The organism is Devosia sp. ZB163, from assembly GCF_028613635.1.
Lineage (GTDB): Bacteria > Pseudomonadota > Alphaproteobacteria > Rhizobiales > Devosiaceae > Devosia_A.
Window position 1 is genome coordinate 722,223 of the sequence record NZ_JAQRMY010000001.1, and the last position, 108,811, is coordinate 831,033.

121 protein-coding genes, 2 tRNA genes and 2 pseudogenes (2 of these 125 only partly in view) are annotated in these 108,811 nt (G+C 66.5%); 63 read left to right on the forward strand and 62 right to left on the reverse strand.

Translation table 11 applies throughout. The features are described from left to right. Window positions 1-586 carry the 3' portion of a hypothetical protein gene (locus PRN20_RS03710; RefSeq protein WP_273955708.1) on the forward strand. It extends 335 nt beyond the left edge of the window, so 586 of the gene's 921 nt are visible here — the last part of the coding sequence; its start codon lies beyond the left edge, outside the window; its stop codon occupies window positions 584-586. Window positions 587-613: 27 nt separating this feature from the next. Here PRN20_RS03710 and PRN20_RS03715 read toward each other — a convergent pair whose 3' ends face one another. The 3 genes from PRN20_RS03715 to trhO all read right to left on the reverse strand — a co-directional run bounded on the left by PRN20_RS03715 (window position 614) and on the right by trhO (window position 4,003). Further along, window positions 614-1,927 (reverse strand): hypothetical protein, encoded by a 1,314-nt coding sequence (locus PRN20_RS03715; RefSeq protein ID WP_273955709.1) that lies wholly within the window; start codon window positions 1,925-1,927, stop codon window positions 614-616. Window positions 1,928-1,939: 12 nt separating this feature from the next. Then, a complete protein-coding gene (locus PRN20_RS03720) occupies window positions 1,940-2,872 on the reverse strand; it encodes a LysR family transcriptional regulator (RefSeq protein WP_273955710.1) in 933 nt (310 codons plus the stop codon). Window positions 2,873-3,016: 144 nt separating this feature from the next. Beyond that, a complete protein-coding gene (gene trhO / locus PRN20_RS03725; protein ID WP_273956771.1) occupies window positions 3,017-4,003 on the reverse strand; it encodes an oxygen-dependent tRNA uridine(34) hydroxylase TrhO in 987 nt (328 codons plus the stop codon). Between the two features lie 79 nt (window positions 4,004-4,082). On the opposite strand from trhO, the gene PRN20_RS03730 reads away from it, so the two are divergent. Then, window positions 4,083-5,108: an aldo/keto reductase gene (locus PRN20_RS03730; protein WP_273955711.1), complete on the forward strand. Its 1,026-nt coding sequence runs from the start codon at window positions 4,083-4,085 to the stop codon at window positions 5,106-5,108. A gap of 105 nt (window positions 5,109-5,213) precedes the next feature. On the opposite strand, the gene PRN20_RS03735 is transcribed toward PRN20_RS03730, so the two are convergent. From PRN20_RS03735 to PRN20_RS03780, 10 genes are all read right to left on the reverse strand, one after another. After that, the gene (locus PRN20_RS03735; protein ID WP_273955712.1) at window positions 5,214-6,626 is read right to left on the reverse strand and encodes an O-antigen ligase family protein; all 1,413 of its coding nucleotides are present in this window, start codon (window positions 6,624-6,626) and stop codon (window positions 5,214-5,216) included. An 8-nt stretch (window positions 6,627-6,634) separates the two neighbouring features. Continuing rightward, window positions 6,635-9,043, reverse strand: a complete 2,409-nt coding sequence (gene pheT, locus PRN20_RS03740; protein WP_273955713.1) for a phenylalanine--tRNA ligase subunit beta — start codon at window positions 9,041-9,043, stop codon at window positions 6,635-6,637. Next, window positions 9,040-9,693 (reverse strand): 3'-5' exoribonuclease domain-containing protein, encoded by a 654-nt coding sequence (locus tag PRN20_RS03745; RefSeq protein ID WP_273955714.1) that lies wholly within the window; start codon window positions 9,691-9,693, stop codon window positions 9,040-9,042. The genes pheT and PRN20_RS03745 overlap by 4 nt, the downstream gene beginning before the upstream one ends. Further along, window positions 9,690-10,094 carry an ASCH domain-containing protein gene (locus PRN20_RS03750; protein WP_273955715.1) on the reverse strand — a complete coding sequence of 135 codons (405 nt, stop codon included), beginning with the start codon at window positions 10,092-10,094 and terminating at the stop codon, window positions 9,690-9,692. The genes PRN20_RS03745 and PRN20_RS03750 overlap by 4 nt, the downstream gene beginning before the upstream one ends. Further along, window positions 10,094-11,224 carry a phenylalanine--tRNA ligase subunit alpha gene (pheS, locus tag PRN20_RS03755; RefSeq protein ID WP_273955716.1) on the reverse strand — a complete coding sequence of 377 codons (1,131 nt, stop codon included), beginning with the start codon at window positions 11,222-11,224 and terminating at the stop codon, window positions 10,094-10,096. The genes PRN20_RS03750 and pheS overlap by 1 nt, the downstream gene beginning before the upstream one ends. Before the next feature lie 109 nt (window positions 11,225-11,333). Then, window positions 11,334-11,735: a 50S ribosomal protein L20 gene (gene rplT, locus PRN20_RS03760; RefSeq protein ID WP_273955717.1), complete on the reverse strand. Its 402-nt coding sequence runs from the start codon at window positions 11,733-11,735 to the stop codon at window positions 11,334-11,336. A gap of 13 nt (window positions 11,736-11,748) precedes the next feature. Continuing rightward, entirely contained in the window at window positions 11,749-11,949 is a 201-nt protein-coding gene (gene rpmI, locus PRN20_RS03765; protein WP_273955718.1) for a 50S ribosomal protein L35, read from the reverse strand. 141 nt (window positions 11,950-12,090) lie between these two features. Continuing rightward, window positions 12,091-12,513 carry a MarR family winged helix-turn-helix transcriptional regulator gene (locus PRN20_RS03770; RefSeq protein ID WP_273955719.1) on the reverse strand — a complete coding sequence of 141 codons (423 nt, stop codon included), beginning with the start codon at window positions 12,511-12,513 and terminating at the stop codon, window positions 12,091-12,093. 61 nt (window positions 12,514-12,574) lie between these two features. Further along, on the reverse strand, window positions 12,575-13,357 hold the full coding sequence (locus PRN20_RS03775) for a hypothetical protein (RefSeq protein WP_273955720.1): 783 nt from the start codon (window positions 13,355-13,357) through the stop codon (window positions 12,575-12,577). A 91-nt stretch (window positions 13,358-13,448) separates the two neighbouring features. Next, on the reverse strand, window positions 13,449-14,336 hold the full coding sequence (locus tag PRN20_RS03780) for a LysR family transcriptional regulator (protein WP_273955721.1): 888 nt from the start codon (window positions 14,334-14,336) through the stop codon (window positions 13,449-13,451). A gap of 88 nt (window positions 14,337-14,424) precedes the next feature. Between PRN20_RS03780 and PRN20_RS03785 the strand changes: the two genes are divergently transcribed. Beyond that, window positions 14,425-15,063 carry an NADPH-dependent F420 reductase gene (locus PRN20_RS03785; RefSeq protein WP_337956232.1) on the forward strand — a complete coding sequence of 213 codons (639 nt, stop codon included), beginning with the start codon at window positions 14,425-14,427 and terminating at the stop codon, window positions 15,061-15,063. Window positions 15,064-15,339: 276 nt separating this feature from the next. Here the strand turns inward: PRN20_RS03785 and PRN20_RS03790 are convergent, their stop codons facing one another. Beyond that, window positions 15,340-16,686, reverse strand: coding sequence for an MFS transporter (locus PRN20_RS03790; RefSeq protein WP_443112524.1), 1,347 nt, complete (start codon window positions 16,684-16,686; stop codon window positions 15,340-15,342). Window positions 16,687-16,895: 209 nt separating this feature from the next. Here PRN20_RS03790 and PRN20_RS03795 point away from each other — a divergent pair, with 209 nt between their 5' ends. After that, window positions 16,896-17,258: a DUF423 domain-containing protein gene (locus PRN20_RS03795; protein ID WP_273955725.1), complete on the forward strand. Its 363-nt coding sequence runs from the start codon at window positions 16,896-16,898 to the stop codon at window positions 17,256-17,258. 247 nt (window positions 17,259-17,505) lie between these two features. Here the strand turns inward: PRN20_RS03795 and infC are convergent, their stop codons facing one another. Beyond that, window positions 17,506-18,042 carry a translation initiation factor IF-3 gene (gene infC, locus PRN20_RS03800; RefSeq protein ID WP_273956772.1) on the reverse strand — a complete coding sequence of 179 codons (537 nt, stop codon included), beginning with the start codon at window positions 18,040-18,042 and terminating at the stop codon, window positions 17,506-17,508. A gap of 186 nt (window positions 18,043-18,228) precedes the next feature. Between infC and PRN20_RS03805 the strand changes: the two genes are divergently transcribed. Continuing rightward, entirely contained in the window at window positions 18,229-19,029 is an 801-nt protein-coding gene (locus tag PRN20_RS03805) for an alpha/beta hydrolase (protein ID WP_273955726.1), read from the forward strand. Window positions 19,030-19,050: 21 nt separating this feature from the next. After that, a complete protein-coding gene (locus tag PRN20_RS03810) occupies window positions 19,051-19,494 on the forward strand; it encodes a hypothetical protein (RefSeq protein WP_273955727.1) in 444 nt (147 codons plus the stop codon). Between the two features lie 127 nt (window positions 19,495-19,621). Here PRN20_RS03810 and PRN20_RS03815 read toward each other — a convergent pair whose 3' ends face one another. The 5 genes from PRN20_RS03815 to PRN20_RS03835 all read right to left on the reverse strand — a co-directional run bounded on the left by PRN20_RS03815 (window position 19,622) and on the right by PRN20_RS03835 (window position 24,218). Beyond that, a complete protein-coding gene (locus PRN20_RS03815) occupies window positions 19,622-20,263 on the reverse strand; it encodes a GNAT family N-acetyltransferase (RefSeq protein WP_273955728.1) in 642 nt (213 codons plus the stop codon). After that, the gene (locus tag PRN20_RS03820) at window positions 20,260-21,132 is read right to left on the reverse strand and encodes an SDR family oxidoreductase (protein WP_273955729.1); all 873 of its coding nucleotides are present in this window, start codon (window positions 21,130-21,132) and stop codon (window positions 20,260-20,262) included. Before PRN20_RS03820 ends, PRN20_RS03815 begins: the two co-directional genes overlap by 4 nt. Before the next feature lie 12 nt (window positions 21,133-21,144). Beyond that, the gene (gene queG, locus PRN20_RS03825; protein ID WP_273955730.1) at window positions 21,145-22,290 is read right to left on the reverse strand and encodes a tRNA epoxyqueuosine(34) reductase QueG; all 1,146 of its coding nucleotides are present in this window, start codon (window positions 22,288-22,290) and stop codon (window positions 21,145-21,147) included. Continuing rightward, window positions 22,274-23,428, reverse strand: a complete 1,155-nt coding sequence (locus PRN20_RS03830; protein WP_273955731.1) for a Fic family protein — start codon at window positions 23,426-23,428, stop codon at window positions 22,274-22,276. Before PRN20_RS03830 ends, queG begins: the two co-directional genes overlap by 17 nt. Window positions 23,429-23,540: 112 nt before the next feature. Further along, entirely contained in the window at window positions 23,541-24,218 is a 678-nt protein-coding gene (locus tag PRN20_RS03835) for a glutathione S-transferase family protein (RefSeq protein ID WP_273955732.1), read from the reverse strand. An 86-nt stretch (window positions 24,219-24,304) separates the two neighbouring features. Between PRN20_RS03835 and PRN20_RS03840 the strand changes: the two genes are divergently transcribed. The 5 genes from PRN20_RS03840 (at window position 24,305) to PRN20_RS03860 (ending at window position 28,040) form a co-directional block, all read left to right on the forward strand. Beyond that, the gene (locus PRN20_RS03840) at window positions 24,305-25,117 is read left to right on the forward strand and encodes an undecaprenyl-diphosphate phosphatase (RefSeq protein WP_273955733.1); all 813 of its coding nucleotides are present in this window, start codon (window positions 24,305-24,307) and stop codon (window positions 25,115-25,117) included. A gap of 76 nt (window positions 25,118-25,193) precedes the next feature. Next, complete coding sequence (locus PRN20_RS03845; protein WP_273955734.1) at window positions 25,194-26,033, forward strand: arylamine N-acetyltransferase family protein; 840 nt, start codon at window positions 25,194-25,196, stop codon at window positions 26,031-26,033. Continuing rightward, window positions 26,033-26,632 carry a YdeI/OmpD-associated family protein gene (locus PRN20_RS03850; protein WP_273955735.1) on the forward strand — a complete coding sequence of 200 codons (600 nt, stop codon included), beginning with the start codon at window positions 26,033-26,035 and terminating at the stop codon, window positions 26,630-26,632. Before PRN20_RS03845 ends, PRN20_RS03850 begins: the two co-directional genes overlap by 1 nt. Next, window positions 26,629-27,147 carry a DUF1697 domain-containing protein gene (locus PRN20_RS03855; RefSeq protein ID WP_273955736.1) on the forward strand — a complete coding sequence of 173 codons (519 nt, stop codon included), beginning with the start codon at window positions 26,629-26,631 and terminating at the stop codon, window positions 27,145-27,147. The genes PRN20_RS03850 and PRN20_RS03855 overlap by 4 nt, the downstream gene beginning before the upstream one ends. Then, the gene (locus PRN20_RS03860) at window positions 27,144-28,040 is read left to right on the forward strand and encodes a ribokinase (protein ID WP_273955737.1); all 897 of its coding nucleotides are present in this window, start codon (window positions 27,144-27,146) and stop codon (window positions 28,038-28,040) included. Before PRN20_RS03855 ends, PRN20_RS03860 begins: the two co-directional genes overlap by 4 nt. A 117-nt stretch (window positions 28,041-28,157) precedes the next feature. On the opposite strand, the gene lptB is transcribed toward PRN20_RS03860, so the two are convergent. From lptB to PRN20_RS03880, 4 genes are read right to left on the reverse strand one after another with little or no spacing between them, the layout of a single operon-like run. Then, window positions 28,158-28,928: an LPS export ABC transporter ATP-binding protein gene (lptB, locus tag PRN20_RS03865; RefSeq protein WP_443112525.1), complete on the reverse strand. Its 771-nt coding sequence runs from the start codon at window positions 28,926-28,928 to the stop codon at window positions 28,158-28,160. Next, complete coding sequence (lptA, locus tag PRN20_RS03870) at window positions 28,925-29,374, reverse strand: lipopolysaccharide transport periplasmic protein LptA (RefSeq protein ID WP_273955738.1); 450 nt, start codon at window positions 29,372-29,374, stop codon at window positions 28,925-28,927. Before lptA ends, lptB begins: the two co-directional genes overlap by 4 nt. Beyond that, window positions 29,371-30,009: a hypothetical protein gene (locus PRN20_RS03875; RefSeq protein WP_273955739.1), complete on the reverse strand. Its 639-nt coding sequence runs from the start codon at window positions 30,007-30,009 to the stop codon at window positions 29,371-29,373. The genes lptA and PRN20_RS03875 overlap by 4 nt, the downstream gene beginning before the upstream one ends. Further along, a complete protein-coding gene (locus tag PRN20_RS03880) occupies window positions 30,009-30,623 on the reverse strand; it encodes a ribonuclease D (protein WP_273955740.1) in 615 nt (204 codons plus the stop codon). Before PRN20_RS03880 ends, PRN20_RS03875 begins: the two co-directional genes overlap by 1 nt. A gap of 124 nt (window positions 30,624-30,747) precedes the next feature. Here PRN20_RS03880 and PRN20_RS03885 point away from each other — a divergent pair, with 124 nt between their 5' ends. Then, window positions 30,748-32,631 (forward strand): polysaccharide biosynthesis protein, encoded by a 1,884-nt coding sequence (locus tag PRN20_RS03885; protein WP_337956216.1) that lies wholly within the window; start codon window positions 30,748-30,750, stop codon window positions 32,629-32,631. Here the strand turns inward: PRN20_RS03885 and PRN20_RS03890 are convergent. From PRN20_RS03890 to PRN20_RS03900, 3 genes are all read right to left on the reverse strand, one after another. Beyond that, window positions 32,612-33,736 (reverse strand): DUF937 domain-containing protein, encoded by a 1,125-nt coding sequence (locus PRN20_RS03890; RefSeq protein WP_273955742.1) that lies wholly within the window; start codon window positions 33,734-33,736, stop codon window positions 32,612-32,614. The genes PRN20_RS03885 and PRN20_RS03890 overlap by 20 nt on opposite strands. 127 nt (window positions 33,737-33,863) lie before the next feature. Then, window positions 33,864-34,331: a group III truncated hemoglobin gene (locus PRN20_RS03895; protein ID WP_273955744.1), complete on the reverse strand. Its 468-nt coding sequence runs from the start codon at window positions 34,329-34,331 to the stop codon at window positions 33,864-33,866. Next, window positions 34,331-34,771: a universal stress protein gene (locus PRN20_RS03900; protein WP_273955745.1), complete on the reverse strand. Its 441-nt coding sequence runs from the start codon at window positions 34,769-34,771 to the stop codon at window positions 34,331-34,333. Before PRN20_RS03900 ends, PRN20_RS03895 begins: the two co-directional genes overlap by 1 nt. 311 nt (window positions 34,772-35,082) lie before the next feature. Between PRN20_RS03900 and PRN20_RS03905 the strand changes: the two genes are divergently transcribed. Genes PRN20_RS03905 through PRN20_RS03970 form a run of 14 tightly spaced genes read left to right on the forward strand, consistent with a single transcriptional unit; the run spans window position 35,083 to window position 46,177 of the window. Then, window positions 35,083-35,385 (forward strand): urease subunit gamma, encoded by a 303-nt coding sequence (locus tag PRN20_RS03905; RefSeq protein WP_273955746.1) that lies wholly within the window; start codon window positions 35,083-35,085, stop codon window positions 35,383-35,385. A 37-nt stretch (window positions 35,386-35,422) separates the two neighbouring features. Further along, complete coding sequence (locus PRN20_RS03910; RefSeq protein WP_273955747.1) at window positions 35,423-35,893, forward strand: urease subunit beta; 471 nt, start codon at window positions 35,423-35,425, stop codon at window positions 35,891-35,893. Between the two features lie 44 nt (window positions 35,894-35,937). Next, window positions 35,938-37,659, forward strand: a complete 1,722-nt coding sequence (locus PRN20_RS03915) for an urease subunit alpha (RefSeq protein ID WP_273955748.1) — start codon at window positions 35,938-35,940, stop codon at window positions 37,657-37,659. Window positions 37,660-37,693: 34 nt separating this feature from the next. After that, window positions 37,694-38,305, forward strand: a complete 612-nt coding sequence (gene ureE, locus PRN20_RS03920) for an urease accessory protein UreE (RefSeq protein WP_273955749.1) — start codon at window positions 37,694-37,696, stop codon at window positions 38,303-38,305. Continuing rightward, window positions 38,277-39,008: an urease accessory protein UreF gene (locus PRN20_RS03925; protein ID WP_443112541.1), complete on the forward strand. Its 732-nt coding sequence runs from the start codon at window positions 38,277-38,279 to the stop codon at window positions 39,006-39,008. The genes ureE and PRN20_RS03925 overlap by 29 nt, the downstream gene beginning before the upstream one ends. Window positions 39,009-39,019: 11 nt before the next feature. After that, a complete protein-coding gene (gene ureG / locus PRN20_RS03930; protein WP_273955750.1) occupies window positions 39,020-39,658 on the forward strand; it encodes an urease accessory protein UreG in 639 nt (212 codons plus the stop codon). After that, window positions 39,658-40,566, forward strand: coding sequence for an urease accessory protein UreD (locus PRN20_RS03935; protein WP_273955751.1), 909 nt, complete (start codon window positions 39,658-39,660; stop codon window positions 40,564-40,566). Before ureG ends, PRN20_RS03935 begins: the two co-directional genes overlap by 1 nt. Window positions 40,567-40,582: 16 nt before the next feature. After that, entirely contained in the window at window positions 40,583-41,623 is a 1,041-nt protein-coding gene (yut, locus tag PRN20_RS03940; RefSeq protein WP_273955752.1) for an urea transporter, read from the forward strand. 2 nt (window positions 41,624-41,625) lie between these two features. Next, the gene (locus tag PRN20_RS03945; RefSeq protein ID WP_273955753.1) at window positions 41,626-42,705 is read left to right on the forward strand and encodes a hypothetical protein; all 1,080 of its coding nucleotides are present in this window, start codon (window positions 41,626-41,628) and stop codon (window positions 42,703-42,705) included. A gap of 12 nt (window positions 42,706-42,717) precedes the next feature. After that, window positions 42,718-43,482, forward strand: coding sequence for a DUF4198 domain-containing protein (locus PRN20_RS03950; RefSeq protein WP_273955754.1), 765 nt, complete (start codon window positions 42,718-42,720; stop codon window positions 43,480-43,482). Window positions 43,483-43,492: 10 nt separating this feature from the next. Further along, window positions 43,493-44,107 carry a cobalt transporter CbiM gene (gene cbiM / locus PRN20_RS03955; RefSeq protein ID WP_273955755.1) on the forward strand — a complete coding sequence of 205 codons (615 nt, stop codon included), beginning with the start codon at window positions 43,493-43,495 and terminating at the stop codon, window positions 44,105-44,107. Beyond that, complete coding sequence (locus tag PRN20_RS03960) at window positions 44,104-44,748, forward strand: cobalamin biosynthesis protein CbiM (RefSeq protein WP_273955756.1); 645 nt, start codon at window positions 44,104-44,106, stop codon at window positions 44,746-44,748. The genes cbiM and PRN20_RS03960 overlap by 4 nt, the downstream gene beginning before the upstream one ends. Continuing rightward, the gene (cbiQ, locus tag PRN20_RS03965) at window positions 44,745-45,479 is read left to right on the forward strand and encodes a cobalt ECF transporter T component CbiQ (protein WP_337956233.1); all 735 of its coding nucleotides are present in this window, start codon (window positions 44,745-44,747) and stop codon (window positions 45,477-45,479) included. Before PRN20_RS03960 ends, cbiQ begins: the two co-directional genes overlap by 4 nt. After that, window positions 45,476-46,177: an energy-coupling factor ABC transporter ATP-binding protein gene (locus PRN20_RS03970; protein WP_273955758.1), complete on the forward strand. Its 702-nt coding sequence runs from the start codon at window positions 45,476-45,478 to the stop codon at window positions 46,175-46,177. Before cbiQ ends, PRN20_RS03970 begins: the two co-directional genes overlap by 4 nt. A 23-nt stretch (window positions 46,178-46,200) precedes the next feature. Here the strand turns inward: PRN20_RS03970 and PRN20_RS03975 are convergent. The 5 genes and pseudogenes from PRN20_RS03975 to PRN20_RS03995 all read right to left on the reverse strand — a co-directional run. Further along, window positions 46,201-46,566: pseudogene (locus PRN20_RS03975) on the reverse strand (CrcB family protein); the annotation flags it as partial. An 11-nt stretch (window positions 46,567-46,577) separates the two neighbouring features. Beyond that, on the reverse strand, window positions 46,578-46,964 hold the full coding sequence (locus PRN20_RS03980; RefSeq protein ID WP_273955759.1) for a fluoride efflux transporter FluC: 387 nt from the start codon (window positions 46,962-46,964) through the stop codon (window positions 46,578-46,580). Window positions 46,965-46,977: 13 nt separating this feature from the next. Beyond that, on the reverse strand, window positions 46,978-48,063 hold the full coding sequence (locus PRN20_RS03985) for an FUSC family protein (protein WP_273955760.1): 1,086 nt from the start codon (window positions 48,061-48,063) through the stop codon (window positions 46,978-46,980). 382 nt (window positions 48,064-48,445) lie between these two features. Then, window positions 48,446-48,530: transfer RNA gene (locus PRN20_RS03990), tRNA-Leu, on the reverse strand. An 85-nt stretch (window positions 48,531-48,615) separates the two neighbouring features. Next, window positions 48,616-48,978: a GFA family protein gene (locus PRN20_RS03995; RefSeq protein ID WP_273955761.1), complete on the reverse strand. Its 363-nt coding sequence runs from the start codon at window positions 48,976-48,978 to the stop codon at window positions 48,616-48,618. Between the two features lie 159 nt (window positions 48,979-49,137). On the opposite strand from PRN20_RS03995, the gene PRN20_RS04000 reads away from it, so the two are divergent. Next, window positions 49,138-50,100, forward strand: a complete 963-nt coding sequence (locus tag PRN20_RS04000; RefSeq protein WP_273955762.1) for a complex I NDUFA9 subunit family protein — start codon at window positions 49,138-49,140, stop codon at window positions 50,098-50,100. Between the two features lie 4 nt (window positions 50,101-50,104). Here PRN20_RS04000 and PRN20_RS04005 read toward each other — a convergent pair whose 3' ends face one another. Then, window positions 50,105-50,359, reverse strand: coding sequence for a hypothetical protein (locus PRN20_RS04005; RefSeq protein ID WP_273955763.1), 255 nt, complete (start codon window positions 50,357-50,359; stop codon window positions 50,105-50,107). An 88-nt stretch (window positions 50,360-50,447) separates the two neighbouring features. Here PRN20_RS04005 and PRN20_RS04010 point away from each other — a divergent pair, with 88 nt between their 5' ends. The 8 genes from PRN20_RS04010 (at window position 50,448) to PRN20_RS04045 (ending at window position 56,308) form a co-directional block, all read left to right on the forward strand. Next, on the forward strand, window positions 50,448-51,425 hold the full coding sequence (locus PRN20_RS04010; RefSeq protein ID WP_273955764.1) for a helix-turn-helix transcriptional regulator: 978 nt from the start codon (window positions 50,448-50,450) through the stop codon (window positions 51,423-51,425). A gap of 99 nt (window positions 51,426-51,524) precedes the next feature. After that, a complete protein-coding gene (locus PRN20_RS04015; protein WP_273955765.1) occupies window positions 51,525-51,887 on the forward strand; it encodes an ArsR/SmtB family transcription factor in 363 nt (120 codons plus the stop codon). Beyond that, on the forward strand, window positions 51,868-52,365 hold the full coding sequence (locus PRN20_RS04020; RefSeq protein ID WP_273955766.1) for an SRPBCC family protein: 498 nt from the start codon (window positions 51,868-51,870) through the stop codon (window positions 52,363-52,365). Before PRN20_RS04015 ends, PRN20_RS04020 begins: the two co-directional genes overlap by 20 nt. Window positions 52,366-52,428: 63 nt before the next feature. After that, on the forward strand, window positions 52,429-52,995 hold the full coding sequence (locus tag PRN20_RS04025) for a TetR/AcrR family transcriptional regulator (RefSeq protein WP_273955767.1): 567 nt from the start codon (window positions 52,429-52,431) through the stop codon (window positions 52,993-52,995). 99 nt (window positions 52,996-53,094) lie between these two features. Further along, on the forward strand, window positions 53,095-54,132 hold the full coding sequence (rlmN, locus tag PRN20_RS04030; protein ID WP_273955768.1) for a 23S rRNA (adenine(2503)-C(2))-methyltransferase RlmN: 1,038 nt from the start codon (window positions 53,095-53,097) through the stop codon (window positions 54,130-54,132). Window positions 54,133-54,233: 101 nt separating this feature from the next. Beyond that, window positions 54,234-55,646, forward strand: a complete 1,413-nt coding sequence (gene uxaC, locus PRN20_RS04035) for a glucuronate isomerase (RefSeq protein ID WP_273955769.1) — start codon at window positions 54,234-54,236, stop codon at window positions 55,644-55,646. Then, window positions 55,643-55,975: a cupin domain-containing protein gene (locus PRN20_RS04040; protein ID WP_273955770.1), complete on the forward strand. Its 333-nt coding sequence runs from the start codon at window positions 55,643-55,645 to the stop codon at window positions 55,973-55,975. The genes uxaC and PRN20_RS04040 overlap by 4 nt, the downstream gene beginning before the upstream one ends. A gap of 138 nt (window positions 55,976-56,113) precedes the next feature. After that, window positions 56,114-56,308, forward strand: a complete 195-nt coding sequence (locus PRN20_RS04045; RefSeq protein WP_273955771.1) for a hypothetical protein — start codon at window positions 56,114-56,116, stop codon at window positions 56,306-56,308. Window positions 56,309-56,311: 3 nt separating this feature from the next. Here PRN20_RS04045 and PRN20_RS04050 read toward each other — a convergent pair whose 3' ends face one another. Beyond that, entirely contained in the window at window positions 56,312-57,571 is a 1,260-nt protein-coding gene (locus PRN20_RS04050; RefSeq protein ID WP_273955772.1) for an Hsp70 family protein, read from the reverse strand. Between the two features lie 205 nt (window positions 57,572-57,776). Here PRN20_RS04050 and PRN20_RS04055 point away from each other — a divergent pair, with 205 nt between their 5' ends. After that, entirely contained in the window at window positions 57,777-58,517 is a 741-nt protein-coding gene (locus PRN20_RS04055; RefSeq protein ID WP_273955773.1) for a hypothetical protein, read from the forward strand. 89 nt (window positions 58,518-58,606) lie between these two features. Here the strand turns inward: PRN20_RS04055 and PRN20_RS04060 are convergent. After that, window positions 58,607-58,682, reverse strand: a tRNA-Ala gene (locus tag PRN20_RS04060). Between the two features lie 151 nt (window positions 58,683-58,833). Continuing rightward, window positions 58,834-59,241, reverse strand: coding sequence for a TIGR02300 family protein (locus PRN20_RS04065; protein ID WP_273955774.1), 408 nt, complete (start codon window positions 59,239-59,241; stop codon window positions 58,834-58,836). 181 nt (window positions 59,242-59,422) lie between these two features. Between PRN20_RS04065 and PRN20_RS04070 the strand changes: the two genes are divergently transcribed. From PRN20_RS04070 to PRN20_RS04140, 15 genes are all read left to right on the forward strand, one after another. Then, window positions 59,423-60,061: a (d)CMP kinase gene (locus PRN20_RS04070; protein ID WP_273955775.1), complete on the forward strand. Its 639-nt coding sequence runs from the start codon at window positions 59,423-59,425 to the stop codon at window positions 60,059-60,061. Between the two features lie 172 nt (window positions 60,062-60,233). Then, complete coding sequence (rpsA, locus tag PRN20_RS04075; RefSeq protein WP_273955776.1) at window positions 60,234-61,931, forward strand: 30S ribosomal protein S1; 1,698 nt, start codon at window positions 60,234-60,236, stop codon at window positions 61,929-61,931. An 86-nt stretch (window positions 61,932-62,017) separates the two neighbouring features. Further along, window positions 62,018-62,521, forward strand: a complete 504-nt coding sequence (locus tag PRN20_RS04080) for a GNAT family N-acetyltransferase (protein WP_273955777.1) — start codon at window positions 62,018-62,020, stop codon at window positions 62,519-62,521. Window positions 62,522-62,584: 63 nt separating this feature from the next. Then, the gene (locus PRN20_RS04085) at window positions 62,585-62,818 is read left to right on the forward strand and encodes a DUF6894 family protein (protein WP_273955778.1); all 234 of its coding nucleotides are present in this window, start codon (window positions 62,585-62,587) and stop codon (window positions 62,816-62,818) included. 7 nt (window positions 62,819-62,825) lie between these two features. Then, the gene (locus PRN20_RS04090; RefSeq protein WP_273955779.1) at window positions 62,826-63,566 is read left to right on the forward strand and encodes a Crp/Fnr family transcriptional regulator; all 741 of its coding nucleotides are present in this window, start codon (window positions 62,826-62,828) and stop codon (window positions 63,564-63,566) included. Between the two features lie 61 nt (window positions 63,567-63,627). Beyond that, window positions 63,628-64,575 (forward strand): signal peptide peptidase SppA, encoded by a 948-nt coding sequence (gene sppA / locus PRN20_RS04095; protein WP_273955780.1) that lies wholly within the window; start codon window positions 63,628-63,630, stop codon window positions 64,573-64,575. Window positions 64,576-64,610: 35 nt separating this feature from the next. Further along, window positions 64,611-64,895, forward strand: coding sequence for an integration host factor subunit beta (locus PRN20_RS04100; protein WP_273955781.1), 285 nt, complete (start codon window positions 64,611-64,613; stop codon window positions 64,893-64,895). Between the two features lie 15 nt (window positions 64,896-64,910). Further along, a complete protein-coding gene (locus PRN20_RS04105; protein ID WP_273955782.1) occupies window positions 64,911-65,264 on the forward strand; it encodes a lipopolysaccharide assembly protein LapA domain-containing protein in 354 nt (117 codons plus the stop codon). 12 nt (window positions 65,265-65,276) lie between these two features. Further along, entirely contained in the window at window positions 65,277-65,927 is a 651-nt protein-coding gene (locus PRN20_RS04110) for a phosphoribosylanthranilate isomerase (protein WP_273955783.1), read from the forward strand. Window positions 65,928-65,939: 12 nt separating this feature from the next. Further along, window positions 65,940-67,160: a tryptophan synthase subunit beta gene (trpB, locus tag PRN20_RS04115; protein WP_273955784.1), complete on the forward strand. Its 1,221-nt coding sequence runs from the start codon at window positions 65,940-65,942 to the stop codon at window positions 67,158-67,160. Continuing rightward, window positions 67,160-67,990 carry a tryptophan synthase subunit alpha gene (gene trpA, locus PRN20_RS04120; RefSeq protein ID WP_273955785.1) on the forward strand — a complete coding sequence of 277 codons (831 nt, stop codon included), beginning with the start codon at window positions 67,160-67,162 and terminating at the stop codon, window positions 67,988-67,990. Before trpB ends, trpA begins: the two co-directional genes overlap by 1 nt. 2 nt (window positions 67,991-67,992) lie before the next feature. After that, window positions 67,993-68,202: a type II toxin-antitoxin system HicA family toxin gene (locus PRN20_RS04125; RefSeq protein WP_273955786.1), complete on the forward strand. Its 210-nt coding sequence runs from the start codon at window positions 67,993-67,995 to the stop codon at window positions 68,200-68,202. 28 nt (window positions 68,203-68,230) lie between these two features. Beyond that, a complete protein-coding gene (locus tag PRN20_RS04130) occupies window positions 68,231-68,452 on the forward strand; it encodes a type II toxin-antitoxin system HicB family antitoxin (protein ID WP_273955787.1) in 222 nt (73 codons plus the stop codon). Window positions 68,453-68,597: 145 nt separating this feature from the next. After that, window positions 68,598-69,557, forward strand: coding sequence for an acetyl-CoA carboxylase, carboxyltransferase subunit beta (gene accD / locus PRN20_RS04135; protein ID WP_273955788.1), 960 nt, complete (start codon window positions 68,598-68,600; stop codon window positions 69,555-69,557). 57 nt (window positions 69,558-69,614) lie between these two features. Continuing rightward, window positions 69,615-70,937 (forward strand): bifunctional folylpolyglutamate synthase/dihydrofolate synthase, encoded by a 1,323-nt coding sequence (locus tag PRN20_RS04140; protein WP_273955789.1) that lies wholly within the window; start codon window positions 69,615-69,617, stop codon window positions 70,935-70,937. On the opposite strand, the gene PRN20_RS04145 is transcribed toward PRN20_RS04140, so the two are convergent. The 9 genes from PRN20_RS04145 to PRN20_RS04185 form a co-directional block, all read right to left on the reverse strand. Further along, window positions 70,938-71,312 (reverse strand): YciI family protein, encoded by a 375-nt coding sequence (locus PRN20_RS04145; protein WP_273955790.1) that lies wholly within the window; start codon window positions 71,310-71,312, stop codon window positions 70,938-70,940. Window positions 71,313-71,371: 59 nt separating this feature from the next. Beyond that, window positions 71,372-73,024: a glycoside hydrolase family 3 protein gene (locus PRN20_RS04150; protein WP_273955791.1), complete on the reverse strand. Its 1,653-nt coding sequence runs from the start codon at window positions 73,022-73,024 to the stop codon at window positions 71,372-71,374. Window positions 73,025-73,091: 67 nt separating this feature from the next. Next, window positions 73,092-73,415: a thioredoxin gene (trxA, locus tag PRN20_RS04155; RefSeq protein ID WP_273955792.1), complete on the reverse strand. Its 324-nt coding sequence runs from the start codon at window positions 73,413-73,415 to the stop codon at window positions 73,092-73,094. 365 nt (window positions 73,416-73,780) lie between these two features. After that, on the reverse strand, window positions 73,781-74,104 hold the full coding sequence (trxA, locus tag PRN20_RS04160; RefSeq protein WP_273955793.1) for a thioredoxin: 324 nt from the start codon (window positions 74,102-74,104) through the stop codon (window positions 73,781-73,783). 79 nt (window positions 74,105-74,183) lie between these two features. Next, complete coding sequence (gene addA / locus PRN20_RS04165; RefSeq protein ID WP_273955794.1) at window positions 74,184-77,606, reverse strand: double-strand break repair helicase AddA; 3,423 nt, start codon at window positions 77,604-77,606, stop codon at window positions 74,184-74,186. Further along, complete coding sequence (gene addB, locus PRN20_RS04170) at window positions 77,603-80,557, reverse strand: double-strand break repair protein AddB (RefSeq protein ID WP_273955795.1); 2,955 nt, start codon at window positions 80,555-80,557, stop codon at window positions 77,603-77,605. Before addB ends, addA begins: the two co-directional genes overlap by 4 nt. Window positions 80,558-80,599: 42 nt before the next feature. Further along, complete coding sequence (tsaE, locus tag PRN20_RS04175) at window positions 80,600-81,040, reverse strand: tRNA (adenosine(37)-N6)-threonylcarbamoyltransferase complex ATPase subunit type 1 TsaE (protein WP_273955796.1); 441 nt, start codon at window positions 81,038-81,040, stop codon at window positions 80,600-80,602. Window positions 81,041-81,078: 38 nt separating this feature from the next. Then, the gene (locus PRN20_RS04180) at window positions 81,079-83,481 is read right to left on the reverse strand and encodes a sensor histidine kinase (protein ID WP_273955797.1); all 2,403 of its coding nucleotides are present in this window, start codon (window positions 83,479-83,481) and stop codon (window positions 81,079-81,081) included. Window positions 83,482-83,885: 404 nt separating this feature from the next. Next, window positions 83,886-84,644 carry a DeoR/GlpR family DNA-binding transcription regulator gene (locus PRN20_RS04185; protein ID WP_273955798.1) on the reverse strand — a complete coding sequence of 253 codons (759 nt, stop codon included), beginning with the start codon at window positions 84,642-84,644 and terminating at the stop codon, window positions 83,886-83,888. Window positions 84,645-84,774: 130 nt separating this feature from the next. On the opposite strand from PRN20_RS04185, the gene PRN20_RS04190 reads away from it, so the two are divergent. Beyond that, the gene (locus PRN20_RS04190; protein WP_273955799.1) at window positions 84,775-85,941 is read left to right on the forward strand and encodes an MFS transporter; all 1,167 of its coding nucleotides are present in this window, start codon (window positions 84,775-84,777) and stop codon (window positions 85,939-85,941) included. A 153-nt stretch (window positions 85,942-86,094) separates the two neighbouring features. On the opposite strand, the gene ahcY is transcribed toward PRN20_RS04190, so the two are convergent. From ahcY to PRN20_RS04225, 7 genes are all read right to left on the reverse strand, one after another. Then, window positions 86,095-87,495, reverse strand: coding sequence for an adenosylhomocysteinase (ahcY, locus tag PRN20_RS04195; protein WP_273955800.1), 1,401 nt, complete (start codon window positions 87,493-87,495; stop codon window positions 86,095-86,097). Between the two features lie 88 nt (window positions 87,496-87,583). Next, window positions 87,584-88,093 carry a DUF2937 family protein gene (locus tag PRN20_RS04200; protein WP_273955801.1) on the reverse strand — a complete coding sequence of 170 codons (510 nt, stop codon included), beginning with the start codon at window positions 88,091-88,093 and terminating at the stop codon, window positions 87,584-87,586. 85 nt (window positions 88,094-88,178) lie between these two features. Further along, window positions 88,179-88,490, reverse strand: coding sequence for an HPr family phosphocarrier protein (locus tag PRN20_RS04205; RefSeq protein ID WP_273955802.1), 312 nt, complete (start codon window positions 88,488-88,490; stop codon window positions 88,179-88,181). Between the two features lie 99 nt (window positions 88,491-88,589). Continuing rightward, complete coding sequence (locus tag PRN20_RS04210) at window positions 88,590-88,988, reverse strand: PTS sugar transporter subunit IIA (RefSeq protein WP_273955803.1); 399 nt, start codon at window positions 88,986-88,988, stop codon at window positions 88,590-88,592. Between the two features lie 80 nt (window positions 88,989-89,068). Then, window positions 89,069-89,554: an HPr kinase/phosphorylase gene (locus PRN20_RS04215; RefSeq protein ID WP_273955804.1), complete on the reverse strand. Its 486-nt coding sequence runs from the start codon at window positions 89,552-89,554 to the stop codon at window positions 89,069-89,071. Continuing rightward, window positions 89,551-91,284, reverse strand: coding sequence for a sensor histidine kinase (locus tag PRN20_RS04220; protein WP_273956774.1), 1,734 nt, complete (start codon window positions 91,282-91,284; stop codon window positions 89,551-89,553). The genes PRN20_RS04215 and PRN20_RS04220 overlap by 4 nt, the downstream gene beginning before the upstream one ends. A 67-nt stretch (window positions 91,285-91,351) precedes the next feature. Beyond that, entirely contained in the window at window positions 91,352-92,071 is a 720-nt protein-coding gene (locus PRN20_RS04225; RefSeq protein WP_273955805.1) for a response regulator transcription factor, read from the reverse strand. Between the two features lie 229 nt (window positions 92,072-92,300). On the opposite strand from PRN20_RS04225, the gene pckA reads away from it, so the two are divergent. Beyond that, window positions 92,301-93,854 (forward strand): phosphoenolpyruvate carboxykinase (ATP), encoded by a 1,554-nt coding sequence (gene pckA, locus PRN20_RS04230; RefSeq protein ID WP_273955806.1) that lies wholly within the window; start codon window positions 92,301-92,303, stop codon window positions 93,852-93,854. A gap of 566 nt (window positions 93,855-94,420) precedes the next feature. Here pckA and PRN20_RS04235 read toward each other — a convergent pair. Together PRN20_RS04235 and PRN20_RS04240 are read right to left on the reverse strand one after the other, a co-directional pair. Next, entirely contained in the window at window positions 94,421-95,251 is an 831-nt protein-coding gene (locus PRN20_RS04235) for a cell wall hydrolase (protein WP_273955807.1), read from the reverse strand. 350 nt (window positions 95,252-95,601) lie between these two features. Continuing rightward, complete coding sequence (locus PRN20_RS04240; RefSeq protein ID WP_273955808.1) at window positions 95,602-96,279, reverse strand: HAD family hydrolase; 678 nt, start codon at window positions 96,277-96,279, stop codon at window positions 95,602-95,604. An 80-nt stretch (window positions 96,280-96,359) separates the two neighbouring features. Here PRN20_RS04240 and PRN20_RS04245 point away from each other — a divergent pair, with 80 nt between their 5' ends. Next, complete coding sequence (locus tag PRN20_RS04245; protein WP_273955809.1) at window positions 96,360-96,968, forward strand: DnaJ domain-containing protein; 609 nt, start codon at window positions 96,360-96,362, stop codon at window positions 96,966-96,968. Between the two features lie 13 nt (window positions 96,969-96,981). On the opposite strand, the gene PRN20_RS04250 is transcribed toward PRN20_RS04245, so the two are convergent. Further along, window positions 96,982-97,422: a DUF1810 domain-containing protein gene (locus PRN20_RS04250; RefSeq protein WP_273955810.1), complete on the reverse strand. Its 441-nt coding sequence runs from the start codon at window positions 97,420-97,422 to the stop codon at window positions 96,982-96,984. 142 nt (window positions 97,423-97,564) lie between these two features. Between PRN20_RS04250 and PRN20_RS04255 the strand changes: the two genes are divergently transcribed. From PRN20_RS04255 to PRN20_RS04280, 6 genes are all read left to right on the forward strand, one after another. Next, on the forward strand, window positions 97,565-98,443 hold the full coding sequence (locus PRN20_RS04255) for an alpha/beta fold hydrolase (RefSeq protein WP_273955811.1): 879 nt from the start codon (window positions 97,565-97,567) through the stop codon (window positions 98,441-98,443). A 152-nt stretch (window positions 98,444-98,595) separates the two neighbouring features. Next, complete coding sequence (locus tag PRN20_RS04260; RefSeq protein WP_337956218.1) at window positions 98,596-99,177, forward strand: thermonuclease family protein; 582 nt, start codon at window positions 98,596-98,598, stop codon at window positions 99,175-99,177. A gap of 64 nt (window positions 99,178-99,241) precedes the next feature. Next, on the forward strand, window positions 99,242-99,613 hold the full coding sequence (locus PRN20_RS04265) for a GFA family protein (RefSeq protein ID WP_273955812.1): 372 nt from the start codon (window positions 99,242-99,244) through the stop codon (window positions 99,611-99,613). 135 nt (window positions 99,614-99,748) lie between these two features. Continuing rightward, on the forward strand, window positions 99,749-101,263 hold the full coding sequence (gene rpoN, locus PRN20_RS04270) for an RNA polymerase factor sigma-54 (RefSeq protein WP_273955813.1): 1,515 nt from the start codon (window positions 99,749-99,751) through the stop codon (window positions 101,261-101,263). A gap of 230 nt (window positions 101,264-101,493) precedes the next feature. Beyond that, on the forward strand, window positions 101,494-102,063 hold the full coding sequence (locus tag PRN20_RS04275) for a ribosome hibernation promotion factor (RefSeq protein WP_273955814.1): 570 nt from the start codon (window positions 101,494-101,496) through the stop codon (window positions 102,061-102,063). Window positions 102,064-102,110: 47 nt separating this feature from the next. Next, on the forward strand, window positions 102,111-102,578 hold the full coding sequence (locus PRN20_RS04280) for a PTS sugar transporter subunit IIA (protein WP_273955815.1): 468 nt from the start codon (window positions 102,111-102,113) through the stop codon (window positions 102,576-102,578). 140 nt (window positions 102,579-102,718) lie between these two features. On the opposite strand, the gene PRN20_RS04285 is transcribed toward PRN20_RS04280, so the two are convergent. Then, on the reverse strand, window positions 102,719-102,991 hold the full coding sequence (locus tag PRN20_RS04285) for a DUF1150 family protein (protein WP_273955816.1): 273 nt from the start codon (window positions 102,989-102,991) through the stop codon (window positions 102,719-102,721). 14 nt (window positions 102,992-103,005) lie between these two features. Beyond that, the gene (locus PRN20_RS04290; protein ID WP_273955817.1) at window positions 103,006-103,425 is read right to left on the reverse strand and encodes an Hsp20 family protein; all 420 of its coding nucleotides are present in this window, start codon (window positions 103,423-103,425) and stop codon (window positions 103,006-103,008) included. 126 nt (window positions 103,426-103,551) lie between these two features. On the opposite strand from PRN20_RS04290, the gene PRN20_RS04295 reads away from it, so the two are divergent. From PRN20_RS04295 to PRN20_RS04305, 3 genes are read left to right on the forward strand one after another with little or no spacing between them, the layout of a single operon-like run. Continuing rightward, complete coding sequence (locus PRN20_RS04295) at window positions 103,552-104,418, forward strand: glycosyltransferase family 2 protein (protein WP_273955818.1); 867 nt, start codon at window positions 103,552-103,554, stop codon at window positions 104,416-104,418. Window positions 104,419-104,429: 11 nt separating this feature from the next. Continuing rightward, the gene (locus tag PRN20_RS04300) at window positions 104,430-104,795 is read left to right on the forward strand and encodes a cupin domain-containing protein (RefSeq protein ID WP_273955819.1); all 366 of its coding nucleotides are present in this window, start codon (window positions 104,430-104,432) and stop codon (window positions 104,793-104,795) included. 51 nt (window positions 104,796-104,846) lie between these two features. Next, entirely contained in the window at window positions 104,847-105,053 is a 207-nt protein-coding gene (locus PRN20_RS04305) for a hypothetical protein (protein WP_273955820.1), read from the forward strand. A 593-nt stretch (window positions 105,054-105,646) separates the two neighbouring features. Here PRN20_RS04305 and PRN20_RS04310 read toward each other — a convergent pair. The 5 genes and pseudogenes from PRN20_RS04310 to PRN20_RS04325 form a co-directional block, all read right to left on the reverse strand. Beyond that, entirely contained in the window at window positions 105,647-106,012 is a 366-nt protein-coding gene (locus tag PRN20_RS04310; RefSeq protein WP_273955821.1) for a hypothetical protein, read from the reverse strand. A 358-nt stretch (window positions 106,013-106,370) separates the two neighbouring features. Further along, window positions 106,371-106,631 (reverse strand): DUF2171 domain-containing protein, encoded by a 261-nt coding sequence (locus tag PRN20_RS04315; RefSeq protein WP_273955822.1) that lies wholly within the window; start codon window positions 106,629-106,631, stop codon window positions 106,371-106,373. A gap of 56 nt (window positions 106,632-106,687) precedes the next feature. Then, window positions 106,688-107,740 (reverse strand): hypothetical protein, encoded by a 1,053-nt coding sequence (locus tag PRN20_RS04320; RefSeq protein WP_273955823.1) that lies wholly within the window; start codon window positions 107,738-107,740, stop codon window positions 106,688-106,690. Window positions 107,741-107,914: 174 nt separating this feature from the next. Beyond that, window positions 107,915-108,154, reverse strand: a pseudogene (locus PRN20_RS22840) (pentapeptide repeat-containing protein); the annotation flags it as partial. Further along, window positions 108,151-108,811 carry the 3' portion of a hypothetical protein gene (locus PRN20_RS04325; RefSeq protein ID WP_273955824.1) on the reverse strand. Its footprint extends 290 nt past the window's final position, so only the last 661 of its 951 coding nucleotides appear in the window; its start codon lies beyond the right edge, outside the window — the gene reads right to left on this strand; its stop codon occupies window positions 108,151-108,153. The gene PRN20_RS04325 and the pseudogene PRN20_RS22840, both read right to left, overlap by 4 nt.

Here is a 108,811-nt window from a genome sequence, read left to right on the forward strand (position 1 = left end):
GAGCTCCTACCTGCTGGGCGTCACGGCCGGCGTCGTCCTCGCCGATGGCGCGACCCTCGCGGCAGTCGGCCCCGAGGCGGAACTCTATCTCGACCGCATCAGCCTCGAAGGCTGGCTCGGCTGGGCCAGCATCGACTACGACGATGCGCTGCTCACCGACGATGACGGCTTCTTCGCCATGGGCGATCTCGCCTTCTACCCCACCGACGACTGGCGCATCAGCATCGGCGCCGCGACGATCCTGGGCAGCGAGTCGCTGAAGCTCGGCACCGAGTACCAGTTCGCCGGGCTCGGCTTCCCGCTCTCGGGCACCGGCGAAGTCCGCGGCTACGACACCGGAGCCTGGAGCGCCAAGATCGGCCTCAAGGGTTACTTCGGCGAGCCGGACAAGAGCCTCATCGACCGTCACCGCCAGGACGATCCGCCGAACCGCGTGCTCGACCTGTTCGGCGCGGCGGGGAACCTCATGGCCGATACCAGTGTCGAGCCGAGCGACTTCGACAACGAGACAGCGTGCGAGGACGCCGGCTTCTACTGGAACGGTCCGACCGAGACCGAAGGCGTCTGCGAGGCCTACGTTCCCTGATCCGCGCACGCGATCAGCGGCCGGTGCTCAGTTCACCGGCCGCCATTCATTGACATAGTCGGCGAGCTTGCCGCTCTGCGAGAGCCGGATGTCGTGCGTGCGGGTGAACTGCAGCTCGGCATCGGCAAAGAACGTGTCGGCAAAGAGCTGCCGCACTCGGTCCTCGTCGCCGAGAACGGCGTCGTCGGCCGGGATGTAGCGCATCTCGTAGGCATTGGGCCCCACCTGCGCCAGCTGCCAGAAACTGCTCCCGAGCAGTCCGGCAGTCTCGTCCGGCATCAGGTTGGCGACCGAGCGGCCATCCGGGTGCTGGAAGATGGCGATCGAACGCCCGCGGACGGCCTTGATGGCCGGGGAGTGGCGGCCGCAACGGCAAGGCTCGCCCACCGTGGCCCAGTCGCCCTGTTCGTAGCGGATCAGCGGTTGCGCGGTCTGGAAGAACGGCGTGACGACGACCCGGCCGGTCTCGCCCGCGGCGCAGGGGCGGTCGGCTCCATCGAGGATCTCGACAAGGCAGCCCTCGGCGTTCACATGCAGGGTGCCCTCGGGGCAGGGATGGGCCATCTGCCCACCTTCCTTGGAGCTGTAATGCTCGATGAGCTTGGCTCCGAATACGTCGCGGACCGCGGCCCGGTCCGCCTCGCGCACGACATTGCCCTGCGCCAGCACCGCATCGATGGCGACCGAGAGCCCGAGGCGACGGGCATCGATGGCGTTGATGTGCGCCATGTTGGGCCCGGCATTGAGGTAGCTGGCGCCGCTTTCGGTGAAGAACCGCAGCACGGCGGGGGTGTCGAACAGCCGGCTGATGCGGAACAGGTGGCCGTGGCGCGCCGAGTCGTCCCAGGGCGGGCCCCACACGCCGGCCGTCTCGCCTTCCGGCCAGCGCTGCATGTGGTCGCCATCGCCAAGCCGCGACATCAGGACCCTGGACCAGTCGAGACCTTGCCAGCCGTGGAGGCGCCAGCGGAACCCGTTATTGGCGATGCGGGTGAGCGAGTTGACCGTGATCTCGATCGGCAGGCCGGTGGAACCGGACGTGCCGATAACCGAGGTGGCGCCGTGGCCGGGCGGCAGTTCGCGGGCCAGCATTGCTTCGCGATGCGCCACCATGTCGGCGCGCCGCACGATCGGCAGCTCGTGCCAACGGTTCCAGTCGATGCTGCCGTCGGCGCGGAACACCGGATCGAGCCGGGTTTCGTAGAAGGGCGCATTTCGGCGGGCGTGCCGCAGCAGCTGCTCGATCTGGCTGCGCTGGTAGTCGGCGAGCTGCCCGGGCGACCAGAACTGGCTCTCGAGCAGCATTTCGTAGAACTGGCGCTGGAGTTCCTGTGGGGTCATCTGGCGTTCCCCTCAAGCCGCGTTCACCGCTGGCGGCAGCAGGCTCGATTCGAGGATGGTGCCGTTCCTCACGCACTCCGCTGCGATCTCGGTGGCGAAGTCGCGCAGCATCTCGCGGTCGAGTACCGACGCGTTGCGGACCACCATGGCGATGTCGCGGTGGACCGGATCGACGTCGGAGGGGCGGATCTCGGTGAGGCGGCCCGCGGCGATATCGTCGGCGACCGCGGAGTAGACGAAAAAGCCCACGCCTTCGCCGCGGATGGCGATGCGGCGGGCGGGCCCGGTGGGCAGCTCCACCGAGACCGGCGCGCGGCGGAACAGCGCCAGCGCGGCGTCCGGGTAGACCTGCCACCAGTTGATCGAGATGAGCCGCGGCACGCGCTTCAGCACCTCCTCCATCCTCGGCTCGAGCCCAAGTTCGGCGGCAATCTGCGGTGTCGTCACCATCGGCACGCGCTCGCGCATCACCAACAGGGGCACAAGGTCGGTGATCAGTGGATCGAGGTTGGGCCAGCAGAGGATGCCGAGCTCGATGTCACGCTCGCGCAGCATCGCGGCGATCTGGCTCTGGCGGCCTTCGTTGATGACCACATCGACCGCCGGATACTTCTCCTGGAAGCGCAGCAGCGATTCCGTGATGAGCGGCGACACGAGGCTGCGGAGCGAGCCGATCGAGACGCGCCCGCGCTCGACCCGGCGCAGCGCTTCCTTCGCCTCCTGCGCCGCCTGGAGGATGCGGCGCGCGTAGGGGAGGAAGGTCATCCCCTGGTCGGTGAGCTGGATGTTGCGGCCGCGATGGAAGAGCGGCACGCCGAGCAGGTCCTCGAGGGCCCGCATGCGCATCGACACGGTGGCCTGCGTGACGTTGAGCCTCGCGGCGGCCTTGGTGAAGCTCAGATCCTGCGCGATCCGGTCGAAAGTCCTGATCTGATCGAGGTCCATGGATCGGTCCGGCTTATGGGAGAGGGCGGAACGGGCCCTGAGGCGGGTGTCACATTGGATATGCTGATGGAGTGGGGCGGGAGTCAACGCCCACCCAGGGATGACACTCAGTGGTTGTGGGTCGAACGCCTCCTGCCGCCCGAGTCAGCTTTGTGACTGCCGCGACGCTTCTTTCCGTGCCAGCTTCGCCGCCTTGTTGCGCGCCGCAACCTCGGCTGCGTCGTCACCGAGGTGCGCCTCGCCCCGCACTCGCGCCAGCTCCATCTGCCGTTCGCGCTCGGAGGCGCCGGCGGGGGCGGCTTCGGCGCAATCGGGGCAGAGCGAGCCGACGGCTTCGTGCGGCAGCATCGGGTTGCGGCAGGCGCGGCAGAGGACGGCTTCGCCCTCGTGGAGGCCGTGGGTGACCGAGACACGCTCGTCGAAGACGAAGCACTCGCCGTTGAAGCGGCTATCCTCTGCAGGGACGGCCTCGAGGTATTTGAGGATGCCGCCCTTGAGGTGGAAGACTTCCTTGAAGCCCTGCGACAGCATGTAGGCCGAGGCCTTCTCGCAGCGGATGCCGCCGGTGCAGAACATCGCCACCTTGGGGTGCCGCGCCGGATCGAGCGTGGCGACGTAGTCCTTGAACTCGGTGAAGCTTTGCGTCTGGGGATCGCGGGCATTGGCGAAGGTGCCGAGCGCCACTTCGTAGTCGTTGCGCGTGTCGATGACGGTCACATCGTTGCGGCTGATGAGCCCGTTCCAGTCGCGCGCCTCGACATAGGTGCCGACGATCCGGTTCGGATCGGCCTCGGGCGCGCGCAGCGTCACGATCTCGGGCTTCAGCCGCACCTTCATCCTGAGGAACGGCATCTCGCTGGCGCCGGAGAACTTGGCTTCGGCCCCGGCGAGCCGGCCGGCCCAGAGCGGAGCCGTTTCGAACCACGCCATCAGCTCGTCGATCGCCTCGGGCGTGCCGGCGACGGTGCCGTTGATGCCTTCGGGGGCGAGGATGAAGGTGCCGCGGATCTTGCGTGCGCAGCAGAACTCGGCGAGCTCGGGCTTCAGCCCGGCGCAATCTTTGAGATCCGCAAATTTGTACAGGGCCAGAACCTTGTATCGGTTCGGCTGATCGGGCAGGTTCGCGGCGATTTCTTCAAGCTCGGACATCGGCGGCGGTGTAGCATCCGCGCGCGCTCCCGGGCAAATCACCAGAACGGGGAGAACGAAAATGACCTATCGGGCCAGCGATGCTCGCTATGGCAGCATGCAGTATCGGTACACCGGGCGCTCCGGGCTGAAGCTGCCGGTGATCAGCCTGGGGCTCTGGCAGAATTTCGGCGGCACGCGCGACTATCCCAGCGCCTTCGAGATCCTGAGCTACGCCTTCGACAAGGGCGTCACCCATTTCGACCTCGCCAACAACTACGGCCCGCCGCCGGGCGCCGCCGAGGAGCTGTTCGGCGACGTGATGGCGCGCGACTTCCGCCCCTATCGCGACGAGATGATCATCTCGTCCAAGGCCGGCTGGACCATGTGGGAGGGACCATACGGCGACCGCGGCTCGCGCAAGTACATCATCGCCTCGGCCGACCAGAGCCTGAAGCGCATGGGGCTCGAGTACTTCGATATCTTCTACTCGCACCGCTATGACCCCGAGACCCCGCTCGAGGAGACCATGGGCGCGCTGGCGCAGCTCTACCGGCAGGGCAAGACGCTCTATGTCGGCATCTCGATGTATCCCGAAAAGCAGACCCGCGAGGCGGTCGGCATCCTCAAGGACATGGGCGTGCCCTGCCTGATCCACCAGCCGAACTACTCGATCCTCAACCGCTGGATCGAGGAGGACGGCACCATGGCCGCCTGTGCCGAGCTGGGGGTCGGCATCATCGCCTTCTCGCCGCTGCAGCAGGGGATCCTGTCGGGCAAGTACAACAAGCTGAAGGGCGATCTCGAAGGCACCCGCGCCTCGGAGAACTACTCGCTCAACGCCGGCCGGCTCGAGCCGCGCATCCTCGAGGCGGTGGAAAAGCTCGGCGCCATCGCCGACGCGCGCAAGCAGACCATGGTGCAGCTGGCGCTCGCCTGGGTGCTCAGGAAGAAGGAAGTGACCTCGGCGCTGATCGGGGTGCGGACGCTTGAGCAGCTCAAGGACTGCCTCGGGGCGCTCGACAACCTCGAGCTCAGTGCCGAGGAGATCGAGGCGATCGATGCGGCCGCCAAGGGCGGCATGATCGATAGCCGGCCGAACAGGTAGGGGCTCGACCCAACGGGGCCCCGCCTCCCTCCCCCTTGAGGGGAGGGATCGAGGGAGGGGGTCGTACTGTGATCACCGATGGACCCCCACCCCCAGCCCCTCCCCTCAAGGGGGAGGGGAGCCCGGACGGCCCACGATCGCCGCCGACAGCACCACGTAGATCGTGAGCGTCATCGGCGCGGCGAGGAAGGTGTCGGGGAGGCCCAGCACCAGCGCGCCGGTGACCAGCACCAGGAGGGCATGGAGGCGCTGCGGGGAGCGGTCCTCGCGCGGCAGCCGAAGATAGCCGACGATCGGCGCGGCAAGGATCAGTGCCCAGGCCGCGAGGCCGAGCACGCCGCCCGAGACGGCGAACTGCAGCACATCGTTATGGAGATGGACGACCTGGCCCCAGCTCAGTTGCTCGGGGGTCAGGAGCGCGCGCACCGGCTCCATCATGGCGCTGGTCCAGCCGAGGCCGGCGAGCGGGTTGGCGGTGAACAGCTCGGTCCCGGCGCGATAGAGCCCGAGCCGGATGTTGATGGCGGCGTCGCTGACCGTGCCCCCCTCCGCGATGCGGAGCGCGACGTCGATCAGGCGCGTCCGCGCCGTGCCCGGCAACTCGACGAACAGGATGGCGGCGACGACTGCCGCGGTGGCAGCGATCACTGCGCCGATCAGCACCGGGCGGCGCACGAAGCAGAGTGCGGTGACAAAGAGCAGCGCCGGCAGCCCGAGCAGCGCCGTGCGCGAGCCGGTGAGGAGGATCACCCCGATGGCGGCGACGAGTCCGATGAGGCTGAGCCAGCGCCAGATACTCCCTCCCCCCTGAGGGGAGGAATCGAGGGAGGGGCTGGTCCGGTGATCACCGATGGACCCCCACCCCCGGCCCCTCCCCTCAAGGGGGAGGGGGGCGGAGGCGCTGGTGCGGCTGAACCAGGTGCCGAGGCCGAGCGTCGCGCAGAGCAGTGTCGTGACCGCGAGACGATAGGGGTCCGTGAGCCAGAAGCCTTCGGCGGCGCGGTTCATGCCGAGGCCGTAGCGGTAGAACAGCGCGGTGGCGAGGCCGACAAGGGCGCCGAGGATGGCGAAGCGGGAGAGGTCTATGCCGCCGACGAGGCGGGCGAGGGGGGCGTGGAAGAGCAGGGCGGAAAAGCCGAGGAGCGGGAGGAGGTCCGCCGGGCTCCGCATGGTGATGAGGGCGGAGAGGGCGATGAGGCCGAAGGCGAGGGCGAAGAGGAACGTGGCGCGGTCAAGCATCGCGTGCAGGGCCCACCCCCTCCCACCCTCCCCCGTCAAGGGGGAGGTGCCGTCCTGAGCTTGTGGCGAGATGGTGGAATCCCCACCGGCCGGCACCCTCCCCTTGACGGGGAGGGATGGGGTGGGGTGTGCCGTACGCTCGGCCGAGGCTGCAACCAGAACGAGCACGGCCACCGCCGCCAGCCCCAGCAGCACGTGCGTAGTGGCATACCCGAGCGCCGGGCTCAGCCCCAGCGCTACGAGGATGACCGCCGATGCGAGGATGCGTGCGGCGGCCATCTGCATCATCAGGCGCGCAGCGTGCCGCCGGTGGCCTTGGTGACCGCCGCGACGACGCTCTGGCCGACAGCCTCGATCTCCTCGTCGGTGAGGGTCTTGTCGGTGGGCTGGAGCGTCACCGCGATGCCGACCGACTTCTTGCCCTCGGGTACGCCCTTGCCTTCGAACACATCGAACACGCCGACATCGGTGATCAGCGCCTTGTCGGCGCCGCGCGCGGCCTTGAGGATCGTCGCGGCCGGAACGGAGCGGTCGACGAGGAAGGCGAAGTCGCGGCTCAGCGGCATCAGGTCGCTCAGCTTCAGCGCCGGCTTCGAGCGCGTCGGCTTCCGGCGCGGCTCGGGGATGGCGTCGAGATCGAGCTCGAACGCGGCGACGGGGCCGGTTACGTCGAATTTCTCGAGTTCGGACGGATGGACTTCGCCGAACCAGCCGATCGTCACCTTGGGCCCCAGCTGGATGCGGCCGCCGCGGCCCGGATGGCTCCAGGATGCGGGCTCGGCCACCAGCTGCAGCTTGTCGATGTCATGGCCCATGGCGTCGAGCAGCGCCGCGATATCCGACTTGGCGTCGAACACCGAGACCTTGCCGTTCGCCGACTGCCAATGGCGCGAGCCGCCGAGCCGGATGCCTGAGGCATAGGTGCGCTGGCCCTCGGGCTGCACCGAGTGGAACACCTGGCCGACTTCGAACAGCTTGAGCTCGCTCGAGCCGCGGTTGGTGTTGCGCTGTGCCGCGCCGAGCAAGCCCGGCAGCAGCGAGGGCCGCATGTCGGTGAGTTCGGACGCGATCGGGTTGGCGAGCTTCAGCTCGGGCTTGCCGCCGCCGAAGCGCACCGCCTGGTCTTCCGGAATGAACGACCAGGTCACCGCTTCGTCGAGCCCGCGGGCCGCGAGGGTACGGCGGGCGAGGCGGCGGCGGTTCTGCAGCGTCGTCAGCATGCGCGGCGCCACGTGGTTGAGCCTTGGCAGCGGATCGGTGGGGACGTTGTCGACCCCGACCATGCGCATCACTTCCTCGGCGAGGTCGGCCTTCATGGTGACGTCGGGGCGCCAGGACGGGACATGCACCATGCGGGTGAGGCCCGTGCCTTCGAGCCTGAAGCCGAGGCGGCCGAGGATGGCTTCGATCTCGCTGGCAGAGGTCTCGAGCCCGGTGAGGCGCTCGACTTCCGACAGCGGGAACTCGACGACGGTATTGGGGAACACGTCCTCGCCCGAGATCACCGGCTCCATGGCTTCGCCACCCACCAGCTCCAGCATCAGCCTTGTGGCGAGCTCGAGGCCGGGTTCGGTGAGCGCCGGATCGACCGAGCGCTCGAGGCGATAGCGGGCGTCCGACACGATGCCGGTCTTGCGGCCGGTCTGCGCGATGAGGTCGGGGTCCCAGCTCGCGCATTCCATCAGGACGTTCACCGTCTCGTCGGTGGTGCCCGAGCGGATGCCGCCCATGACGCCGCCGAGGCAGAGCGCGCCGAGATCGTCGGCGATCACCGTCATGGTGTTGTCGAGCGTGTAGATCTTGTTGTCGAGCGCGTCGAACTCCTCGCCGGTCCGGGCGTTGCGCAGCACGGCCTTGCCGACGATCTTGTCGGCGTCATAGGCGTGGAGCGGCCGGCCCCAGCCGAGCGACACCAGGTTGGTGATATCGACCACCGCGTTGATCGGGCGGAGGCCGACGGCACGCAGGCGCTGCTGCAGCCAGTCGGGCGACGGGCCGTTCTTGATGCCTTTGAAGTAGCGCCCGGCGAACTTGCGGATCGCCTTGGGCTCGCCCTCGGCGAACTGGTGCGGCAGCGCCGGGATCGGGCTCGGGCCCTTCGACGGCACCGGCGACATGTCGGTGGGCTTGAGCGTGCCGACGCCGAACGCCGCGAGGTCGCGCGCCACGCCATAGACGCCGGTGGCGTCGCCGCGGTTGGGGGTGATCGAGATGTCGATCACCGTGTTGCCGAGCTTGGCGTAATCGACATAGGGCACGCCGATCGGCGCATCGGCGGGGAGCTCGATGATGCCGTCATGGTCGTTGCTGAGTTCGAGTTCGGCCGCCGAGCAGAGCATGCCGTTCGACGGCTCGCCGCGGATGACGACGCCGGCCTTCAGCGTGAAGTCCTTGCCCGGGATGTAGGTATCGGGGAAGGCGAACACCGACTTCATGCCGGTGCGGGCGTTGGGCGCGCCGCAGACGACATCGATCAGGGTGCCGGTACCGGCATCGACCTTGCAGAGGTTGAGATGGTCCGAGTTCGGATGGGGCTTGGCCTCCACCACATGCGCGACGACGAACGGCCTGAGCTTTTCGGCCGGGTCGACGATCTCTTCGACCTCGAGCCCGATCATCGTCAGCGCCTTGCCGATCTCCTCGGCCGAAGCGGTGGTGTCGAGGTGCTCCTTGAGCCAGTCGAGGGTGAACTTCATTTGTACATGCTCTCGGTCGCTTCGATGTACGGCAACGAGCCGCTGATCTCGAAAAGTTTGGCCAACACGTTGGCGAAGCCGCGCGCGTCGTCGATGGCGCGGTGGGTGTGTTCGATGTGGCCGTACCACTCGGGCGGCACGCGCTGCATGCCCCACTTGGTGTACTCGGCGCCGCGGAGGGAGCCGGCCATCGTGTAGAGGCAGATGCCGCCGCCGCGGAAGATCTGCCGGGTCTTGTAGGGCCCGCCGAGGACGCGGGTGCCGGCGAAGGCCCAGAGGTAGTGGTCGATCCACGGACCATCGAAGATCATCGGCGCCGCCGCGAAGACGCGGAAGCCGGGCAGCGACTCGACCCAGTCGGCATAGCGCGGCATCACCACTTCCGGGGCTTCCGGATTGGTGGTTGCCCACTTGTAGGCCTCGGGCTGGGTCGCCCACCACGCCATGGTGTTGGGATCGGGGACGCGATCGGCGCGCGGGTTGAGCACGGCCTCGAACTCGGAGATCACCTTGCCGGTGACATCCACCGCCACCGAGGCAAAGCTCAGCATCGAGGATTCGAGCGGGTTATGCCCGTCCGACTCGATGTCGGTGACGACGAAGGTGCAGAGGTCCGGTGCGCCGGGGGCGATGGGGGGCTGGAGGCTCATCGGGGGAAAACCTCGATCAGCTTGAAGCGCTCGCAGACCAGCTCAAGGTCCTCCGACCAGCCGCCATTGCGCTCGAAGTATGCGACGTGGCCGGCCCGCCAGGCGGCGAAGTCGCCCTCGCCTTCGGCCAGCGCGAAGGCTTCGGGCACATCGGCGAAGCGGCGGACGTCGAGCGAGATCGTCTCGATCACCGCGGCGGGCCTGCCAGCGCCGTCGAGGACGACATCGCGACGACCAATCTCGGGCATCGCTTCCTTGCCCGGGCCGTAGTCACGCACCGCGCCGCAGGTTGCGGTCTTGGTGCCCGCGAGGACGAGCGCCAGCAATTCGTCGGCCAGCGCCGGGCTGTCGCCGAACGAGAACTGCACCGCGTTCGCGTATTGCGGCAGAGGGGTCGACATCAGCTGCTCAGCCCCCCGAACAGCGTCGGCAGGTCGAGCGGGCGGAAGCCGTAATGGTCGAGCCAGCGCTTGTCGGCGTCGAAGAAGGCGCGCAGGTCGTTCATGCCGTATTTCAGCATGGCGATGCGGTCGATCCCCATGCCCCAGGCGAAGCCCTGGTAGACATCGGGGTCGAGCCCGCAATTGCGCAAGACGTTCGGGTGCACCATCCCGCAGCCGAGGATCTCCAGCCAGTCATTGCCTTCGCCGATCTTCACCTCGGCGCCCGAGCGGTCGCATTGCACGTCGACTTCCATCGACGGCTCGGTGAACGGGAAGAAGCTCGGCCGGAAGCGCAGCGTGACGTTCTCGACCTCGAAGAAGGCCTTGAGGAACTCCTCGAGCACCCAGCGGAGCTGGCCGATATGCGAGCTCTTGTCGATGACGAGGCCTTCGACCTGGTGGAACATCGGCGTGTGCGTCTGGTCCGAGTCATGCCGGTAGGTACGGCCCGGCATCACCACGCGGATCGGCGGATCGATCGCGGGGGTGAGGTAGGGCGCCGCCGGCTTCTCGTTGGACTTCAGCATCGTGCGGATCTGCACGGGCGAGGTGTGGGTGCGCAGCACGCGCTTCACCCCATCGGGCGAGGGCGCCATGAAGAAGGTGTCGTGCATCTCGCGCGCCGGATGCCCCTCGGGGAAGTTCAGCGCGGTGAAGTTGTACCAGTCGGTCTCGATATCGGGCCCTTCGGCGATCGAGAACCCCATGTCCGAGAAGATCGCGGTGATTTCGTCGATCACCTGGCTGACCGGATGGATGCGGCCTTCGGCGGTCGGCGCGGGGCGGACCGGCAGGGTCACGTCGACGCGCTCGGCAGCGAGGCGTGCGTCGAGCGCGGCCTTGGCGAGTTCGGCGGCCTTCTCTTCGATCAGCGCCGTGACTTCGGTCTTCAGCCCGTTGATGGCGGCGCCGGCGGACTTGCGCTCTTCCGGCGCGATGGCGCCGAGCGTGGCGAGGAGGGCGGAGACGGAGCCCTTCTTGCCCAATGCGGCGACGCGCACGGCTTCGATGGCGCCTTCATCGCTGGCGGCCGCGACGGCAGCGCCGATTTCGGCGCGGAGGGTGGCGATCTGGGCGTCGAGAGACATGTGTCAGTTCCGAGAATTGTGTTTCAGGGCCAAACGAAAAAGCCCCGCGCCATCCCGACAGATCGGGCGGCGCAAGGCTTAGCTTGAGGCCTCAGAAAAGGCTAGGCGATTACGCGGAAACGCGCTGGTGCGTGGCGGTCTCGATCGTCTCGAGATACCCCAGGGCCTTCTTGGCCTGGGCAACCAGGGCGGCGAACGCTGCGGGCTCGGTGATCGCGAGATCGGAGAGCACCTTGCGGTCGACGGCAATCTCGGCCTTGCTGAGGCCGTCGATAAATCGACCGTAGGTCAGGCCGTGATCGCGCACGGCAGCGTTGATGCGCTGGATCCAGAGAGCGCGGAAGTTGCGCTTCTTGACGCGGCGATCGCGGTACGCGTACTGGCCGGCCTTGTCGACGGCGGCCTTCGCGGTGCGAATGGTGTTCTTGCGGCGACCGTAGAAACCGGAAGCGGCCTTAAGAACCTTCTTGTGACGGGCGTGGGCGGTAACGCCTCTTTTAACGCGTGACATCTATCGGCGCTCCTTAACGGTTATACGGCATGTACCACTTGACCAGACCTTCATCGCCCTTCTTGAGGATCTTGGTCCCCCGATGCGAGCGAATGTAGTCGGCGTCGTGGCTAAGGAGACGGTGCCGCTTACCTGCGACGCCGACCTTAACGCGGCCCGTCGCAGTCATCTTGAAGCGCTTCTTGGCGCCCGATTTAGTCTTCATCTTTGGCATTTTGCTGTCCTGGTTAGAGGCGGCTCCAAAGAGCCAGCATTCGAACTGCCACGGCATGCCTTTTGGCCGGGCGGCCCGTCGAAGAAGCCGGGTGTATAGGGGGAAAGCTCCGGCCGCGCAAGGGGGCGTGGGAGGTGGGCGCTAGGCCCGGTTGGCAGCGGCGAGTTCGCTGAGCCCGTCGATCAATAGCGCTGCTTCCGTCCGCGATAAGGAGGCGAGCGCCTGCCGGTCGGCGTCGGCGGCAGCCTCGGCGGCGCGCGGAAGCACGTCCCTGGCCTTGGCGCTGAGGTAGAGGCCCTGCGCCCGGCCCTTGCCGAGGGATGACTTCTCGATCCAGCCTTCGGCTTCGAGCCCGGTGAGGGTGCGGGCGACGCCCGGCTGCTCGAGATCGAGCCTTATGACCAGCTCGGCCTGCGTCAGCCCCTCGCGCTGGGCGATCTCGCTGAGCGCAGTGAACTGCGCCGGGTGCAGGCCATAGGGCGCCAGCGCCTCGCGCAGCCCATTGGCGAGCTGGCGCGCGAGCAGGCTTGCGACGTGGAACAGCGTTTCCTTGTGGTCGAACATCGTCTCCTCCCCCGAGGGCCCGGAGATCATAGCGCAATTCGGCTTAAGCGATGCTTGTCGCTCAGCGTACGATATCGGACCAGGGCCGGCCGTTGCGGGCCGAGGTCGCCGCGAGCGCGATGGATCGCTTCTGCGCCGTGGTCAGCTCGTCCGAAACGATGTTGGCGGCGTTCGCCGGATCGAGCATGGCGCGCGGAACGAGCAGGCGCTCGAGGAAGCCGAGCGCGGCCCACACATTGTCGGCCAGTTCCCCCACCGGTCGTCGTCTCAGAGCCGCATTGACCGCCAGCTCAAGATAGAAGGAGGGGAAGTCGAGCCCGTTCTGGTCCCGCCACAGCTTCAGGATGCGGATCTCGCCCTGCCGGTCGGCCTCGTGGCTGTCGAGGACATGCTGGTTGAGATTGGTGGTGATCGGGGCGGCGCGGCGGGCCGAGTAGATCTCGTGGATGTCCGAGATCATCGACAGCCGCTTGGCTGGCAAGAGGTCGACGATGTGGGTGCCGAGGTTCAGTGCCAGCGTCACGTGGCGGCGGATCGGCTTGAGGCCGAGCCGCTCGAAGGTCGAGAACATCGATTCGTAGATTTCCGGGATGCGGCGGGGCGATGTCGTGTGGATCCACACGATGTAGTCGGTGCTGATGCCCGAGCGGTTGGCCATCCCCTTCTCGAAGCCGCCCCCGGGTACGACCTCGACGATGTCCTTGCCGCCCCAGGCCGCGCACAGCAGCCCGATCTTGTCCGTGATGACCGAAAGGGCCGAGCCGGCCCGATGATCCACGGCCTCGCGCTCGAGAATCGCGCGCAGGTATTCCGATGCTGATACGCTGCCAACTACGGTACTCATTCGCACAATGTACAAAATTGCGCCGATGGGCGCCAGTATTCGTCTGCTCGGGCAGGTCGTTTGGTTAGTGCGGAGAGTTAATCCGGTCGAGTTACTCCCTGAGGCCGGCCGCGATGGCTTCCATGAAGGCGCTCAACCGGCGCGGAACCAGCCGCCGCGAGGGATAGAGCAGGTGGATCGGCAGCGTCATCCGGTCCCAGTGCGGCAGGACTTCGACCAGCCGGTTCTCCCGTAGCGGCCGTTCGACGAGATCGACCGGCAGGTAGACGATGCCGGCCCCTTCGAGCGCCGCCGCGAGCTGGGCCTCGCCATTGTCGATCTGCAGCCCGCCCGATACTTCGGCAATGACGGACGCGCCGCCGGGCCCGATGAAGGGCCAGCGGTTCCTCGGTGTCATGTTGAGGTTGAGGATGCAGCGATGCTGCCTCAACTCTTCCGGCGTCGCCGGCGCGCCGAACGCGGTGAGGTAGGCGGGCGAGGCGACGCAGCGGAAGCGATAGGTCCCCACCCGTCGGGCGATCATGGTCGAGGCCTGCAGCTCGCCGACCCGGATGGCGAGGTCATAGCCTTCGGCGATTAGGTCGGAGCGGCGGTCGTTGAGGCTGAGCTCCACCGTCACCGCGGGGTTCTCGTCGCAGAAGCGGGCGACGATGCTGGCGAGGCGGAAGATGCCCAGCGTCGCCGGACCCGTCGCCCGGATGCGGCCGCTGAGCCGGCCCGGCTCGGTGCGTGTCAGGTCATCGAGCTCGCTCATCGCCTCGAGCACGGTCTCCGCCTGGGCGAAAAAGCTCTCGCCGAGCTCGGTCAGCCGCTGCGCACGTGTCGTGCGCTCGATCAGCCGCGCGCCGTGATGATCCTCGAGCGCCTGGATGCGGCGCCCCACCATGGCCGGCGAGATCCCGAGCAGCCGCGCCGCCCCGGCAAAGCTGCCGGCGCGGACGGCGGCGACGAAGGTTTCGAGGTTGGTGAGCTCGGCCATTCGATACTGCCTTGCAAGAGTGAAGCGCGAATGGCGGCAATTCTATACCGAAACGCCAAGGGCTAGATAGCGGTCATCGAAACCGCAACTGAGGGAGTTCCTCCAAATGACCACCGCAATCCTGGGCCTGGGCAACATGGGCAAGGGCCTCGCCAAGCGTCTCGCCGGCAAAACCGAGCTGGTGCTGGGCGCGTCCAACGTTGCCGCCGCCGCCGATTTCGCCAAGACCGTCGGCGCGACCGTCACCGACTACAAGTCCGCCGTCGCAGCTGCCGATACCGTCATCCTCGCGCTCCCCTTCCCGGTGGCGCTGGAGCTGGCCAAGACCCTGCCGCTCACCGGCAAGACCGTCATCGACATCTCCAACCCGATCAAGGCCGACTTCTCCGGCCTCTCGATCGGCCACACCACGTCCGCCGCCGAGGAACTGCAGGCTGCAGCGCCCGCCGCCAAGGTGGTGAAGGGCTACAACACGATCTTTGCCAGCCTGTTCGACACCCCGGCTTCGGCCACCGCCAATGTCCCCGTCTTCCTCGCCGGCAATGATGCCGCCGCGGTCGACGCCGTCGCCGAGCTGGTCAAGGCCTCGGGTTTTGCCGTCGAGAAGGTGGGCGGCCTCGATGGCGCGCGCCTCGTCGAGCCGGTCGGCATGCTCAACATTCGCTTCGGCTACGGCCTCGGCCAGGGCACCGCGATCGCCCCGGCCTGGCTGAAGCTGGCGGCGTAAGCCACAGATGAGAAAAGGCCGAGGAGCAATCCCCGGCCTTTCGCTTGTTTCGCGATTGCTGCGATGGTCGCCTTCTCCCCCTGTGGGAGAAGGTGCCCGCAAGCGGCAGACGGCCAAAGGCCGTCTCCGCGGGGCGGATGAGGGGTATCTCTCAGCGCACTCCACCGCTCGTCGCATAGCTCCGATCGCGCAGACTTCGTCTGCGGACCCCTCATCCGGCCTGTCGGCCACCTTCTCCCACAGGGGGAGAAGGCACTGACTGAGGGATCGGAATCCCTAAGCGTCGATGTCGACGTCCTTGGTTTCCTTGCCCAGCAGCAGGGCGATCAGCGTCAGCACCGCCATGGCGCTGAGGTAGATGCCGACCCAGAACGGGCTGCCGCCGCCGCTGCTCCACAGCGCCACCGCGATGAATGGCGCGACGGCCGCGCCGAGGATCGAGGAGACGTTGTAGGAAATGCCCGAGCCCGTGTAGCGCACGTTTGCCGGGAACAGCTCCGGCAGCAGCGCGCCCATCGGCCCGAAGGTCATGCCCATCAGCGTGAAGCCAAGGATCAGCCAGGCCATCACACCGATAAAGCCGGCCGACAGCATCGGCACCCAGACGAGGCCGAAGAGCACAATGGCGAGCGTCACCCAGATCAGCGTCTTGCGGCGGCCCCAGCGGTCGGCCCAGGGGCCGGAGACGAGGGTGAAGATGCCGAAGAACACGACGCCCACGATCATCATCAGGACGAACGTATTGTAGCTGTAGCCAAGGCCCGGCAGCGCCGCATCGGTGGCGGCCCGGCCATAGCTCAGCGAGAACGTCGTCATCAGGTAGAACAGCACGTAGGTCGCGAGCATGTAGAAGGTGCCGAGGATCAGCTCCTTCCAGTGCGTCCGGAACACCGCGGCGAGCGGCAGGCGCTGCACCTTGCCGGTGATCCTGGTCTTCTCGAACGCCGCGCTCTCGACGAGGTTCAGCCGGACCCACAGGCCCACCGCCACCATCACCACCGAGAACAGGAACGGAATGCGCCAGCCCCACTCGAGGAAGGCGGTCGAGGGCCGCGACGGGTCATCGGAGGGCAGCAGCGCCGCGATGATGAGGAACAGTCCGTTGGCGAGGATGAAGCCGATCGGCGCGCCCAGTTGCGGGAAGGTGCCGTACACGGCGCGCTTGCCCTTGGGGGCGTTCTCGGTGGCGACCAGCGCCGCGCCGCTCCATTCGCCGCCAAGCGCGAAACCCTGCGCGAGGCGGAGGATCACCAGCAGCGCCGGCGCGAACCAGCCGGCCATGGCGTAGGTCGGCAGCAGGCCGATGAGGAAGGTGGCGATACCCATGGTCAGCAGCGCGCCCACCAGCGTCACCTTGCGGCCGCGGCGATCGCCCAGGTGGCCGAAAAAGATGGCCCCCAGCGGCCGCGCCACCATGGCGGCGCCGAACACGGCGAACGAGGCGAGCAGCGCCGTCGTTTCGTTGCCGGCCGGGAAGAACAGGTGCGGGAACACCAGCACGGCGGCAGTGGCATAGACGTAGAAATCGTAGAACTCGATGGTCGTGCCGACGAGGCTCGCGAGAATCACGCGGGAACGCGGATTGGCGGGCGCGGCGTCGGCCGACACGGCGACGGTGGTCATCATCAACTCCAGGTTGGACCGCGGCACCCGATGGGGGTCGAACACGCACGGCCGGGAGGAGTCGGAGAGTTCGAACGGCGGCGCCGCAACAGAGTTCCGTACCAGCGGGTACGGTCGGCAGGAGCAATGTGCCTTGCTGCGACCAAGTGCAAGTGGAAACTTCGCATGCTTTGTCGCAGGACAGGCGGAACGATCATGAGGAGATCGACATGGTTCCCACCACTCCGGCCGGCCGCATGCTGCTGGTCGCCGCCGGCATCTGCGGTGGCCTCGGCGTCGCCGCGGCGGCCCGCGCCAGTCACATGGCGGACGACAACCTCGGCATCGCTGCCAATTTCCTGCTTCTGCATGCGCCGGTGCTGATCGGGCTGAGCCTGATGGCGGCGAGCCGGCTCGCGGCGATCGCGGGCGTCGTGCTGGCGATCGGTGTCGCGCTCTTTGCCGGCGACCTCGCCATGCGCGCCTTCGCCGGCACGGCCCTGTTCCCGATGGCGGCGCCGATCGGCGGGACGACACTGATCATCGGCTGGGTGCTGGTGACCGCGACGGGGCTGTGGGGGCGGGGGCGGTAGCGGCGCAGGTCTCGGGGCATTGTGCCCAAAGATACCCCCACCCCTGTCCCCTCCCCGCAGGGGGGAGGGAGACCCGTACTGCAAGCGCCGGCGCTGGAGGGACGATCGCTCGTGAGCGCAGGTCACCTCCCCCCTTGCGGGGGAGGGACAGGGTGGGGGTGCTCTTCCCGGTCCACTGTTCGTAGCCTGCGCAAAAAACAAAGGGCGCCTCGCGGCGCCCTTCTTCATATCGGCAGTGCAGCCGGCCTCACTTGGGGGCCAGCACCATCACCATCTGGCGGCCTTCCGAGCGGGGCGACGATTCGACCTTGGCCTTGGCCTCGAGTTCGCTCTGCACCTTGACCAGCAGCTGGGCGCCCAGTTCCTGGTGCGCCATCTCGCGGCCACGGAAACGCATGGTCACCTTCACCCGGTCACCCTCATCGAGGAACCGGTTCGCTGCCTTCATCTTGGTCTGGTAATCGTGGTCGTCGATGTTCGGACGAAGCTGGATTTCCTTGACCTCGATCACCTTCTGCTTCTTGCGCGCCTCGGCCGCCTTCTTCTGGGCAGCATACTTGAAGCGGCCCAGATCGAGCATCTTGGCGACAGGCGGGGTCGAGTTCGGAGAGATGATGACCAGATCGAGCCCCTGCTCCTGCGCCTCGGTCAGGGCCTCGCGCGTGCGAACAACACCACGGTTGGTGCCTTCAGCATCGATCAGCTGGACGTCGGGAGAGGAGATATCTTCGTTGGATTGCGGCCCATCTTTCTGGGGCGCGACGGGTCTCATGGGACGGCGAATGGCAGACGATCCTTCAGTTGTTCCGGTTCGGGCGGGAAATCGGTGCTAAAATCGTGCTGCGCCGATCATAAGTCAACACCACGCTGGACAAGAAACATGGGTGTTGGGCGCTTTGGTGACAAACTGTTGCCGTGAAGGCTAACGCGCGGCAAAAGCAGTGCCGCAGTTAGTTGGAGTTAGCGCGTGGTGGACCCTGTAGTTGAGTTTCTCGACGTTGGCGAGGGGGATGAATCCCGGCGCATCGCCATGCTCCGCCGTGCCGGCCGCAGCCCGGGCATTTTCTGGATCAACGGCTATCGCTCCGAGATGGTTGGCACCAAGGCGAGCGCGCTCGATGCCTTCGGGGCCGAGGAGGGCATCGCAGTCACCCGTTTCGACCATTCGGGCAACGGGCAGTCGGGTGGGGATTTCCTCGACGGCACGATCACGCGCTGGCTCGAGGAATCGCTCGCCGTGTTCGCCACCACCGAGGGGCCGCAGGTCATTGTCGGCTCGTCCCTGGGCGGCTGGCTGGCGCTGCTGATGGCGCGCGAACTGCGCCGCCGGGGGATCGACCGCGTCAAGGCGCTGGTGCTGGTCGCGCCCGCCGTCGATGCGACCGCCGAACTGATGACCAAGCGCATGAGCAAGACCGAGCAGGCAGCGCTGAAGCGCGACGGTGTCGTCCAGCGGCCCTCGCAATACTCGGACGAGCCCTATCCCTACACCGCCAGGCTGATCGAGGACGGCAACCGCCACCACCTGATGTTCGGGCGCGGCATCGATGTCGGCGCGCCGATCACCATCCTCCAGGGCGGCAAGGACCCCGACGTACCGCGCGACCACGCGCTGAAACTGGTCCAGCACCTCCTCACCGATCCCGTGACATTCACCCTCGTGCCCGACGGCGACCACCGCCTGAGCCGCCCCGAGGATCTCGACCTGCTCGAGGCCGCGGTGGAGCGGGAGGTGACGGTGCCGCCGGAGCAGCTGGTGCTCGAGCTCTGATCCATCTGCTAGTGTGGCGGGATGAAACCGCACCCGCTGTTCAGGAACCGGTCAGTTCCCACCGCCCATACCCTGGGGGAATTCGAGCTCAAGGCTCTCTCGGTCAGTGACCTGGAAAGGGATTTCGGCGCCGTGATGGAGAGCGCGGCCGAGATAAAGGCCGCGAACCCGGGATCGAGCTGGCCGGACGGCCTGACCAAGGAAAAGAACCTCATCGATCTGGCCTGGCACCAGCGAGAATTTGAGGCCCGCCGGAGCTTTGCGTGGGTGATCGAAGACAGCGCCGGTGCGTACCTGGGGTGCCTCTACGTGTACCCATCGATTGCCGGAGAAAAAGCAGCCGACATCGTCTGGTGGTGGCGCACCGGAGCCGTGGTTTCCAGGGCATCGTTCCGGAACCATCTGCTGGAATGGGTGTCGGGCAGTGATTGGCCGGCCCTGACCTACAATTTGCAGGACCATTAAGGCACCACGCGGCGTTGCGCATCCGGATCATCCGTGCGTTCCTCGATCGCCCAGACCTTGAGCACCCCGTCGACCGCGACCCGCGGTTCGAAGCGCCCTATGTCCGGGCGGTCGCTGACGTGGAGCCTCACCGCACGGCGAGCGGCGAGAGCTGCTTGGCCTCGGCATCGAAATTGCCCGGATCGAGCCAGCGCTCGAACCCGGCCTTTCGTTCCGGCCATTCGCCGTCGAGCATCGAGAACCATGCGGTGTCGCGGTTGTCGCCCTTGAAGATCATGTGCTGGCGGAACAGCCCCTCGAAGGTGAAGCCGAAGCGGATCGCAGCGCGCTTCGATGGCTCGTTGAGGTCGTTGCACTTCCACTCGAAGCGGCGATTGCCGAGATCCTCAAAGATGTGCCGGGCCATGAGGTAGAAGGCCTCGGTCGCGACGCGTGTCCGCGACATCCGGGGGCCCCAGTAGATGCCGCCCAGCTCGATGACGGCATTCGTCGGGTCGATCCGCATCAGTGAGTTCCGGCCCTCGGCCCGTCCGGTCGCCTTGTCGATGACGGTGAAGTACATCGGGTCGGCCGATAGGGCGGCGGTCCCGATCCAGCGCGACATGTCGGCGACGTCGACCGGCGGCACCTGCGAGAGATACCGGAACCGCTCGGGCTCGGCCGCGGCGAAAAGGTCGGCCGCATGCGATTGCGCGAGGGGCTCGATACGCGTGTAGCGGCCGTCGAGCACCACCCGTCCGGCGGGCGTTGCAGGTTGCGGCTTGCTCATGCGTGGGCCTTCCAGATGGCGTCGAGACCTTCGCGATAGGTCGGGAATTCGAGCTCGGTGCCAAGCGCTTCGAGCACGCGCTTCGAAGATACACGCTTGTTGTCGGAGTAGAAGCTCCGCGCCATGGGCGTCATCTGTGCTTCCGAGAACGGCGTCTCGGGTGGCGGCGCCACACCCATCACCTCGGCGGCATAGGTGACGAGATCCTGCGGCGGGGCCGGCTCGAGATCGGCGAGGTTGTAGGTGCCCTCGAGCCTGCCCAGCGCGGCGAGCGCGGTGATCCGGCCGATATCGGCGACATGGATGCGGTTGAACACCTGGCCCGGCTTGACGATGCGGCGGGCCGTGCCCTCGCGCAGCTTGTCGAAGGCGGAGCGGCCCGGCCCGTAGATGCCGGCAAGGCGCTCGATGAACAGCGGCACGCCGCGCGCCTTGGCGTAATCGCGCCAGGCCTGCTCGGCTTCGACCCGCTGGCGCGAGCGGACATTGAGCGGACGGGTCGGCGCGTCCTCGTCGATCCACTCGCCGCCGAAATCGCCATAGACCCCGACGGTGGAGAAATAGCCGATCCACTGCAGGTTCTCGGCCGCGTCGAGATCGGCGCGATGGTGCTGCAGCGCCGGGTCGCCGTCCTCGTCGGGCGGGATCGAGAGGATTACGTGGGTCGCCTGGCGCAGGTCCTCGCCCAGCGTCGGGCCCGGGGCTTCGCCGTCGAAGATGTGGACGCGGTAGTTGGTGTCGGCGAAGGCTTCCGCGCCCTCGGCACTGCGTGTGGTGCCGGCGATGGGGGTGCTGGGGTCGCTGAGCTGGTGCAGCGCTCGCGCCGTAGCCCGCGAGGAATAGCCCATGCCGAAGAAGAAGACGCTCATTGCAGTTGGTCTCTAGTTTGTGCGCACCGGCTGGACGGCCGCACTCCACTCTGCCCGGACGCTGATGTCGCCTTCATCGGTCAAAAAGGCAAGCTCCAGAGCATCGGCGCGCGTTTTGGTCACAAGCCGGCGGACTGCCCACACCGCCGCCCCGCGGATCAGCGGATCGGTGTCGCGGAGGCGTGCCTCGGCATGGACAACGAGCGCCGGGTCGCCCGAGTTGCCGACGGCGATGAGCACGTTCCTGAGGAACCGCGCATGCCCGATGCGCTTGATCGGCGATCCGGCAAAGAGCGCGCGGAAGCCGGCATCGTCGAGCTGGACCAGATCGGCGAGGGCAGGGGATTTCAGGTCATCGCGGGCCATCAGCCGCGCCTCGTGCGTCAGCGAGGCGAACTTGTTCCACGGGCAGACGGCAAGGCAGTCGTCGCAGCCATAGATGCGGTTGCCCATGGCGACGCGGAACTCGTGCGGGATCGGGCCCGGGTGCTCGATGTTGAGGTAGCTGAGGCAGCGCCGCGCATCGAGCTGGAACGGGGCAGGGAAGGCATTGGTGGGGCAGATATCGAGGCAGCGCCGGCAGTTGCCGCAGCTCTCGGGGTGCGGATCGTCCGCCGGCAGCTCGGCCGCCGTGAAGATGGCGCCGAGGAACAGCCACGAGCCGAACTCGCGCGAGACGAGCACGGTGTGCTTGCCCTGCCAGCCGATGCCCGCCGCCTCGCCGAGCGGCTTCTCCATCACCGGGGCGGTGTCGACGAAGACCTTCACCTCGGCGCCGGTGCGGCGGCTGAGGAGCCCCGCCAGTTCCTTGAGCTTGCCCTTGATGATGTCGTGGTAGTCGCGGTTGCGGGCGTAGACCGAGATATTGCCGCGGGTCGGGTGACCGAGGTCGGCCATCGGATCGGTGTCCGGCCCATAGTTCATGCCGACCATGATAACCGAGCGCGCATCCGGCCACAGCGCTTCCGGCGCGCCGCGGCGTTCGGCCGTCTCGGCCATCCAGCCCATGTCGCCATGCCAGTGCCGCTCGAGGGCGGCGCCGAGCTTTTCCGGCAGGTCCGGCCGCGCATCGGCCCGCGCGACGCCGAACGCGCCGAAACCCAGGGCCTGGGCGCGGTCGCGGAGTTCGGCGAGCAGAGTGCTAGAAGAGATCGACATATGGACCATAGCGGAACGCGCGGTTGCGCGCGTTGCCAGTGATTTCGAAGAGCAATCCCGCGTCGACCATTCTGCGCACCAGGACGTTTGCTCCGGCCTGCGTCATACCAAGCAATTCCGCCACGTATTTGACGCTCACAACGGGGTGTTTGAACAAGTCCTCAAGCAGGGTCAGCGCGCTTGCGGCGGCACGCGCGAAGGTGTCGGTGATGAGCTTGCGATGGGCCTCCCGCAGGGAGACGATTTTTCTCGCTGTCTCGGTTGCTTCATCGCTGACCGTCCGGATGCCCTCGATGAAGAACTTCAGCCAGGCCTCCCACGCGCCCTCGTCCCGCACGCCCTGGAGGAGTTCGTAGTATCGCTGCCGATTGGCCTTGAGATAGTGCGAGATATAGAGCACCGGCTGGGACAGGGCTTGTCGCTCGCACAGCAGGAGCGTGATCAGCAGCCGGCCGACACGACCGTTGCCATCGAGGAATGGGTGGATGGTCTCGAACTGGGCGTGCACCAAGCCGATGCGGACCAGTACTGGCAGCCGCTCGTTCGAATGGACGAAGTTCTCCAGCGCCGAGAGCGCGGGGCCGACTTCATGCGCCGGCGGCGGAACGAAGATGGCATTGTTCAGCGTGCTGCCGCCCTGGCCGATCCAGTTCTGGCTGGTCCTGACTTCGCCGGGGTTGCGCTCCTGTCCGCGTACACCCGACATGAGGTGCTCGTGGATCTCGCGGATGAGCCGGGTCGACACGGGTAGGCTCGCCAGCCTGTCGATGCCGTAGCGCAGGGCGTCTATGTAGTTGATCACCTCGACGACATCGCCTGGCCGGCGGGCGTCCAGCAGGTTGGCTTCGGCTTCGAGGACGTCGGTCAGCGAGGACTGCGTTCCCTCGATTTGACTGGAGAGAACCGCTTCCTTCCTGATGTACATCAGGACGAACAGGTCAGCGTTGGGAAGCGTCTGGATCGAACCATCGAGCCGCCCAAGGGCGCGGTCCGCATCCGACAGCAGGTCCTGCATCTCGATGTCGATCGACAGTGGCGGATCGAGCGGCGGCAGGGCGTTAGGGATGAATGCACTGTAGTCCAGCGGCTGTCTGACATAGCGGCCGGCCCTGCCGCTCGAACGCAGTCGGTTGTTCATGACGCCGCCCCAGTGAAACCAGCAGTTTCATTACTGGCACGGCCCGCCGCCATACTCAACTGGCAGTTGAATATGGAACGCGGCAGCGGCCATATTCAACCAACGCAGCGTTTCAGAAATCGAGATCGGCGTATCCGGCGGCCGCGGGCATGCCGCCGATGCGGTCGTTGAGGAGGGTCCGGAAGGCCGGGCGCGACTTGATGCGGGCGTACCATTGGCGCGTCTCGACCGAGCTGTCCCACAGCACGTCGCCCAGGTAGTCGAGGCTGGAGAGGTGCGCGGCGAGGGCGAAATCGGCCAGCGTCATGCTGTCGCCTGCGATCCAGTGCCGCGTCGCGAACAGCCAGTTGAAATAGTGCAGGTGCTCGCCGAGGTTGGCCTTGGCGACGCGCAGCACGCCCGGCTCGGGCACCGCGCCGCGCTGGTCGCGCTTCACGATCTTTTCCTCGAGGATGTAGCGTGTCACTTCGTCGTTGAGCTTGACCAGCACCCACTCGAGCAGCCGCCACATCTCGTTGCGCAGCGGGGGGTCGGTCGGCAGCAGCCCGGCAATGGTGCTGGGCGCGTGGCGATCCTCGATGGCGTGGATGACCGCGAGCGTTCCGACCACCCGCGCGCCGTCGTCCTCGATGAGGATCGGCACCGTGGCGGCGGGGTTGATCTCGAGCAGCGCCGGGTCGCGTGTCCACGGCTTGATGTCCTCGAGGTCCACGCCCACGCCATATTCGGCGAACATCAGGCGGGCCAGCCGCGAGGAGGGGTCGAGCCGATGCTGCATCAACCTTGGCATGCGTTGTTCGATCCTTGGCGGGGCCGGGCAAATCGGGCTAGAAGCCGCCGGTCTGCCCCTTCTATGGGGATGAGTTAGGGGATCAGATGAACGCCGATCAAGGTCTTTTTGTGCCGCTGATCCTCGGGATTATCGAGGGCCTTACCGAATTCCTACCGGTCTCCTCGACGGCCCACATTCTGCTCGCCGGCCACTTCCTCGGATTCAACAGCCCGGGGCGCGTTTTCGAGGTGCTGATCCAGTTCGGCGCCATCCTCGCCATCCTCGTCGTCTACTTCAAGCGCCTGCTCGCCATCGCGAGGGATGCGCTGGCCGGCAAGCCCGGGGCGCTACGCTTCATCCTGGGCGTCGTGCTCGCCTCGTTCCCGGCTGCCATTGCCGGCGTCCTGCTGCACGACTTCATCAAGACGGTGATCTACGAAACGCCCGTCCTGTTCTGCATCTCGCTGATCGTGGGCGGCATCATCCTGCTCTATGTCGACCAGCTGAAGCTGACGCCCAAATACACCGATATCTACAACTACCCGCCGCTGCTCTGCTTCTATATCGGCCTGTTCCAGATGCTCGCGCTGGTCCCCGGCGTGTCGCGCTCGGGCGCGACCATCGTGGGCTCGCTCCTGCTCGGCACCGACAAGCGCTCGGCCGCGGAGTTCACCTTCTTCATTGCCATGCCGATCATGGGCGGCGCCTTCGTCTACGACCTCTACAAGAGCCGCGAGTTCATCACCGCCGAACTCGGCGCCGCAGTGATCATCGGCTTTGCCGCGGCCTTCGTTACCGCCTTCTTCGTCGTCCGCTACGTGCTCGACTACATCTCGCGGCACGGTTTCGCGATCTTCGCCTATTGGCGGATTTTCGTCGGCGCCATAGGGCTTTGGGCGCTGCTGCTGTTCCGTTGAATGGCGCGGCGTCTCCGTCGGCGTGACAAACGCGTCCGGCTTCCCCATTATGGTTCTCCCGGAATCGGCGGTGGGGATGTCCGTGGCGAGTAAGGCCAATATCGATGCCTGGTTCGAGCGCATCGGCTTTGCCGGCTCGATCGCGCCTTCGCTGGAAACGCTGGGCCAGCTCGTGCAGATGCACGTGGCGGCGATTCCGTTCGAGAACCTCGATCCGCTGATGGGCGCGCCCGTGCGGCTCGACCTCAGCAACCTGCAGCAGAAGCTTCTCTTCGATCGCCGCGGCGGCTACTGCCTCGAGCACAACCTGCTGCTCAAGGCCATGCTCGAGGAGCTCGACTACGAGGTGAAGGCCCACGCCGCCGTGGTGCTATGGAATCATAGCGAACCGACGGACGATCCGCCGACCCACCTCGTGCTGACGGTCGGCGTGGCCGGTGTCACCTATCTCGTCGATGTCGGCTTTGGCGGGCAGACCCCGACGGCGCCGCTCCGGCTCCGCTCCGAACTCGAGCAGGCGACGCCGCACGAGCCCTTCCGCCTGATCGATGACGCCGGCACCTGGCGCCTCGAGTCCCTGATCGGCGAGGATTGGCGCCCACTCTATCGCTTCACGCTCGCTCCGGTCAGCGACGACGAACTCGGCCAGATGAATGAGCGCGCCTCGTCGAGCCCCACTTTCCGCGACGGGCTCATCGCCTCGCGCGCCGAGAAGGGCCGCCGGCTGGTGCTCGGCAACCTCCGCTTCGTGATCCATGTCACGGGCGGGGAGAGCGAGGCGCGGATGCTGACCAGCGTCGCCGAGCTGCGCGAAGTGCTCTCCGGTCCGCTCGGCATCCACCTGCCTGCAGCCGACCGGCTCGACCCCGCCCTCGACCGGATCGTCGCGACCAGCAGTCCCCCGGATCAGTCCTGATGCCGCCAGTCTTTGTCGATCCCGACAAGGTCCGGGAGTTCAAGGACTTCCAGTCCTTCTACGACTGGCTTGCCGAGCATCACGGGAGTGCCGACGAGATCTGGATCAAGCTGCACAAGGTCGGCTCCGGCCTGCCCTCGATCACCCCCAAGGAGGCGATCGATGCGGTGCTGTGCTGGGGCTGGATCGACGCCATCCGCAAGGGCCACGACGACAGGAGCTACCTGCAGCGCTACACGCCGCGTGGGCGAAAGAGCGTGTGGAGCAAGATCAATGTCGACAACGTCGCCCGGCTCCAGACAGTGGGCCTGATGAGCCCGCATGGGCTGCGGCACGTCGAGGCCGCCAAGGCGGACGGCCGCTGGGACAATGCCTATGGCAGCGGCAAGGACCTCAAGATTCCGGACGATCTGCAGGCGGCGATCGATGCCGAGCCGGCAGCACGGGAAATGCTCGGCAAGCTGACCGAGCAGAACCGCTTCGCCCTCGCTTTCCGCATGCACAGCATCAAGACCGAGGCCGGGCGGAAAAAGAAGATCGCGACCTTCGTCGACATGCTGAAGGCGGGCGAGACCATCTACCCACAGAAACAGAAATGACCGTCTGGGTCGCCTTCCTCCGCGCCGTCAATGTCGGCAAGCGCCAGATGAAGATGGCCGAGCTCAAGGCGCTCTGCGAGGAACTCGGCTACGGCAGGGTCAAGACCATCCTCGCCAGCGGCAACGTCCGCTTCGAGGCCGACCACGACCCCAAGGCCGAGCTCGAGGCGGCGATCGAGAAGCGCTGGGGCTTCCTGAGCGAGGCCGTGATGCGCTCGGACGACGAGATCACGGCGATGCTTGCCTCCGACCCCTTCTCCGCCTACCCCGATGAAGGTCCGTTCCATCGCTACGTGATGATGTTCGACCGGCCGCTGCCGGCCGGCTCCGCCTTTACCGGCATCGCCGGCGACCACGACATCGTGCGGGTCGACAGGCGCGACATCTACCTCGTCGGCTGGCGCCAGCCGGACGGACGGCACGGCCCGGGGCTGGACAAGTTCGACCGGCAGTTGGAGAAGGGCGCCATCGCGACCATGCGCAACTGGAACACCATTCCCAAGGTCCTCGGATGATTACCGTTCTCGGCTCCACCAATCTCGATCTGATCGGCACCGTGAGCCGTATCCCCAAGCCCGGCGAAACCGTGCCGGGCGACAGGTTCTCGATGGCCGCGGGCGGCAAGGGCGCCAACCAGGCGCTCGCGGCCCGGCGCGCCGGCGCCGAAGTCCGCATGTTCGCCGCGGCCGGCACCGACAGCTTCGCCGACGAGGCGCTGAAGCTGCTGCGCGCCGAAGGTGTCGATCTCAGCCGCGTGCGCATCGCCGAAGGCGCCACCGGCATCGCCATGATCTTCGTCGACGAGGCGGGCGAGAACGTCATCGCCATCCTGCCCGGCGCCAACGGCACCATGAGCCCCGCCGACGCCGACGCGGCGCTTGAAGGGCTCGGGATCGGCTCGGTGCTGATGCTGCAGCAGGAGATCCCGCAGGCGGCGACCATGCGGGCGCTCGAACTGGGGCGGGCCCAGGGCGTTGTGTCGATTCTCAACACCGCGCCCTTCCTCAAGACGACCCGCGACGTCGCCGAGCAGGCCTCGATCGTCATCGCCAACGAGACCGAGTTCGAGCTGCTGACCGGCGCTGGCAACGACAGGCTCGATGCGGCCATGGCCGACTGGGCCCGCTCGCAGAACCAGACGATGATCGTGACGCTCGGCCCCGATGGCGCGCGCGCCGCAACGCCCACCGGCAGCTTCCGCGTACCGGCGCTCAAGGTCGATCCGGTCGATACGGTCGGTGCGGGCGATACGTTCTGCGGCTATCTCGCCGCCGGCCTTGATCGTGGGCTCGACCTCGAAGTCGCCATGCGCCGCGCCGCCGTCGCCGCCAGCCTTGCCGTGCTGAAGCCCGGCGCGCAGCCGGCGATTCCGCATGCGGCTGATGTTGAGAAAGCGCTCGGGCGCTGACTGACGCGCCTCCCTGCCCCTTGAGGGAGGGATTGAGGGAGGGGGTGGCGCAGTCGGCACTGCAAGAGCCGCACGACCCCCACCCCCAGGCCCCCCTCAAAGGGGGAGGGGTGCAGGTCAGTTGTCGAACGTGTCGCCTAGGTAGACGCGGCGCGCCTCGGGGTCGGCGGCGATCGTCTCGGGCTTGCCCTGCAGCAGCACGTGCCCCTCGTAGATGAGGTAGGCCCGATCAACGAGGCTCAGCGTCTCGCGCACCGAGTGATCGGTGATGAGGACGCCGATGCCGCGCCGCGTGAGGTGCTTCACCAGCGTCTTCACCTCGTTCACCGCGATCGGGTCGACGCCGGCAAAGGGCTCGTCGAGCAGCATGAACAGCGGGTCGGTCGCCACGGCGCGCGCAATCTCGACGCGCCGCCGCTCGCCGCCCGACAGCGCCATGGCGTTCGAGCCGGCGATATGGGTGATGCCGAATTCCTCGAGCAGTTCGCCGAGCCGCGCCATGCGGTCGGCCCGCCGCGGCACATGGCCCTCGAGCACCGCGAGGATGTTGCCCTCGACGCTGAGGCCGCGAAAGATCGAGCTCTCCTGCGGCAGGTAGCCGATGCCGAGCCTGCCGCGCTGGAACAGCGGCAGGTTGGTGATCGGCCGGCCGTCGATCAGGATCTTGCCCTTGTCGGGCTTCACCAGCCCCATGATCATGGTGAAGACCGTGGTCTTGCCCGCCCCGTTGGGGCCGAGCAGCCCCACCGCTTCACCGCGGCGGACCGCGAGACTGACATTTTCGACGACGGTGCGCTTGCCAAAGCTCTTGTTGAGCCCGTGCGCCACGAGCCAGCCGGTCTGGTCGACCGCCGTCCGCGCTGCCGTCGCTGTCGCCGCCTCGTTCATTGCGGGGTGAAGACTCCGGTCACCCGGCCGCCATCGCCGCCCCGGAAGGTGGAGCTGTCGTCCTTGAGGTTGATGGTGAGCTCGGGCCCGTTCACTTCGCCCTGCGCGTTGCGGACGGTGACGTTCTCGGTGAGCCGCACGATCATCGTGTCGGGGTTGTAGACGGCCTTGCCACCGGTGGCGTCCTGCGTCGGCGTCTTGATCCGCACCTTGCCCGTTGCGGTCAGGCTGTCGATGTCGCTCTCGCCGCCGCTGCCATAGAGCACCACCACCTTGTCTGCCCAGATTGTGAGGCCGGCACGGGTGATGATCACCTCTCCGGCAAAGACGGCGTTGTTGTTCTTTTCGTCCACGGTCATGTCGTTGGCGGTGACCTTCACCGGCTCGACGGCGACGGCAGGGCTCACGAGGAGGAGCGTCGCGAGGAGGGGCAGCAGGCGCTTCACTGGTCTTCTCCCGGGGTCATCGTGAGGGTCACCGTCACATCCTTGAACGTGTAGAGACCGGTCGTCCGGTCGTAGGTCATGCCATTGGAGACGAGGGTCGAGCCATCTGACATGCTGAGGTTCACAGGCCCGCTCGCCGCCATCGTCCAGTTCATGAGGTCCGCGAACACCCCTTCGAGCGTCCCCACGATGCCGTCGCTCGAGCTCACGTGCATGACGCCGGGCACGTCGACCAGCTGGTCGTTGGTCTGGAGCCGCCCCTCGGCCGCGTCGGCGCGCAACTCCGCGCCGTTGGCCGGCGTCATGGTGAAGGCGGCGTCCTGCATGTTGACGATATCGCTCGCCGCCATCGACACCTTGGCCGTCCGCGCCCGGAGCGCAAAGAGGGTGCCGTCGGCGCCCGTTGCGGTCAGCATCGGCGTCTCGAGCACAAGGTTGTCGCGGTCGACGCTGATCGAGGCAAAGCCGAAGCGATGCGCCAGCGTGTCCAGCACCATCGCGCCGATCACGAAAGCCAGCACCGCCGCGCCCAGCGCCGGCACCAGCCAGCGCAGCACGTCGACGATCCGGTTGCGCCGCATCAGGCCCCTGTAGAGCCGTTCGCGCGCGTCGGGCCCGGCGACGGTCAGCGTCATCAGCTATGCGCGAAGATGTCGGTCTCTTCCCAGCCCATCAGGTCGAGATCGATCCGGTGCTTGAGGAATTCGAAGCAGGCGGTGGCGAGCTCGCTGCGCCCCTCGCGCTTCAGCATGCGATCGAGGTGCCGCTTGATGTCGTGCAGGTACAGCACGTCCGAAGCGGCATAGTCGAGTTGTGCCTCGGAGATCTTCTCGGCGCCCCAGTCCGAGCTCTGCTGCTGCTTGTTGAGGTCGATGTTGAGCAGTTCGCGCACGAGGTCCTTGAGACCGTGCCGGTCGGTATAGGTCCGCACCAGCCGCGAGGCGATCTTGGTGCAGTAGACCGGGCCGGTGACGACGCCGAAACGGTTCTTGAGCACGGCCATGTCGAAGCGTGCATAGTGGAAGATCTTGGTCACCGACTGATCGGCAAGCAGCCGCGTCAGGTTCGGCGCTTCCTTCAGATCCTGTGGAATCTGCACGACGTCGGCGCTGCCGTCGCCCGGTGACAACTGCACCACGCAAAGCCGGTCCCGGTGCGGATTGAGCCCCATCGTCTCGGTGTCGATCGCCACCTCCCGGCCATAGCGGGAAAGGTCGGGCAGGTCGCCCCGGTGCAGTCTGATGGTCATGTCTTGGTCCTGGCTCAGGCAATAAGGCTGTGATGCCATAGCATAAAGGCGTTGGAAAGGCCGTGACCGATGGCTACAACGTTTCGGTCGCGGGGCCACACGCGATTTTCGGTGTTTGGGTCAAATGGATACTTTAGGTCGGTTTCGGGACAGGCTGAGCAGCCTGCCACGGCACTTGAAGCAACTTCTGCTCATCTGTTTCGATGTATTGGCGCTTCTCGGCGTGCTTTGGCTGAGTTTCTCTACGCGGCTCGGTACAAGTTTTGCACCCGACGGCCCTCAGTTTGCGTTGATGTTGCTTGCGCCGGCCCTGGCCGTGCCGGTCTTTATCCGCATGGGTCTTTATCGTGCGGTGATCCGGTATCTGCCCGAGCGGGCATTATTGACCATCATCCAGGCCATGACATTGGCCACACTGCTTTGGGTCGCGGCATTGTTTCTGGCCGAGGCGACGCGCCTCGCCACCTTTCCGCGTACTGTGCCCTTCTTCTACTTCATCTTCGGCACTGTCGTCGTCGCCGGATCGCGGTTTGTCGCCAAGAGCCTGCTGTGGTTGCCGGAGCGGGGGCTCGCCCCGCGCGACAGCCTCGTCGCGATCTATGGCGCGGGCGCCGCGGGCGCGCAGCTCGCCGAGGCCTTGCGCGAAAGCCACCGTGTGATCTTCTTTGACGACGAGCGCGGCCTGTGGGGCCGGGACGTCGGCGGCATCCGGGTCCATCCCCCGGATTCGGTCGGGCAGTTGATCGAAGGTCGCGGCCTCAAGGAAGTGATCCTCTCGATGCCGTCTGCCGCTCCGGCGCGGCGCGGCGAGATCATCGCCGAGCTGAGCCGGCACTCCGTCAAGATCCGTACCCTGCCGGCCATTTCCGACCTCGTTTCGGGCAAGTACCTTGTCAGCCAGCTGCGCGAGATCGACATCGACGATCTCCTCGGCCGCTCGACCGTGCCGGCCAACCCCGACCTGATGGGCGCGATCCTCCCCGGCCGCGTGATTCTCGTCACCGGCGCCGGCGGCTCCATCGGCTCCGAACTCACCCGGCAGATCGTTCGCGGCGCGGCGCGCAAACTGGTGCTCTTCGAAGCCAACGAGTTCGCGCTCTACGAGATCGAGCGGCGCCTCAAGCCGCTGGCCGGCGACGTCGAACTGGTGCCGGTGCTGGGTTCGGTGGTCGACGCCGCCCTCGTGCGCCGTACGCTGGCCACGCATGGGGTCGACGTCATCTTCCACGCCGCCGCCCACAAGCACGTGCCGCTGGTCGAGGCCAATGCGCTCGAAGGCATCCGCAACAACGTCATTGGCGCAAAGGTCCTCGTCGATGCCGCCGTCGCCGCCGGGGTGCAGCGCTTCGTGCTGATCTCATCCGACAAGGCGGTCCGCCCGACCAACGTCATGGGCGCCACCAAGCGCTGGGCCGAGCTGATCGTGCGCCATTACGGCAAGGGCCCCGGCATGCGCTATTGCTCGGTGCGCTTCGGCAATGTGCTGGGCTCGAACGGCTCGGTCGTGCCGCTGTTTCGCGAGCAGATCGCGAGTGGCGGCCCGGTGACCCTGACGGATGCGCGCATGACGCGCTATTTCATGTCGATCCACGAGGCGGCCGAACTGATCGTCCAGGCCGGCGCCCTGGCCGAGGGGGGCGACATCTTCCTGCTCGAGATGGGGGAGCCGGTGGCGATCCGCGATCTCGCCGAGAACATGGTGCGGCTCGCCGGGCTGTCGGTGAAGGGGCCGGCCAACCCCACCGGCGACATCGCCATCGTCGAGACAGGGGCCCGCCCCGGCGAGAAGCTGTTCGAGGAACTGTTCTACGATCCGGCCAACGCCGTGCCTACCAGCCAGCCGAAGATCCTGCGCAAGCCCGCTGCCCGCGGCACCGACGGCCTCGACGAAGCCCTGGCCGCGCTCTGCGCCGCACTCGCCGCCGACAATGAGGTGGAAGCGCGCCGGGTGCTGTTCGAGCTTGTCGAAGCCCCGGCGCGCCTGGAGGTCAGCTCGCAAGAGCCGTGAGCTTGGTCTTCAGTGTATCCACTGTCGGCTTCAGCACATCGCTGACTCCCGGAATGGCCATGACCCGGTCAATCATCGGATTGATCGTCTGCAGCAGCGGAGCAACCATGCTGGTGACTGCCGCCTTCTGCTCGGTCGTGGCCTGGCCGATGGCCGAGACCACCGGGGTGAGCGCCGTGGAAACGCTCTCGAGCCTCGGCAGCGCCGCCTGAGCCGAGGCGGCGTCCGTCACGCCCTCCATCGTGGTGCGGAGCGTGCCGAGCTGGGTGCTGATCTCGCGGCCGACGTCGATGCCGCCGATGGTCAGGTTCGGCGCCGTGGTGACGTTGGTCGAGGTCGCCGCCGGAGGCGCCTGCGTGGTCGTGGTCACCGGCTGGGTCGGCCGGCCGAGGAAGTACCAGAGCAGCCCCAGGATCGCGAGCAGCGGGATGAGCCAGTAGAGCCAGCGCATGCCGGATCCGGTGTCGACCGCCGCCGAGGCGGACCGGGTCCCACTGGAGGCGGCGCTGCTGGCCGTGCGGGTGGCCGAGGCGGTGGCCCCGCGGACCTGGTCGGCGGCAGCGTCGAGGTTCTCGATCACGCCGCTGCCCTCGAGCAGGTTGCCGAGCCGGCTGGGCATGGCGTGGGCGATGTTGGACTTCTGCGACTCGAGCAGGTTGCTGACCGAAGCGGCGTCGATGCCGCGCGGTCCGACCTGCTTGCCGATCATGCCAAGGACGATCGGGGCGAGCGCGCCCATCAGTGCCGTCGCCGCACCCTGGCCGAGGCCGGAGAACTTGGCGATGGCCAACGAGATGCCGCTTTGCGCGTTGGAGCCGAGGAGCGAGCCGACGAGGCGGGTACCCGACTCGGTGAGGGAGTTCTGTCCGCCGCCGAGCAGCCCACCGATATCGTCGAGCGCGGTAGATTGCTGCTGAACCGCGTCGGCGATCTTCTGGGCGCCGCCATGGGTGGCGGTGCCGGCAAACCCGGCCAGCAGTGCGGGAACGGCCGCCCCGATTGCCGATTGCACCTGCTGCCCGTCGCCACCGACGCTTGCGGCGATCTTCTGCACCATGTCCGGTGTCAGGAACTGGGAGACGGTGGAGACGAGATCTGAAGCCATGACTTACCTCACTGGTTACGTCACGGCCGCGTCCGACTATCCGGGTGAGGCACACCACCGGCCGTGGTGGGCCTCGTGGTAGGCCCGCCGGTCCTAACGGGAGGCGCAAAAAGCAGGTGGGATTTTCCTAGGATTCGATCCGCGTTCCCGCTCGCATGAGCTTGAGCTGGTGCGGATCCTCGCCGCGGAACTGCGCGATGCGCAGGCGGAAGTTGTTGCCGATGACCTCGGCCCGTTCGACGAACAATGCCGCCACGGCCGGCGGGCACAGCTCCTCGACCGTCATGCGGAACAGGCTCAGCCAGCGCTGGAAATGCGGGTCGGCTAGCTCGGGAATGGCGATGTGCGCGGGCATCGGCCGCCCCCTGTAGCGGCCGGTGCCGAGCAGCATCGAGCTCCAGAAATCGGTGATCTTGTCGAGGTGCGCCGGCCACTCCTCATCGGGAATGACCCGGTTGAACACCGGTCCGATGACGTCGTCCCGCCGCGCCTTGGCGTAAAAGCTCTCCACCACGGCGCGCACCATGGCTTCATCGAGCTCGGGCGGGATCAGCCGCCCGCTCGGGTGGAGTCGCGTCCCGGCCGGCTGGTCCATCAGCCCTTGACCACGAGGACGGGGGCTTCGGCAAGGCTGAGCACCTTGCTGGCCTGGCTGCCCAGCAGAAGTCGCTGCAGCCCGCGATGGCCGTGCGAACCCATGACGATCAGGTCAGCCCCGATCCGGCTGGCTGTTCCGAGGATTCCCTCGTACGGCAGCTGGTTCTCGACATGCACGGTTTCGGCGGGGACCCCGGCCTCGGCGAGGGCCGCATCGAGCAGCTTCCGGCTCGCCACGATATTGCCCTCGCGGATATCGTCGAACACCGACGCGGGCACCGACCAGCCGAGCTCGGGCGCCGCAAAGGTCGGCGCCTGTTCGGTCACCGTGACGATGGTCAGCTTGGCTCCGAACGCCTTGGCCAGCTCGCCGGCCTGTCGCACTGCCTTGCTCGCGATTTCGGTACCGTCGGTCGCGACGAGAATCTGCGTGTACATGCACCACTCCATTGGGGTCCGCGCCTAACCAGATCATGCGCTGCAAGGCGCTAGTCAACCGCGCGAAAGGCCGCGAAAGCAGAAAGCCTCCCGCGAGGTTGGGCATGTGCCGCCAAGGATCGCGGGCTTCACCACGCTCGCTGACGAAGCAACGACGGCCCGCAACCGCACACAACGGCGGCGGCAACCTTCCCTCGGCCTCACACGTTCTCGGTCGCACCCACTGGCAGTCCGCTGCGACCTCTAGGCACGGCGTCACTCCGGTGGCGCCGCCTTCGATCTTGCCGTGTCGTTCAAGTGAGGGGACGCCAATGCACCTTACCCCCAGAGAGCTGGACAAGCTGCTGATCCATATGCTGTCCGATGTCGCGTTGAAGCGAAAGGACAAGGGCCTGAAGCTCAACCATCCCGAGACGGTCGCCGTGCTCTGCGCCTATGTGCTCGACGGAGCCCGCGAGGGCAAATCCGTCGAGGAGGTGATGGACGGCGCGCGCAGCGTGCTGAAATCAACCGACGTGATGGAGGGCGTGCCCGACCTGCTGCCGCTCATCCAGGTGGAAGCCGTGTTCACCGACGGCAGTCGTCTCGTCAGCCTTCACAACCCGATCACCTGAGCGTTCCGCTGACCTTGCGTCAATCCAGGAGGGCCAGATGGCCACACCTCCGACCAATCGCACGCACCCGCAGGCCGAGCACACCAAGACTGCCCACAAGGCGGTGCGCCCGCTTGGCGGCTATGTGTTCGCCAAGGATCCCATCGAGATCAATGTCGGGCGGCCGCGCACCAAGCTGACGGTGCGCAACACCGGCGACCGGCCGATCCAGATCGGCTCGCATTTCCACTTCTTCGAAACCAACCGCTATCTCGAGTTCGACCGCGCTGCGTCATTCGGGCAACGGCTCGATATTCCGGCCAACACTGCGGTGCGGTTCGAGCCGGGCGACCAGAAGGAAGTGACGCTGGTGCCTTATGCCGGCAAGGCCTTCGTCTTCGGCTTCAACAACCTCGTGGATGGCTGGACCGGCGATGGTCCCAAGCCCGACTACCGCCCCGGCAGGGCAGCGGCGATCGAGCGCGCCGACAAGCTCGGCTTCAAGTCCGGCAAGACCCCGACCAAGTAGCACAGCGCGTCCCCTTCGGACGCCGCTTCATTTCGAGGTGCAGCATGACGCAGATCTCCCGTCAGCAATACGCCGACCTCTACGGGCCGACCGTCGGCGACAAGATCCGTCTGGGAAATACCGATCTCTATGTCGAGATCGAGAAGGACCTGCGAGGCGCCTATGGCGACGAGCTGCAATATGGCGGCGGCAAGACACTGCGCGACGGCATGGGCTCGGAAAACCAGCTCACCCAGGAAGCCGGATGTCTCGATCTGGTGATCACCAATGTCACGGTGATCGATGCCATCCTCGGCGTGATCAAAGCTGACGTCGGCATCCGCGACGGCAAGATCGTCGGCCTTGGCAAGGCCGGCAATCCCTCGACCATGGAGGGCGTGACGCTGGGTCTCGTCACCGGCACCGCCACCGACGCGATCTCCGGCGAGCACCTGATCCTGACCGCCGGCGGCATGGATACCCACGTGCACTACATCGCGCCGCAACAGGTCTATGCCGCGCTGTCGAACGGCATCACGACGCTCTGGGGCGGCGGCATCGGTCCGGCGGACGGAACGAACGGCGTCACCACCGCCAACGGCCCGTGGAATCTCGAGATGATGCTGCGCGCGATCGAGGGCCTGCCGATCAATTTCGGTATCTGCGGCAAGGGTAACTCCACCGGCACGGCACCGCTCGTCGAGCAGCTGCTGGCCGGCGCGGCAGGCTTCAAGGTGCATGAGGACTATGGCGCGACCCCAGCCGCGATCCGCACCTGCCTGTCGGTTGCCGACGACTACGACGTGTCGGTCGCCGTCCATACCGACACGCTGAACGAGTCCGGCTATGTCGAAGACACCATCGCCGCCTTCGATGGTCGCACCATTCATACCTATCACAGCGAGGGTGCCGGCGGCGGGCACGCGCCGGACCTGCTCAAGGTGGTCGGCCAGGGCAATGTCCTGCCCAGTTCCACCAACCCCACGCTGCCATGTGGGATGAACTCGGTGGCCGAACTCTTCGACATGATCATGGTCTGCCACAACCTCAACCCCAAGATTCCCTCGGACGTCGCCTTTGCCGAAAGCCGGGTGCGGGCCGAAACGATCGTCGCCGAAAGCGTGCTGCACGACCTCGGCGCCATCTCGATGATCGGCAGCGACTCGCAGGCCATGGGACGCGTCGGGGAGACTTTCCTGCGCGCCATCCAGACCGCGGACGCGATGAAGAAAGCGCGCGGCGCGCTCCCCGAGGACGCGTCCGGCAACGACAACTTCCGGGTGCTGCGCTACATCGCCAAGGTGACGATCAATCCCGCCCTCACCGCGGGGATCGCCGATGTCGTCGGATCGATCGCGCCGGGCAAGGTCGCCGATCTCGTGCTGTGGGAACCGGCCTTCTTCGGTGCCAAGCCCAAGATGGTGCTGAAGGGCGGCTTTATCGCCTGGGCCAACATGGGCGACCCCAACGCATCGCTGCCGACGCCGCAGCCGATGTACTACCGGCCGATGTTCGCCACGTTCGGCTCGACGCTGGCGAAGACCTCGATCACCTTCGTTTCGCGGGCCGCCTACGACAACAATGTCGCGGAGCGCTACGGACTGCAGCGCATGGTGCAACCGGTGTCGGCAACGCGCGTGCTCGGCAAGACCCACATGGTGCGCAACAGCTACCTGCCCGACATCGATGTCGATTCACAGACCTTCGCGGTCAAGATCGACGGCGAGCACGTGACGGTGAAGCCGCCCCAGACCATCGCGCTCAACCAGCTCTACTTCTTCAGCTGAACCGGACGCCACGCAAACCCAGGTGGAGATCTGCATGATTATCATCGAGGGCATCGTAGGGAATTCGAAGGACCCGCACTGGCAGTCGCGCCTCGCGGGGGCGGATATCGACCTGCTGGTGCTTGACCAGTGGGAGGCGCAGAAGAGCCGGCTGCGCAAGGCCACCACGCAGGACGTGGAACTGGCCCTCTCGCTCGACCGCAATACCCATCTGCACGATGGCGACATCCTCGCCTGGAGCGAGCCCGACAAGCGCGCGATCATCGCCCGGATCGACCTCAAGGAAGTGATGATCATCGACCTAGACGAGGTGGTCAGCGAGACGACCGAGATGATCGTGCGAACCATGTTCGAGCTCGGTCACGCGCTGGGCAACCAGCACTGGCCGGCGGTGGTCAAGGGCACCAAGGTCTACGTGCCGCTGACGGTCGACCGCAAGGTGATGGCGTCGGTGATGAAGACCCATGCCCTGCCCGGTGTCCGCTACGAGTTCATCGCGGGCGCCGAAGTCATCCCTTACCTCGCGCCGCATGAATCGCGGCGTCTGTTCGGGGGCGCGAGCGAGGCGTCGCACTCCCATGAGCATCAGCATGGGGGCGAGCGTCATGACCATGACGGTGATCACCAACACGGCCACCATCACTGAGCTGACCAGTTCGTACCGGTGCCTGCCGGAGCTGCTGCATCTGCTCCAGTTCGGCGACTCGGCGCTGCCGGTGGGCGGCTTCTCGTTCTCGAACGGGCTCGAGTCCGCCATCCAGCAGGCGGTGGTGCGCGACGCCGCGACGCTGCGCGAATTCGTGCTGACCGCGATGCGCCAGTCGGCAACCGGCGACGGTGTGGCGCTGCTCTGTGCGCACCGCGCCGCCAGGGCCGGCGACACGGCGGCGCTGCTGGCGATCGACCGCGCCACCTTCGAGCGCAAGCTCAACGAGGAGACGCGGTTGATGACGGTGCGCATGGGACGCAAGCTTTGCGAGCTCAGCGCGGCGATCATCGGGGACGACCTGAACCGCGAATGGCTGGTCCGGATCAAGGCCGCCGAAACCGCCGGCACGCACCCGGTGAGCCTCGCCATTGCGCTCGCGGCGCTCGGGGTCGAGCGGCGCGACGCCTTCGGCGTTCAGCAATACGGCGTCGCCTCGACCATTCTCGGCGCGGCGCTGCGCTTGATGCGCATGTCGTTCGTCGACACGCAGAAAATCCTGCTCGAAGCGACTGGGGGCGTGGCTGCGGCCTACGAGGAGGTCGCCGATGCGGGTGTCGAGGACATGGCGAGCTTCGCGCCGATGGTCGACATCCTCGCCGCCGTACACGTCAAGGGTCACGTCCGCATGTTCATGAACTAGCGAGGAACGAGATGAAGAAGATACCGCGTATCGGCATCGGCGGCCCGGTCGGATCGGGCAAGACCGCCATCATCGAGGCGATCACGCCGGTGCTCGTCGGCATGGGCTACAGGATCCTCGTGATCACCAACGATGTGGTGACCACCGAGGACGCCAAGCACGTGCAGCGCACGCTGCGCGGCGTGCTGCTCGAGGACCGAATCATCGGTGTCGAAACCGGCGGCTGCCCGCACACCGCCGTGCGCGAAGACCCGAGCATGAACCTCGCGGCCGTAGAGGAGATGGAAGCCAGGTTCCCCGACACCGACCTGGTGCTGCTGGAAAGCGGCGGCGATAACCTGACGCTCACCTTCAGCCCGGCGCTGGTCGACTTCTTCATCTACGTCATCGACGTGGCGGCGGGCGACAAGATCCCGCGCAAGAACGGGCCGGGCATTTCGCACTCCGACATCCTGATCATCAACAAGGTGGACCTCGCACCCTATGTCGGGGCCAGCCTCAAGGTGATGGACGACGATTCCCGCATGATGCGCGGCAAGAAGCCGTTCGTATTCACCAACTGCAAGACCGGTGAGGGCATCCCCGAACTGGTGCGGCTGATCCGCGAGAACGTGCTGTTCGACAGCGATATCGCGCGGGAAACCGCCTGATGTTCGCCAACGTTCGGGAACTGGCGCCCTACCAGGAGGAGCCCAGGCAGCTCCCGAGCGGTTCGTTCGGCAAGAACGCCTTCCTCAGGCTCGGCTTCGAGCCGCGTCCGGGGCGGACGGTGCTGAGCACCTTGCACCGGCGCGCGCCGTTGATCGTCCAGCAGGCGCTCTACTGGGACGAGGAAATGCCGGGCCTGCCCTGCGTCTCGATCATCTCGAACTCGGGCGGCATCCTGCAGGGCGATCGCAACGTCATCGAGATCGACCTGGCCCCGGGCTCGGCGGCGCATGTCACCACGCAGGCGGCGACCCGCGTGCACGAGATGGACACCAACTTCGCCACCCAGACGCAGACGTTCGTGCTGGGAGCGGACGCCTACCTCGAGTACATCCCCCATCCCACCATCCCGCACAAGCGGGCCCGCTTCCTGCAGCACACCAGGATCGTCATCGACCCGACGGCGACGCTGCTGTTCTCCGACATCCTGATGGCGGGCCGGAAGTACTACGGCGATGGCGAGCTCTTCGACTACGACCTGTTCTCCTCGACGGTGAGCGCCGAGCGTCCGGATGGGGCGTCGCTCTTCACCGAGAAATTCATCGTCCAGCCGCACCGGCACGGCGTCGCCTGCCTCGGCGCGATGGGGCCGTTCCATGTGTTCGGCAATGTGTTCCTGCTGACCCCCAAGCCGCACGCCGACAGGCTGTTCGAGGCGATCGATCCGCGCTTCGACGCCGAGGCGGGCCTCGCCACCGGGATGAGCCGCCTGCCTTACGACACCGGGCTGGTGTTCAAGGTGCTGGGGATGGAGTCGGCGCCGGTGACCGCAGCGATCCGGCAATTCTGGTCGCTTGCCCGACAGGAGGTGGTGGGGGCGCGCGTCCCCGACACCTTCCTCTGGGCCTAGCTCGGAGGTCGCGCCAATGTCCGACAGCACCAATCCCTGGGCCAAGGCAGTCGCCGGCAACTCGGCGCTGCGCTTCATCGACACCAACCTGCGCGGTGCTGGCCAGGTCATCTTCCAGAACAATCCGCTGACGGGGCTGCTGTTCCTCGTCGCCATCTGCTGGGGCGCCGCAATAGCCGGCCACCCGGGCATCGGGCTCGGCGCTGTCGCCGCGCTGGCGGTGGCGACGACCACCGCCATGCTGCTCGACGTCGACGAGGCCTCGCTGCGGCAGGGGCTGTTCGGCTTCAACGGGGTGCTGGTCGGGGCCGCCGTGCCGACCTTCCTCGCCACCAGCCCGGCGATGCTGGTGATACTCGTCATCGGGGCGGCGGTCTCGACCGTCGTCATGCTCGCAGTGTCCAATGTGATGAAGACCTGGGGCACGCCGGCGCTGACCTTTCCGTTCGTTCTCACCACCTGGTTCCTGCTGCTGGGAGCCTACTCGTTCGGCCACCTGCCGATCGCCGCGATGGGACCGCCGACGCTGCCCCTCCTGGCGGTGGCGCCGAGTGCGCCGATCGCGCCCCTGGAACTGCTGCAGGCCTGGCTGAAGGGCCCGGCTCAGGTGTTCCTGATCAACAACTGGATCAGCGGCGTGCTGGTGGTGCTGGGGCTGCTGGTCAGTTCGCGCTGGGCGGCGCTGTTCGCGCTCGTGGGCTCGGCGGTGGCGCTGCTGGTGGCGGTCGGGCTCGGGGCGACTGCCGAGAGCATCGACGCGGGGCTGTACGGCTTCAGCCCGGTGCTGACGGCCGTCGCGCTGGGCTGCGTCTTCTACAAGCCGTCATGGCGGGTGACCGGGTATGCGCTGCTCGGCACGGTGTTCACCGTGCTGGTGCAGGGCGCCATGAACGCCGCCGTCGCACCGCTCGGCATTCCGACCCTCACCGCCCCCTTCGTCTTCGTCACCTGGCTGTTCCTGTTGCCCAAGGCCAAGCTCGCGCCGCACCCGCACCAGCCGATCGTCGATGGCGTGGTCGGGCAGCGCGGACCGAAGCCGGATGGCAAGGGAGGCTGACGATGGACATCGCACTGCGCATCGGGGCCCTCGTCCTGGGTATCCTCGGGGTGGTGTTCTACTACAGGTCAATCGTCCGCGTGATGCTGCTCAACCGGCGCGAGCGCGATCCGGTGGAGCGCTACGCCCGGTTCGTGGCAGTGGGCATCACCCACATTCTGGCCGGCGGTTTGCACGACTATGAGCGGGTGCAGCGCTACCAGGCCTGGGTGCTGCCGATCTTCGTCTTCGTGGCCGTGGCCACATGGTTCGTGGTGGTACAATTCGCCTTCAGCCTCATCCTGTGGGCGCTGACGCTCGAAACCACCTGGCTGATGGCGCTCAGTGCGAGCGGATCGGCCCTCAGCACACTCGGCTTCAAGACGCCGCCCACGCTTGTCGGCGAGTTTCTCGCCGTCTACGAGGCGGCGATCGGTCTCGCCATCGTCGTGCTGCTGTTCACGTTCGTGCCCGGCTACCAGGCGGCGATCCAGGCCCGGGAACGCAAGGTCGGCTGGATCTACGCACGCACTGGCCAGCACCCGAGCTGCACCACGCTGCTCGAGGCGCTCAAGCTGGCCAAGCGCCTTGACGATACCGCCACCTGGGAAGACTGGGAGAGTTGGTTCCGCAGCATTCTCGAGACGCACTCGATCTCGCCCATCCTGTCCTACGTGCCCTCGGTCTATAGCGGCACCACCTGGGTCGGCGCCTCGGCGGCGGTGCTGGACACGACGTCGCTCCTGATCGCCGCTCTCCACCCCAAGGACACCATCGCGGCGCGCATCTGCCGCGAGACCGGGGTCACGGCGCTGCGACTGATCGCAATGGAACTGCACCGGAACATCCCCGAGGATGCGTGGGACCGCAGGCACGTCGACCCACGCTTCATCAGCGGCTTCGACCAGATCTATGACAAGCTGGCGGAAATCGGGCTGCAGGTGCGGCCCGATCGGCAGGCCTGCTGCGAGATGTTCATCACGCTGCGCGCCGAATACGAGGCCAGCATCCGCCACATTGCCCGCGCCACGCTGATGCCGATCGAGGAGCCGTGGATCCTGCCGCACCCGCTCGCGCCGACCACTCCCCCCGCTCCCGGCTGAGGCTTGTCGCCGATGAGACGTCTCCTGCTCCCTGCTGCCCTCGGTCTCGGCTGCTGTCTCGCGACGCCGGCCCCGGCGCATTTCCAGCAGATCATCCCGTCGGACGATGTGCTGGCGGATGGCGGACCGCTGACGCTGCAACTGGTCTTCACCCATCCGATGGATCGCGGACCGACCATGGACATGGCGAGGCCCTTGCGCTTCGGGGTGTTGCGGGACGGGATAATCGCCGACCTGACTGCGACCCTGGTCGAGCAGGATTTCGACGGCAAGCGCGCCTGGACCGCCAATGACGAGGTCACGAAGCCGGGCGCCGCGATCTACTTCGTCGAGCCGCAGCCCTATTGGGAAGCGGCCGAGCACAAGTTCATCGTGCACTACGCCAAGGTGGTGGTGGATGGCTATGCCTCGGGCGAGAACTGGAACGCCATGGTCGGCTTGCCGGTGGAGATCGAGCCGCTGACCCGGCCAACCGGGTTGTGGACCGGAAACCTGTTCACCGGCGTGGTGCTGCACGACGGCCGGCCCGCGCCGCATGCGACAATCGAGATCGAGTACCGAAACGACGGTTCGGTCGTGGCGCCCAACCCGGCCTTCGTCACCCAGATCATCACCGCCGATGCCAACGGCACGTTCTCCTACGCCATGCCCCGCGCCGGCTGGTGGGGCTTTGCCGCGCTGGTCGACGGCGACGCGCCGATGACGGGGCCGGACGGCAAGCCCGCTCCGGTCGAACTGGGTGGGCTGATCTGGGTCAAGGCGACGGACATGAACTGAGGAGGGAGCGATGGCGCATATTCCCGACGGATTGCTGTCCCTGCCGGTCCTGGCCGGCGGTGGGGTCGTGGCCGTCGCTGGAGTGGCGCTGGCGTTTCGCAAGCTCGACGACCAGCGCATCCCGCAGGTCGCGATCCTTGCGGCGATGTTCTTCGTCGCCTCGCTGTTCTCGGTGCCTGTGGGGCCATCGAGCGTGCACCTGCTGCTCTCGGGACTGATGGGACTGACCATCGGAGTGGCCACATTCCCCGCGGTGATGGTGGGGCTGCTGCTGCAGACGCTGCTGTTCGGCTTTGGCGGGCTGACCACGTTGGGGGTCAACACTGTCAACATCGCGCTGCCCGGGGTGATCTTGGGAGCGCTGTTCGCACCGCTGGTGCGGCGGTCGTCGCCGCTGGGCGCGGGCGCTGCGGCGTTCCTCTGCGCCGCGCTGTCCGTAGCCGCTACGGGTTGCGGCGTGGCATTGGCGCTGGCGTTGTCGTCGCCGGACTACGTGCCATCGGCGAGGATCATCGCCGCCACCTATCTGCCGCTTATGGCGGTCGAGGGGCTGATCACCGGGTTCGCCGTGTCGTTCCTCAAGCGGGTACGGCCCCAGGCACTGGGCGGGGTGGGAGCGCCATGACGCGTGGGCTGCTGATCCGGCTGGTCGGCGCATTGCTGCTCGCCCTGTGCCTGAGCACCGGGGCCGAGGCGCATCGGCTGAAGCTGTTCGCCACGGTCGAGGACGGCGCGGTCGAGGGCTACGGGTTCTTCATCGGCGGCGGCCGGCCGGGCGAAGCTGAACTCATCATCCGCGACGGGGCCGGAACCGAGCTGTTCCGCGGGCCGGCGGCCGCGGATGGCAGCTTCCGCTTCACCCCGGCGGTGCCGGCCGATCTGGCGCTGACCATGAATGCCGGCGACGGGCATGTCGCCGACACGCGGATTGCGGCGAGCCGGTTCCCGCAGGCCGGCGGACTGGCCCCGGTCGGCGCGGTGCAGGCCGCAGAGGGCGCGACGAGCAGCGTGCCGGCCGATCTTGCGATCCCCGCGACCGGAGACGATGCGGGACTGGCGCAACTGGTCGATCGCAGCGTCGATCGGGCGGTATCGCGACAGATCGAACCACTGCTGGAGGCTTATGCCGAAGCCGATGGGCGGGCCCGCTTCAGCGATGTGGTCAGCGGCATCGCGATGATCATCGGGCTCGCTGGGGCGGCGCTATGGGCGTCATCGCGGCGTCGCGGCAAGACACCGCCGACACCACCGGCCGAGCCGCCATGAGTGGCCGCGACCTTATCGGCGGGCTGCACCCGCGCACGCGGCTGGTGATGACGCTGATGGCGCTGCTGGCGGTGACCGTGGTGCACAATCCTGTAGTGCTGGGCACGGCACTGGTCGGCGCATTGACGCTGGTGTGGCTCGGCCGCCTGCCGTGGACGAGCCTCCGGCATCGCCTGCTGCATGTCGAAGGGTTCCTGATCGCGCTGTTGATCCTGTTGCCGTTCACCGTGCCGGGCGATGCCGTGTTCAGCCTCGGCCCGTTCGCCGCGACGGGGCAGGGGCTGTCGCGGGCGCTGCTGGTGGTGGTGAAGGTCAATATCTGCGCGCTGACCATCTTTGCGCTGCTCGGCACGCTCGACCCCGTGCTGATCGGTCGGGCGGCCGAGGGCATCGGCGTGCCGCCGCGCTTCGTGACGCTGTTCCTGTTCACCGTCCGCTACGTCTCGGTGTTTCGTGCCGAGACGGCGCGGCTGAGAGACGCGATGCGTGCCCGGGGATTCGTTGCGGGCACGAACCTGCACACCATGCGCACGTTCGGCGACCTCGCCGGGATGATGGTGGTGCGTTCGCTGGAGCGGGCGCAGCGGGTCGATGAGGCGATGCGCTGCCGGGGCTTCGCCGGCCGCCTGCCGGCCGAACCGCTGGTGGCCACGAGGCGCCGCGACGTGGCGGTGGCGACGGTGTTCGCCGGGGCGATTGTCGGGCTGCTGATGCTGGAGTTCCGGACATGAGCAAAGTGCTCAGCCTCAGTGGGGTCAGCGTGGTGCGCGATGGACGGCGGGTGCTCGATGCGCTGTCGCTGGGGCTCGAGGCGGGCGAGCGGCTGGCGCTGGTGGGCGAGAACGGCGCCGGCAAGACGACGCTGATGCGCGCCATTGTCGGGCTGGAGGCGGCGACTGGCGAAATCGTCGCCTATGGCCAGCCCTGCCGGAGCGAAGCCGATTTCCGCAGGATGCGGGCCAGGACCGCCTACATGTTCCAGGATCCGGACGATCAGCTGTTCTGCCCGACGGTGCTCGACGACGTGGCGTTCGGGCCGCTCAACCTGGGGCTCAGGCGGCCGGAGGCATTGGAGCTGGCGCGGGCGCAGCTGCACGACCTGGACCTCGACCACCTCGCCGACCGCATCACCCACCACCTGTCAGGAGGCGAGAAGCGCCTGGTGTCTCTGGCGGCTGTGCTGGCAATGCGTCCGGAAGTGCTGCTGCTGGACGAACCGACCAATGCGCTGGACGGGGCGCACCTGGCGCGGATGGCGGCGATCCTGATGCAGCAGAAGATCGCCATGATCATCACCTCGCACGACTGGTCGCTGCTGGAAAGGCTCGCCGACCGGACGGTGGTGCTGCGCGACGGGCGGCTGGCGCCGGCCATGCTGCACCGGCATGCGGAGTGGACCGACCACGTGCATCTGCACGAGGCCGGCTAGCCGCCATCGCCGAGCCCGCTGCCACCCAGCTTCAATCCGATCAAGACGGCGACAAAGCCGAGCAGCACGCTGGCAACCACATAGAGCAGCGATACCAGCGCGCCGTCGAATGACGCGGACATCAGCACGAATGAGCCATAGACGAAGCTCGAAAAGGTCGAGAGCCCGCCCATCACGCCGGTGCCGAGCAACGTGTTGACGCCATCGGTCAGCACCTTGCGGCGGTGCAGCGCGGTGACGAGGCCGAGGAGGAAGGCGGCGACCAGATTGGCGACGAGGATATCGAGCGGCAGGCCATCGGCGAGCGTCGGCACCATCAGCATGACGAACTCGCGGAGCATGGCGCCCACCGCGCCGCCGACAAAGACCAGGATGACGGTGTTGATCACGGGCATGGACCTTACCCCTGCAGCCGGGCGAGCGTGGCGCCCAATGCGGCGGCCAGGAGGCCGCAGACCAGCGAGATGAACAGGTAGAACGCCGCCTGCGGCGGGGAGCGCCCGGCGAGCTTGGCGGCGTCGAGTTGCATCGAGCTGAAGGTGGTGTAGCCACCGAGGATGCCGGTCAGCACGCCCGCATTGAGCGCGGTGCCGTAGCGATCGCGGAAATCGACCGCGAACAGCACCGACAGGTAGCCGATGACGAAGGCGCCGGAGACGTTGATCAGGAAGGTGCCGAGGGGAAACGCGCCGTGGTAGCGCTCTCCGGCCAGCTTGCCGATCCACCAGCGCAACACCGATCCGGCGCCGCCGCCGAGACCGACCCACATCACATCCAATGGCTGCATGGCGCCACTCCGATCATTTTCCGGCCTGGGACATTTCGGCCACGCACTGGGCCAGTTCATCGATCGCGGCATGCACCTGCTCGAGCGAGAAGATGAAGGCGGAGACGAAGGCCGCCGTGCGACCCGGGACGGCCTCGGTCTGCTCGGTGTCGAGATCGAGACGCTCCAGCCGGGCATGGCGTGCCGCGGCGTGGAGCCGGGCAAAGGCGGCTTCGAGCTCATCGGTCGGCGGCGGGGGCGCGCCCCGCCCCAGCGCCGGGCTGAGAGCCAGCAGATAGTCCCTGGTCGCCTCGTTGATGGCGGCGGTCGGGGCCTCCAGCACCTCGCCCAGGTGCGCGGGCAAGGCGAGGCTGGGCAGCCGGCGGAGGAAGAACGCGGCGGTGCGCAGGCTCAATAGGGCGCGTCGCAGGCGATCAGTATCGTAGCTGGAGTGCATCAGCCTGCTGTGCTGCTCCTGACGTGCCTCCTGGGCCAGTGCGTCGATCCTGTCGTAGGCGCCGTAGATCGCCTCGGCCAGTTCCTTGTCGCTCGCCTTGCCCGCCTGGCCCTGCAGTTCGAGGCTGATGAGCCTGGCGAGCAAGGGAAGGACGTGCGCGCCGGCGATTCGCAGGCCGGCATCGGCGCGCGCCGGCAAGACGAACATCGCCACGGCGATGCCGATCAGGCAGCCGAGACTGATTTCGGTGACGCGGTGGGAAGCCGATATCCAGGCCTGGGTATGGCTGGGCGCCGCGACCAGCACCATGGCGGCCGTCACCGGGGCGACGCGAAAGATCGGATTGTGCGAGGCCAGCACCGTCAACAGGCCCGTCGCCAGCACCAGCGCCACCATGGTGCCACCCGTGCCGGAGGGGGTGACGGAGGCTATGGCGAAGCCGATCACCGCGCCGGCAAGGGTGCCGAGCAGGCGATCGGTAGCGGCCTTCAACGAAGCGCCGACGCTGGCCTGCATGACGATGATGGCGGTGAGTACGGCCCAATAGCCCTGCGGCAGGGCGAGCAGGCTCGATACGCCCCATGCGATGCCGGCGGCGGAGGCAGCCCGCAATCCGGCCTTCCAGGCGGCAGGGTCCGGCTTGATCGTATCGAGAAACGACATCGCGCCCCACGAATGACAGCGGCGGAACATCCGGCAGGGATCGACCAGACAACGGCCATGGTTCGACTCAGTTCCGGGGCGAGCTTGCTTGGCATCTCGAGAACCACCGTCTCGCTTCACGCGCGAAGTGTCCGCCTTGCCTCGCGATCAGCAGCGACTCGGCGCGACTACCGCACCGGCCCGGCTTGACGGAGGTCGCGGACGCTAACGAAGCATGGACCGAACGCCCTTTGCCGACGCGCATGGGCCCAGGCTGCCTCCCGCAGTCGGGGCCACTCCCTTTTCCACTGGGGCCACCAGAACAGGCGGGGCAGGGTGAATTGGGAATGGGCAAACGGCAGGCAACAAAAAAGCCCGGTTTCCCGAGCTTCTTGGGTGCCGATGGTGCCCTGGAGAGGACTCGAACCTCCACGTCGTTAAACACACGGACCTGAACCGTGCGCGTCTACCAATTCCGCCACCAGGGCAAACCGATGGGCGCCGTTCCCTAGGGGAAGGCGCGGGGCGTGTCAATGCGCTGTTTGCGCGTTCGCCACGCGATTGTGGACGAAGCTACCAGGAGCGTCCGTCCCAGTGCTTGATCAGGCTCCGGTCGATCGCCGGTGCATCGACGAGACAGTTCACGTTGATCGTCACGAGGCGCTTGCCCTCGCCGTCCTTGCCGCGGGCGAAGCTCTCGATGCCGCACTCCGTGCAGAACAGGTGATCGATGCTGTGAGTGTTGAAGTGGTACGTCCTCAGCTTGTCCTCCCCGCTGACGAGCTGAAAATCGGCCTCCGGCACCGTCTGCATCACCCAGCCCAACCGGGCACAGCGCGAGCAGTTGCAGTCGCCCAGCGCCATCAGGTCGGTCTTCACCTCGTAGCGCACGGCGCCGCAGTGGCACTGGCCAAGATAGGTCTCTCGCTCGCTCATCGTCTCGCGCTCCTGTTCATCGAAAGGAACAAAACAAGAACAACAGAGGCCGGGAGTCAAGCCGGCTGCGTCGTCGTGTGCCGGGCGGCAGGCCTCGACACGCCCGGGAGTGCGCGCTAGAAGCGGCTCATTCGAGTTCGCCTTTAGGAGCCTAGTGGCATGGAGTTGTCGAACACCCTCGTCACCGTTTTCGGTGGGGCCGGTTTCATCGGCACGCAGGTGGTGCAGTTGCTCGCCACCAAAGGCTACCGCGTCCGCGTCGCCGTGCGCCGGCCCGACCTCGCTGGCCACGTGAAGCCGCTCGGCTTCGTCGGCCAGGTGCTGCCTATCCAGGCCAATGTCCGCGACCGCGGCTCGGTCGAGCGCGCTGTCCGCGGCGCTTCGATCGTCATCAACCTCGTCGGCATCGGCTATGAGCGCGGCAAGCAGCGCTTCCGCGCCGTGCACGCCGCGGGCGCGCGCAACGTGGCCGAGGCGGCCAAGGCGCTGAAGGCCGGCAGTCTCGTTCATCTCTCGGCGCTCGGCGCCGATCTCGAGGCACCCAGCCTCTACGCCCGCTCCAAGGCCCTCGGCGAGGCCGACGTGCTCGCGGCCTTCCCGTCGGCCGTGGTGATTCGCCCCTCGGTCGTGTTCGGTCCCGACGACAGCTTCTTCAACCGCTACGGCATGCTGGCGCGCATGCTGCCCGTCGTGCCGGTGATCGGCGCCAAGTCGCGCTTCCAGCCCATCTATGTGGGCGACGTGGCACAGGCGATCGTCGCGGCGGCCGAGGGCGCCGTGAAGGATGGCCGGATCTATGAGATTGGTGGCCCCGAGACGGCGACCCATCAGGAACTGGTGGAGCGTGTGATCGCCGAGACCGGCCGCACCAACCTGACTGTGCCGCTGCCCGCGGGCATCGCCAAGCTGATGGCTTTGCCGATCTCGTTCCTGCCCAACCCGCTGATCACGACCGATCAGGTCGACCAGCTGCAGGCCGACTCCATCGTTTCCGAGGCTGCGCAGCGCGAAAAGCGCACGCTGGCGGCCTTCGGCATCACGCCGACGGCGATGGATGCGATCCTGCCCAGCTATCTGTGGCGTTTCATGAAGAACGGCCAGTTCGACCGGCAGACGGCCTGAGCCGTCACGACCGCCAGTCGGGCGGCAGGCCGAGATCCATGAGCAGGTGCGGCGACAGCCCGTCCAGCCCGATGCGCTGCGGCGGCCGCAAGGTCCGGCGCAGCATGGCATTGGCTTGGTGGCGCAGCATGAACAGGCGGAACCAGCCGAGGCTCTTCGTCGGTCCTGCTGCATGAGACTGCCTACCGGGAGCTGGCTGGCGCCGCGCCCTGGCGGCGTGCCGATCCGTTTCACTGCCCTTCACTCGCTCGAACGTCATCGCGCTTCTCCTCGTCTCGTTGTCGAAGCGACTCTATTGCAGTTACACTGACATCTGTTGTCAGGGTTGGTGGTGTAGAGAAGAACTCATGCGAGCAAGCCGACTTCTCACCATCCTGATGATCCTCCAGACCCGGGGGCGGACCAGTGCCGAGACGCTGGCCGAGGAACTCGAGGTCTCGGTCCGCACTGTCTATCGCGACATCGACCAACTGAGCGCGGCGGGCGTGCCGGTCTATGCCGAAACCGGTCGCAATGGCGGCTTCGCGCTGCTCGATGGCTGGAAAACCCGGCTCAACGGGCTGACCGCGCCCGAGGCCCGGGCGCTGTTCTTTTCCGGCCTGCCCGGACCGGCTGGGGAGCTCGGCCTCGGCGAGGAGGCGGCTCAGGCCGAACTGAAGCTCCTCGCGGCCCTGCCGGCCGACTGGCAGGCCGAGGCGCGGCGCATGAGTTCGCGCTTCCACCTCGATCCGCGCGGCTGGTTCCAGCCCGGGCACAAGCCGGAATTCCTCAAGCTCGTCGCCGAGGCGGTGTGGAGCGAAACCCGGATCGCCATCCGCTACGAGAGCTGGAAGGACGTGAAGGATCGGGTCATCGAGCCGCTCGGCCTCGTGCTGAAGGGGGGCGTCTGGTACGTCGTGGCGCAGCGCGAGGGCAATGCCCGCACCTACCGGCTCTCGCAGATCCAGGCGCTCGGCCCGACCGGCGAGACCTTCACGCGCCCCAAGGACTTCGACCTGCCCCGCCACTGGGCCGAGTCGACCAGGCAGTTCGAGCGCGACATCTATGTCGGTATCGCCCGGGTGCGGGCCACCGCGTCGGGAGTTCGCAAGCTCAAGGACCTGAGCGACACGGTGAAGCACGCCATCGAGGCCCTGACGCTCGCGCCCGATGCCGCCGGCTGGTGCGAGTTCGACGTGCCGATCGAGGAAGTCGGCTGGGCCAGCCACGAGTTCAGCAAGATCGGCAACGACGTGGAGGTGCTGGGCCCGCCGGAGCTCCGCGCCCGCGTGGTCGGCAATATCGAGAAGATGGCGCGGCTCTACGGCCTCTTATCCGGCAAGTAGCCCTCCCAGGTTGTCGAACCGGCGGCAAGCTCGCCTGAGCCGCGCCGGGCGCATGAACCGACTTGCGCTTCACCTGCTCCTGGCTATATACTGAACTGTATGGTTCAGTTTCATAACGCCCGCTTCGATGCCTCGTTCGCCGCGCTTTCGGACGCCACGCGCCGTGGCGTCCTGGAGCAGCTCGGGCGCTCCGACGCCTCGATCACCGAGCTCGCCGACAGATTCCATATGACCCTAACGGGCATGAAGAAGCACGTGAGCGTGCTGGAGCAGGCGGGGTTCGTCGTCACCGAAAAGGTCGGCCGGGTCCGCACCTGCCGGCTCGGTGCCTACCGGCTGGAGGATGAAATGATCTGGATCGAAAACTATCGCCGGCGGTGGGCCGCTCGATTCGACGAGTTGGACCAGATCGTCGAAGAGCTGAAGCGCGAGGAGCAGACCGATGGACGTGCAAGTGAGTGAAGCCACCAAAAACGAAACGACGACGGAACGGACCTCCGGGTGCGAGCTCGTCGTCACCCGGACGTTCGACGGCCCGGCGCGGCTCGTGTTCAAGGCCTGGACGACGCCCGAGCTGCTGAAGCGCTGGTGGGCCCCGAAATCGCTCGGCATCACTCTCGTCTCGTGCGAGGTCGATGTGCGCACGGGCGGAACCTACCGCTTCGAGTTCGGAGTGCCGGGCTCGGACCAGCCGGTGGCCTTTTTCGGCCGCTATCTCGAGGTGGTGCCAGACAGCCGCATCGTCTGGACCAACGAGGAAAGCGAGGACGGATCGGTGACCACGGTCACCTTCGAGGAAAAGGACGGCAGGACACTGCTGGTCATCAGCGACCGCTATCCCTCCGACGCGGCGCTTGATGCGGCCATCGCCTCGGGCAGCGTTGCCGGGTACGACGAACAGTTCGAGCAGCTGGACGGGCTTCTCGCCGATTTGTCCTGACTATCGGCGCGGCCATGCCGCCTCGCATCTGGCAAGTAACCGCCGCGCCGGTTACCAACGGGGATGCCGCGCCCCAAGCTCGTTTCCGACGCCGAAGTCCTTGATGCCACCCACGCCGCCATGCTGCGGCTCGGGCCTGACCGCTTCACCCTGAGCGATGTCGCCACGGCCGTGGGGCTGAGCCGCGCTGCGCTCATCCAGCGCTTCACCGACAAGCGCACGCTGCACGTCAAGACCATGGAGCGCTCCACGCAGGAGGTGCGGGACTATTTCGTTGCCGCGCCGCGCGACCGGGGGATCATCCCGCTCTGGGCCATGCTCCGCGACCTGATCGCAGGCATGGGCACCGGCGAGGGGTTCTCCGGTTACCTGCTGCTCGCCTGGAGCGACCTCACCGACCCCGAACTGAGCCGGCTGGCGCGCGAGCGCAACGAGATGGTCCGTGGCGCCATCTACGAGCGCCTGCCCGACGGTGCGGGCCGCGCCGATGCGGCGGCGCTCATCCAGGCCGTGATCCAGGGCTCCTGCATGATCTGGCTGGTCGAGCGCCAGGGCGGGCTTGCTGCCTATACCGAAGCCGAGACGCGCAAGCTGATCGAGCGGCTCTATCCGGACGAGCGACTGGAGTAGCCCGACGGGTCCAGACAGCGTCCGCTGGCCGTATCAGCGCGCGGCCTTGATTTATAACTGACGTGTAAGTTATAAAATTCGGGACCAAGGATCCCGATCATGTCGCATCGACCGCATCCCGGCGCTCCCGGGACCGAACCATCATTCGCCCTCGACCTGAGCTACGATCGCTTCGATGAGTTGAACCGGCGGCCCGGACCGCAGGTGGCCTACCGCGACCTCTTCGTGCCGCATGAAGATCTGCCCAAGTCCCTGCGCCGTTGGGCCGAGGCGCGGGGCGTCGCCCTGCGCGCCCTGACGCGCCGCGACCGCCAGTTCGGTGGCACCTCGGAAAAGCACCTGTTCGGGCTGCGCGACGGCTACGCCATCGAGTCGGTGCTGATCCGCCGTCAGGACGGCTACACGGCCTGCATCTCCTCGCAGGTGGGCTGCGCCTTCGCCTGCCGCTTCTGTGCCTCAGGACAGGCCGGGCTGATGCGCAACCTGACGCCGGGCGAGATCGTCGAGCAGGTGGTGCGGCTCGGGCCGAAGGTAAACCGCATCGTCTTCATGGGCATCGGCGAGCCGCTCAACAACTATGACAACGTGCTCGGCGCGATCCGCATCCTGCGCGATCGCCGCGGCCTCGATTTCCCGACGACCGGCATCACCGTCTCGACCATCGGCATCCCCAAGGGGATGAAGGCGCTGCGTGAGGAGCATCTGGGGCTCAATCTCACGATCTCGCTCCACGCCACGACAGACGAGGTCCGCTCGCGCCTGATTCCGGGGACGCGGAAGCACGCGATTGCCGACGTCGTCGCCGGGGCGCTGAGTTGGGCCCATCGCCACAGCCGCATCGTCACCTTCGTCTACCTGCTGCTGCCCGGCATCAATGACACCGATGCCGATCTCGCCCGGCTCGTCGCCATGTTCCGCGGTACGCCGGCCCGCCTCAACCTCATGCGCTGGAACGAGGTGGATGGGCTCGGGTTCTCGCGCGTCTCCGACCACCGCCTCACGCAGTTCCGCCGCGGCCTCAAACGCGCCGGCATTCCCGTCGTCGTCCGCGACACCCAGGGCAACCGCATCGACGCCGCTTGCGGCCAGCTCTGGCTGCGCGATCTCAAGGGCGTACCGGTGGCAAGGGCGGCTTGAGCGACCTTCAGAATCCTGCTCATGAACGGCTGGACAGTGACAGCCACCGCTTCCTATGGTGCGCGAAACACTAAGTAACCAACTGGTTCGGAGGGTGGGGAGTGGCTGCGGCATATCTCGACGATGATCGGCTGTTCGATGCCGAGCCGAAGGCGCGCGGCATCGCGCGGGCGCTCTATGCCGGCATCAGGGACCTGCCGCTGGTCTCGCCGCATGGCCATACCGAGCCGCGCTGGTATGCCGAGAACGAGCATTTCCCCGACCCGGCGCAACTGCTGATCGTCCCCGATCACTATGTCTTCCGCATGCTGTTCAGCCAGGGCGTGCGCCTCGAAGACCTGGGCGTGCCGACGACGGACGGCAGCGCCGTCGAGACCGACGGGCGGAAGATCTGGCGGCTCTTTGCCAAGAACTACTACCTCTTCCGCGGCACCCCGACCCGCATGTGGCTCGACCACACCCTCACAACGCTGTTCGGCATCGAGGAGCGGCTCATCGAGGCCAATGCCGACGCCGTCTACGACCGGATTGCCGAACTCCTGCAGCGCGACGACTACCGGCCGCGCGCCCTGTTCGAGCGCTTCAACCTCGAGGTCATCTCGACCACCGACGCGGCGACCGACGAGCTCAAGTGGCACCGGATGATCAAGGACAGCGGCTGGAAGGGCAGGGTGGTGCCGGCCTACAGGCCCGACGCCGTGGTCGATCCCGATTTCGCCGGCTTTGCCCAGAACCTCGACCGGCTCGGCGAGCTGACCGGCGAGGATACCGGTCACTGGACCGGCTATCTCGAGGCTCACCGCAAGCGCCGCGCTTACTTCAAGGAGTTCGGGGCGACCTCGTCCGATCACGGCCACCCGACGGCTGAAACGGCCAATCTCAACCCCAAGGAAGCCGGCCAGCTCTTCGACAAGGTGCGGACCGGAAAGGCCGACAGCCGCGAGCGCGCCCTGTTCCGCGCCCAGATGCTGACCGAGATGGCTCGCATGTCCGTCGATGACGGGCTGGTGCTGCAGATCCACCCGGGCTCCTGGCGCAACCACTCGCCGTCGATGCTGGCGAAGTTCGGCCGCGACAAGGGTTTCGACATCCCCTCGCGCACCGACTATGTCGGCGCCCTGAAGCCGCTGCTCGACGCCGTCGGCACCGACCCGCGCCTCTCGATCATTCTCTTCACCCTCGACGAGAGCGTCTATGCGCGCGAACTCGCTCCGCTCGCCGGCGTCTATCCCTCGCTGAAGCTGGGGCCGCCCTGGTGGTTCCACGACAGCCCCGAGGGCATGCGACGCTTCCGCGAGATGGCGACCGAGACGGCCGGCTTCTATAACACCGTCGGCTTCAACGACGACACGCGCGCCTTCCCCTCGATCCCGGCGCGCCATGACGTTGCCCGCCGCGTCGACTGCGCCTTCCTCGCCCGCCTTGTCACCGAGCACCGCCTCGATGAGGACGAGGCCCACGAAGTGGCGCGCGACCTCGCCTACAACCTCGTCAGGAAGGCCTACAAGCTATGAGCACCCCCAGGGTTTTCGCCCAGCCCACCGATGGCAAGGTCACCCGGCTCGATGGCTCCACCCGCCGTGTAATCCTCGACCTGCCCGAGCTGATGCTGGTCGAGTTCACCTTCGACAAGGGCGGGATCGGCGCCCTGCATTCCCACCCGCACCTGCAGACCAGCTACGTGGCCGAGGGCGTGTTCGAGGTGACGATCGACGGGGTCACCGAGACCATCGCCGCCGGTGGGGCCTATATCGTCCCCTCGGGCCTCGTCCACGGCGTCAAGGCGCTCGAAGCGGGCAAACTCATCGACAGCTTCACGCCGCGCCGCGACGATTTCCTCTAGGATTCAGGGCCGATCACGATTGGCCTTGTCCACACAATCCACACGCCCGCTCGGTTGCCATCGGAAAGCCATTGAGCGAGTGGAACCTATCACACGGAACTGCATTTGCGACGCGGGCGCACTTCCAGGGGACGGCAAGTGGACGAGAGCTATCGCGGCTACACGATCCGCATTTCATGCGGTGCGATATGGCATGCCGTGCTGGTCGAGGCGGCGACGGGAGTCGTGCTTCCGACCAAGGCTACGGCTCGCCTCCGCGAAGGGCACATCGTCGCGCTGAAGCGTGCTCAGGAACTCGTCGACGTCTACTGCCGGGCTCTCGAGACCGCCTGAGGCTCAGCCGAAGCGGCGCGCGGCGTCGATCGCAAGTCCCAGCCCCACGCTGCCGAACGCATCGGTCTCGACCGCCTTGGCCGCGGGAAACAGCCCGCGCAACACCCGCGCCACTGCCGGAACGCGGGTCGAACCGCCTGTGAGAATCAGCGTGTCGATGCGATCGCTGGAGATACCGGCCGCCTCGAGCGTGCGCCCGATGGACCGGGCGATGGAATCGACCGCGTTGCCCAGCGCCGCATCGAGCTCATCAGCAGTGACCGGGGTTTCGAGCCGCACGTCGCGGGTGACGAACCGGAAGTCCGTCTGCGGCGCGGCGCTGAGCGCGATCTTGGTCTCTTCGACCCGGCCGGCGAGTCGATGGCCCTGCCGGTCCTCGACCAGCGCCACGAGCATCGAGACGAGATCGGGGAACTGCGCCTCGCGTTCGGTCTCGTGCAGCTCGGCCATCACCTTGGCATTGTAGAGCCGGTTGATGCGGTGCCAGGTGGCGAGGTCGTAATAGGGCGCCGAAGGCAGCGGGCGCTTGCCGTCCGCCGTCTCGGTGCCATAGCCCATCAGCGGCATCACCTTCTTGAGCGACAGCAGCCGGTCGAAATCGGTGCCCCCGATGTGGACGCCAGCCGTCGCGAGGATGTCCGCCTTGCGGTCCCGGGCCTTGGCGCGCTCAGGCGAAACGCGAATGACCGTGAAGTCCGACGTGCCGCCGCCGATATCGGCGACAAGGCCCAGTTCCTCGCCGGTCACCTGCTGCTCATAGTCGAGCGCTGCGGCGATAGGCTCGAACTGGAACTCGACATGCCGGTAGCCCTGGGCGCGGACGGCGCCCTCGAGCTGGGCCTGCGCCTCGGCATCCGCCGCGTCGTCATCGTCGACGAAGCGGACGGGACGGCCACACACGATCTGGTCGATCTCATGCCCGAGCGTCGCTTCCGACCGGTGCTTCAGCTCCGCGACGAACCGCCCGACGATATCGGAAAAGCTCAGCGCCTCGCGCTTGACCCGCGTCGTGTCCTTGAACAGCGATGTGCCCAGCACGCTCTTGATCGAGCGCATCAGCCGTCCGTCGGCACCTGTCACGTATTCGCTCACCGCGCGGCGGCCGAAAAAGGTGCGGTCCTCCTCGAACGAAAAGAAGATCGCGGTCGGAATGGTGGGCTTGCCATCCTCGAGCGGCAGCAGCTGCGGAGGCTTGTTGCCGCCGGCCGCGGCAACCGTCGAATTGGAAGTGCCGAAATCCATGCCGCAATGGGTGCGCGCCATTTCCAATTCTCCGCGTCGATGGATGGTCTCGCCCTGGGGGTGAGCGGGCGGGCCATATAGGCGGTCCGGTCGCCGCTGTCGAGGCCTGGGCCCCCGAAACCGGCCAACATGAGGGCGGAGCAGGACCGCGGTCCCTCACAGCACCCCGTTGATACTTCCCGTGATATGCCCGGTTCCAGGGCTTACCGCTGGGCGAGGACGCAAGATGTCGAGCCAGTATGGAACGTGTGTCGTGCTTGGTAGGGGGCGCGTCGGCTTTCTCACTTTCCTGATCGCGCTGGGAGTAACGCTGGCCTTGTGGAGTTCATCCGGTGCAGGGGGACGATCAAGTCTGCTGCTTACCCTGAGACAAACGATAACCTTTGCCACCCCCACCGGCGACGTCTCCGCAACAGGTGTCATCCAGAAGCGGGTGATCGGGAGAGGCGTTGGCCGCGACGCGGCAATCCACGAGGCCAGCTACGGCGAAGCGCCGGGAGTGTTCGTACCGGGCCTAGGGTTCACCTTCGTGACCTTCATATACCCAGGCCTTGAACCCCTAGGGGGATATCGGAACCTAGTCTCGGAAGCTTGCGGTGTCCCGCGGCTTGGTCGCACAGGGCAGACTGTCGAGCAGTGGCTAAGGGATGTCGACCGGGCGTTTGTCGACAGGTGCCGGGTTCCGCGCTCCATTCAGCCCATACTGGTCAGCTTTCCGGATCCTTCCGATCCACACAGCGCAGAGGCGTACCTGCCGGATCACCTGCCGAAGGGCATCTCCATCAGATCCTACGATGTCGAGCGCACGACGGAGGAGGTCACATTCGGTGGTCTCTCTCGGCTCGGATGGATCAAGGAGAACCCCGTACCTGGCGTGACGATTCAGGTTGCCGGGCGGGAGCAGTACGTTGGAATAAGCATCACAGAAGATCTGTTGGCCCAGAATACCCCATTGGGGCCGACTTGAGGGGGCGCACGGCCCGGGAGGGTCCCGGAAACACAAAAGCCGCCCGGAGGCGGCTTTATGTCGGTCGGCTAACCAGCCGGTCCGGGAATTGGTGGAGCCAAACGGAATCGAACCGTCGACCTCTTGAATGCCATTCAAGCGCTCTCCCAACTGAGCTATGGCCCCATCAACGATCACGTGGATCACATCCGGATGCCCGGGCGAGCCGGGCTTTGGGATTTGCGCGGCGGCGTTTCCGTCGCAGCGCGGGTGCTATCTACCTAGGTGCTCCGCTCCTTGCAAGCGGCTTTTTCACACCGGGGCGATTGTGGGGATATCAGCGCTCGTCGTTGCCGCCGCCCACATCGAAGTCGAGGTCTTCATCCTCGTCTTCATCCTCTTCGAGGAACACGTCTTCATCCTCGCCGAGATCCTCGACGTCCTCGACATCCTCGACATCGGGGATATCCTCGCCCTCGCCGGCTTCCTCAGCATCCGCTTCTTCGAGCGACACAGTCTCGGGCGCGTTCGGCTCGACGGCTTCTTCCGCCTCCACTTCCTCGTCTTCCTCTTCCTCGTCGCGCTCAGGCGCTGCCTTCACGCGGGTCGTGGTGAGGGTGTCGAAATAGGAGCGCGGATAGGACTTGCCGGTATAGGGCGAGACGATCGGATCCTTGTTGAGGTCGTAGAACTTCTTGCCGGTATCGGGGTCTTCCCGTTTCGTACCGCGTTCGTCCTGGGCCAATTGCTTGCCTCTTCGGAAAGGCGGGGGCTACCCCCGCTGGGAAAACGTCCGGTTAGGGTGAAAGTTTCGGCCTGTCAAACCCAAAATGCGCGCGATCCGCGGGGGGTGAAGCCGGCCCCGCTGGCAGGCGGGCGGGCCCGATGCTAGGGGAAGCGAAAGGCCTCCGTCACGGGGAGTGGGCATGATCATCGCGGTGGATGGGCCGGCGGCTTCCGGCAAGGGGACGCTGGCGGCGGGACTGGCCCGCCATTATGGCCTGCCGCAGCTCGATACGGGCCTGCTCTATCGCGCCGTTGGCCGCGCCGTGGCGAGCCTCGAGGATCAGCCTGGCTTCGAAGCGGCGGCGGTCGCGGCGGCCCGTACCATCGACACAGGCCATCTCGACCCTGTGGCCCTCTCCACGGCCGAGGTCGGCGTGCTCGCGAGCAAGGTCGCGGTGATTGCCGACGTCCGCAAGGCCCTGTTCGATTTCCAGCGCCAGTTCGCGCTCCAGCCGGGCGGCGCCGTGCTCGATGGCCGCGACATCGGTACCACGATCGCGCCGGACGCCGATGTGAAGCTCTTCATCCAGGCCGACAGCAAGGCCCGCATGGAGCGCCGGGCCCGCCAGCTCGAGGCGCGTGGTATCGAGGTTGACCGGTACACTCTCTATCACCAGATAGAACAGAGGGACGCCCGCGACATGGCGAACCCCAATGGCGGTTTCTACCCGGCGCCAGATGCCCACTTGCTGGATACGACGCTTCTGGATATAGAGGCCGCACTCCGCGCAGCCGTCGCCATTGTCGACGGGGCCATGGCACGCAAGGCGCAGCTCTAGGCTGTAAAACCAACCCTTGCGGCGTGCCCCACCGGCAAGTTCCAAGAGCCGGCACCGGAAACTCAATCACGACTTTCATTGGCTCGCGCGCCAGCGCACCGGATCGCCATTTTGAATTGGCGATGGCAGCGAGCCCTCAACACCAGCCACCGGGCGCGATTGGAGAAGTAGCTTGGCAGTTCAAACTGTGACCAAGGAAGATTTCGAGTCCATGCTCCTGGACTCGTTCCTCGACAACGAGCCCCTGGAAGGGACCGTCGTCAAGGGCAAGGTGGTGGCGATCGAGAAGGATCTCGCCATCATCGACGTCGGTCTGAAGACCGAAGGCCGCATCGCGCTGAAGGAATTCGGCGCCGCCGGCCGTGACGGCACCATCAAGGTGGGCTCGGAAGTCGAAGTCTATGTCGACCGCGTCGAGAACGCCGTCGGCGAGGCCGTCCTCTCGCGCGAGAAGGCCCGCCGCGAAGAGAGCTGGGTCAAGCTCGAAGAGATGTACAACGCCAACCAGCGCGTCGAAGGCATCATCTTCAACCAGGTCAAGGGTGGTTTCACCGTCGACCTCGAAGGTGCCGTGGCCTTCCTGCCGCGTTCGCAGGTGGACATCCGTCCGATCCGCGACATCGGCCCGCTGATGAACGTGCCGCAGCCGTTCCAGATCCTGAAGATGGACAAGCGCCGCGGCAACATCGTCGTGTCGCGTCGTGCGATCCTCGAAGAAAGCCGCGCTGAGCAGCGCTCCGAGATCGTCCAGCAGCTCGAGGAAGGTCAGGTCGTCGACGGCGTGGTCAAGAACATCACCGACTACGGTGCGTTCGTCGACCTCGGCGGTATCGATGGTCTGCTGCACGTCACCGATATCGCGTGGCGCCGCGTCAACCATCCGTCGGAAGTGCTGTCGATCGGCGAGACCATCAAGGTCCAGATCGTCCGCATCAACCACGAGAGCCACCGCATCAGCCTGGGCATGAAGCAGCTCCAGGCCGATCCGTGGGATGGTATCGCGTCCAAGTACCCGGTCGGCGCCAAGTTCACCGGCCGCGTGACCAACATCACCGACTACGGTGCGTTCGTCGAGCTGGAGCCGGGCATCGAAGGCCTGATCCACGTCTCCGAGATGAGCTGGACCAAGAAGAACGTCCACCCGGGCAAGATCGTCTCCACTTCGCAGGAAGTGGAAGTGATGGTGCTCGAGGTCGATCCCGACAAGCGCCGTATCTCGCTCGGCCTGAAGCAGACCCTCGCCAATCCGTGGGAAACCTTCGCCGACAAGTACCCGGTCGGCTCGGTGGTCGAAGGCGAGGTCAAGAACAAGACCGAGTTCGGTCTGTTCATCGGTCTCGACGGCGACGTCGACGGAATGGTCCACCTGTCCGACCTCGACTGGCAGAAGCCGGGCGAGCAGGCACTCGACGAGTACAACCGCGGCGACGTGGTCCAGGCCAAGGTGCTGGACGTCGATGTCGACAAGGAGCGTATCTCGCTCGGCATCAAGCAGCTGGCAGTCGGCGAAGTTGCCGATACCGGCGGCGACGGCATCCGCAAGGGTTCCGTGGTGACCGGCACCGTGACCGAAGTGAACGACGGCGGCATCGAAGTCCGTATCGCGGACACCGAGATGACCGCGTTCATCCGTCGAGCCGATCTGTCGCGTGACCGCAACGACCAGCGTCCGGAGCGTTTCTCCAAGGGCGAGAAGGTCGACGCGCGCGTCACCCAGTACGATCGCAAGACCCAGCGCATCCAGCTCTCCATCAAGGCGCTTGAAATCGCCGAGGAGAAGGAAGCCGTGGCCGCTTATGGTTCGTCGGACTCGGGCGCTTCGCTCGGCGACATCCTGGGCGCCGCGCTCAAGGGCCGCGACGACAAGTAAGCCTGCCGCGGGTAACCTGCCCGCGCGCCGGAAATCGGGGCTCGCACCAGCTATGGTGCGGGCCCTTCGTTTGGGGATCGCCGGAAATGCTCAGAGATGTCGCCTGGCGCACCATGACCGCCTATGACCTGCCGGCCGTGCAGGGCATAGCCGATACCGTGCATGTCGATTTCTTCGAGGCGCCCGAAGTGCTCGCCGAGCGGCTGAGCCTCTATCACAACGGCTGCTACCTGCTCGAAGTCGGCGAGAAGCCGGCCGGCTACGTGCTGAGCCACCCCTGGACCTACGGCACCCTGCCGCCGCTCAACACGTTGCTCAAACACCTGCCGGCCGAGCCTGACACTTATTACCTGCACGATCTCTGCCTGCTGCCGGTGGCCCGCCGCGTCGGCGCCGCGTCCCGCATCGTCGAGGCGCTGACCAAGCATGCCCGCGCCGAAGGCTACCCCACCATGACGCTCGTCGCCGTCGCCGGTTCGATCCCGTTCTGGCAGCGCCAGGGCTTCGAGACCGTCGAGATCGAGGCGCTCTACGCCAAGCTGCTGAGCTACGAGGACGCGGCCAGCTACATGGTCAAGCGCCTCGGCTGACGACCTCGCGGGGAACGACCCCGCTGCCGGCGCATTCTCCGATTGATCAGAGCGGGCCTCACCATGCCTCGGTACTATTTCGACATCATCGAGAACGACCACCGTAGCCGCGACCGCGAGGGTGTGGACCTACCCTCGCTCGACGATGCCCGGCGCGAGGCCCAGGAGGCGCTGGCCGATATGGCCGCCGAGGTCTTCCGCCGCAGCGAGAACGCTACCCTGACCATCGAGATCCGCACCGAGCCCGATGGGGCCTCGGTCGAGGTTGTCGCCTCCGCCTCCATCCGGACGAACTAGGAGCCGCATGAGCAAACCCACCGAGGACGAACTCCGTCCATTCTTCGCCACTATTGCCGCCCGCGACACGATCAGCGACGAAGAACACCGGGCGCTGGTGTCGGCCATGGGCGACCGCCGCGTCATCGCGGCCGGGACCGACATCGCGCGCGAGGGCGACCGTCCCCCCGTGAGCACGCTGGTGCTCAGCGGCATGACCGCCCGCTACTCCACCGTCGAGGACGGCGGCCGCCAGATCACTGGCCTGCACCTCGCCGGCGACTTCGTCGACCTGCACTCCTTCCCGCTCAAGATCATGGACCACTCGGTGGCCTCGATCAGCCGCTGCACCATCGCCGTGGTTCCGCATGCCGAGCTCAAGCACATAACCGAGCAGTTCCCGCACCTGACGAGGGTGCTGTGGCTGCTGACCCTGCTCGAGGGCTCCATCCATCGCCAGTGGCTGGTGGCCAAGGGTCGCCTCACTGCCGACGAGCAGATGGCCCACCTCTTCTGCGAGCAATACGTGAAGGCGGGCATCGCCGGCCTCACCGAAGGCGGCCGCTTCGCACTGCCGCTCACCCAGACGCAGCTGGGCGATGCGCTGGGCCTCTCCATCGTCCATACCAACCGGACGCTGCAGCGCCTGCGCCGGACGCGCGCAATCGAATGGCAGGACGGCATCGTCCAAATTCTCGACTGGGACATGCTCCAGGAGTTGGGCCAGTTCGACGGCAGCTACCTGCATCTCGAACGCGTGCCGCGCTAGCCTCCTTGCAATTGCCCCATGCCGCGGCTACGCCTCGGCCAGCTCATGGCATGAGGCTCCAATGACTGACCTTTCGGCCGAATCCGCGCACCAGATTGCTGCCACCCGGAAGCTCCGCCGCTCGCGCCGCATCTGGCGGGTGCTGTTCTTCGTCGCGATGGCGGCTGCCGTGCTGGCCATCGTCGGGCGCTTCAGCCTCGAGCAGGGCGGTCCCGGCGAGCGCATCGCGCGCGTCACCATCAACGGCACCATCACCTCCGACCATGAGCGCGTAAAGACGCTGCAGCGGTTGGCCGAGGACGACGGCGTCAAGGCCGTGATCGTCGCCATCAACTCGCCCGGCGGCACGACCGCCGGCGGCGAAGAGCTCTACGAGTCGCTTGGTGCCCTCAGGGCCAAGAAACCGGTGGTCTCGGTGATCAACGAGCTCGGTGCCTCGGCGGCCTACATGGCGGCGATCGGCACCGACCGCATCTATGCCCGCCGCCTCTCGATCGTCGGCTCGATCGGCGTGCTCTACCAGCACGTCAATGCCGGCAAGCTCCTCTCCACCATCGGCGTCGACCTCGACAAGGTGCAGACCGGCCCGCTCAAGGCCGAGCCCGATCTCGACGAGCCGCTGGAAGGCGAGGCCCGCGCCTCGCTCCAGTCGCTGGTCAATGACAGCTTCGAGTGGTTCGTCGACATCGTCTCCGAGCGCCGCGGCATCCCACGCCCGCAGACGCTGGTGCTCTCCGACGGGCGCATCGTCACGGGCCGCCAGGGCCTCGACTTCAAGCTCATCGATGCCATCGGCGGCGAGGCCGAAGCCATCGCCTGGCTGGAGTCGGACCGCTCGATCAAGGCCGACCTGCCGGTCGTCGACGCCTTCCCCAGGCCCGATACAGGGCTGGGCAGCATCACCCGCTGGTTGGGACAAAGCGCAGCCCAGATGGTACGTTCGAGCGTCGATGAGGCGATGTCGCTTGACGGTTTGGTCTCCCTTTGGCACGCTCAGCCATCGATGTGACGTTCATCGTCCTTTAGGAAGCGCCGGGGGGCGGTATGATCAAGTCCGAACTCGTGCAGCGACTGGCCGAGGAGAACCCGCATCTGTTTCAGCGGGATATCGAGAACATCGTGAACGCCATCCTCGACGAGGTCGGCGATGCGATGGCCCGGGGTGACCGGGTCGAGCTTCGCGGCTTCGGCGCCTTCTCGGTGAAGAACCGGCCGGCGCGGGTTGGCCGCAATCCGAGGACCGGAGAGACCGTGGACGTGGGCGAGAAGTACGTGCCCCAGTTCAAGGCCGGCAAGGAAATCCGAGAGCGGATCAATCGCGCGGGATGAAGTCTGGTCTCTCAGATGTTTAGACGGATCGTCGGCTGGTTCGTACTCGTGCCGCTCTGTGCGGCTCTGATCGTGTTCGCGCTAGCCAACCGCCAGCTGGTGGTCGTCAACTTCAATCCGCTCGCACCCGTCGAGGCGCTGAGTTCGCCCGGCGTTGGCGTACCGCTGTTCCTCGTGCTCTTTGCGGTCCTCCTGATCGGCGTGCTGCTCGGTGGCATCGCCACCTGGTTCGCCCAGAGTCCGCACCGCCGCGACGAACGGCACTTCAAGCGCGAAACCGAACGGCTTCATCGCGAACTCGAAGTTGCCCGTCGTTCGCCAGAATCACCCGTCACGCTTGCCGCGCAAGATTTCGCTCAGACCAACTAAACTCCAGCACCCATGGCCGATCCCCTCATCGTCAAGATCTGCGGCATCAAGACCCCCGCTCTGCTCGAAGCCGCAATCGAGTCAGGTGCCGACATCGTCGGCTTCATGCATTTCGCGCGCAGCCCGCGCCACGTCAGCCTCGAAACGCTGCAGGAGCTGATCTCTGCAGCCCGCGGACGTGTCGAGACCTGCGTGGTCCTCGTCAACCCGGACAATTCCTCCGTCATGGAAGTGGCGGCGCTGTCGCCCGACTGGATCCAGCTCCACGGCCCGGAGACGCCGCACCGCGTCGAGGCGATCCGCGACGAGGCCGGCATTGCCATCCTCAAGGCCGTCTCCATCGGCAGCGCCGACGATATCGGCAGTGTCGCCGCTTTCACCGAGGTTGCCGACGGGATCCTGCTCGACGCGAAGGCTCCAAAGGGCGCCGAGCGCCCCGGCGGGCTGGGTGTTCCGTTCGACTGGGGCCTGCTCAAGTCGCTTGACCCGAGCGTGTCCTTCATGCTTTCGGGAGGCCTCACGCCCGAGACGGTGGGGGAGGCGATCAAGGCCGTAAGGCCGTTTGGCGTCGATGTTTCCTCCGGCGTCGAAACTGCGCCCGGCGTCAAGGACGCCGCGCTGATCCGGGCTTTCATCGAGCAGGCGCGAGCCGCACACGGGTAGGAGTTCAGCACAGTGACCGCGACCGGGGCCAATTCCCTTCGCAACGGCCCCGACGAGCAGGGTCGCTTTGGGCTCTATGGCGGGCGTTTCGTCGCCGAAACGCTGATGCCGCTGATCCTCGATCTCGAGAAGGCCTATCGCGAAGCGCAGGTCGATCCCGAGTTCCAGGCTGAGATCAAGCACCTCGCCACCCACTATGTCGGCCGTCCCTCGCCGCTCTACTTCGCCGAGCGGATGACCGAGCACCTGGGCGGCGCCAAGGTCTACTTCAAGCGCGAAGAGCTGAACCACACCGGCTCGCACAAGATCAACAACACGCTCGGCCAGATCCTCTTGGCCAAGCGCATGGGCAAGACCCGCATCATCGCCGAAACCGGCGCCGGCCAGCATGGCGTGGCGACGGCGACGGTCTGCGCCAAGTTCGACCTGCCCTGCGTCGTCTTCATGGGCGCCACCGACGTCGAACGTCAGTACCCGAACGTGCTGCGCATGAAGATGCTCGGCGCCGAGGTCCGTCCGGTCACCGCCGGTGCCGGCACCCTCAAGGACGCCATGAACGAGGCGCTGCGCGACTGGGTCACCAACGTCGACACCACCTACTACCTGATCGGCACCGCCGCCGGCCCGCACCCCTATCCGGAGATGGTGCGCAACTTCCAGTCGATCATCGGCGAAGAGATCAAGGCGCAGATGCAGGCCGAGAACGGCAAGCTGCCCGACGCGGTCGTCGCCTGCGTCGGCGGTGGCTCCAACGCGATTGGCACCTTCCACGCCTTCCTCGACGATCCCTCGGTGAAGCTCTATGGCGCCGAAGCCGGCGGCCACGGCATCGAGGTCGAGAACGGCCATGCCGCGTCGATGACCGGCGGCCGCCCCGGCGTGCTGCACGGCAACCGCACCTATCTCCTGCAGGACGCCGACGGCCAGATCCTCGAGGGCCACTCGATCTCGGCCGGCCTCGACTATCCCGGCGTCGGCCCGGAGCACTCGTACCTGCACGACACCAGGCGCGTCACCTACGCGCCGATCACCGACAAGGAAGCGCTCGACGCGTTCCAACTCTGCACCAGGCTCGAGGGCATCATCCCGGCGCTCGAAAGCGCCCATGGCCTCGCACAGCTGATGAAGGTCGCGCCGACCATGGGCAAGGACGAGACGATCGTCCTCTGCCTCTCCGGCCGTGGCGACAAGGATGTCGAGAGTGTCGGCCGCTATCTGGGGATGAATGAGTAATGACCACCCGTATCCCCGCCCGCTTCGCCAAGTGCGCCGCCGAGGGCCGTCCGGCGCTCGTCACCTTCACCATGGCCGGCGATCCCGATCTCGCGACCGGCCAGGCCATCCTTGAGGCACTGCCTGCCGCCGGCGCCGACATCATCGAGCTCGGCATGGCCTTTTCCGACCCGATGGCGGACGGGCCGGGCGTCCAGGCCGCTGGCCAGCGCGCCCTCGCTGCGGGGCAGACGCTGAAGAAGACCCTCGCCATGGTCGAGGCCTTCCGCAAGAAGGACAACGACACCCCGATCGTGCTGATGGGCTACTACAACCCCATCTACATCTTCGGCGTCGATGCCTTCCTCGAGGCCGCCAAGGCCGCCGGCGTCGATGGCCTTATCGTCGTCGATCTGCCGCCCGAAGAAGATGACGAGCTGTGCATCCCGGCGCTCGCGGCCGGCATCAACTTCATCCGCCTGACCACGCCCACGACCGACGACAAGCGTCTGCCGGCCGTGCTCAGGAACACCTCGGGCTTCGTCTACTACGTCTCGATGACCGGCATTACCGGCGCGACCATCAAGTCGCATGCCGCCGTGGGCGAGGCGGTCAAGCGCATCAAGGGCCACACCGACCTGCCCATCGCCGTCGGCTTCGGCATCAAGACCGCCGACGACGCAGCCACCATCGGCCGCGATTCCGACGGTGTCGTCGTCGGCACCGCCATCTGCAACGCCGTTCTCGGTTCGCTCGACAACGGTAAGGCCACGGCCGGCACGGTTGCGGCGGTGACCACGCTCGTGGCGGGGTTGTCGAGCGGCGTCAGGCGGGCCAAGGCCGCCGCCTGACGATGAGCAAGCGGCTGGCGCGGATGAAGGAGAAACCCCGCGCCGGCTGGTCGATCAACGACATCGAGGCCGTCTGCCGCGAACTCGGAATCGCAAGCGACCCGCTGCGCGTCGGTGGCTCGCACTACAAGATCTCGGATCCGGCGATGACGGAGATTCTGACCGTGCCGTTCAAGCGGCCGTCAAACCCGTATATATCCGGAAGCTCGTAACCTTCGTCGAGAGCGTGAGGGCCAAGTCATGAGCCAGCTCACCTACCCAGTGATCATTTCGCCGCTCAGCGATGCCGATGGCGGTGGGTTCGTGGCCACCGTCCCGGACCTTCCCGGGTGCATGAGCGATGGTGAGACGCCCGAAGAAGCGATCGCCAACGTGCGCGATGCCATCGAGATGTGGCTGGAGGCCGCACGCGAGGCCAATCGGGACATCCCTGCGCCTTCCCGGGTCGCCGCCATCGCGTGAGTAAGCTATCCCCGGATTCCGGTTACCAATGATGGCACCGAAGCTTACTCACAGGCGTTGATCCTGATAACATTCGCCACAATCACCATATAGGCCCCGAGCGCGCCCGCAGGCGCGGTTACAGGCCACGTGAACAGGCTAGGCTATGAACTGGATCAACAACGTCGTCCGCCCCCGCATTCGCTCCTTTCTGAAGCCGAAGGACACCGGATCGGAGAACCTGTGGGTCAAGGACCCCGAGTCTGGCGAGATGGTGTTCTACCGCGATCTCGAAGCCAACATGTGGGTCGTGCCGAACTCCGGCTATCACATGAAGATCAAGGCCGCCGACCGGCTTTCGACCTTCCTCGATGACGGCAAGTACGACACCGTGCCGCTGCCGTCGGTGGCCCTGGACCCGCTGAAGTTCCGCGACAGCAAGCGCTATGTCGACCGGCTGAAGGAACAGCGCCTGAAGACCGGCGCCGACGATGCCATCACGGTCGCCACGGGCGAGCTGTTTGCGCAGCCCGTTACCGTCGCCGTGCAGGATTTCGACTTCATGGGCGGCTCGCTCGGCATGGCCGCCGGCTCGGCCATCGTGACGGGGCTTGAGACTGCCGCCGAACGGCATACCCCGTTCATCCTGTTCGTCTCCTCGGGCGGCGCGCGCATGCAGGAAGGCATCCTCTCGCTGATGCAGATGCCGCGTACCACGGTTGCCGTGCTGCGCCTGCGCGAGGCTGGCCTGCCATTCATCGTGGTGTTCACCAATCCCACCACCGGCGGCGTCACTGCGTCCTATGCCATGCTGGGCGACGTGCACCTGGCTGAGCCCGGTGCGTTGATCGGCTTTGCCGGCCCGCGCGTCATCGAGCAGACTATCCGCGAGAAGCTGCCCAAGGGCTTCCAGCGCTCGGAGTATCTCTACGAGCACGGCATGGTCGATATGGTCGTGCACCGCCACAACCTGCGCGAGACCATCGGCTCGATCGTCGGCATCCTCACCAAGGCGCCGCAGCGCGACGAGCTCAGCGAGACGGCACCCGCCCGGCTCGCCACGCCCATCGCCGCCAGTGCCGGCGATGACCTGATGGGTGTTCCCGAGGCGGCTCACGCCGAGTAGCGGCGAGCTGCCATCGGGGTCTTCATTGACCAGGGAATCGGGTGTTAGAAGCGCGCCATGCTCCTGTTCGAGAATCTGGTCCCCGTGTCCCGCACTGACGCCATCCTGAAGCGCCTCCTGGCGCTGCACCCGAAGCTTATCGACCTCAAGCTCGACCGCGAGTTGCGTCTGCTCGAGCGGATCGGCAATCCGCAGGATCACCTGCCGCCGGTGATCCATGTCGCTGGAACCAACGGCAAGGGCTCGACGCTCGCCTACCTGCGTGCCTTCCTCGAAGCCTCGGGCAAGAAGGTCCACGTCATGACCTCGCCGCACCTGGTGCGCTTCAACGAGCGCATCCGGCTGGCCGGCAAGCTGGTCTCGTCGCGCAAGCTCAACCAGGCGCTGGAGTTCTGCGAACAGGCGAACGGCGGCGAGCCCATCACCTTCTTCGAAATCACCACTGCCGCCGCGCTCAAGTTGTTCGCCGAGGCGAAGGCGGACTACCTGCTGCTCGAGACGGGCATGGGCGGGCGGTTCGATGCATCCAACGTGGTGACGCGCCCGCTGGGCACCATCATCACGCCGGTCGACTACGACCACCAGAATTTCCTCGGCGACAGCCTGTCCAAGATCGCCTGGGAAAAGGCCGGCATCCTGAAGCGCGGCTCGCTGGCCGTCTTCGGCAAGCAGCGCGAAGAAGGCCGCGAGGTGCTGGTGCGTGAGGCCGCGCGCCTGGGCATCACGCCCCTGATCGCCGGCGAGGATTTCCACGGCAGCGCCGAGGATGGCCGGCTGGTCTACCAGGACGAGCAGGGCCTGCTCGACCTGCCGCCCCCAGCGCTCGCCGGCCCGCACCAGTTCGACAACGCCGCCCTCGCCATCGCCGCAACGCGGCATTTCGGCCTGCCGGTGACCGAAGCCGATATCGCCAGGGGCCTGCGCGACGTGGTCTGGCCGGCCCGCCTGCAGCCCGTCCACGGCACCCTGCTGCAGATGTTGCCCGATGGATCGGAGCTCTGGATCGATGGCGGCCACAACGCCCACGGTGCCGCGGCCCTGTCCCTCGCCCTCGGCGAAATGAACGAGCGCCGGCCCCTGCCACTGGTCCTCATCATGGGCCTGATGAATACGCGCAAGCCCGCCGATTTCCTCGCGCCCTTCGCCGGGATGCTCGAGCAGGTGATTGCCCTCACCATTCCGGGTGAGCCCAATGCCCACCCGGCCGCCACGATCGTCGAACAGGCGCGGGACGCCGGCCTCGAGGCATCGACAGCGCCGTCGATACTCAACGCGCTGGCCGAGGCCGCCAGGGCCGGCAAACCCATGCGGGTGGTGTTCGGCGGCTCGCTTTACCTCGCCGGTCACGTCCTCCACCAGAACGGCACGCCGCCCAACTGATCAGCGGTTCTGCTGCTCGCGCTGCCAGGAAACGTTGAGCTCCGGCCGGACCTCGACGCTACCATAGTCGGCCATCGGTCCGCTTTTGGCGATCTCCACCGCCTCGGCGAGGTCGCGGGCTTCGATGATCAGCAGGCCGCCAAGCTGTTCCTTGGTCTCGATGTAGGGACCATCGGTCGACGACACCTTGCCGGCGCGACGGCGCACCACCACGGCATCGGCGGCATCCGCCAGCGCCAGGGCGCTGACATAGTGCCCCCTCGCGATGAGCGCCGCGTCGTCGTCACGGTTCTGCCGGTCGAACTCCTTGAGTTCCTCGGCCGTCAGCTTCCCGATCAGCTCGGGGTCGATGCGGTACAGACAGACAAAGCGCATGGAATCTCCTCTTGGTTTGCCTGTCTGGTCGAACGGCCCGCGCCGGAATCGACACCCGCTCAGTAGCGGGCGTCTTCCAGCCCGCAGAAGGGGTCGACCGGGCTGTTGCGGTTCCACTGCCCCTTGCCGAGCAGCAGGTTCACCACAGCGCGCTGCATCGTCTCGGTGGTCGAATAGGCGTTGATGTAGGTCGGAACGCGCGGCGCGTCATAGAGCATGTAGGGATAGCCGAACGAGATCATCGCCGTCGGGATCTCGTGCCAGTAGCGTTGCATCGCTTTGCCGAAATGCCCGGTGAGCGCGAGCCAGTCGAGGAAGATCCGGCCCCGCGTCAGCAGCGTCTCGTCGCCGAAGAGGTAGAGCATCAGGTCGAACCGCTCCGGCGAGACCTCCATGTCCGGCGTGTACTCGGTCACCTCGAACCCCTGCTGGCGCAGCATTTCGGGCAGCGCGAAGGGCAGGGGGTGCGGCAGGAACGGGAAGACGATCCCGCCCGAGACGACCAGCACGCGCCGGTGCTTCCTCGGATCGAGCGGCAGCAGGTCCTGCGTGTCCTTGACCTGGGTCGGCGCCCGCTGGGCCACACCCTCGGCATAGGCCTGGTTCTGCGCCGTCGCGATGGCGCCGATTTCCGCCGCCGGGCGATGGAGCCCCAGCGCCGCCTTGAGCCCGAGCTGGCGGGCGATGGCCTCGTCGACGCGCTCCATCGTCAGCCTGCCATCCTCGACAGCTTTCCGCACATAGCCGAGGTCCTGTTCGGGATTGTTGGCGAACAGGATCACGTCGCAACCAGCTGTGACGAGTTCGGGCAGTGTCTCGCTCCGCTTTGCCCAGCTGCCCATGCCGGCCATGGCGGTAGCGTCGGAGACGATGAGCCCGTTGAAGCCAAGGCGCTTGCGCAGCAGTTCCTCGTTGAGCAGGCGGCTCAGTGAAGCCGGGCGGAACGCCTCGATGCCGGCCGCGGGGTCGATCGACCTGACAAAGGCGGGAAGCGCGATGTGGCCCGACATCACGGACAGCGCCCCGGCCTCGACCGCGCCGCGATAGAGCCGGCCGAACGTCGCTTCCCACTCGTCCATGGAAAGCGGGTTGATGGTCGTGACGAGGTGCTGGTCGCGATCGTCATAGCCTTCGCCCGGCCAGTGCTTCACCGCCGAGGCGACGCCATGCTCCTGGAACACGCGCATCTGCGTCAGGGCATGCTTCTCGATGGTCGCCACGTCCGAGCCGAAGCCACGGGTCGCAACGATGGCGCTGCGGAAGGCGGCATTGATGTCGAGGACGGGCGTGAAGCTCCAGTTGATGCCGACCGCCCGGGCCTCCTCGGCCATGATGCGGCTCACCTCTGCGGTGACCTCGACGTCGTCGATCGCGGCGAGCGCCAGCGGGTTGGGCATCTCGGCCCCGCCGGCAAGGCTCATGCGGCTGCCTTCGAGGTCGGCCGAAACGAGCAACGGCACGGGCGCGGCGGCATTGAGGCTGGCGATCAGCGCCCGCTCGGCGGCCATGTCGGCGCCCGAGTGCCGGGTGATGCCGCCCGGGCGGAAGGCGCGGACGGCGTCGAGGTCGGCGGGGTTGTTCCCCGCGATCCTCAGGTTGAACAGCTGCCTCAGCTTGTCGTCAGGCGTCAGCCCCGCCAGGGTCGACTTGACCCAGGCGATGGCCTCGGCATCGAGGTTGAACGGGGCTTTGGCGAGTTGGTCGAAATTCATGCGCTCCTCCAGTGCGGCGGGCACTATGCCCCATCGCGCTGGAAAGTCGCGGGAAATCAGCTGGCGGTCACGCCGCGAACTGATCGAGCCACTTGATCAACTGCACGCGCGACTGGCCGGCGCCGATCTTGTAGTCGGCCGGCTCGCCGTCCTTGAACACGATCAGTGTCGGCATGGCGCGGACGTTGTATTTGACGACCGTCGAGGGATTGCCGTCGACGTCGAGCTTGACGATCTTCACTCTGCCCGCCAGCTCCTCGGAAAGCTGGTCGAGGATGGGGTCCATGGCCTTGCACGGCGGGCACCATTCGGCCCAGAAATCCACCAGCACGGGTCCCTTCGCGCCGAGGACCTCGGCATCGAAATTCGCATCATTCACGCGCTGGGCCATCCGGGCCTCCATCGTTGATTGGCGATGGACGCTAGAGGGAGTCGCAGCGCATTGAAAGCAATGCCATTCTCATAAGCACGTGCGCTGAGGAACTTCCCCTCACCCTGACCCTCTCCCCAGCGGGGAGAGGGGACGCGCTTTGCGCCGCCGGTGCCACATCGTCCCCCGCGGTCGATATCTGCCCCCTCAGTCGTCATCCGCGGGCTGGACCCGCGGACCCATGGGATGTCGCGATATCGCTCGGTGCCCGGGTCAAGCCCGGGCATGACGGCGATCGGATTTGCTCGATCGATGCACCGCCAAATGAAAAACGCCGCCGGCAGTGCCAGCGGCGTTTTTGAGAGTTCCGGCGAGAAATACGCGCCTCAGGCGGCGTGACTCTCCAGCCACTTGGCGAGGCCGGCCTTCGGGGTGCCGGCGCCGATCTTCATGTCGGCGGCTTCGCCGTCCTTGAACAGGATCATCGTCGGGATCGACCGGACACCGTACTTGACGGTGGTGTTCGGGTTCTCATCGACGTTCAGCTTGACGATCTTCACCTTGCCTTCGAGTTCGGTGGAGAGCTCGTCGAGGACCGGGGCAATGGCACGACACGGGCCACACCACTCAGCCCAGAAGTCTACGAGCACCGGCTCTTTCGAGGACAGAACTTCCTCGCCAAAGTTGGCGTCGGAAACGTGGGTTGTCATTGAGTTTGCCTTTTGGGTTGAAAGCGGCGGTCTGTTTGATCCAAAAGCTAGGTAGAGTCCAGTACCCGTTCAATGAGGGTCACTGGACGGTGAAGCCCCCGACCGCGTCCGCCAAAGCAGCCGTCGGCAATTTTACCAGCGATTCCAAGCTAGTCCAGAGGATGGCCGCATTAACCGTACGACCGGGGAAAAGCTGGCTTGCAACGAACGCATAGACCGCCAGCTGCGAAAGGTAAGCTCCTCTGATCGCTTGCGGTTCCAGCACCGGGTTGGCGTCGGACTTGAAGTCCACAAGAAGGATCTCGTTCTCGGTTTCGATTAACCGATCGATCCGCCCGGCAATGGTCACCGGTTCGCCATTGCGTATCGCACGCGCAAGGAACGGCACCTCTGCCCGGCTGTTCGGACCGAACAGGTGGGCAAGCTCGGGGCGCGACAGGATCGAGATGGCCTTTGTGGCCAATGGCTCGTGCTGGGCCGGTGCATCGGGCAGGAGCGTCATGAGCGCCCGGTCGGCCACCGCCTTGCGGTCGGCAGGCGCGACTTTGGCGAGGTGCTGCAGCAGGGCATGGAGCGCCGTGCCCGATTTGCGCGCCGTCTCGGGATCGAGTCCCTCCTCGAGTCGGGTCGCGAGCGCCTTCTCGGGCGCGGCCGACGATTCGAGCGATGACGGCCGCAGCACGCGCCGGGGCCGGTGTGGAGCGAGCGGCGGCAGCACGAGCTCGGCCCCCGGACCGGTGCCTCGGGCCTCGTCGCTTCTGGCGGGTTCCGGTGCGGGCCGGTCGCTGGGGTAGACCAGCGCCACCGGCTTGCCGTCGGCGTCGGCCACCGTCTCGCTCAGCGGCGCAAGCCCCTGTTCGATCGCCTCGTACCAGCTGCCGTCGACCTTGCCCTGCTTGGTGAGGTAGCCGGTGACATAAAGCTCGTCCTCGGCCCGCGTCATCGCGACATAGAGCTTGCGCCAATATTCGCGCTGCTGGTCCTCGTCCGTCTGCTCCTTGTGCTCCATCGTCTCGGGCACATGCGAGTCCTTGGACGAGGCATGGATGAAGAGCGGCGGCTCGGCCCGCAGGTAGACGCTGCGCCGGTCGCGCCCCCGCTCGGTGGTGGCCGCGTCGGCGAGGATGACGATGGGGGCTTCGAGCCCCTTGGCGCCGTGGACGGTCATCACCCGCACGCCCGCACCTGCCTCGGCGAGTTCGCGCTTGATCGTCACCTCGCGCGACCGCAGTTCCGCAAGGAAGCCGAGCAGCGACGGCTGCGGCGATTGCTCGTGCTGGAGTGCGAGGTCGAGGAACTCGGCCATCACATCGTCGATCTCGCTGCCGAAGCGGCCGCGCATCCGCCTGAGGCCGCCCCCGGCATAGAGCACGTCGGCATAGAAGTTGAACGGCCGGTCGAAATCGAGCCGGCTGCGCCATGTCTTCAGCTGCTCGTAGGCCGCCCGCACCGACCTGATGTCGGACTTTTCGAGCGCCCACCACAGCCGTTCCTTGTCGCTACGCGGCTGCGCCACGGCGAGAAGGTCCTCCTCGCTTACATCGAACAGCGGTGAGCGCAGCAGCGCCGCGAGCTGCAGGTCGTCGGCGGGATTGCTGAGCACGTCGCCCAGCGCCATCATGTCGAGCACGCCGATATGCGTGGTGACCGCCAGCCGGTCCGCGCCGGGGGTCGGGATGCCGGCGCCGATCAGGGCGCGGATGATCTCGTGGAAGAGGACGCTGCGCACCTGGACGAGGATCAGCACGTCGTCGGCCCGCACCGGCCGCCCGCGCGGCCCGAGCGGGCGCTTCTCGACGATCCACTGCCGGATTTCGCGCGCGATGCGCTCGGCGGTGAGCCGCTGCGCGCTCTGGGTGGCGACAAGCGGCGGCACCGTCGGCCAGTTGTCGGGGTCTGCGTCCTCGGCCTGGTCCTTGATCGGCGGCCACAGCGTCACTGTGCCCCCGCCCTCGGCCCGCGCCGTGTCGTGCAGCATGCCGTCGTCTTCGAGCGCACCGGCCTTGAGGTCGGGACGGCGGAACACCTCGTCCACCGCCTTGAGCACGTTCGGCAGCGTGCGGAAGCTGTACCGCAGCGGCACCTGCGTGATCTCGAAATGCGCCGCCTTGGCGCTGAACGCATACTTGCGTCCGGCATCGACGAACACTTCGGGGTCCGCGCCCTGGAACGAGAAGATCGATTGCTTCTGGTCGCCCACAGCGAACAGCGTCCGCGGCCGGTCCGCCGCGCTCTCGCCGAAGAAGAAGTCGTCGACCAGCGCGCCAATCACCTCCCATTGCTGCGGGTTGGTGTCCTGCCCCTCGTCGACGAGGATGTGGCTGATGCCGGCATCGAGCTTGTAGCGGACCCACTGGCCCAGCGCCTCGTCCTTCAGCAGCGCGGCGAGCTTTTCGATCAGGTCGTCGAAATCTAGCAGTGAGCGGGCGCGCTTGGCCCGCTCGTAATGGGCCGAGATGGCGGCGACGATCGCCAGCATCGCCTCGCTGCGCGCGATCAGTTCGGCCGCGACCAGCTTCTGGTTCAGCTGCTCGAGCCGCGCACCTTCGGCGACGACGCGCGCCGCAACGTCCGGAATGAGCGCCGCAGTCGCCTTCTTGATGAGCGTCTTCCGCGCCGTGCGGTCCGCCTGGGTAAGGAAGGTGTCGAGCAGGTCGCCTGCGTCGGGCCGGTCCGGATCGATCTGGCCGAGCCGGTCGACGAAATCGGTCCCATTGGGATCGGGTCGGACCAGCCGGAAGATCTCGTCGTGGTCGGCCCGGCTCAGCCCGTAGCCCGAGGCGATCTCCTCCATGACCTCGTCGATCGAGCCGACATTGCCGACGAGCTTGCGCAGTTCGCGCCGCGCCGCGTCCGGGCGCGCGAGGACGCGCCGCAGCGTCCGCTGCTGGTTGAGTGCTTCGAGGATCGACTGCTCGATCGAAAAGTCGCTGAGGAGGCCGAACAGCGTCTCGACCGCCCCCGCCTCGCCGCTGCCGCGCAGGCCCGCCGCGATCACCGTCTCGCGCGCCTCGAGCAGCATCGCGTCGCGCTCATGCTGCTCCAGCACGCTGAAGTCGAAGGGCACGGCCGCCTCGCGCGGGAAGCGGTGCAGCACGCTCTCGCAGAAGGCGTGGATGGTCTGGATGCGCAGGCCCCCCGGCGCTTCTAGCGCGCGGGCAAACAGCGATCGCGCCCTGAGGCGCATCGCCGGCGTCGGCGGCGCGCCGCTCAGCGACGTGAGGTCGCGGACCAGGTCCTCGTCGCTCGCCAGCGCCCATTTGCCCAGCCGCTCGGCCACGCGGCCGCGCATCTCGGCGGCCGCTGCCTTGGTGTAGGTGAGGCAGAGGATTTCCTCGGGCCGCGCGCCGCTCAGCAGCAGGCGCAGCACCCGGGCGGTGAGCACATAGGTCTTGCCCGAGCCTGCATTGGCCGTCACCCAGACCGAGCGTTCGGGGTCCGAGGCGTCGCGCTGACGCACCACGATGGCGTCGGGCATGGGGTTGCGGAGGCGCCGGCTCATGGATCGTCAACTCCCGACGTCAGGGTCCACTCGTCGGTGCGGGCGAGATGATCGTAGTCGCCGGGCCAGGACTTGCGGCCGGTCTCCACCTTGGGCCGGATGCGTGCCGCCATCGGCAGCCCGTCGCGGATCAGGAAGGCATCGATGTGCCCCTGCGTCCGCCGCACGATCTCGTCGACGGCCGCCATCAGGCTCATGCCCTTGCTCAGCTTGAAGGGCTTGAGCTGGAAGGCAGCCGGACCGAGGCCGATCTTGATGTAGGTCAGCGCCGAGCTGTCCCGGCTGGGCAGGTCGGGGAAGGCCCCGGCCTTCGCCATGGCCGCCTCGAGCAGCAGCTGCGGCGCATCGAACGCCGTCATCTCCTTGGGCGCCGGCACCCCGCCGGTCTTGAAGTCGATGATCTCGAGCGTGCCGTCGCGCCTCAGATCGAGCCGGTCGGCCTTGCCGACGAGCACGAACCCATCGAGGCCGGGCATGTGCCATTCGCCTTTCTTCTCGGCCGTGCGCTCCGCGATCTCGTGGTCGCGGCGGCGCTCGTAATCGAGGAACTGCAGGGCCGCCCGCTCGAAGCGCTTGAGCCAGATGTCGCGGCGTTCCTTGATGGCATCGAGTCCGGCGAACGCGTCCTGCGCCATCGCCATCATGGTGGGCAGCGCGTCGCGCGCGTCGAACGCATGCCCCTCGGCGACGAAGCGCTCGAACACCTCGTGGATCATCGTGCCGCGCTCGCGCGCACTCGGATCGGTGCCGAGCGGCTCGATCCGCTTCAGCTTGAGGACGTGCTTGGCGTAGATGTCGTAGGGCGAGCGCATCAGCGGCTCGACCTCGGTGATCGACAGCCGGCGCGGTCGTACGTTGACCGGCGGGTTTGGCGCCGGCCGCTGCGCCGGCTTCGGGATGCCGGCATAGTCGATGGCCTCCGCCTGGTGCAGCCAGTGCGCGCCGCGCCGGCGCAGCGCCTTGGCCTCGGCTTCCCCGACAAAGGCATCGATGCGCTGCAGCAGCGGCGAGGGCAGCGCGGGGGAGGTGCCGATCCGCTCGGCATAGGCGACAATCACGTCGGCATTGCCCATCGCCATGGCGAAGTCATGCGCGGCCTGGCCCTGCTTGCGTTCGGGTGGCTCGAGCCCGACCCCCATCCGCATGCCGCGGCTGAGCCAAGGGCCTGGATCTGCGACGGCGGGCCACACATCCTCGTTGACCCCCGCGAGGATCATCAGGTCGGGGTTCATCAGGCGCGCTTCGAGCTCGCCCCAGATGTGGATATCGTCGCGCACCGGCGCGGTGTTCTGCACGGTGAGGCCGGTGACGAGCGCCGCGAGGATCGCATCGAGGTCGCGCGGCGCGAAGGCCGTGCCCGCCTGGCCCATGGCGGCAAGTTCCTCAGCCCAGCGCCGGAACTCCGCCATCCCGGGCAGTTCCTCCCCACTGGTGAGCGCGTCCATCGTCGCGAGCAGCGCCGCGCCCAGCTCCGGCGCCCGGATCTGGGCGCGCTCGGCCAGTGCCACCACCGGCGCCATGGCGGTCGCGAGGCGGTCGAGCAGGTCGTGCAATTCGGTGCGATCGCTCAGCGCCTTGAGCCCGGCGACACCCGGCAGCGGACGGTCCGACCTCAGCCGCAGGTCGAGGTGGTCGGCAAGCTTGCGGACCTCGAAGCGCTCGAGTTCCAGCCCCACGGCACCGTTGCGCAGCAGCGCCACCGTATCCACCGGCGCGTAGTTCCCGTCGGCGACAGCGAGCACCTGCCGCGCCAGCCGCCCTGCCGCCGATTGATAGAGCGGCGTGCCCGCTGCGTCGTCGACCTCGATCCCGTGCCGATTGAGCTCGGCGGCGATCCGTCGCCCCAGCGTCTGGTCGCGCGAAATGATGCCCACCGTCCGGCCGCCGGCGAGCGCCGATCGCGCCGCAAGGGCGATGGCGCGGGCCTCGAGATCGGCGTTCTGCGCCGCAAGCACCGCGACACCCTCGAGCGCCGACGATACCGGCACCTGCGGCCGCCACTCGGCCCAGGCCGCGGTCTCCGCCGCCGGCGCCAGCGCGGCGCGGACGAGAGCCGTGCGAGGATGCTCGCCACCGAGCTCCACGACCTCGCCGGGGCCGGCGCCAAGCGTGCGGAGCAGCTTCATCAGGCCGAATTGCGGGTGACCGTGCGTCGTCTCCCCGCCGATCAGCAACTCGTGCTGCTGCGGGCTGAGCGAGGTATCGAGCCCGGGCAATACCAGCACGCCGCGCTCGAGCCCCGCCACGGCCTTGAGCAGCTCGGCAGTGGCCGGGATCGATCCGGTCGAACCGGCGGCGATGACCGGCCGCTCGCCGTAGACGAACGGTGCCGTAGCCGCCTGCTTCAACAGGCGCTCGTTGCGCGCAGCCGCCGCATCGATCTGCCCGCGCTCGGCAAGGATCGCCGGCCAGGCCTTGAGCGCAACGTCGAGGAATTCAAGGATCTTCTGCCAGTTCTCGGCAAGCTCGGCCGGCACCAGTTCCGCCAACTGGCGCGGATCGATCCCCTCGATGGTGAGATCGTCGATCAGCTCGCCCAGCGAGTCGGCGAGCCAGAACACTTCGGCCGCGTTGGGCGGGGTAGCGAAGCTCTCGGCCCGCTCGGCAAAGGCCCGCACCAGGTGCGACAGCGTCAGGCGGCGCTCGAGCAGCGACACGGCAGGCCTGATCGCCGGCGCATCGAACGGCGGCAGGAATGGCTCCTCGTCCGCCACCTCGCCGCCGAAAGTGCGGATATCGGGCAAGAGCGCCGCTCCGCCGAGCCGGCGCGCGAACGCGTCGGCGAGCGCAAGCCGGGCCCGTCGCGTAGGGAGGATGATGGTGACGTCGCTCAGCCAGAACGCGCCCACGCGCGGCCAGCCGCCCAGCAACGTGCCATCGAGCACGCGCTCGGCGAGCGTCGCGAGAAAGGGCGCGTGAGGCGCGATGGAAAAGAGCGAGTCGCGGCGCATGGTTCCCGATTTGATCCGGTGCAGCCGGTGAAGTCCAGCCGCCTAGAAGCCGCGGCCGTCGACAAATGCGACGCTGGCATTGCGGCCAGCGCCGCCGCGCGGCACCGAGAGCATCACCTGCGCCGTCGCCTGCTGGCGAACCTCGTCGGAGCGTTCCGGCCACTCGACGAGGACGATGGCGTCGGTACGGTCGAACAGGCCAAGCTCGTCCACCTCGTGCGGGCTGGTCAGCCGATAGAGATCTGCATGCAGCACCGGATGTCCTTTGGCCTCATAGGGCTGGACGAGCGCAAAGCTGGGCGAGGGCACATCGAGCCGTTCGTCACCGACGAGGGTGCGAACGATGGTGCGGGCCAGCGCCGTCTTGCCGGCCCCGAGGTCGCCTTCGAGCAGGACGAGGTCACCGGGCCGGAGCACGGCAGCGATCCGGCGGCCGAGGTCCGCGGTGGCATCGTCATCGGCGAGGAAGAGCGTCTCGGTCATCTTCCTCGCTTAGCCGAGCCGGCCGCCATCGCAAAGTCCTACTCTGCCGCACCCGCCATGTGTGCGTCGCTGGGCAGGCTGATGATCACCCGCGTGCCGCGCGGCTCCCGCCGTTCCACGCTGATCGTGCCGCCATGCATGTTCACGAAGGCGCGCACGATCGAAAGGCTGAGGCCGGCGCCGCGCTGACGGGCCGACCCGGCCAGCGTCTCGTTGCGATCGAGCAGCGCCTGGCGCATTTCCTCGCTCATCGGCGCACCCTCGTCCTCGATGACGAACTGGATGCGGCCCGTGCGGCCCGAGACGGTCAACCGAACCTCGCCGCCCGGCTCGGAGAAGCGCGCCGCGTTCGACAGGAGGTTGTAGAGCACGTTGACGATACGGGCGCCGTCCGCGACGAAGGGCGGCAGGTCCGGCTCGATCACCACCTTGAGGTTGAGAGCCCGCTGGCCGTCGACCTCCGGGAAGGTCGCCGTGAGGCCGGCCCGGGCCTTCTCGACCAGGGCGACCACGTCCTGCGGCTCGGGCTGCAGCTCGGCGATGCCGGCATCCACCGTGGCGAGATCGAGGATGTTGTCGATGAGCACGCCCAGCGTCGCGCTCGCCGCGCGGATATAGCCGGTATAGCTCGCCTGCCGCTCGTTGAGTTCGCCCGCGACGCCCGAGGCGAGGAGGTCCGCAAAGCCGATGATGTTGGTCAGCGGCGAGCGCAGCTCGTAGGAAACGTTCTGCACGAACGCGTCCTTCAGCCGGTCGGCGGTGATCAGCGCCTCGTTCCGCTCCTTGAGCACGCGCTGGTAGTTGGCGCTCTCGGTAACGTCGAGGAACGTCATCATGGTCTGCCCGTCGGGCAGGCGGACGACGGCGTAGTCGATGAGCTTGCCATCGGCGCGGTTGATGCGGCCCTGCCGGTCCGAGCGGGTCGGGTTGAGGTCGATGATCGAGCGCTTGAGGTCGCGCCAGATCGGCGCGCCGTCCTCGGGCAGGGCCTGCGCGGAGGTCTCGGCGATCTGGTCGATATGCGGATTGGCGGCGAGCAGGTTCGCCGGCAGCTTCCACAGCGTCGAGAGCTTGGGGTTGGATAGCGTCAGCCGGCCATTGGTGCCGAACACCGCCACTCCCTCGGTGAGCGCGTTGAGTGTCGAGCGCTGCACGTCCAGCACCGCCCGGTGCTGGCTCTTGAGGTTCAACTGGTCGGTGATGTCCTCGAAGACATAGATCACGCCGCCCTTGGGTCCGGCGGGAGCGGCGATCACCTGCACGGTGCGGCCGTCGGGCAGGTGCCAGGGGTCGAGCTCCTTGGGAGCGCGCAGCTGGTAGGAGGTGAGGTGCCGGTTGCGCCAGCCCTGGTAGTCCGGATCGTTGGGCAGCTTCCCCTCGGTCCTGAGCTTGTCGAGGATGGCGCGCTCGTCCATACCGAGCTTGAGCCAGTTGGGATCGAGGTCCCACAGCTCGCGATAGGCGCGGTTGAACTGCACCAGCTCGCGGTTTGGACTGAAGATCGCGATGGGCGTCGCCAGCGCATCGATGATGGCCGACAGGTGCTGCAGGCCCGCATCGCGTGGCGCTTCGGTGGAGCGCGGATGAAGGTACCCGGCGGTACCTCCGTTCACCGGGAAATCGACGACCTCGTAATCGCCGATCTCACCCAGCGTCACCACGGTGCTCTGCGGCTTGCGCGGGTCGCCCAGCGCCGCCCGGTTGCGCTGCAGCAGGCCGAAATCGACGAGTTCGGCCGGCTGGCTCTCGCTGGTCCGGCGCCCGAGCGCCCGGGCGAGGTCGTGATAGGCGGCATTGGCGAAGATCAGCCGGCCCGTCCCGTCGCGCAGGAACGCGGGTTTGCCCAGGCTCGCGAGCACGGCGCGGGCGGTCGCATAGTCCGTGGCCGGGCTGGCGGTAGCGGCGAGTTCGGCCGGAACCGGGTCGGTCACCGGAGGCGTGCCGGACGGGCGGAGGCGCAGGGCAGCGCCGTTCCCCAGCAATGATCCTGAGGCGCGGATGGTGCGCCCGTCGAGGGCCTTGAGCGGCAATTCGAAGCCACGGCCGCCGACGCGCAGGTTCTCGATGGCGCGGGCCAGTCGGTCGGCGTCCGTTTCCGTCAGCCACGTGGTGAAGTCGAGCACCGCTTCGGCGCGGCGGCCCTGCGGCAGGAGCGCCGAGGTCTGGCCGAGGAAGCGCGGACCTTCGCCTTCGTTGGTCCACATGACGATGATCTCGCGACTGCCCGACAGCAGCGCTTCATATTCGTCGAGTCGGGCCCTTAGGCCCGCGACCTGCGCCGACGAGCGTTGCTGGGCGGTGCGATTGTCCTGGATGATGCGGCGAACGAGTGCCACGGCGATGAGTGCAAAGGCCCCGGCCCCCAGCGCGATGGCGACCGGCGCGGCCCCCATGACGTTGCCGATGGTGATGCCTTGGGCGAGGGCGGGCGACGCGCTCAACAGGGTGACGAGACTCGCTCCGCAACCCGCGAATCCCCAATCGTTCCGGACCCTATCCGGCGCCATATACTGCCCCTAACCAGAAATTGCTGCTCTCGCCGCCATGATGGCCGGCGATACACCGCACTAGATGCCGCGCCGAGCCCCCACGAGCTGCCGCGTGTCCGGCCGGTCAAAACCCGTAACCGCCGAATCACCCGACATTACCGGGCGGGGAATCGCGCAAAAAGAGTCTAATTGTATGTGAACAGCGGGGAATGCCCCCAGAATGGGTGTTGACCCGAGACCGAACGGTGAACGCTTCGTTAACGCCCGAGTGATTTGCCCGGATTATTTTGGGGGTGGTGGGTGATGTACACCTTTCCGCCTGGCGTCAGAGCACCGTCTGCGTCGCGGAAGCAGGTCTAGGGCGCCACGTGAACGGTCACACCCAGAGCGCGGAAGGTGTCGATCGTTACGGCGTCGGCATCCTTTGTGACCACGAGATGGTCGATGCGACTGGTGTCGGCAACGTCAAACGGAGCTGTGGTGCCGATCTTGTCGGCCGTGGCAGGCACGACGAGCTGCCGGCTCTGCTCGACCATGGCGCGCTTGATCTCCGCCTCCTCGGCGTCGAGCGCCGACACGCCCACACGCGGGTCGACACCGCACGTCCCCAGAATCAGCAGGTCGGCGCGGACACGCTGGATGTCGCGCAGTGCGTGACTGCCGAGGCAGGCACCTTTGTCCGAGTTGAACTGGCCTCCGATAACCATCGTCCGGCAGTTTGGGTGATCGGCCAGTGCGGTTGCGACGGCCGGCGCGTTGGTCACCACCGTGATCGCGAGGTCGCGCGGCAGCGCCTGGGCGATGGCGAGGTTGGTGGAGCCTGCATCCACGAACAGCGTCTGTTCCGGCGCAACGAGCCCTGCGACCACTCTGGCGAGGCTGAGCTTGCTCTCGACCAAGGCGCCCTGGCGTTGTGCGATCGACCCGAGGTCCGGCGCCGGCGACAAGGCTCCACCATAGACGCGACGGCACTCCCCGACCCTCGCCAACTCCCTCAGGTCGCGGCGAACGGTATCCTCGGAGATGTCGAACTCCAGCGCCAGCTCGGCAGCCACCACCTTGCCTTCTGCCGCAAGCTTGCGGCGGATGTGGTCGTGGCGTTCTTCCGTAAGCATGGGCAAACCTGACTTGCACGATATTGCGCGTTCTGATTGAACTGATAGCAGAACATGCACAAACGCGCACCTGCCTTTGGGACCCCGGTGACCAGCCCGGTTCCCCGGGCTCCTGTGACTGGATCTCCAATTGACCACACTCACCTCCCCAATCGAGACGCACGCGCTAACCGGCAAGCGCGAGCAGATGGCGACCCGGGCCGTGTTTCTCGTGGCTGGGCTTGCCATGGCGGCCTGGGCACCGCTGGTGCCGTTTGCCAAGACGCGCCTCGGTGTCGACGACGGCCCGTTCGGCCTGTTGCTGCTGTGCCTTGGCCTGGGCTCGATCGTTGCCATGCCGGTGACGGGCATCCTCGCGAGCCGCTTCGGCTGCCGGCTGGTGATTGTCGCCGGCTCGATCGTGGTTGCGCTCGTCCTGCCGTTCCTCGCGCTCGCCGGTTCCGTGCTGGAACTGGCCGTCGCGCTGGCCCTGTTCGGCGCCAGCGTCGGTACGGTGGACGTGGCCATGAACATCCAGGCGGTGATGGTCGAGAAGGATAGCGGCCGCAGCATGATGAGCGGCTTCCACGGGCTGTTCAGCCTGGGCGGCATCGTAGGCGCGGGCGGCGTCAGCCTGCTGCTCGGGGCCGGCCTCGAGCCGCTGCCGGCGACGCTGATCGTGAGTGCGATGCTGGTCGGCCTGCTGCTCGTTTCGTTCACCGGCCTTCTGCCCTACGGCAACAAGGACGCCGGGACGACGCCACTGTTCGTGCTCCCCAAGGGCATCGTCATCTTCATTGGCGTGTTGTGCTTTCTCGTCTTCCTCGGCGAGGGCGCCATTCTCGACTGGAGCGCGCTGTTCATGATCTCGGCGCACGGCGCCGATCCGGCCCAGGCCGGCCTCGGCTACACGATGTTTGCGATCGCCATGACGGCCGGTCGGCTGAGCGGGGACTGGATTGTCAGGCACCTGGGCGGCACGAAGATCATGATCGTCGGCGGCCTCCTGGGCGCAGCCGGGTTCCTCCTCGCAGTTCTTGCCCCTAACTCGATGCTGGCGCTTGTCGGCTTCGGCCTCGTCGGTCTCGGCGCCTCCAACATCGTGCCGGTCCTGTTCACCGCCGCGGGACGACAGACGAGCATGCCGCCCAGCCTGGCTATCGCCGCCATCACGACGCTCGGCTATGCCGGCATCCTTGTCGGCCCCGCCGCCATCGGCTTTGTGGCCCAGCAGTCGAGCCTTGGGGTGGCGTTCGTGCTGCTTGCCGGTGCCTTGGTGTTCGTCGCCGTCGCCGGTCCGTTCTCGACGCGACGCTGAGCGTCCTTGCCTCGCACTCGGAGGTGTCGTGGGAGGGTTGGAACAGGACGTCGAGGGCTCAGAAGGGGGCGGACACCGGCCCGTACACTCAGCCCTGAATGCAAGAAGGGCGCCCCATGGAGCGCCCTTCACAATTCGCAGCAGTCGTCGCGATCAGTAGCGGTACTGTTCCGACTTGAACGGGCCTTCCGGGCTTACCCCGATATAGTCGGCCTGCGCCTTGTTGAGCTTGGTTAGCTTGGCGCCGAGCTTGGCGAGGTGGAGCTGGGCGACCTTCTCGTCGAGGTGCTTGGGGAGGACGTGCACGGCCTTCTCCAGCTTCTCGCCATTGGTCCAGAGCTCGACCTGCGCCAGCGTCTGGTTGGCGAAAGAGGCGCTCATCACGAAGCTCGGGTGCCCGGTGGCATTGCCGAGGTTCACGAGCCGGCCCTCGGAGAGGAGCACGATGCGCTTGCCCGGCTGCATCTCGACGATGTCGACCTGCGGCTTCACGTTGGTCCACTTGAAGTTGCGGAGCTCGGCAACCTGGATCTCGTTGTCGAAGTGGCCGATGTTGCAGACGATCGCCATGTCCTTGAGGTTGCGGATGTCGTCGAGCGTGACGACGTCCTTGTTCCCCGTGGCGGTGACGACGATGTCCGCGCGGTGGGCGGCATCCTCGAGGGTCACGACCTCGTAGCCGTCCATGGCCGCCTGCAGGGCGCAGATCGGGTCGACTTCGGTGACCAGCACGCGGGCGCCGGCGCCACGCAGCGACTGTGCCGAGCCCTTGCCGACGTCGCCATAGCCGCAGACGATCGCCACCTTGCCGGCCAGCATCACGTCGGTGCCGCGACGGATGGCGTCGACCAGCGATTCACGCGTGCCGTACTTGTTGTCGAACTTCGACTTGGTGACGCTGTCGTTGACGTTGATCGCCGGGAACGGCAGGTCGCCCTTCTGCTGCAACTGGTAGAGCCGCATCACGCCCGTAGTTGTCTCCTCGGAGACGCCGCGGATGTTGGCGCGGATCTTCGAATAGAACTTGGGGTCCTGCGCGAGGCGCTTCTTGATCAGCGCGAAGAAGATTTCCTCTTCCTCGGAATGCGGATTGTCCAGCACGGACGGGTCGGTCTCGGCCTTGGCGCCGGTCAGCACCAGCATGGTGGCGTCGCCGCCGTCGTCGAGGATCATGTTGGGGGTCTGGCCGCCCGGCCAGTCCATCATGCGGTCGGTATAGTCCCAGTACTCCTCCAGCGTCTCGCCCTTCTTGGCGAACACCGAGATGCCGGCTGCGGCGATGGCCGCGGCGGCGTGGTCCTGGGTCGAGAAGATGTTGCAGCTGACCCAGCGCACGTCGGCGCCAAGCGCCTTCAGCGTCTCGATCAGCACGGCGGTCTGGATCGTCATGTGGAGCGAGCCGGCGATGCGGGCGCCCTTCAGTGGCTGCTTCGCGGCATATTCCTCGCGGATCGCCATCAGCCCGGGCATCTCGATCTCGGCCATGCCGATTTCCTTGCGGCCGTAGTCGGCGAGGCCGATGTCGGTGACCACGTAGTCGTTGTTGCTGGCCATCGGCCCTGTCTCCTGTCGGTCGTGTTGACCGGCTTATACTGAACAGCGGAAAGGCTAGCAACCGGGACATAAAGAAACCTTTATATCCTCACCGCTCGACGTAGCGGACCTTGCGGCGCTGGAAGGGGAGCAGCAGCACGGCGATGATGGCGGAGAGGGCGAGATAACCCACCGCGAAACCGGCACCGGCATAGCTCAGCCCTTCGACCGTCACCGGCACCGCCGGCTTGTAGTCCGCGAGCGCGCGCCGGCCGATCTCGGTATCGAAATACTCCGGCATCTTGGTGAAGCGCTCCCATCCGCTCGCCCCGCGGATCTCAGCGAGCGTCGCCGAAAGCTCCTCGTAGCGGTCGAAGGTGCGCGCCATCGACTGGCCGCGCTCGGAAATGAAGGCATCGCCCGTCCTGGAGTAGCGCTCGATCGCCTGGTCGATGCTGAGGCCCGCTTCCTCGGCCGCCTGCTCGAACTCGGCGGTGATGATGCGCAACTCGTCCACCGCCCCGCCGAGGCGCTGGGTGTATTGCTGGGCATATTCGGGGAACTGGCTGAGGCTCGCGCCGAGCGCCAATCCTCCGAGAATGCCGAGCGTCCTGCGCATGTCTGTCTCCGCGACACCCATCCAACGGCGCGGTGCCGGCGAGCGTTCCGAATATGGGGTGAGTCCGTAGTGGAAGGGAGGGCGGCTAGGCCGGCACGCCGTCGCTGTCTTCGTCGAAGCCGTTGTTGACCAGCGTCGTGATGGCGTCGAGCGCCTCGCGCGCCTGCTTGCCCGTGGCCTGGACGAGGATCGTCGAGCCCGGCCCGGCGCCCAGCATCATCAGGCCCATGATCGAATTGCCGTTCACGGCCTGCCCGTCGCGCACGACCTTGATCTCGGCCTCGAAGCACTCGGCTGTCCGCACGAACCGCGCCGAGGCGCGCGCGTGCAGGCCCTTGCGATTGACGATGGTCAATTGCTGCGCGAGTGCCCGGTCCGAACCTGCCGTAGTATCCATGTTCGCAAGTGTAGTTCGATTTTCAGTCAGCTGAAAAGGGGCCGGACGTTCGGTCCTCGAGCCGCGGCGCCAGTCGTCACCATTGGGGCGACCTCGGCGTCAGCTCCCCAGCGTCTCGCTGGCGACGTTGATGTACTTCCGCCCGGCCTCGGCAGCTTCCTTCACCGCCTGCTTGATTTCAAGGTCGGCGCGCACGCGGGCGAGCTTGACCAGCATGGGCAGGTTCACCCCGGCGATCACCTCCACCTCACGCTGCTGCATGATGGAGATGGCGAGGTTGGAGGGCGTGCCGCCGAACATGTCGGTAAGGATCACCACGCCCTGGCCCTGGTTGGCGGCATCGACGCATTTGAGGATGTCGTTGCGCCGCTCTTCCATGTCGTCATCGGGCCCGATGGCGACTGTTTCCACCTGGTCCTGAGGTCCTACGACATGTTCGAGGGCAGACTTGAATTCGATGGCGAGCGCACCGTGCGTCACCAGAACCATGCCGATCATGAAAATCCCCAGTCCCGCAGGTCCCGGCCGGGCCATCAGCCCTAGGTGAAGCCGGAGTCTCACCCCTTGCGGAGCTTCATTCAAGTGGTTTTTTGTCGCGCCTGCAGGCTTGGTGAACCGAGGGCCCGCACGGCCTCGCGAACCAGCAGCAGCTGGTGGCGGGCATCGATGACGCCGGCACGCGGCACCGGCGCGCGCGCCACGGTCACGCCGAACAGTTCGCTGGTCAGCTCTTGGTCCTCGAGCATGCGCTCGAACGTCTCGACGAGGTCGATGACGAGGTGCACCGGCGCGCTATCGACATAGGGGCGCTTGACGATCCCCCGGCCGCGCAGCTCGACCAGCCCCGCGATGTTGGGCGCCGGATACATCACGATGCCGCCCGCCTCGGCCGCGATCTCGACGCGGTCGTCGGAGACGAGCCGGGCCGGCAGGCCTCGGTCCTCCCAGTGGTCGATGAGGTCGAGCGCGATCAGCGATTTGCCAGAACCTGGCGGGCCGCGGAGGATGAGGCCCACCCCGTCGAGCACGAGCCCCGTGGCGTGGATATTGTGCCTCTCGCTCACCGGCGTTTCTCGGCGGCGGCCCGGCGGAGCCTGACCGTGAACCGGGCGCCGCTGCGGTCCTTGCGATTCTCGGCGCTGATCGAGCCGCCATGCGCCTCGACGATCTGCTTGGAGATGGCGAGGCCGAGGCCCGAATGGTCGCCGAAATGCTCGCCATCCGGCCGGTCGGTATAGAAGCGCTGGAAGATGCGGCTGACATCGCCGCGGATGCCCGGTCCCTCGTCGGTGACGGTGATGATGGCGTGGTCCTCGTCGGTACGGACGACCACCTGCACCTTGCCCCCCTCGGGCGAGAAGGACACCGCATTGTCGATGAGGTTGTTGATCACCTGGGCAAGGCGGCTGTCATGGCCGAGGACGATGGGCGAGTAGCGGCTCACATGCTTTTCGAGCACCACGTCGACGTTGCGCTTGGCCGCCACGTCCTTCTGGATCGACACCATGGCGTCGGTGAGCTGGGCGATGTCGATTCGCTCCGCGCTCTGCCGGGCGAGCTCGGCATCGAGCCGGCTGGCGTTCGAGATGTCGGAGATCAGCCGGTCGAGGCGGCGCACATCGTGCTGGATGATGGCGTTGAGCCGCTCGCGGTCCTCGGCCCGCTTGGCCCGCGGCAGCGTCTCCACCGCCGAGCGGAGCGACGTCAGCGGGTTCTTGAGCTCGTGCGCCACGTCCGCAGCGAAGCGCTCGATCGCCTCGATGCGGTTGTAGAGCGCCGAGGTCATCGAGCGCAGCGCCTTCGAAAGGTGGCCGACCTCATCGGTACGCTCCGGGAACTCCGGGATTTCGGCGCGGCTGGTGGCGGTCGACTGCACTTTCTCGGCAGCGCTGGCGAGTCGGCGCAGCGGCCCGGCGATGGTGCCGGCGAGGAGCAGCGACAGGATGGTGGTCACCGCTGCCGCAACCAGCGCGATGCGCAGGATGCTCCAGCGTTCGGCCGTCGCGATCTGGTCGATGTCGCCCGGCTGGGTCGAAAGCAGCAGCACGCCGACATTGGCGCGCACGCGCTGGATCGGCACGGCCACGGAGACGACGAGCTGGTGCTTCTGGTCGACGCGCACGATGGCCGTGGCCGAGCCGCCGAGCGCGGCCGCGACCTCGGGATAGCGCGTGCCTTCGTCGGCGCCGAACTCCTGGTATTGCGGGTAATCGTCGCCCGGCAGCCAGTCCATGAAGGCGTTCCACCAGTCGAGGAGGAAGAAGGTGCCGTTCTCCTGCGGCTTGGTAATCTGCCTCAGGACTTCGCCGCGCGCATAGAGGTTGGCGCTGTCGAGGATGAGCAGTCCCTGCTCGTCATAGATGCGGGCCCGGGTGCGCGTCGGCGTCACGAGGTTGCGCAACAGCGGCGCGACGCGTTCGGGGTTGATCGGGAACTCGAGGCTGGGGTCGAAGAAGCTGAGCGGGGAAACCGGCTGGCTGCCCTGCAACTCGATCAGGCGGTCTGGGTTCACCGTGATGACGTCACTGTCCACCGTGGCCGAGGCGGCGATGGCTGCGGCGATGATCTCGCCCTGCACGCGCAGGCTCTGCACGCGCGCCTCGATGAGGCCGGTCCGCCACTGGTTGAGGAACAGGATGCCCACCACCAGCACGGCGAGGCCGGCGAGGTTGAGCACGATGATGCGGCGCGCCAGACTCGAAAAGATCGTCAGCGCGAGCAAGCGCCGCACCTGCCGGATGCCGGTCAGCACGGCATGGCCGACCGCCCCGGCGATCCGGTTGAGCTTCGACATGGCGCGGCCCTGCGCGGACGCGGGCTTGCGACCCGTCAGATCCTCCTCGGTAACGGCCAATTGTCTCTTACTGCTCCTTGAAGCGGTAGCCGACGCCGTACAGGGTCTCGATCATCTCGAAGTCGTCGTCAACCGCCTTGAACTTCTTGCGCAGGCGCTTGATGTGGCTGTCGATGGTGCGGTCGTCGACATACACCTGGTCGTCATAGGCCGCGTCCATCAGCGCGTTGCGCGACTTGACGACGCCGGGCCGGAGCGCGAGCGCCTGCAGGATCAGGAACTCGGTCACCGTCAGGGTGACGCGCTGCCCCTTCCACGTGCAGGTATGGCGCTCCTCGTCCATGACGAGCGCCCCGCGTTCGATGAGGGCCTTGCTCGGCTGGGCTTCCACGCCCGGGGTGCCAGGCGCGGCGGAGGGGTCGCGCGGGGCGGCGCGGCGCAGTACCGATTTCACGCGCTCCACCAGCAGGCGCTGGCTGAACGGCTTGGTGATGAAGTCGTCGGCGCCCATCTTGAGGCCGAACAACTCATCGATCTCCTCGTCCTTCGACGTGAGGAAAATCACCGGCACGTCGGATTTCTGGCGGAGCCGCCGCAGCAGTTCCATGCCGTCCATGCGGGGCATCTTGATATCGAGGATGGCGAGGTCCGGCCGATCGGCGGTCAGTCCTTCCAGGCCCGAAGCCCCATCGGTATAGGTGGCGACCTGATAACCCTCTGCTTCGAGTGTCAGGGACACCGAGGTCAGAATATTCCGGTCGTCGTCCACCAGTGCGATCTTGGGCATTGAGCTCCCTTTCATCCAGGTATCGGTGCGGCGAACACTGTTCGCCTATCCGAATTGTGGCGGACTTTGAGTGCCACAATTGCACATAAATAAGGCGTGCGGACCCCAATTGCCAGCATGACGCACTCAACCGAAGTCGCAGGACTTCTGTCTTAAGCCGGATTCCGGGATGTTCCGGACCCTTCAAGGAGACCTAACTCGTGGTCGTACCAGACCGGGAGTAGCGGCCATGGGCCATGAAATTCACGATCAACTTGCAGCGCGTATCGACAAACTCACCACCGTTCGGTGGGATGAACTGCCACCCACACTGGTGGAAACGGCGCTGGCCGAGGGGGAGGGACGCCTCGCGGCGGGTGGTTCCCTTGCGGTGACGACCGGCGTCTATACCGGCCGCTCGGTCAAGGACAAGTTCATCGTCCGCGATGCGACGACCGAGCGCCAGGTCTGGTGGGATAACAACCAGCCAATCTCGCCCGATCACTTCGACGTGCTGTTGGCCGACATGCTCGCCGCAACCGCCGAGCGCACCCTGCATGGCCAGCATCTCATCGCCGGCGCCGACCCGCGCCATCAGATGAAGGTCAGCGTCTTCACCGAGACGGCCTGGCATGCGCTGTTCATCCGCAACCTGCTGATCCGCCCGGATGCGCCGGAGGCGACGGCCGCCGACGTCACTATCCTCCACCTGCCCAGCTTCGAGGCCAATCCCGAGCGGCACGGCACGCGCACCGGGACGGTGATCGCGCTCGACATGGTGCGCAGGCTCGTCCTGATCGGCGGCACCGCCTATGCCGGCGAGATCAAGAAGTCGGTCTTCTCGCTGTTCAACTACCACGCCCCCCTTACCGGGACGATGCCGATGCACTGCTCGGCCAATATCGGCAGGGATGGCGACGTGGCCTTGTTCTTCGGGCTTTCGGGTACGGGCAAGACGACGCTGTCGAACGACCCGGAACGCCTGCTCATCGGCGACGACGAGCACGGCTGGACGACCGACGGCGTCTTCAACCTCGAAGGCGGCTGCTACGCCAAGACGGTCAAGCTCAGCCCAACGGCGGAGCCCCAGATCCACGCTGCGACGCAGCATTTCGGCACGGTGCTCGAGAACCTGAGGCTCGATGAGCAACTGGTGCCGCTCTATGACGACATCTCGCTCACCGAGAACACCCGCGCTGCCTATCCGCTCGAGACGCTGCCCGCCGTGGCGGCTGGCGGCGTTGGCGGCAGGCCCAGGACCGTCGTCTTCCTCACCGCCGATGCCTTCGGCGTGCTGCCGCCGATCGCGCGGCTGACGCCCGAGCAGGCGGCCTACCACTTCCTCTCGGGCTACACCGCCAAGGTCGCGGGCACCGAACGCGGCATCACCGAGCCGGTCGCGACCTTCTCGGCCTGCTTCGGCGCCCCCTTCATGCCGCTGCACCCGACCGTCTACGGCCATCTGCTCGAGGAGCGGCTGAGCCAGAGCGGGGCCAGCATCTACCTGCTCAACACCGGCTGGACCGGCGGCGGCTACGGCGTGGGCAAGCGCATCGACATCGCCACCACCCGCCGCCTGCTCGACGCAGCGCTCTCGGGCGAACTCGAGCGCGCCGAGCTCCGCACCGAACCGCTGTTCGGCATGCAGGTCCCCCTCCGCGTCGAAGGCGTCGCTCCCCGCGCCCTCGACCCCCGCGCCGGCTGGGCCGACGTCACCGCCTACGACGCTGCAGCCGCAAAGCTGCAGGACCTGTTCGCCAAGAACTACAGCAAGTTCGAAGCCGTGAAGGTGGCGGCCGAGTAGGGCCGCCCCACATCACCCGGAACAGGACAGTCCCCGCGAAAGCGGGGATTGCGCTTTGTGACTGCCCGGGACAGCTGTGCGTACCGTATGCTCAACAGGCCTCTCTGCCAGCGACGTCCCAGGGTTCGACCCCAGGGACTCACGCGATGACGCGACCCGCAGCGAGGCCACGAGGTTCGTGCCGGCGGAGGGATGGGTCCCCGGGTCAAGCCCGGGGATAAAGGCCTCTGCTTGCTTGAACGCTGCCCGCGGGGGGCGCCTCCGAGTGCCCTCTCCTTGCGCGGCTGGGGAAACTGGAACTCGCTGGCCCATGCCCATGCCCATGCCCATGCCCATGCCCATGCTCGTGCCGTGCCCGTGCCCGTGCACCGCACCGGCCATCCTTCCACCGTCATCCCCGGGCTTGACCCGGGGACCCAGGGATGGTGCGGCCTCGGCTCAGGGCCATAGGATTCAAGCGCGTTGCGAGATGAGGCCGCGGTTCAACCCAGCGACCACACTGCCGGTCGCCCCCAAAAACGAAAAAGGCCCCGTTCAGGGGCCATTCATCCGCAGGGCGCTAGAGCTTAGTTCGTCGAGTAGAACACGTGCGAGCCGATGGCGGCGACGCGGTTGAAGGTGTGGGACCATTTCGGCGCTACCGCAGTGGTGTGGTAGAACAGTACCGAGTTGGGCACGACGCCCGGGCGTTCGCCGCGCTGGAACTCGTAGAACGCGTCCTCGGCCAACTGCATCGACCGGTTCCATGCCGTGCGCTCACGCCCCATGTCGGAGCGGCCGTCGCAGGCGAAGGTGAACTGGCACTTGTAGCGGCCCTTCTCGGCGTTCTGGAACACCACGCCGCAGATGGTCGACGGATACTGCTTGCTCATCGCGCGGTTGATGATGACGTTGGCGACGGCAAGCTGGCCCTCGCGGGTCTCGCCGCGCGCCTCGTGATAGATCGCCTGCGCAAGGCAGAGCTTCTCGCCATCGGCGAGCTTGACGCGCTTGGTGGTCGGGACGAACCCGTCCTGCGCGTAGTTGGTGAGCACCGCAGCGGTGAGCGCCGGGCCATTGGAGAAGTCGGCCGCCTCGATCGCGTCGAGCGCCTGGTTCTGCTGGCGGGCGATATAGCCCATCAGCACGGCTTCGGTCAGCTCCACCTTCGGGGTCTCAACGTCGAAACCCTTGAACTGGTCGAGCTGCTGCTTGCGGTCCACATAGGCCTGGAGCAGGGCGTTGGTAAGCTGCGGCTGGGTCGCGGTGTTGAATTCCTGGCGCTTCAGCGCCACGCCATCGGTGATGGCGGCGGGAACGACCTCAGCGGAGAGTTCCTGGGCAGACACGGGGGCAAGGGTCACCTGCAGCACGAATGCTGCGGCCGCAATGGCCAGAGCGTGTGTGAGGACACGCATCAACGGTGCGAACGACCCTGCTCGCAATCTGCCTACCTTCCCCCGATGCCGCCCCCAGGCAGCGCAGTTCGTCTAGTTACCCTGACCGGCAAGCTAGCCGAGCACGGGCGATGATGGAACCCAGAATTTACAGTTACTTAACCATGAACGTTAGGCTGTTAAAACGAGGTTAATGCCTTGGTATTGGCGATGAAAGCCCTGATTTTCATGAGTTTTGCGCATGCCTAAGCGGCACTTGCTGCAATAGATAAAAGTTAAGCGACCCGAATCGTTGCAGGAACGACACAGCGCCGCGCCCCCGTTTTACAGGGGGCGACGGCGGCCGATTCCGGGGGCGATTGAGTCGGTCGTCAGCTGGCGCTGAACGCCGCGTGCCTGAGGTCGTGGAGACTGTTCATCACAGCGGCGCAGAGGGCGCTGATCTCGTCGGACGGAGCGACGATGTCGGGCACCATGATGGTCTGGAGGCCCGCCGCATGCGCCGCCCGCACGCCGGTGTGCGAATCCTCGACCGCGATGCAGTGCTCGGGCGCGACGCCGAGGAGCTTGGCCGCCTTGAGGTAAGGCTCGGGGTGCGGCTTGGGGTTGGTGACGTCGTCACGCGTCACCACCGCCTGGAAGTCCTCGAGGATGCCGGCGTGGCCCAGATGCCCGAACGCGTGCTGCGAGCGCGACGAAGTCGCGACCGCGACCGGAATGCGGCGGGCCTTGATCTCGGCGAGGATCTCGAAGACGCCGGTCTTGACCGGAACGGCTTCCGCCATGCGCGCCTTCATCAGCGTGCGGCACTTCTCGTCGAACAGCGTATAGGGGAAACTGACGCCATAGGCCTCGACGAGGATGCGGTTGGTCGTCTCGTGGCTCGAGCCCACGATCGAGTGATGCACCAGGTCGGTCATCTCGAAGCCGAGGTCGGTGCTCACGCTCCACAGGATTTCCCTGAACACCATTTCGGTGTCGAGGAGTGTCCCGTCCATGTCGAAGATGATGGCGGAGAAAGGCTTGAGCAGTTTCGGCGAAGCAGACATGCGGCCGGTATAGGCAGATTTCCTCCGCGCCGCTACCCTTCGGCTTCTAGCCCCGCCGCCGACCTGCTATGAGCCGGGTAATGAACGCGTTCGATCCATATGACGTGCTGGGGGTTGGCCGGAGCGCTCGCGCCGCCGAAGTCAAGCTCGCCTATCGCCGAAAAGTGCAGGTAGCTCATCCGGATCGCGGCGGCGACCCCGAGCTGTTCATTCTCGTCGTGCGCGCCTTCGGCCTTCTCTCCGACCCCGACTCACGCCGCCTGTTCGACGAGACCGGCATCGTCGATGACGAAGCCGTGAAGGGCTATCGGCGCGAGGTCGCGACCATCCTCGCCGACATGTTCGATGCTGCCGTGGAAACGGCGGTGGCCACCGGCCTCAAGCTCGAGAGCGTCGATTTCATCGCCCAGATGGCCGCGGCCGTGGTGACCGGCCTCGCCGATGCGCGCGTCACGCTGAACCGCACCGACAACGAGATCGGCGCGCTGCAGACCCTGCGCGCCCGCATCCGCCGCACCGACGAGGACCGCAACCTCTTCGCCGAGCGTCTCGATGCCCAGGTCGCGCTGAAGACCGAGCAGCACCGCAACATCAAGCGGCGCGTCGCCATGCTGGAGACGGCGCTGGCCGAACTCGGCAACTATCAGAGCGAGACCGAGCTGATCGCCGCGCTCGAGGCGGAAGCCTAGGCCCTCGTCCCCGTCATCCCCGGGCTTGACCGGGGGACCCATCCGCTCTCTCGAGCAACTCGACCGTCAGCGGGTCCTCCTCGCCGCCATAGTATTTTGCGAGCGCCAGCCGGAACGGCGCCGGATCGTCCGCCGCCCGGCCGAACAGTGTCATCGACGAGCGGAACTTGAGGTCGTCGGGCACGCCGAAGATCTCGTGCGCCGTCCTTCCCGCAACGCCGTTGACGATCCCCGTGCACCCGATGAGCCGCGGCCCGAGCACCGGGTGCGCCAGATAGGCTTTCGCCTCCGCTAGACCGGAGATGCCGAAGCGCCGCGCCGTATCGCTGCGGCCGAGCGCGGTGAGCTGGGGGAAGATGAACCACATCCAGTGGCTCGCCTTCCGTCCCGCCCGGAGTTCGGCAAGGACGTCGGGGAGCACCCGGTCCTGTGCGGCAACGAAATCCTCGAACATGCGGGCGAGCCTACCATGCTCCACCGCCCGGAACGATTGCCGCGCCTCGCAACTTTTTCCTCCGGGCCTGTCGATCCGGCGTCGATCCGCTCGTCGTCAGGATAGACGGCGCCATGGGAGCGCCAGTTCCTGGAGAATTGTTATGAAGACCATCCTCTTGACCGCCGCCCTGGCCCTTGGGTTCGGCTTTGCCTCCGCCGCCCAGGCGGAAACCGCGAAGATCAACGGCCTCGACATGTACTACGAGGTGCATGGCGATGGTGAGCCGCTGGTGCTGCTGCACGGCGCCTACATGACCATCGACAACAACTGGGGCGCGCTGATCCCGACGCTGAGCCAGGATCACAAGGTCATTGCCGTCGAGCTGCAGGGCCATGGCCGCACTTCCGACCGCGATACGCCCATCACCTACGAGGGCATGGCCGCGGACGTCGCCGCCCTGCTCGACCAGCTCGGCATCGAGAAGGCGGCGCTGTTCGGCTACTCGATGGGCGGCGCGCTCGCCATCCGCCTGGCCATCGACCACCCCGACAAGGTGTCCCGCATCGTCGCCGCCTCGGCCGGCTACATCTACAACGAGGAGGTGATGGGTCCCGACTTCATGAAGATGATCGAGACCATCACGCCCGAGATGTTCGCCAACACCCCGTTCGACGCCGAGTACAAGCGCCTCTCGCCCCATCCCGAGAAATTCCCGGTTCTGGTCGAAAAGCTGAAGCAGCTCGACGTGAACACCTTCGACTGGTCGGCCGAGTTCAGGGAGATCGAGGTCCCCTCGCTCTATATCTTCGGCGACGCCGACATCGTGGGCGCCGACTACATCGCTCGCCATCACAAGGATGCCGGCGGCCTGGTCAACGGCGATATGAACGGCCTGCCCAAGACCCAGCTCATGGTCCTGCCCGGCACCAGCCACATCGGCGTGTTCTTCAACCCCGCCAATGTCGAGATCATGAAGATGGTCGTGCCGGTGTTCCTCAAGCAGCAGCTGCCGGCTGCCCCGCAGATGCCGACGTCGTAAGGCGATCTGCGGAAGCGATGGAAGGGCCGGCGGGAAACCGCCGGCCCTTCGTCTTGTCGGAGTGAACTCCGCATTCATCCTTACGGGGTTTCCTTGCCGCCCGCGGGTGGGAGGCGTGCTGCGCTGACGCCTCGCGATTCGGGGAGGCGGCTTTGGCAGACATCGTCAATTTCCGGCGGCTGAAGCACGCCGCTCCCGGGCAGTTGCCGTCCCTGGCACGCGCGGCGACGCGACAGCGGGCACGGCAGCGCTGGTTCACCTTCTGGCTGATGGTGCTGGGCTTCGTCGCCAGCGCATCCGTGGTTGCCGTCCTGCTCGGCGCCGTGCCGGTCCGCCTGTCGGCCCTGCTGCCGGATGCGGGCAGGGCGCCCGCGTCGTCACCTGCCGTCGCCGTGCACTTTCCCGTCTGCGCCGGTCCGGTCCGCGGCACCTGCGTCGTCGACGGCGATACCTTCTGGCTCGAGGGGATCAAATACCGGATCGCCGATATCGACACGCCCGAAATCTCCCAGCCGCAATGCGTGGCGGAGAAGGCCCTGGGCGAGCGTGCGAAACTCCGCCTCGCCGAACTCCTGAGCGCCGGCGCCTTCACGCTGGCCGCCGCGGATCGCGACGAGGACCGCTATGGCAGGAAGCTCCGACTGGTCGTCCGCGACGGTGCGTCGGTCGGCGCGCTACTGGTCGGCGAGGGCCTCGCCCATCGCTGGGACGGTGGCAAGCACGGCTGGTGCTAGCTGCTGACAGGGACTGTCAGCAGGGTTGGGCGAAGCTTCGGTCCATCGAACACGGAGCTTTGCCATGACTATCACCGCCACCTGCCACTGCGGCGGCACCAGGATCGAACTGCCCGACGCGCCGACCCATGCCACGCAGTGCACCTGCACCTACTGCACCAAGTCGGGCGGGCTATGGGCCTACTATGATGTGGGGAGTCCCCGCATCGTCTCCGAGACGCATGGCGCCGTCTATTCGCCGACCACGCCGCTCCACGAGCACCACTTCTGCGCGCGCTGCGGCTGCACGACCTACGGCACCAGCCCCGACTATTCGCTCGAAGACACCGAGATCCCTGAAAGGAGGAAGTTCGCCGTCAACGCGAAGCTCCTCGATGACTACGCGCTCTTTCGTGCGTTGAAGGTCGAGGAGATTGACGGCCGCAACCTCTGGTAGGCTTCAGGCCCCGCTGGCGGCTACGCAGAACTGCGTGGCTGCCATTCTTGGCACGCTTCTTGCCCTTGGCGTCGCCATGTTGCATTGTCCGCCCCTGGGAAGCCTGTTGTTTGTGCCTTGGGGAGTTCTGCGGGAATGGCATTGTCGCCACGGCTTGAGGTTCGTCAGAGCCAGAGCCTGACGCTCACGCCGCAATTGATGCAGTCGATCAGGCTGCTGCAGCTGAGTCACCTCGAACTGAACGCCTTTGTCGACGCCGAGCTGCTGCGCAATCCGCTGCTCGAGCGGGAAGACGGCGCCGAGTCGGCCGAAGCGGACGCCGCCGAGTTGCCCGAGCGGCCGGTCGAGATGAGCGCGTCCGAGGACACCGTCGATTTCTCCGAGCGCATCCAGTCGGCCGATTCCATCGCCAGCGGCTACGACACCGAGGTCGAGAACGTCTTTCCCGAGCAGTCCGGTTCGGACCGCGCCTCGGACAGCCCCGTCTGGAATGAGCGCAGCGGGGGCGGCGACGGCGAGGTGCCCGACCTCGACCAGTTCGTCGCGGCGCGCCCCAGCCTTTCCGATTATCTCGCCGCCCAGGCCGGGCTGGTCATCGCCGATCCGGCCGAGCGGCTGATCGCCCAGTTCCTCATCGACAGCCTCAACGAGGCCGGCTACCTCGCCGTCGAACTCGAGACCGTGGCCGAGCAGCTCGGTGCGTCGCACGCGACCATCGAGGCCGTGCTGGTCAAGCTCCAGGGCCTCGACCCGGTGGGCGTCTTTGCCCGCGACGTGCGCGAGTGCCTCGCCATCCAGCTGCGCGAGAAGGATCGGTTCGATCCGCTGATGCAGCGGCTGCTCGACAATCTCGAACTCATCGCCGGTCACGACATGGGGGCGCTGATGCGCGCCGTCGGGGTCGATCGCGAGGATCTGCTCGACATGCTGTCGGAGTTGCGCGAGCTCGATCCCAAGCCGGGCCGCGCCTTCGAGGCGGGGCCGGTCGAGTCCGTGGTGCCCGATGTCTTCGTCCGGCCGGGGCCGGGCGGGGAATGGCAGATCGAGCTCAACTCGGACACGCTGCCGCGCGTGCTCGTCAACCGCACCTACTATGCTTCGGTGACCAGGAAGACCCGCGACGCGGCCGAAAAGAGCTTCCTCACCGATTGCCTTGCCACCGCCAACTGGCTGGCCAAGAGCCTCGACCAGCGCGCCCACACCATCCTCAAGGTCGCGGCCGAGATCGTGAAGCAGCAGGACGGCTTCCTCGTTCACGGCATCACGCATCTGAGGCCGATGACGCTGAAGACCGTTGCCGACGCCATCGAAATGCACGAGTCGACCGTGAGTCGCGTCACCTCGAACAAGTACGTCTCGACCCCGCGCGGGCTGTTCGAGATGAAGTACTTCTTCACCACGGCCCTTGGCTCCTCGACGGGCGAGGGCGACCATTCGGCCGAGGCCGTGCGCCACCGTATCAGGCAGATCATCGAGGCCGAGCAGCCTGCTGACATCCTCTCGGACGATACCATCGCCGAGATGCTGCAGAAGGAGCGCGGCATAGAGGTCGCCCGCCGCACGGTGGCCAAGTACCGCGAAGGGATGAACATCCCCTCCTCGGTCATCCGTCGCCGCCAGAAGCGGGCAGCCCTGGCCGCGGTCAGGTAGCGCCGTCACCTCCGGCCCTGAGCCTGCCTCCCGTCGCCGGGCTGGTCTCACGCGCAGGACTGCGCGTGGATGGAGCGTTCCGCCTTTGGCTGCGACGTCTCGCGCAACCCCAACACCATTCCGCGCATTGCCCCCTGACGAGGGGCGGTCTAGACTCCTCTTGCCGGGGAGCCCACCTCCTATGGTGGGGCCGCCCCGAGCGGCTACATCCATAGAAAGAAGAGGACTCCATGACTCTGCGCGTTTCGGGAAAGAACATGGATGTCGGCGAAGCGCTTCGGATGAAGGCGCAGGGCCATTTCGACACGGTCGTCCGCAAGTACTTCGACGGAAACTATGACGGCCACATGACTCTCGAGCCCGAAGGCCCGGGCTACACCGCCCAGTGTGTCGTCCACCTCGACTCGGGCGCCATGTTGCAGGCAAGCGCCTATGGCGGGGATGCGATCTCGGCCTACCAGCTGATGGCCGAAACGATCGAGAAGCGCCTGCGCCGCTACAACCGCAAGCTCAAGGCGCACCGCAAGCACACCAATGGCAACGGCGCCGAGGAAGCGCCGTCATATGTGCTGGCCGCTCCCGCCGACGACGAGCTGGCCGAGGACTACTCCCCGCCCGTGATCGCGGAGGCCACGTCGAGCCTGAGGCAGATGTCTGTGGGAGAAGCAGTGATGCAGCTTGATCTTACACAGGCGGAAGTGGTCGTATTCCGGCATGCTGGACATGGTGGCCTAAATGTGGTCTACCGCCGCGCCGACGGCAATATTGGCTGGATTGATCCAGCCCTCAGGCCGAACTAGGGCTCAAGAGAGCGCGTCCTCTCCGCTTCCACGATGGGAAAATATTGATGGAATTGGCTGACATCCTCTCCGAGGAGGCTGTGATTGTTTGCTCGGGTACTCCAAACAAGCTTGAGGTTCTCCAGAAGCTTGCCACCTGCGCATCCAGCATCACCGGCCAGGAAGCCGCTACCATCTTCGACGCGGTGAACGAACGCGAGCAGCTGGGCTCGACCGGGCTCGGCAACGGCATCGCCATTCCGCACGGCAAGTTCGCCGGCCTCACCGGCGTGACCGCCGTTTTCGCCCGGCTGGAGCACCCGATCGACTTCGAGTCGGTCGACGACCAGCCGGTCGATCTCGTCATGATGCTGCTCGCCCCCCTCGGGGCGGGGGCCGATCACCTGAAGGCCCTGGCCCGCGTCGCCCGCCTGCTGCGCACCGACTCGGTCGTGGCGCGCCTGCGCCGCACGTCCGATCCGGCCGAGCTGCGTGACATCCTGACCCAGCCGCTGGCCCAGACCCAGGCAGCCTGAAGCCCCTTCCGCTCGGCCGAGGCCGGGCGGGTCTGCCTCGACATCGATGTAGGGATGCCGCCGCGGTCGGTCGCGCTATGCGCTCCCGCGCCGGCCACAGGGCTCGCGGCGAGTGTCGCCGCCGCCCTCGTTCCGTAGGCTCAGTGCAGCGTCACGATGCCGAAGGACTTGTCCGAAAGCCACTCTTCAACGGCTTCCTCGGTATCACCGACCATCAAGGGCGACCCGTCGGCCGAGACCACGATGTGGAAGTCGGTATTCTCGTCGAAATCGGTACCGGGCAGGATCGGACCCATGTCCGCTCCCTTGACGTGCTTCACGTAAACCACCGCATTGCCGCCGAGCGCCATGAACTGGGCCTCGGTCAGGTTCCGGAGGGGATTGTCGAAGGGCAGTTCTCTATTCGCTTGCATTCTTGTTCCCCTTTCTAGGCAGAACGGATCTCGATACGGCGGGCGATCTTTTCGGCCTTAGGACGAACAACTGAAATCATCAGCATGCCGTTCCGTAGGATTGCGTCTTTGACCACCATACCGTCGGCGAGAAGGAAGTTCCTTTGAAACTGCCGCGCCGCGATTCCGCGGTGCAGGTACTCTCGTGCGGTGTCGTCCTTTTGCCGCCCGCGCACGAGCAACTGGTTGTCCTCCACCAGCACGTCGAGGTCTGCTTCGCAGAAGCCCGCGACGGCGATGGAAATCCGGAAGGTCTCCGCGCCCTCGCCATCGAGCATGCGCTCGATATTGTAGGGCGGATAGCCGTCGGCCGCCTTGCTCAACCGGTCAATGCGCTCTTCGAAAGCATCGAACCCGAGAAGGAAGGGTGCCGAAAACATGGAGACGCGCGACATCCGATCGTCCTTGTTCAAAGCAACGGTTTGTGGAGCGGCCCGAGTTTCAGTGGCACCGTTCCATGCCCGTGATATGGGTCGGGCCCGGGGGCGGATCAAGGCCGCCGGCGGGTAGGAGGCAGGGCCTTGGCTCAACATACGGTGGCGGTGGTCATTCCCGCCTACAAGGCAGAGCGTTTCATCGCCGAAGCCGTCAGGAGCGTGGTCGCCCAGACCTGGTCCGACTGGGAAGTCTGGGTCATCGCCGACGACGGCACTGACTACGAGGAACTGCTCGGTCGTGCCGGCCTCGTTAGCGACCGCTTCCACTTCCTCTCCACCGGCCGCGTCGCCGCCGGCGCCTCGCGCGCCCGCAACCTCGCCCTCGATCGCATCACGACGCCCTATGCCGCGATCCTCGATGCTGACGACCGCATGAAGCCCGACAAGCTCGCCCTCGCCATCGAGGCAATGGGCTACGCGCCGATCGTCTCGAGCGCGCTGGACGTGATGACCGACAGCTACCGGCACCTGCGCTACGTCGGCGATGGCCCCGACCGCCTGCTCGATCCCGCCGCCTACAAGTTCGTCTCGCTCTCGATGGACTCGATGATCGTCTGGGACCGCCGCCGCTGCGATGCCCGCTACGATCTTGCTCTCACCAACATGACCGACCTCGAGTTCCTGATGCAGCTGTGGCGCACCGCCCGCGAGGTGCACCACCTGGGCACGCCGCAGCACGACTACGTCAAGGTCACCGGCTCGATGAGCAATTCGGACGGCATCACCGAGCGCATGGTGGCGTCGAAGAAGGCGCTGCTCGAGCGGCTCGAGAAGGGCCGGTACCGCTTCGCCGCGCCCCGCGCCGCCGAGGGCCTGATCAGCTTCCTCTCGCTCTCCCTCGCCGCCGAGGCGGCCTTCCCCATGGCCGTGGCCGAGCGGCCGGGCCTCTTGTTCGAGGATCATCTCGAGCCCATGCTGCGCGCCTACGAGGCCCGGGTGGCCGCCGTCTAGGGAGAAGAGCGATGGCAGCAGCGATTGCCTGGGCCGACCAGCCCGAGCGCGAGATCATCCCCGGCTTTCACGGCCGCCTCATCCATTCCGACCGGATGACCTTCCTCCTCTGGCGCATCGACGCCGGCGCACCGCTGCCCGAGCACAATCACGAGCACGAGCAGGTGGTGCACATGCTCGAGGGCGAGTTCGAGCTCGTGCTCGACGGCGTGCCCCACCGCTGCACCGCCGGCACCGTGCTGGTGATCCCGCCCAATGCCCGCCACTCGGGCCGCGCCATCACCGATTGCGTGGTCATGGACGTCTTCGCCCCCGTCCGCGAGGACTACCGCAGCGGCGAGGGCGCCGCGACGCTCCTCGGTGGCGTCAGGGAGTAGGGAACCCCCGGCCACGCCCGCGGATTGTCGGAGTGGAGCAGGAGACCCACGATGACAACCGACATCCCTCCCTTCGATCCCGACCCGCGCCCCGGCACGCTGCCCGATCCGGCCGTGCCCCCCTTCGGCCCCGGCACGCTGCCCGACGACGACGACATCGACCCGCTGCCGGACCCCGACAACCCCGGCGACATCCCCCGCCAACCCCCACGCCCCGGCCCGTTCCCCGAAGGCCCACCCCCGGACGCGGACGTCTGAGGGCGTTCGACTCCGCCCCGCCTCCCCCTTGAGGGGAGGGACCGAGGGAGGGGGTGGTGCGGTGGACCACCGATAGACCCCCACCCCCCACCCCTCCCCTCAAGGGGGAGGGGAGCCCCCATCCACCGTCATCCCCGGGCTCGACCCGGGGACCCGTCTCGCCACCCGCACCGCACCCACCACCCCGCCTCCCCCCTTGAGGGGAGGGATCGAGGGAGGGGGTGGTGCGGAGGACCACCGATGGACCCCCCCCCTCCCCTCAAGAGCCCTGTTTCTCCATGCATAGCGCACCCGCCGGCCCTTCGGCCGCGGGGTTCTGAACCTTGGGCGGGACCGGCGCGGGTTTCGGCCACGCGGGTAGTCCGCAAAAAACGGCCGTCGCCGCGCCGGTCCTTGCGGGATGGAGTTGGATCGGTGGCGACCAAGAAGCTTGCCCCCATCGCGCCTCTCGCCTGCATTGCTGCAGCGGAGCCTGGATGGGCGGCCGGGTGTCGGCGCCACGAACCCGCCGCCGGACGGCTCCGGCGGCTCCCGCGATCTCCCGCCAGCCGTCCGTGCACGACTGCGCCCAACGGGAAATCGGGGCGATCATCTCATGGCTCGGGATCGGGGGGATAAGTCCGGCGCGGCGCGTAATGGGCGGGGATCTCGGCGAGCGCGCGGTTGCGCCCGTGCCCGGGGGCGGCCGGACGCGGGGCGAGCGCCGCAGCGGCACTCCGCAGCAGCGCCCGCGCCTCGGCCAGCGGCACCGCGGCTTCGCCGGGCCAGTCCCGTGGAACGAGGGCCCCGCGTTCGCGCGACAGCGCGCGGCTGGCTCCGGCCAGCGCCTCGCCGACGCGTGCCCGCTCGAAGCCGATGAGCGGGCCGGTCCCGTCGCGGTGCCTGAGGTCATCGAGCCGCTGCGCGATGGTCGCGAGCGCGGCTGCCCGCAGGCGGGCGATGCGGGGGTGGTTCGGCACGGCTCTCTCCTCCGCTGCTGGGGCGGGAGAGGATAGCGCGGGTGGGGCGGACGGGGATTGCGAAGGGCCTGCACGCCATCGCGGTCGAGCCAGGCCCGATCTCCCCCTCCCCTTGACGGGGAGGGCTGGGGTGGGGTGTGCAGCGCGCAGTGGCCCTGCCTTCGGGCATGAGCGTCCCTCTCCCCCCACCCAAGCTCCGCTTGCTCGCTCCGCTCAGCAGCTGCGCTACCCTCCCCGCGAGGGGGAGGGTGCGACCGAGCCGCGTCGTCGCTGCTATCGCCTCCCTCCCCTTGAGGGGGGGGACCGAGGGAGGGGGTGGTCCGGTAGATCGCCGAGGTCCCGGGGAGGGGCGCCCGCTTCAGTGCCGCGTCTGCCCGTCCTCTTCTTCCTCGAACAGTTCGGCATTGGCGGCATCGGCCGAAAGCCTCACCTTGTCGCCCTCGACGCCGGCGACGAGCACGCCCGGCACATAATGGTGGTGCCCCTCATGACTGCCACCCGGCGCCTCCTCCTTCACGAGCTTGATCCGCCCACCCTCGACCCGATCGACCGTGCCGACATAGACGCCATCGGCCCCGATCACTTCCATATGCTCGCGAATGCCCGAAAGGTTCGACATGGGGATGCTCCTTGGTTGGTGGAGCAGGGGGAACGCTGCCGGTAAAGGATGGGTTGCTAGGCCCCGATTCTAGACCTCTCCCTCAATACGTGGTCGGCAAATGCCGCTAGTTTGTCATCCGAAATAGTACGCTTGACCTGCATCAACCTGACGAGCATTTTCTCAATTGAGTAAGTCGCGCACTTCCGAATAATCGATTTGCAGATCGCGGACGAGAACGTCACATCTGACGACTGCATCATGTCTACGAGCGACCAAAGCGTAGGGTCGTCCGGAGACTTGGCGATCAACGGACGGTAGATAACAGACGTGGCCGTAATACCCGTCACGCTAGCCTCATCGAAGAGCGCTCGTGCGCCAGCGTAGTGCGGCTCCGCCTCCAACAATGACGCGTATGTATGCTCGGTTGGGTGGATGCCTAGGTCCCTCATGTGCGACACGATGCTCACCGCCAATTCACGTGTGACGACGTGCCTGAGAAGGGCATCGAACACTGCGGCGGTAGGGAGAAGTCCATCCTTCTTCATATCGGAGATTATGCCATTCGCCTCGTCAAAATCTCTCGAGCAGTTCACGGCTCTAGCATAGTATCTTGCGTCGATAGAAATGTCGGCATTTCGCGCAGCGGCTATTACGGACTTAACCTCGTTGGCGGTGCGGCAGCGGCCAATTAGGTAATTAACGACCGAAAGTGATGGTCGAATGCTATATTTCTCAAGAAGGATAGACGAAAGACTGCTAAACTCCGAGATTGGAGATGTCTTGTATACAGACAACAGGTCCTTGGACTTAATCGGTATTTCATCTTCGATCATTCGAAACAATACATATCGCCGCTTGTAGTGGTCGTGCGATGATCGTAACAACGAGCGTGCACTTAGTACGGGGACCTCAATGAGGTGTTCAAATGCCTCAAACGTGCTAAGTGCGTCGTCAAAGGATCGTGCCATTCGGATTACCTTTGACAGTGTAACGTCAGTCACGACCTCTAGCGCCAACTCCGGCTGTCGCATCATCTTCAGCGCTAGCTCAAAGCTGGGAGCCGAGGAGAGTAGTCGCTCAATTACGAGTTCACCCAGTAGCCGTCCATCAGCGGCAATGTCAGACAAACGACGAAGAGCTCGGTCAAAGCTGGCTTCATCCCGTACGCTCGACAAAAGCGACGAGATGTTATTGTTGTCTAGTCGACTTATTTCTTGAATGCCATGCAAGGTTGTTGGTTTGGTATTCGAATGGGCGGGAAACCAATCGCTTGACTGCCTCAGTTGTTGCTTTGTGATGTTGGATGAAGAGAGATTGGTTTTGGACAATCTGCAGTTGTGAAAAATAGCACCCGAGACGTTGGCGCCCTCAAAATCGTACCCAGTCAGATCGAGACCAGAAAAATCAATGCCGGACAAATCGCGATAGCGAAAACTGGCCGCGGGATCGAGGCGAGCGATCCTAACGAGTTGGATGAAGTCATTTGTCGGTGCCGACAGGACGCGCTCAATTGCGTCGGCTTGCCATTGTCCCTTGCTCAACGTCTATCTGCCTTCTGTACAGTTAAGCGCTGCTTTCCCAGAGTAACCCATCCCTGACTGTCGGAGTCAGAGAGCCCCATCGTGGCGATGGTCTGAATGATCCGCTGCTTCGCGACGCCTATTTCCGGGTGACTCGCTGGAACAAAGAGGGATCCGTCGGACGGCCGGACAGCAATCTCCGCGACAAATGACTCGCCTATCTGCACTCCTTCGAGAGAGCACAGGGGAGCATCAGTGGTCCTTAGCTCTCCTTGGAGGTAGTCACCATTGGACGAGACCATCCAATGGGCGTCAAACTCGCGTCCAACCGCCCGGATGACGGCAGCGCTGCCCATTGGTGCAGGACCACCAGATCCGAGTCGCTTCTCAATTTTGGTACCTGACAGATCGGGGAAGGTCAGTCGGATACGCACTCGGCTGAAACCAAAGATGAGCTCATTGGGCAAATAGCCCGGCTCAAGTACAAGGTTGAGAAATACAAGCGTGGGCTCTCCGGCAGCCGTCAGCTGACCGGAGTCATCAAGTGAGAATGTGGCGAGGTTAGCGTCAGCATAAAGCGGCCGGTCCCCGTGAATTCTAGAGTGATAGTCTGCGCCGAGGTCCAGAGCCCGCCTAACCAAGGAGCGGAACGCTGCCTCGGTATCCCTGCCTTCGTAC

What these genes read in the sequence shown, in the direction of transcription:
- PRN20_RS04105 (WP_273955782.1), top strand. Translation starts at nt 64,911, where the DNA reads ATGTTTAGACGGATCGTCGGCTGGTTCGTACTCGTGCCGCTCTGTGCG.
- rpmI (WP_273955718.1), bottom strand. Translation starts at nt 11,949, where the DNA reads ATGCCAAAGATGAAGACTAAATCGGGCGCCAAGAAGCGCTTCAAGATG.
- PRN20_RS04090 (WP_273955779.1), top strand. Translation starts at nt 62,826, where the DNA reads ATGAGCAAACCCACCGAGGACGAACTCCGTCCATTCTTCGCCACTATT.
- rlmN (WP_273955768.1), top strand. Translation starts at nt 53,095, where the DNA reads ATGTCGCATCGACCGCATCCCGGCGCTCCCGGGACCGAACCATCATTC.
- PRN20_RS03780 (WP_273955721.1), bottom strand. Translation starts at nt 14,336, where the DNA reads ATGGCCGAGCTCACCAACCTCGAAACCTTCGTCGCCGCCGTCCGCGCC.
- PRN20_RS04000 (WP_273955762.1), top strand. Translation starts at nt 49,138, where the DNA reads ATGGAGTTGTCGAACACCCTCGTCACCGTTTTCGGTGGGGCCGGTTTC.
- PRN20_RS03985 (WP_273955760.1), bottom strand. Translation starts at nt 48,063, where the DNA reads ATGTCGTTTCTCGATACGATCAAGCCGGACCCTGCCGCCTGGAAGGCC.
- PRN20_RS04225 (WP_273955805.1), bottom strand. Translation starts at nt 92,071, where the DNA reads ATGCCCAAGATCGCACTGGTGGACGACGACCGGAATATTCTGACCTCG.
- PRN20_RS04100 (WP_273955781.1), top strand. Translation starts at nt 64,611, where the DNA reads ATGATCAAGTCCGAACTCGTGCAGCGACTGGCCGAGGAGAACCCGCAT.
- PRN20_RS04025 (WP_273955767.1), top strand. Translation starts at nt 52,429, where the DNA reads ATGCCGCGCCCCAAGCTCGTTTCCGACGCCGAAGTCCTTGATGCCACC.
- PRN20_RS03885 (WP_337956216.1), top strand. Translation starts at nt 30,748, where the DNA reads ATGGATACTTTAGGTCGGTTTCGGGACAGGCTGAGCAGCCTGCCACGG.
- PRN20_RS04300 (WP_273955819.1), top strand. Translation starts at nt 104,430, where the DNA reads ATGGCAGCAGCGATTGCCTGGGCCGACCAGCCCGAGCGCGAGATCATC.
- PRN20_RS03830 (WP_273955731.1), bottom strand. Translation starts at nt 23,428, where the DNA reads ATGAACAACCGACTGCGTTCGAGCGGCAGGGCCGGCCGCTATGTCAGA.
- PRN20_RS04305 (WP_273955820.1), top strand. Translation starts at nt 104,847, where the DNA reads ATGACAACCGACATCCCTCCCTTCGATCCCGACCCGCGCCCCGGCACG.
- PRN20_RS04210 (WP_273955803.1), bottom strand. Translation starts at nt 88,988, where the DNA reads ATGATCGGCATGGTTCTGGTGACGCACGGTGCGCTCGCCATCGAATTC.
- PRN20_RS03875 (WP_273955739.1), bottom strand. Translation starts at nt 30,009, where the DNA reads ATGACGCTGACCGTCGCCGGGCCCGACGCGCGCGAACGGCTCTACAGG.
- PRN20_RS03795 (WP_273955725.1), top strand. Translation starts at nt 16,896, where the DNA reads ATGGTTCCCACCACTCCGGCCGGCCGCATGCTGCTGGTCGCCGCCGGC.
- sppA (WP_273955780.1), top strand. Translation starts at nt 63,628, where the DNA reads ATGACTGACCTTTCGGCCGAATCCGCGCACCAGATTGCTGCCACCCGG.
- PRN20_RS04250 (WP_273955810.1), bottom strand. Translation starts at nt 97,422, where the DNA reads ATGTTCGAGGATTTCGTTGCCGCACAGGACCGGGTGCTCCCCGACGTC.
- ureE (WP_273955749.1), top strand. Translation starts at nt 37,694, where the DNA reads ATGATTATCATCGAGGGCATCGTAGGGAATTCGAAGGACCCGCACTGG.
- PRN20_RS03860 (WP_273955737.1), top strand. Translation starts at nt 27,144, where the DNA reads ATGATTACCGTTCTCGGCTCCACCAATCTCGATCTGATCGGCACCGTG.
- PRN20_RS04005 (WP_273955763.1), bottom strand. Translation starts at nt 50,359, where the DNA reads ATGACGTTCGAGCGAGTGAAGGGCAGTGAAACGGATCGGCACGCCGCC.
- PRN20_RS04130 (WP_273955787.1), top strand. Translation starts at nt 68,231, where the DNA reads ATGAGCCAGCTCACCTACCCAGTGATCATTTCGCCGCTCAGCGATGCC.
- queG (WP_273955730.1), bottom strand. Translation starts at nt 22,290, where the DNA reads ATGTCGATCTCTTCTAGCACTCTGCTCGCCGAACTCCGCGACCGCGCC.
- PRN20_RS04010 (WP_273955764.1), top strand. Translation starts at nt 50,448, where the DNA reads ATGCGAGCAAGCCGACTTCTCACCATCCTGATGATCCTCCAGACCCGG.
- PRN20_RS04275 (WP_273955814.1), top strand. Translation starts at nt 101,494, where the DNA reads ATGACTCTGCGCGTTTCGGGAAAGAACATGGATGTCGGCGAAGCGCTT.
- PRN20_RS04080 (WP_273955777.1), top strand. Translation starts at nt 62,018, where the DNA reads ATGCTCAGAGATGTCGCCTGGCGCACCATGACCGCCTATGACCTGCCG.
- PRN20_RS04150 (WP_273955791.1), bottom strand. Translation starts at nt 73,024, where the DNA reads ATGAATTTCGACCAACTCGCCAAAGCCCCGTTCAACCTCGATGCCGAG.
- pheS (WP_273955716.1), bottom strand. Translation starts at nt 11,224, where the DNA reads ATGTCTCTCGACGCCCAGATCGCCACCCTCCGCGCCGAAATCGGCGCT.
- PRN20_RS03745 (WP_273955714.1), bottom strand. Translation starts at nt 9,693, where the DNA reads ATGAGCCTCCAGCCCCCCATCGCCCCCGGCGCACCGGACCTCTGCACC.
- PRN20_RS03775 (WP_273955720.1), bottom strand. Translation starts at nt 13,357, where the DNA reads ATGAGTACCGTAGTTGGCAGCGTATCAGCATCGGAATACCTGCGCGCG.
- pheT (WP_273955713.1), bottom strand. Translation starts at nt 9,043, where the DNA reads ATGAAGTTCACCCTCGACTGGCTCAAGGAGCACCTCGACACCACCGCT.
- yut (WP_273955752.1), top strand. Translation starts at nt 40,583, where the DNA reads ATGTCCGACAGCACCAATCCCTGGGCCAAGGCAGTCGCCGGCAACTCG.
- PRN20_RS03815 (WP_273955728.1), bottom strand. Translation starts at nt 20,263, where the DNA reads ATGAGCAAGCCGCAACCTGCAACGCCCGCCGGACGGGTGGTGCTCGAC.
- PRN20_RS04070 (WP_273955775.1), top strand. Translation starts at nt 59,423, where the DNA reads ATGATCATCGCGGTGGATGGGCCGGCGGCTTCCGGCAAGGGGACGCTG.
- rpoN (WP_273955813.1), top strand. Translation starts at nt 99,749, where the DNA reads ATGGCATTGTCGCCACGGCTTGAGGTTCGTCAGAGCCAGAGCCTGACG.
- PRN20_RS04040 (WP_273955770.1), top strand. Translation starts at nt 55,643, where the DNA reads ATGAGCACCCCCAGGGTTTTCGCCCAGCCCACCGATGGCAAGGTCACC.
- PRN20_RS03895 (WP_273955744.1), bottom strand. Translation starts at nt 34,331, where the DNA reads ATGGACCAGCCGGCCGGGACGCGACTCCACCCGAGCGGGCGGCTGATC.
- addA (WP_273955794.1), bottom strand. Translation starts at nt 77,606, where the DNA reads ATGAGCCGGCGCCTCCGCAACCCCATGCCCGACGCCATCGTGGTGCGT.
- addB (WP_273955795.1), bottom strand. Translation starts at nt 80,557, where the DNA reads ATGCGCCGCGACTCGCTCTTTTCCATCGCGCCTCACGCGCCCTTTCTC.
- PRN20_RS04315 (WP_273955822.1), bottom strand. Translation starts at nt 106,631, where the DNA reads ATGTCGAACCTTTCGGGCATTCGCGAGCATATGGAAGTGATCGGGGCC.
- PRN20_RS04125 (WP_273955786.1), top strand. Translation starts at nt 67,993, where the DNA reads ATGAGCAAGCGGCTGGCGCGGATGAAGGAGAAACCCCGCGCCGGCTGG.
- PRN20_RS04050 (WP_273955772.1), bottom strand. Translation starts at nt 57,571, where the DNA reads ATGGCGCGCACCCATTGCGGCATGGATTTCGGCACTTCCAATTCGACG.
- PRN20_RS03720 (WP_273955710.1), bottom strand. Translation starts at nt 2,872, where the DNA reads ATGGACCTCGATCAGATCAGGACTTTCGACCGGATCGCGCAGGATCTG.
- PRN20_RS03850 (WP_273955735.1), top strand. Translation starts at nt 26,033, where the DNA reads ATGCCGCCAGTCTTTGTCGATCCCGACAAGGTCCGGGAGTTCAAGGAC.
- PRN20_RS03995 (WP_273955761.1), bottom strand. Translation starts at nt 48,978, where the DNA reads ATGAGCGAGCGAGAGACCTATCTTGGCCAGTGCCACTGCGGCGCCGTG.
- PRN20_RS04220 (WP_273956774.1), bottom strand. Translation starts at nt 91,284, where the DNA reads ATGTCGAAGCTCAACCGGATCGCCGGGGCGGTCGGCCATGCCGTGCTG.
- PRN20_RS03900 (WP_273955745.1), bottom strand. Translation starts at nt 34,771, where the DNA reads ATGTACACGCAGATTCTCGTCGCGACCGACGGTACCGAAATCGCGAGC.
- PRN20_RS03810 (WP_273955727.1), top strand. Translation starts at nt 19,051, where the DNA reads ATGAAACCGCACCCGCTGTTCAGGAACCGGTCAGTTCCCACCGCCCAT.
- PRN20_RS04265 (WP_273955812.1), top strand. Translation starts at nt 99,242, where the DNA reads ATGACTATCACCGCCACCTGCCACTGCGGCGGCACCAGGATCGAACTG.
- PRN20_RS03935 (WP_273955751.1), top strand. Translation starts at nt 39,658, where the DNA reads ATGTTCGCCAACGTTCGGGAACTGGCGCCCTACCAGGAGGAGCCCAGG.
- PRN20_RS04285 (WP_273955816.1), bottom strand. Translation starts at nt 102,991, where the DNA reads ATGCAAGCGAATAGAGAACTGCCCTTCGACAATCCCCTCCGGAACCTG.
- ahcY (WP_273955800.1), bottom strand. Translation starts at nt 87,495, where the DNA reads ATGGCCAGCAACAACGACTACGTGGTCACCGACATCGGCCTCGCCGAC.
- trpA (WP_273955785.1), top strand. Translation starts at nt 67,160, where the DNA reads ATGACCACCCGTATCCCCGCCCGCTTCGCCAAGTGCGCCGCCGAGGGC.
- PRN20_RS04240 (WP_273955808.1), bottom strand. Translation starts at nt 96,279, where the DNA reads ATGTCTGCTTCGCCGAAACTGCTCAAGCCTTTCTCCGCCATCATCTTC.
- PRN20_RS04200 (WP_273955801.1), bottom strand. Translation starts at nt 88,093, where the DNA reads ATGCGCAGGACGCTCGGCATTCTCGGAGGATTGGCGCTCGGCGCGAGC.
- PRN20_RS03835 (WP_273955732.1), bottom strand. Translation starts at nt 24,218, where the DNA reads ATGCCAAGGTTGATGCAGCATCGGCTCGACCCCTCCTCGCGGCTGGCC.
- PRN20_RS03910 (WP_273955747.1), top strand. Translation starts at nt 35,423, where the DNA reads ATGGCCACACCTCCGACCAATCGCACGCACCCGCAGGCCGAGCACACC.
- PRN20_RS04055 (WP_273955773.1), top strand. Translation starts at nt 57,777, where the DNA reads ATGTCGAGCCAGTATGGAACGTGTGTCGTGCTTGGTAGGGGGCGCGTC.
- PRN20_RS03960 (WP_273955756.1), top strand. Translation starts at nt 44,104, where the DNA reads ATGACGCGTGGGCTGCTGATCCGGCTGGTCGGCGCATTGCTGCTCGCC.
- cbiM (WP_273955755.1), top strand. Translation starts at nt 43,493, where the DNA reads ATGGCGCATATTCCCGACGGATTGCTGTCCCTGCCGGTCCTGGCCGGC.
- PRN20_RS03880 (WP_273955740.1), bottom strand. Translation starts at nt 30,623, where the DNA reads ATGACCATCAGACTGCACCGGGGCGACCTGCCCGACCTTTCCCGCTAT.
- pckA (WP_273955806.1), top strand. Translation starts at nt 92,301, where the DNA reads ATGGGCCATGAAATTCACGATCAACTTGCAGCGCGTATCGACAAACTC.
- PRN20_RS04145 (WP_273955790.1), bottom strand. Translation starts at nt 71,312, where the DNA reads ATGCGCTTTGTCTGTCTGTACCGCATCGACCCCGAGCTGATCGGGAAG.
- PRN20_RS04245 (WP_273955809.1), top strand. Translation starts at nt 96,360, where the DNA reads ATGAACGCGTTCGATCCATATGACGTGCTGGGGGTTGGCCGGAGCGCT.
- PRN20_RS03750 (WP_273955715.1), bottom strand. Translation starts at nt 10,094, where the DNA reads ATGTCGACCCCTCTGCCGCAATACGCGAACGCGGTGCAGTTCTCGTTC.
- PRN20_RS03845 (WP_273955734.1), top strand. Translation starts at nt 25,194, where the DNA reads ATGTCCGTGGCGAGTAAGGCCAATATCGATGCCTGGTTCGAGCGCATC.
- cbiQ (WP_337956233.1), top strand. Translation starts at nt 44,745, where the DNA reads ATGAGTGGCCGCGACCTTATCGGCGGGCTGCACCCGCGCACGCGGCTG.
- PRN20_RS04185 (WP_273955798.1), bottom strand. Translation starts at nt 84,644, where the DNA reads ATGCTTACGGAAGAACGCCACGACCACATCCGCCGCAAGCTTGCGGCA.
- PRN20_RS03945 (WP_273955753.1), top strand. Translation starts at nt 41,626, where the DNA reads ATGGACATCGCACTGCGCATCGGGGCCCTCGTCCTGGGTATCCTCGGG.
- PRN20_RS03980 (WP_273955759.1), bottom strand. Translation starts at nt 46,964, where the DNA reads ATGCAGCCATTGGATGTGATGTGGGTCGGTCTCGGCGGCGGCGCCGGA.
- rplT (WP_273955717.1), bottom strand. Translation starts at nt 11,735, where the DNA reads ATGTCACGCGTTAAAAGAGGCGTTACCGCCCACGCCCGTCACAAGAAG.
- PRN20_RS03735 (WP_273955712.1), bottom strand. Translation starts at nt 6,626, where the DNA reads ATGGCCGCCGCACGCATCCTCGCATCGGCGGTCATCCTCGTAGCGCTG.
- PRN20_RS04085 (WP_273955778.1), top strand. Translation starts at nt 62,585, where the DNA reads ATGCCTCGGTACTATTTCGACATCATCGAGAACGACCACCGTAGCCGC.
- PRN20_RS04020 (WP_273955766.1), top strand. Translation starts at nt 51,868, where the DNA reads ATGGACGTGCAAGTGAGTGAAGCCACCAAAAACGAAACGACGACGGAA.
- PRN20_RS03730 (WP_273955711.1), top strand. Translation starts at nt 4,083, where the DNA reads ATGACCTATCGGGCCAGCGATGCTCGCTATGGCAGCATGCAGTATCGG.
- PRN20_RS03855 (WP_273955736.1), top strand. Translation starts at nt 26,629, where the DNA reads ATGACCGTCTGGGTCGCCTTCCTCCGCGCCGTCAATGTCGGCAAGCGC.
- PRN20_RS04110 (WP_273955783.1), top strand. Translation starts at nt 65,277, where the DNA reads ATGGCCGATCCCCTCATCGTCAAGATCTGCGGCATCAAGACCCCCGCT.
- PRN20_RS04280 (WP_273955815.1), top strand. Translation starts at nt 102,111, where the DNA reads ATGGAATTGGCTGACATCCTCTCCGAGGAGGCTGTGATTGTTTGCTCG.
- PRN20_RS03820 (WP_273955729.1), bottom strand. Translation starts at nt 21,132, where the DNA reads ATGAGCGTCTTCTTCTTCGGCATGGGCTATTCCTCGCGGGCTACGGCG.
- PRN20_RS03770 (WP_273955719.1), bottom strand. Translation starts at nt 12,513, where the DNA reads ATGTTCGACCACAAGGAAACGCTGTTCCACGTCGCAAGCCTGCTCGCG.
- PRN20_RS03950 (WP_273955754.1), top strand. Translation starts at nt 42,718, where the DNA reads ATGAGACGTCTCCTGCTCCCTGCTGCCCTCGGTCTCGGCTGCTGTCTC.
- PRN20_RS03905 (WP_273955746.1), top strand. Translation starts at nt 35,083, where the DNA reads ATGCACCTTACCCCCAGAGAGCTGGACAAGCTGCTGATCCATATGCTG.
- PRN20_RS03840 (WP_273955733.1), top strand. Translation starts at nt 24,305, where the DNA reads ATGAACGCCGATCAAGGTCTTTTTGTGCCGCTGATCCTCGGGATTATC.
- PRN20_RS03915 (WP_273955748.1), top strand. Translation starts at nt 35,938, where the DNA reads ATGACGCAGATCTCCCGTCAGCAATACGCCGACCTCTACGGGCCGACC.
- trxA (WP_273955793.1), bottom strand. Translation starts at nt 74,104, where the DNA reads ATGACAACCCACGTTTCCGACGCCAACTTTGGCGAGGAAGTTCTGTCC.
- PRN20_RS04205 (WP_273955802.1), bottom strand. Translation starts at nt 88,490, where the DNA reads ATGGATACTACGGCAGGTTCGGACCGGGCACTCGCGCAGCAATTGACC.
- ureG (WP_273955750.1), top strand. Translation starts at nt 39,020, where the DNA reads ATGAAGAAGATACCGCGTATCGGCATCGGCGGCCCGGTCGGATCGGGC.
- PRN20_RS04015 (WP_273955765.1), top strand. Translation starts at nt 51,525, where the DNA reads ATGGTTCAGTTTCATAACGCCCGCTTCGATGCCTCGTTCGCCGCGCTT.
- PRN20_RS03790 (WP_443112524.1), bottom strand. Translation starts at nt 16,686, where the DNA reads ATGACCACCGTCGCCGTGTCGGCCGACGCCGCGCCCGCCAATCCGCGT.
- PRN20_RS04140 (WP_273955789.1), top strand. Translation starts at nt 69,615, where the DNA reads ATGCTCCTGTTCGAGAATCTGGTCCCCGTGTCCCGCACTGACGCCATC.
- PRN20_RS04235 (WP_273955807.1), bottom strand. Translation starts at nt 95,251, where the DNA reads ATGCGTGTCCTCACACACGCTCTGGCCATTGCGGCCGCAGCATTCGTG.
- PRN20_RS03890 (WP_273955742.1), bottom strand. Translation starts at nt 33,736, where the DNA reads ATGGCTTCAGATCTCGTCTCCACCGTCTCCCAGTTCCTGACACCGGAC.
- PRN20_RS03715 (WP_273955709.1), bottom strand. Translation starts at nt 1,927, where the DNA reads ATGACCCCACAGGAACTCCAGCGCCAGTTCTACGAAATGCTGCTCGAG.
- lptB (WP_443112525.1), bottom strand. Translation starts at nt 28,928, where the DNA reads ATGAACGAGGCGGCGACAGCGACGGCAGCGCGGACGGCGGTCGACCAG.
- PRN20_RS04290 (WP_273955817.1), bottom strand. Translation starts at nt 103,425, where the DNA reads ATGTCGCGCGTCTCCATGTTTTCGGCACCCTTCCTTCTCGGGTTCGAT.
- accD (WP_273955788.1), top strand. Translation starts at nt 68,598, where the DNA reads ATGAACTGGATCAACAACGTCGTCCGCCCCCGCATTCGCTCCTTTCTG.
- PRN20_RS03970 (WP_273955758.1), top strand. Translation starts at nt 45,476, where the DNA reads ATGAGCAAAGTGCTCAGCCTCAGTGGGGTCAGCGTGGTGCGCGATGGA.
- trxA (WP_273955792.1), bottom strand. Translation starts at nt 73,415, where the DNA reads ATGGCCCAGCGCGTGAATGATGCGAATTTCGATGCCGAGGTCCTCGGC.
- PRN20_RS04255 (WP_273955811.1), top strand. Translation starts at nt 97,565, where the DNA reads ATGAAGACCATCCTCTTGACCGCCGCCCTGGCCCTTGGGTTCGGCTTT.
- tsaE (WP_273955796.1), bottom strand. Translation starts at nt 81,040, where the DNA reads ATGACCGAGACGCTCTTCCTCGCCGATGACGATGCCACCGCGGACCTC.